The 115,343-nt window shown below is 69.8% G+C and carries 81 protein-coding genes and 1 pseudogene (2 of these 82 cut by a window edge); 44 read left to right on the top strand and 38 right to left on the bottom strand.

Features of this window, described 5'->3' with window-relative positions:
• A protein-coding gene (locus JJ691_RS16400; RefSeq protein ID WP_249227977.1) for a S53 family peptidase crosses the window boundary here: on the top strand, positions 1-74 show its 3' portion. 1,540 nt of this gene lie to the left of the window's left edge; only the last 74 of its 1,614 coding nucleotides appear in the window; its start codon lies off the left edge, out of view; the stop codon is at positions 72-74.
• A gap of 172 nt (positions 75-246) precedes the next feature.
• On the top strand, positions 247-1,521 hold the full coding sequence (locus JJ691_RS16395; protein WP_211769619.1) for a cation:proton antiporter domain-containing protein: 1,275 nt from the start codon (positions 247-249) through the stop codon (positions 1,519-1,521).
• Positions 1,522-1,584: 63 nt separating this feature from the next.
• Here JJ691_RS16395 and JJ691_RS16390 read toward each other — a convergent pair whose 3' ends face one another.
• Positions 1,585-2,286: a S1 family peptidase gene (locus JJ691_RS16390; RefSeq protein ID WP_211769618.1), complete on the bottom strand. Its 702-nt coding sequence runs from the start codon at positions 2,284-2,286 to the stop codon at positions 1,585-1,587.
• A 520-nt stretch (positions 2,287-2,806) separates the two neighbouring features.
• Positions 2,807-3,148 (bottom strand): hypothetical protein, encoded by a 342-nt coding sequence (locus tag JJ691_RS52325; protein WP_249227976.1) that lies wholly within the window; start codon positions 3,146-3,148, stop codon positions 2,807-2,809.
• Between the two features lie 10 nt (positions 3,149-3,158).
• Here JJ691_RS52325 and JJ691_RS52320 point away from each other — a divergent pair, with 10 nt between their 5' ends.
• The gene (locus JJ691_RS52320) at positions 3,159-3,533 is read left to right on the top strand and encodes an RICIN domain-containing protein (RefSeq protein WP_249227975.1); all 375 of its coding nucleotides are present in this window, start codon (positions 3,159-3,161) and stop codon (positions 3,531-3,533) included.
• 15 nt (positions 3,534-3,548) lie between these two features.
• Here JJ691_RS52320 and JJ691_RS16380 read toward each other — a convergent pair whose 3' ends face one another.
• From JJ691_RS16380 to JJ691_RS16315, 14 genes are all read right to left on the bottom strand, one after another.
• Positions 3,549-4,199 carry a response regulator gene (locus JJ691_RS16380; protein WP_211769617.1) on the bottom strand — a complete coding sequence of 217 codons (651 nt, stop codon included), beginning with the start codon at positions 4,197-4,199 and terminating at the stop codon, positions 3,549-3,551.
• Between the two features lie 11 nt (positions 4,200-4,210).
• Entirely contained in the window at positions 4,211-4,846 is a 636-nt protein-coding gene (locus JJ691_RS16375) for a sensor histidine kinase (protein WP_211769616.1), read from the bottom strand.
• Between the two features lie 207 nt (positions 4,847-5,053).
• Complete coding sequence (locus JJ691_RS16370) at positions 5,054-7,495, bottom strand: ATP-binding protein (protein ID WP_211769615.1); 2,442 nt, start codon at positions 7,493-7,495, stop codon at positions 5,054-5,056.
• Between the two features lie 143 nt (positions 7,496-7,638).
• A complete protein-coding gene (locus JJ691_RS16365; protein WP_211769614.1) occupies positions 7,639-8,145 on the bottom strand; it encodes a DUF4334 domain-containing protein in 507 nt (168 codons plus the stop codon).
• Positions 8,146-8,281: 136 nt separating this feature from the next.
• Positions 8,282-9,343, bottom strand: a complete 1,062-nt coding sequence (locus JJ691_RS16360; RefSeq protein WP_211769613.1) for a terpene synthase family protein — start codon at positions 9,341-9,343, stop codon at positions 8,282-8,284.
• 12 nt (positions 9,344-9,355) lie between these two features.
• On the bottom strand, positions 9,356-10,696 hold the full coding sequence (locus JJ691_RS16355; protein ID WP_211769612.1) for a cytochrome P450: 1,341 nt from the start codon (positions 10,694-10,696) through the stop codon (positions 9,356-9,358).
• Positions 10,697-10,710: 14 nt separating this feature from the next.
• Positions 10,711-11,457 (bottom strand): polyprenyl diphosphate synthase, encoded by a 747-nt coding sequence (gene uppS, locus JJ691_RS16350; RefSeq protein WP_211769611.1) that lies wholly within the window; start codon positions 11,455-11,457, stop codon positions 10,711-10,713.
• Positions 11,458-11,488: 31 nt separating this feature from the next.
• On the bottom strand, positions 11,489-12,697 hold the full coding sequence (locus JJ691_RS16345) for a cytochrome P450 (RefSeq protein WP_211769610.1): 1,209 nt from the start codon (positions 12,695-12,697) through the stop codon (positions 11,489-11,491).
• Positions 12,698-12,700: 3 nt separating this feature from the next.
• Complete coding sequence (locus JJ691_RS16340) at positions 12,701-13,942, bottom strand: cytochrome P450 (RefSeq protein WP_211769609.1); 1,242 nt, start codon at positions 13,940-13,942, stop codon at positions 12,701-12,703.
• Positions 13,939-15,183: a cytochrome P450 gene (locus tag JJ691_RS16335; protein WP_211769608.1), complete on the bottom strand. Its 1,245-nt coding sequence runs from the start codon at positions 15,181-15,183 to the stop codon at positions 13,939-13,941. Before JJ691_RS16335 ends, JJ691_RS16340 begins: the two co-directional genes overlap by 4 nt.
• Positions 15,180-16,433, bottom strand: a complete 1,254-nt coding sequence (locus JJ691_RS16330) for a cytochrome P450 (protein WP_211769607.1) — start codon at positions 16,431-16,433, stop codon at positions 15,180-15,182. The genes JJ691_RS16335 and JJ691_RS16330 overlap by 4 nt, the downstream gene beginning before the upstream one ends.
• Before the next feature lie 16 nt (positions 16,434-16,449).
• Positions 16,450-17,679 (bottom strand): cytochrome P450, encoded by a 1,230-nt coding sequence (locus JJ691_RS16325; protein ID WP_211769606.1) that lies wholly within the window; start codon positions 17,677-17,679, stop codon positions 16,450-16,452.
• Between the two features lie 184 nt (positions 17,680-17,863).
• Complete coding sequence (locus tag JJ691_RS16320; RefSeq protein WP_211769605.1) at positions 17,864-20,275, bottom strand: ATP-binding protein; 2,412 nt, start codon at positions 20,273-20,275, stop codon at positions 17,864-17,866.
• 125 nt (positions 20,276-20,400) lie between these two features.
• A complete protein-coding gene (locus tag JJ691_RS16315; protein ID WP_211769604.1) occupies positions 20,401-20,964 on the bottom strand; it encodes a DUF4232 domain-containing protein in 564 nt (187 codons plus the stop codon).
• A 239-nt stretch (positions 20,965-21,203) separates the two neighbouring features.
• On the opposite strand from JJ691_RS16315, the gene JJ691_RS16310 reads away from it, so the two are divergent.
• From JJ691_RS16310 to JJ691_RS16290, 5 genes are read left to right on the top strand one after another with little or no spacing between them, the layout of a single operon-like run.
• Positions 21,204-22,235, top strand: a complete 1,032-nt coding sequence (locus JJ691_RS16310) for a polyprenyl synthetase family protein (RefSeq protein WP_211769603.1) — start codon at positions 21,204-21,206, stop codon at positions 22,233-22,235.
• Between the two features lie 36 nt (positions 22,236-22,271).
• Entirely contained in the window at positions 22,272-23,564 is a 1,293-nt protein-coding gene (ispH, locus tag JJ691_RS16305; protein WP_211769602.1) for a 4-hydroxy-3-methylbut-2-enyl diphosphate reductase, read from the top strand.
• Positions 23,561-25,351, top strand: a complete 1,791-nt coding sequence (locus JJ691_RS16300; protein ID WP_211769601.1) for a 1-deoxy-D-xylulose-5-phosphate synthase — start codon at positions 23,561-23,563, stop codon at positions 25,349-25,351. The genes ispH and JJ691_RS16300 overlap by 4 nt, the downstream gene beginning before the upstream one ends.
• A 27-nt stretch (positions 25,352-25,378) precedes the next feature.
• Positions 25,379-26,482, top strand: a complete 1,104-nt coding sequence (gene ispG, locus JJ691_RS16295; RefSeq protein WP_211769600.1) for a flavodoxin-dependent (E)-4-hydroxy-3-methylbut-2-enyl-diphosphate synthase — start codon at positions 25,379-25,381, stop codon at positions 26,480-26,482.
• Complete coding sequence (locus JJ691_RS16290) at positions 26,479-26,976, top strand: NUDIX hydrolase (RefSeq protein ID WP_211769599.1); 498 nt, start codon at positions 26,479-26,481, stop codon at positions 26,974-26,976. The genes ispG and JJ691_RS16290 overlap by 4 nt, the downstream gene beginning before the upstream one ends.
• Here the strand turns inward: JJ691_RS16290 and JJ691_RS16285 are convergent, their stop codons facing one another.
• Positions 26,977-28,467 carry a prenyltransferase/squalene oxidase repeat-containing protein gene (locus JJ691_RS16285; RefSeq protein WP_211769598.1) on the bottom strand — a complete coding sequence of 497 codons (1,491 nt, stop codon included), beginning with the start codon at positions 28,465-28,467 and terminating at the stop codon, positions 26,977-26,979.
• A 10-nt stretch (positions 28,468-28,477) separates the two neighbouring features.
• Entirely contained in the window at positions 28,478-29,704 is a 1,227-nt protein-coding gene (locus tag JJ691_RS16280) for a cytochrome P450 (RefSeq protein ID WP_211769597.1), read from the bottom strand.
• Positions 29,705-29,823: 119 nt separating this feature from the next.
• Here JJ691_RS16280 and JJ691_RS16275 point away from each other — a divergent pair, with 119 nt between their 5' ends.
• Positions 29,824-31,032 carry a cytochrome P450 gene (locus JJ691_RS16275; RefSeq protein ID WP_211769596.1) on the top strand — a complete coding sequence of 403 codons (1,209 nt, stop codon included), beginning with the start codon at positions 29,824-29,826 and terminating at the stop codon, positions 31,030-31,032.
• A gap of 57 nt (positions 31,033-31,089) precedes the next feature.
• Here JJ691_RS16275 and JJ691_RS16270 read toward each other — a convergent pair whose 3' ends face one another.
• From JJ691_RS16270 to JJ691_RS16255, 4 genes and pseudogenes are all read right to left on the bottom strand, one after another.
• Positions 31,090-32,946: an ABC transporter ATP-binding protein gene (locus tag JJ691_RS16270; RefSeq protein WP_211769595.1), complete on the bottom strand. Its 1,857-nt coding sequence runs from the start codon at positions 32,944-32,946 to the stop codon at positions 31,090-31,092.
• Positions 32,835-33,617: a hypothetical protein gene (locus tag JJ691_RS16265; RefSeq protein WP_211769594.1), complete on the bottom strand. Its 783-nt coding sequence runs from the start codon at positions 33,615-33,617 to the stop codon at positions 32,835-32,837. The genes JJ691_RS16270 and JJ691_RS16265 overlap by 112 nt, the downstream gene beginning before the upstream one ends.
• Positions 33,607-35,220 carry a glycosyltransferase gene (locus JJ691_RS16260; RefSeq protein WP_211769593.1) on the bottom strand — a complete coding sequence of 538 codons (1,614 nt, stop codon included), beginning with the start codon at positions 35,218-35,220 and terminating at the stop codon, positions 33,607-33,609. Before JJ691_RS16260 ends, JJ691_RS16265 begins: the two co-directional genes overlap by 11 nt.
• A gap of 241 nt (positions 35,221-35,461) precedes the next feature.
• Positions 35,462-36,484: pseudogene (locus JJ691_RS16255) on the bottom strand (arabinofuranosidase catalytic domain-containing protein); the annotation flags it as partial.
• A gap of 705 nt (positions 36,485-37,189) precedes the next feature.
• On the opposite strand from JJ691_RS16255, the gene JJ691_RS16250 reads away from it, so the two are divergent.
• Positions 37,190-38,842: a glycoside hydrolase family 27 protein gene (locus JJ691_RS16250; protein WP_249227974.1), complete on the top strand. Its 1,653-nt coding sequence runs from the start codon at positions 37,190-37,192 to the stop codon at positions 38,840-38,842.
• Positions 38,843-38,900: 58 nt separating this feature from the next.
• Positions 38,901-39,914, top strand: coding sequence for a LacI family DNA-binding transcriptional regulator (locus JJ691_RS16245; RefSeq protein WP_211769591.1), 1,014 nt, complete (start codon positions 38,901-38,903; stop codon positions 39,912-39,914).
• Positions 39,915-39,955: 41 nt separating this feature from the next.
• Here the strand turns inward: JJ691_RS16245 and JJ691_RS16240 are convergent, their stop codons facing one another.
• Positions 39,956-40,945 carry a LacI family DNA-binding transcriptional regulator gene (locus JJ691_RS16240; protein WP_211771515.1) on the bottom strand — a complete coding sequence of 330 codons (990 nt, stop codon included), beginning with the start codon at positions 40,943-40,945 and terminating at the stop codon, positions 39,956-39,958.
• Between the two features lie 170 nt (positions 40,946-41,115).
• Between JJ691_RS16240 and JJ691_RS16235 the strand changes: the two genes are divergently transcribed.
• The 5 genes from JJ691_RS16235 to JJ691_RS16215 are packed head-to-tail and all read left to right on the top strand — an operon-like array spanning position 41,116 to position 47,108.
• Entirely contained in the window at positions 41,116-42,045 is a 930-nt protein-coding gene (locus JJ691_RS16235; RefSeq protein WP_211769590.1) for a carbohydrate ABC transporter permease, read from the top strand.
• A 3-nt stretch (positions 42,046-42,048) separates the two neighbouring features.
• Positions 42,049-42,915, top strand: coding sequence for a carbohydrate ABC transporter permease (locus JJ691_RS16230; RefSeq protein WP_211769589.1), 867 nt, complete (start codon positions 42,049-42,051; stop codon positions 42,913-42,915).
• Between the two features lie 34 nt (positions 42,916-42,949).
• Complete coding sequence (locus JJ691_RS16225) at positions 42,950-44,281, top strand: ABC transporter substrate-binding protein (protein ID WP_211769588.1); 1,332 nt, start codon at positions 42,950-42,952, stop codon at positions 44,279-44,281.
• A gap of 36 nt (positions 44,282-44,317) precedes the next feature.
• Positions 44,318-46,078 (top strand): glycoside hydrolase family 35 protein, encoded by a 1,761-nt coding sequence (locus JJ691_RS16220; protein ID WP_211769587.1) that lies wholly within the window; start codon positions 44,318-44,320, stop codon positions 46,076-46,078.
• A 10-nt stretch (positions 46,079-46,088) separates the two neighbouring features.
• The gene (locus JJ691_RS16215) at positions 46,089-47,108 is read left to right on the top strand and encodes a glycoside hydrolase family 5 protein (protein ID WP_211769586.1); all 1,020 of its coding nucleotides are present in this window, start codon (positions 46,089-46,091) and stop codon (positions 47,106-47,108) included.
• 76 nt (positions 47,109-47,184) lie between these two features.
• On the opposite strand, the gene JJ691_RS16210 is transcribed toward JJ691_RS16215, so the two are convergent.
• The gene (locus JJ691_RS16210; RefSeq protein ID WP_249227973.1) at positions 47,185-48,765 is read right to left on the bottom strand and encodes a S53 family peptidase; all 1,581 of its coding nucleotides are present in this window, start codon (positions 48,763-48,765) and stop codon (positions 47,185-47,187) included.
• A gap of 383 nt (positions 48,766-49,148) precedes the next feature.
• Positions 49,149-51,773: a lectin gene (locus tag JJ691_RS16205; RefSeq protein WP_211769585.1), complete on the bottom strand. Its 2,625-nt coding sequence runs from the start codon at positions 51,771-51,773 to the stop codon at positions 49,149-49,151.
• Positions 51,774-52,005: 232 nt separating this feature from the next.
• On the opposite strand from JJ691_RS16205, the gene JJ691_RS16200 reads away from it, so the two are divergent.
• The 17 genes from JJ691_RS16200 (at position 52,006) to JJ691_RS16120 (ending at position 75,243) form a co-directional block, all read left to right on the top strand.
• Entirely contained in the window at positions 52,006-53,241 is a 1,236-nt protein-coding gene (locus tag JJ691_RS16200; RefSeq protein WP_211771513.1) for an FAD-binding protein, read from the top strand.
• 394 nt (positions 53,242-53,635) lie between these two features.
• Positions 53,636-54,682, top strand: a complete 1,047-nt coding sequence (locus JJ691_RS16195; RefSeq protein WP_256449435.1) for a LacI family DNA-binding transcriptional regulator — start codon at positions 53,636-53,638, stop codon at positions 54,680-54,682.
• Between the two features lie 81 nt (positions 54,683-54,763).
• On the top strand, positions 54,764-55,747 hold the full coding sequence (locus tag JJ691_RS16190) for an ABC transporter substrate-binding protein (RefSeq protein WP_211769583.1): 984 nt from the start codon (positions 54,764-54,766) through the stop codon (positions 55,745-55,747).
• 33 nt (positions 55,748-55,780) lie between these two features.
• On the top strand, positions 55,781-57,298 hold the full coding sequence (locus JJ691_RS16185) for a sugar ABC transporter ATP-binding protein (protein WP_249227972.1): 1,518 nt from the start codon (positions 55,781-55,783) through the stop codon (positions 57,296-57,298).
• A complete protein-coding gene (locus JJ691_RS16180) occupies positions 57,295-58,323 on the top strand; it encodes an ABC transporter permease (protein WP_211769582.1) in 1,029 nt (342 codons plus the stop codon). The genes JJ691_RS16185 and JJ691_RS16180 overlap by 4 nt, the downstream gene beginning before the upstream one ends.
• Positions 58,320-59,306 (top strand): galactofuranose ABC transporter, permease protein YjfF, encoded by a 987-nt coding sequence (gene yjfF / locus JJ691_RS16175; RefSeq protein WP_211769581.1) that lies wholly within the window; start codon positions 58,320-58,322, stop codon positions 59,304-59,306. Before JJ691_RS16180 ends, yjfF begins: the two co-directional genes overlap by 4 nt.
• 37 nt (positions 59,307-59,343) lie before the next feature.
• On the top strand, positions 59,344-61,023 hold the full coding sequence (gene araB / locus JJ691_RS16170) for a ribulokinase (protein WP_211771511.1): 1,680 nt from the start codon (positions 59,344-59,346) through the stop codon (positions 61,021-61,023).
• Positions 61,024-61,025: 2 nt separating this feature from the next.
• On the top strand, positions 61,026-61,703 hold the full coding sequence (locus JJ691_RS16165) for an L-ribulose-5-phosphate 4-epimerase (protein WP_211769580.1): 678 nt from the start codon (positions 61,026-61,028) through the stop codon (positions 61,701-61,703).
• 34 nt (positions 61,704-61,737) lie between these two features.
• Entirely contained in the window at positions 61,738-63,252 is a 1,515-nt protein-coding gene (gene araA / locus JJ691_RS16160; RefSeq protein ID WP_211769579.1) for an L-arabinose isomerase, read from the top strand.
• Between the two features lie 27 nt (positions 63,253-63,279).
• A complete protein-coding gene (gene chvE, locus JJ691_RS16155) occupies positions 63,280-64,410 on the top strand; it encodes a multiple monosaccharide ABC transporter substrate-binding protein (RefSeq protein ID WP_211769578.1) in 1,131 nt (376 codons plus the stop codon).
• Positions 64,411-64,428: 18 nt separating this feature from the next.
• Positions 64,429-65,955, top strand: coding sequence for a multiple monosaccharide ABC transporter ATP-binding protein (mmsA, locus tag JJ691_RS16150; protein ID WP_442912776.1), 1,527 nt, complete (start codon positions 64,429-64,431; stop codon positions 65,953-65,955).
• Positions 65,952-67,202, top strand: coding sequence for a multiple monosaccharide ABC transporter permease (gene mmsB, locus JJ691_RS16145; RefSeq protein ID WP_211769576.1), 1,251 nt, complete (start codon positions 65,952-65,954; stop codon positions 67,200-67,202). The genes mmsA and mmsB overlap by 4 nt, the downstream gene beginning before the upstream one ends.
• Before the next feature lie 122 nt (positions 67,203-67,324).
• The gene (locus JJ691_RS16140) at positions 67,325-71,374 is read left to right on the top strand and encodes a beta-galactosidase (RefSeq protein WP_211769575.1); all 4,050 of its coding nucleotides are present in this window, start codon (positions 67,325-67,327) and stop codon (positions 71,372-71,374) included.
• Positions 71,375-71,787: 413 nt separating this feature from the next.
• A complete protein-coding gene (locus JJ691_RS16135; protein ID WP_211769574.1) occupies positions 71,788-72,480 on the top strand; it encodes a hypothetical protein in 693 nt (230 codons plus the stop codon).
• A 223-nt stretch (positions 72,481-72,703) separates the two neighbouring features.
• Positions 72,704-73,828 (top strand): sensor histidine kinase, encoded by a 1,125-nt coding sequence (locus tag JJ691_RS16130; protein ID WP_249227971.1) that lies wholly within the window; start codon positions 72,704-72,706, stop codon positions 73,826-73,828.
• Positions 73,825-74,487, top strand: a complete 663-nt coding sequence (locus JJ691_RS16125; RefSeq protein ID WP_211769572.1) for a response regulator — start codon at positions 73,825-73,827, stop codon at positions 74,485-74,487. Before JJ691_RS16130 ends, JJ691_RS16125 begins: the two co-directional genes overlap by 4 nt.
• 45 nt (positions 74,488-74,532) lie before the next feature.
• On the top strand, positions 74,533-75,243 hold the full coding sequence (locus JJ691_RS16120; RefSeq protein ID WP_249227970.1) for a DUF2306 domain-containing protein: 711 nt from the start codon (positions 74,533-74,535) through the stop codon (positions 75,241-75,243).
• A gap of 2 nt (positions 75,244-75,245) precedes the next feature.
• On the opposite strand, the gene JJ691_RS16115 is transcribed toward JJ691_RS16120, so the two are convergent.
• The 3 genes from JJ691_RS16115 to JJ691_RS16105 all read right to left on the bottom strand — a co-directional run bounded on the left by JJ691_RS16115 (position 75,246) and on the right by JJ691_RS16105 (position 81,229).
• On the bottom strand, positions 75,246-78,404 hold the full coding sequence (locus JJ691_RS16115) for a family 43 glycosylhydrolase (RefSeq protein ID WP_211769571.1): 3,159 nt from the start codon (positions 78,402-78,404) through the stop codon (positions 75,246-75,248).
• A gap of 243 nt (positions 78,405-78,647) precedes the next feature.
• The gene (locus JJ691_RS16110) at positions 78,648-79,889 is read right to left on the bottom strand and encodes a hypothetical protein (protein ID WP_211769570.1); all 1,242 of its coding nucleotides are present in this window, start codon (positions 79,887-79,889) and stop codon (positions 78,648-78,650) included.
• A 212-nt stretch (positions 79,890-80,101) separates the two neighbouring features.
• Entirely contained in the window at positions 80,102-81,229 is a 1,128-nt protein-coding gene (locus tag JJ691_RS16105) for a LacI family DNA-binding transcriptional regulator (RefSeq protein ID WP_211769569.1), read from the bottom strand.
• Positions 81,230-81,384: 155 nt separating this feature from the next.
• Here JJ691_RS16105 and JJ691_RS16100 point away from each other — a divergent pair, with 155 nt between their 5' ends.
• From JJ691_RS16100 to JJ691_RS16060, 9 genes are all read left to right on the top strand, one after another.
• Positions 81,385-82,671, top strand: a complete 1,287-nt coding sequence (locus tag JJ691_RS16100; protein WP_211769568.1) for an ABC transporter substrate-binding protein — start codon at positions 81,385-81,387, stop codon at positions 82,669-82,671.
• 115 nt (positions 82,672-82,786) lie between these two features.
• Positions 82,787-83,596, top strand: coding sequence for a carbohydrate ABC transporter permease (locus JJ691_RS16095; RefSeq protein ID WP_249227969.1), 810 nt, complete (start codon positions 82,787-82,789; stop codon positions 83,594-83,596).
• Between the two features lie 4 nt (positions 83,597-83,600).
• The gene (locus JJ691_RS16090; RefSeq protein WP_211769566.1) at positions 83,601-84,416 is read left to right on the top strand and encodes a carbohydrate ABC transporter permease; all 816 of its coding nucleotides are present in this window, start codon (positions 83,601-83,603) and stop codon (positions 84,414-84,416) included.
• A 19-nt stretch (positions 84,417-84,435) separates the two neighbouring features.
• Positions 84,436-86,325 carry a glycoside hydrolase family 127 protein gene (locus JJ691_RS16085; RefSeq protein ID WP_211769565.1) on the top strand — a complete coding sequence of 630 codons (1,890 nt, stop codon included), beginning with the start codon at positions 84,436-84,438 and terminating at the stop codon, positions 86,323-86,325.
• 32 nt (positions 86,326-86,357) lie between these two features.
• Positions 86,358-88,052 carry a hypothetical protein gene (locus JJ691_RS16080; RefSeq protein ID WP_211769564.1) on the top strand — a complete coding sequence of 565 codons (1,695 nt, stop codon included), beginning with the start codon at positions 86,358-86,360 and terminating at the stop codon, positions 88,050-88,052.
• A gap of 25 nt (positions 88,053-88,077) precedes the next feature.
• Positions 88,078-90,837 carry an RICIN domain-containing protein gene (locus tag JJ691_RS16075; RefSeq protein ID WP_249227968.1) on the top strand — a complete coding sequence of 920 codons (2,760 nt, stop codon included), beginning with the start codon at positions 88,078-88,080 and terminating at the stop codon, positions 90,835-90,837.
• A gap of 56 nt (positions 90,838-90,893) precedes the next feature.
• The gene (locus JJ691_RS16070; protein ID WP_211769563.1) at positions 90,894-93,116 is read left to right on the top strand and encodes a beta-L-arabinofuranosidase domain-containing protein; all 2,223 of its coding nucleotides are present in this window, start codon (positions 90,894-90,896) and stop codon (positions 93,114-93,116) included.
• Positions 93,117-93,118: 2 nt separating this feature from the next.
• A complete protein-coding gene (locus JJ691_RS16065) occupies positions 93,119-93,949 on the top strand; it encodes a hypothetical protein (RefSeq protein WP_211769562.1) in 831 nt (276 codons plus the stop codon).
• A gap of 445 nt (positions 93,950-94,394) precedes the next feature.
• Entirely contained in the window at positions 94,395-95,087 is a 693-nt protein-coding gene (locus JJ691_RS16060) for a glycoside hydrolase family 12 protein (RefSeq protein WP_211769561.1), read from the top strand.
• A gap of 50 nt (positions 95,088-95,137) precedes the next feature.
• Here JJ691_RS16060 and JJ691_RS16055 read toward each other — a convergent pair whose 3' ends face one another.
• The 8 genes from JJ691_RS16055 to JJ691_RS16020 form a co-directional block, all read right to left on the bottom strand.
• Positions 95,138-96,829, bottom strand: coding sequence for a cellulase family glycosylhydrolase (locus JJ691_RS16055; protein WP_211769560.1), 1,692 nt, complete (start codon positions 96,827-96,829; stop codon positions 95,138-95,140).
• Positions 96,830-96,844: 15 nt separating this feature from the next.
• Positions 96,845-98,296, bottom strand: coding sequence for a glycoside hydrolase family 43 protein (locus tag JJ691_RS16050; protein WP_211769559.1), 1,452 nt, complete (start codon positions 98,294-98,296; stop codon positions 96,845-96,847).
• Positions 98,296-100,260 carry a beta-galactosidase gene (locus JJ691_RS16045; RefSeq protein ID WP_211769558.1) on the bottom strand — a complete coding sequence of 655 codons (1,965 nt, stop codon included), beginning with the start codon at positions 100,258-100,260 and terminating at the stop codon, positions 98,296-98,298. The genes JJ691_RS16050 and JJ691_RS16045 overlap by 1 nt, the downstream gene beginning before the upstream one ends.
• Positions 100,257-102,293: a glycoside hydrolase family 31 protein gene (locus JJ691_RS16040; protein ID WP_211769557.1), complete on the bottom strand. Its 2,037-nt coding sequence runs from the start codon at positions 102,291-102,293 to the stop codon at positions 100,257-100,259. Before JJ691_RS16040 ends, JJ691_RS16045 begins: the two co-directional genes overlap by 4 nt.
• Positions 102,294-102,369: 76 nt before the next feature.
• Positions 102,370-103,392: a LacI family DNA-binding transcriptional regulator gene (locus tag JJ691_RS16035; RefSeq protein WP_211769556.1), complete on the bottom strand. Its 1,023-nt coding sequence runs from the start codon at positions 103,390-103,392 to the stop codon at positions 102,370-102,372.
• A 27-nt stretch (positions 103,393-103,419) separates the two neighbouring features.
• Complete coding sequence (locus JJ691_RS16030) at positions 103,420-104,370, bottom strand: carbohydrate ABC transporter permease (RefSeq protein ID WP_249227967.1); 951 nt, start codon at positions 104,368-104,370, stop codon at positions 103,420-103,422.
• A complete protein-coding gene (locus tag JJ691_RS16025; protein ID WP_249227966.1) occupies positions 104,367-105,281 on the bottom strand; it encodes an ABC transporter permease in 915 nt (304 codons plus the stop codon). The genes JJ691_RS16030 and JJ691_RS16025 overlap by 4 nt, the downstream gene beginning before the upstream one ends.
• Positions 105,278-106,945: an ABC transporter substrate-binding protein gene (locus JJ691_RS16020; protein WP_211769555.1), complete on the bottom strand. Its 1,668-nt coding sequence runs from the start codon at positions 106,943-106,945 to the stop codon at positions 105,278-105,280. The genes JJ691_RS16025 and JJ691_RS16020 overlap by 4 nt, the downstream gene beginning before the upstream one ends.
• A 202-nt stretch (positions 106,946-107,147) precedes the next feature.
• On the opposite strand from JJ691_RS16020, the gene JJ691_RS16015 reads away from it, so the two are divergent.
• Positions 107,148-109,946: a glycoside hydrolase family 3 protein gene (locus JJ691_RS16015; RefSeq protein ID WP_211769554.1), complete on the top strand. Its 2,799-nt coding sequence runs from the start codon at positions 107,148-107,150 to the stop codon at positions 109,944-109,946.
• A gap of 354 nt (positions 109,947-110,300) precedes the next feature.
• On the opposite strand, the gene JJ691_RS16010 is transcribed toward JJ691_RS16015, so the two are convergent.
• Positions 110,301-111,635 (bottom strand): glycoside hydrolase family 28 protein, encoded by a 1,335-nt coding sequence (locus tag JJ691_RS16010; RefSeq protein WP_211769553.1) that lies wholly within the window; start codon positions 111,633-111,635, stop codon positions 110,301-110,303.
• Between the two features lie 105 nt (positions 111,636-111,740).
• On the opposite strand from JJ691_RS16010, the gene JJ691_RS16005 reads away from it, so the two are divergent.
• Positions 111,741-113,168: a glycoside hydrolase family 28 protein gene (locus JJ691_RS16005; RefSeq protein ID WP_211769552.1), complete on the top strand. Its 1,428-nt coding sequence runs from the start codon at positions 111,741-111,743 to the stop codon at positions 113,166-113,168.
• A 101-nt stretch (positions 113,169-113,269) separates the two neighbouring features.
• Here the strand turns inward: JJ691_RS16005 and JJ691_RS16000 are convergent, their stop codons facing one another.
• A protein-coding gene (locus tag JJ691_RS16000; protein ID WP_211769551.1) for a GH92 family glycosyl hydrolase crosses the window boundary here: on the bottom strand, positions 113,270-115,343 show its 3' portion. The gene runs 1,199 nt beyond the window's last position; only the last 2,074 of its 3,273 coding nucleotides appear in the window; its start codon lies off the right edge, out of view; the stop codon is at positions 113,270-113,272.

Raw genomic sequence — 115,343 nt, 5'->3', positions numbered from 1 at the left:
GCACCGGCTACGACCAGGTCACCGGTTGGGGCAGCTACAACGCGGCCGGCCTGGCCGCCGCGCTCAAGGGCTGATCCTCGGTCTGGACTGCGTTCTCGGCCGAGAGCGCGGTCCAGACCGGCCGGCACCGATGCCGGCGACGCGGCTCACCTGCTCCGATGTGGACATCGCGCCTGGTCAGCGCGGCTTCGTTTATGATCGCCGCTGATCAGCCACGCCCCGTCCACGAAAACGAGCACCGGTCGAATGAACTCCTTGTTTCTCGCGATCGCCGTCGCCCTCACGGTCCGATCGCTGACAGCGGCACTCTCGGACCGGTGGAACCTCGGCGCCCCCGTGGTCATGGTGCTGGCCGGCGTGGTCGTCGGCCTGATCAACGAGAACTCCATCGCCGCCCTGCTCAACACCGAAGCCGTGCAGCAGGCCGCGGAGATCATCCTCGCCGTGCTGCTGTTCACCGACGCCACCGAGGTCCGCGGCGGGCGACTGTGGGGCGGCTCGCCGGGGCTGGTCGCCCGGGTGCTGCTGCTGGCGCTGCCACTGAGCCTGGCGCTGGCCATGGCGTTCGGCTGGCTGCTCTTCCCCGACCTGCCCTGGCCGGTGCTGCTGCTGATCGCCGGTGTCGTGGTGCCCACCGACTTCGCCCCGGCTGAACGCCTGGTCCGCGACCGTGGGCTACCCACTCACGTGCGCAACGTGCTCAACGTGGAGAGCGGCTACAACGACGGCATCGTCTCCCCGCTCTTCCTCTTCGCGCTGATCCTGGCCGGAGACCACAACCAGGAACGCACGCCGCTGGACGCCCTGGGCACCGCCGTGCCGTTCGCCCTCAAGGCCCTCATCGTCGGCGTGGTGCTCGGAACCGCTCTGGCGCTGCTCATGAACCGCGCACACCTCGCCGGCTGGATGACCGAACAGTCCGGCCGTGTCGCCATTCTGCTGGCCCCGCTGCTGACCTACACCGTGACCGTCGCCATCGACGGCAACGGCTTCGTCGCCTCCTTCGTCTGCGGCACCGCCTTCCGCTACGTCCACCGGCTGGTCAAGGCGCGCCACCTCCGGACCGTGCCGGCCGGCCCCGGGGTGGACCGCACACGGGCCCTGAGCGAGGATTTCCGCCTGCTGGAGGACGCCACCTCGGTGCTGACCATGATCATGTGGTTCATGATGGGCATCGCGGCCGTGCTCACGGTCGCGATCGGCGTCCCGTGGCAGGTGCTGCTGTTCTGCGCGGTGGCGCTCACCGTGGTCCGGCTGGGGCCCGTGCTCCTCGCCCTCCTGGGCTCGCGGTTCTCCACGCGGGAGCGTTTGCTCGTCGGCGCGCTCGGGCCACGGGGAACCACGTCGATCGTGTTCGGGCTGCTGGCGTTCAACCGGCTGGCCGAGGGATCGACCGCCGACACGATCCTGGTCATCACCGTCACCTGCGTACTCGGGAGTGTGCTGGTGCACGGCCTGGGGGCTCGGCCGGTGACGCGGCTCCTGACGAGCGAACGCAAGTCCGCCCCACAACAGCTGTGACGTGACGGAACTCCCGGTGGAACCGCGATCCACCGGGAGTTCCGTCGCACTCAACGGGGAAACTCAGACTCCCGCGGTCTGCTGGATCCAGTCCCGGCTGTTCGCGACGCTGGCGTAGTTCTGGGTGCCGTTGACGTCGGAACCGCTGTTCTCCCCGGTGGAGCAAACGCCGACCTGCACGCCGCCGGCGATCTCCGGGCCGCCGGAGTCCCCGTGCCACGCGGAGCCGTCCACGCCCTTGCTTGCGATCGCCGGGCCGTTGAAGGCGTCCGTCGACGTGCCGGTCACCTGGACGTTGGCCGTCTTGAGCACCGGCGACGGCGGGTTGGAGCCCTGGGTGCGGCCCCAGCCGTAGATCTGGTTGGTGTCACCGACGGCCGGGTCGGCGCTGCCCAGCGTGATGTACGTGGCGTCCACGGCGTTGGCCAGGTGCAGCAGCAGAAGGTCGCCGTTCGGGGCGGTCTCGGTGCGGTCCACGGTGGCCTGCGTACCCTCGCCCAGGTTCAGGCTGCCGACCCGGACGGACATGCCGCCGCTGCTGGCCAGGCAGTGCTGAGCGGTGAGCACCCACTGCGCCGCGATGATCGTGCCCGAGCACTCGAAACCCTGGCTGTCCCAGTAGATCTGCGCCCCCCAGGGCGCGTTCGACGCGGTGCTGCCGCCGATGATGTTCGGGTGGGCGGTGCCCGATGCCTGGGCGGCCGGGGCCGCGATCAGCCCGGCGGCGAGCACCGCGCCGACGAGGACGGTGGCGGACTTGAGCATGGCTTGGATCCTTTCGGGAACGTTGCAGGGTGGTCGTTCCCGCTCCTGGGGAGCAGGTCCGCCGAACCTAACCCGCGCCACGCCGCCTACGACACCGACGAACGTAGGGGTGCGTTTAACCGCTCTTTACGAGTCATCGTCGAGTTCGACGATCCCTCCGGTCGACACCCGCCGATCGGTTGTTGGCCGCCAGCCCGTCGGCCGGGATTCCCGGCCGGTCGACGGATACCCGTGACGTCGTGGCGACGACGCCGACCGGGTGTGGAGCCAACTCACCTCGGCGGACAGTCGCACGGCGGGCCATCGTGGGAATCGCTGTCGAAACTGGCGAACATCCGAAATTCGGTCCCGTTGGCGGGCAGGACGGCCGACTTCTTCTCGCCTGTATGGGTCAGCCGGACTCGCCCGCTCGGCAGATGCGACGACTTGCCTTGCGGTGCAACGTAAAACTCGGTCGAGGCGGTGTCCCCGGGCGAGCATGGGAGGCGTACGCTGCCCGCGCTATGGACCCCTTTGAAGATCACGCGCGGCACAAGACCAGGCAGCGTGTCGACACCTTGGTGATATGGGCCGCGACGGGCGGTGCGCTGGTGTGCTCGGTGCTGGTCTTCTTGGCGACCAACACCTCGCAGCCCAACCCCGTCGCCGAGCCGATGCCGTCCACGCAGTGGCATTTGCTGACTCCGACGTCGCGGGTCGTCGAGGCCAGCACACCGGACACCACGTACGCGGCACTGGCGCCGGTGCCGCCGTCGAGCTCCGCCGCGGACTCGCCGGCACCACCGGCCGCGGTCACGACTACGACAAGACCTCCGCGCCAGGCGCCACCACCGGCGTCGGGGCCCGCCGTCGCGACAGCCACCGGCAGACAGTTGTTCGCGGCAGGCGCCGGCAAATGTCTGGATGTGCCGGCCTCGCCGGACCGGCAACTGCGGATCTACCCGTGCGACGGGCGGGTCACTCAGTCCTGGACCCACACCTCGTCCGGCCAGTTCACGATCAAGCTCGACGGTGTGCCGCTGTGCGTGGACGTCTACGGGCGGGGGACGAGACCCGGGACGAAGGTGGTGGCCTGGCCCTGCAACGGCCAGACCAACCAGCAGTGGATCCGCCACCCCGATGGCACGATCACCGGTGTCGAGTCAGGACTGTGCCTGGACGTGACCGACCGTTCCGTCGCCGACGGCGCTCTCGCCGAGGTGTGGACCTGCAACGGCGGCAGCAATCAGCAGTGGATGCTCAAATGAGCCGGTCCGTGGGCCTCACGCGGCGAGTCGGGCGGTGTGGGCGAGGATGGCGGCCTGCACGCGGTTGGCGCACGACAGCTTGGTCAGCAGCCGGCTGACGTGCGCCTTGATCGCGCCCTCGCTGAGGTAGAGGCGGCGCGCGATCTGCATGTTGCCCAGGCCTTTGGCGACGAGTTCGAGGACTTCCCGCTCTCGGTCGGTGAGGCCGTCCACCAGGGTGCGCGCCCGCTCCAGCGGTTCGAAGTCGACACCGACGACGCGGTCGAGCAGCCGGCGGGTGATGGCCGGGGAGAGCATCGCGTCGCCGGCGGCCGCCGCGTGGACGGCGGCGACGAGTTCGCGTGGATTGCCGGTCTTGAGCAGGATGCCGGCGGTGCCGGCGCGCAGGGCCCGCTGGATGTGGGCGTCGGAGGCCCACGCGGTCAGCAGCACGACGGAGGTGGCGGGCGCGATGTCGGGCACGGCCTCGGCGACGTCGAGACCGTCCATGCCGGGCATCTTGATGTCGGCGAGCAGCACCTGGGGCCGGTGCCGCCGCACCAGCTCGACGGCCCCGGCGCCGTTGCCCGCCTCGGCGACGACCCTGATCTCCGGCGCCTGCTCCAGCACGCCCCGGATGCCGGCCCGCACCAGCGGCTCGTCATCGGCGATTCCAACGGTGATCATCCCCAGGCTCCTCACTGACAACTCCACATCGGCAGTTCCGCGTGCAGCCGGAAACCGCCGTCCGGCCGGGTTTCGCCGGTGACCCATCCGTCCCAGTGGGCCAGCCGCTGCCGCAACCCGCGCAGTCCACGGTGCGAGCCGGCGTGGGCGGTGGCCGGTCGGGCGGCGGGCGGTTCGTTGCCGACGTCGATGACCAGCCGGTCGCCCAGCACTTCGACGGTCACGGCGGTCGGCACGACGCCGGCGTGTTTGTGCACGTTGGTCAGGGCTTCCCGAACTACGGCGCACAGGAGCTCGGCCGCCTCTGACGGCAGCTGGTCGAGACTAGGGCCGGTGCGCAGCTCCACCGACAGGCCGGCGTCGCGGGACTCGCGGACGAGTTCCGCCAGCGTGGCAAGCGGGCCCCGCTCGACCATGCGCTGGGCGGGGACGGAGCCGTCGTCCAGGCCGGCGAGAATCTCCTGCAGGCTCAGGATCGCGGCGTGCCCGGTCTCCCTGATCAATGTGGCCCGCGCCGCCTGCTGACCGCCGGTCAGCTCCAACGCGCTGGCGTGCAACACCATCAGGCTGAGCTTGTGGCCGATGAGGTCGTGGATCTGCGCGCTGAGTCCGGCGTGCTCGGCTGCCAGTGACGACGACTTCGCCATTCCTCGACCTTCCTTCCACGGAGCTGGTGGAGCGGCGGTGGGTCGAGTATGCGAACACGGCATCGACAGCGAGAAGGCTCGCCGTAACGGTTGCACAGCCGCGCGTAACACTTGCACATCCGGCGCGGTCGGAAAACGGTCGAAAGGGTCCGAACGACCTCGGCCGGCCAAGCTGGGAGTTTACTGTGGAGGGCCGCGGCGCGGCAGCTATCGGTCGGCGCCGAGGTTGTCCGCCACCCACGCCGGGATGTCCGCGCGGGACCGCAGACCGACCTTGGTGCGCATCGAGCGGAGCCGGTAGGCGACGGAGCGCACGCTGATGCCGAGCTGCTCGGCGATCTGACGATTGCTCAACCCTTCGGCCGCCAACCGGGCGACCTCCCGCTCGCCGTCGTCGAGCGGGCCGCCCTGGCCCGCCGGCCGATCGGGCCAGGTTCCGTCCAGCGCATAGGCGACGGCCTGGCTCCGGCTGAGTTCGCGGGCCTCGGCCGCGAGCGCGTCCACCCGGTCGCGGCCGAGGCTGTCCCACAGCGCCGCGATGCTCTCCTCGACGTGGCGTCGCCAGACCGGCTCGGCGAACAGCTGATCGCTGCCCCGGATGCTCTTGGCCGCGCTGAACAGCCGGACGGCCCGGTCGGGCCGGCCGCCGCGCTCGGCGACCATCGCCAGGCCCTCCATGGCGTACGGCACCTCGAGCCAGGCGGCCCCGGCCGCGCGCATCGACGCCGCGAAGTCCCGCTCGGCCCGGTCCAGGTCGCCGGCCAGCATCGCGATGGTGCCGGCCGTGTGCCGGATGAGACTGAGCGCGTGCACGGGCGTCGACGCGTCGAACACAGCCATCGCGCGGTCGGACAGGGACTGGGCCTCGGGCACGTCGTCGAGCAGCACCGCGTTGGCGGCCAAGCGGTTCAGCACCATCGCCTCGGCCAGCGGCTCGCCGGTGGCCCGGGCCGCCAGCAGCGCCTCGGTGAGACTGTCCTGTGCCTCGGGAAGCCGCTGCGCCGCCTGCTGGACGCAGCCGCGGGTGTACAGGGCCTCGCAGCGGCGGGCCGGCTCGTCCAGCGCACGGGCGGTGCGGACCGATTCCTCAAGCATGGCAAGGGCTTCCTGCCGATCGCCCTGGATGGTCGCGAGGTAGCCGCCATAGCTCAACACCGTGCAGCGGTAGCCCTCGTGGCAGGTGGCCCGCTCCAGCACGGATCTCAGCAGCTTGCGCGCCTCGGTCAGATAACCGGCGTGCAGCCAGCACCGCACCGTGGCGATGGCGAGCAGGGGATAGCGATCGTCGTCGGTCGACTCGGCCCAGCGCAGCGCCGCCTGGAGGCTGCCCAGCAGCGTCTCCAGGCGGCGCTGGTTGGCCAGCGGAAACCAGATCGGCTGCCGGACCAGCGGCTCGGCCAGCGTGGCCAGCCACGCCACCAGCCGATCGTGCACGGCGTCGGTCTCGCCGGCGCCGTCCAGCCGGGCCCGGCCGTACATGCGGATCGACTCGAGCAGCCGGAACCGGTTGGCGTCCGCGGTGGACACGACCAACGAGCAGGCCTGTAGCCGCGCGAGCAGGCCGAGCACCTGCGCGCTGCCCAGCCGCTCGTCCACGCACACGGTCAGCGCCGTGTCCAGGTCGAACTGCCCGACCAGCACGGATAATCGACGGAACACGGTCCGTTCGTCGTGGTCGAGCAGCTCATAGCTCCAGTCGATGGCCTCGCGCAGGCTGCGCTGCCGCTCCCGGCTGCTCCGGCGACTCGTGGTCAGCAGGTCGAACCGGTTGTGCAGGCGGGCCCGGATGTTGGCGATCGACAGCATCGGCAGCCAGCGGGTGGCCAGCTCGATCGCCAGCGGGCTGGCGTCCAGGTCCGCGCACACCGCCGCCACGTCGGCCGTGTTCTGGTCGGTGAGCTCGAAGTCGTGCACCACCCCGCGGGCCCGCTCGACGAACAGCCGCACCGCGTCGCACCGGAGCAGGTCGGCCGTGCTGGCCGTCGCGGTGTCGGCCGGCAGGGACAGGCCGTTCACCGCGAACACTGTCTCGCCCGGGATGGTCAGCGGCTCGCGGCTGGTGGCCAGCAGGCGCAGCCCGGGGCAGTGCCGCAGCGCCTGCTCGGCGAACTCGGCACAGGACTCCACCAGGTGCTCGCAGTTGTCCAGGACCAGGATGGTGTGCCCGCCCCGGAGCGCGTCGAACACCGTCTCGGTCACGGTGCGGCCCGGCCGGCCGGGCAGGCCCAGCGCGACGGCGACGGCCTGCGGCACCAGGTCGGCGTCCCTGATCGTGTCCAATTCGACCAGGGCGGCCCGATCCGACCACGAGCCGAGCCGCTGCTCGAGCGCCTTGAGCGCCAGCCTGGTCTTGCCGACGCCGGCCGAGCCGACCAGACTGACCAACCGGTGCTGGCGCATCAGCTTCCGCAGCGCGTCCAACTCGCGGCGGCGGCCGACAAAACGGTCGACCTCGGCCGGCAACGCGCCGGGAATGCTCGATTCGAATGGCTGGGCGTCGCCGATCCGGTCGTTTCCGCCGACGGCTTTCCGCATCCGGTACGCCCGCTGGCGGCAGGCGTCGGAACAGTACCGGGACCGGGCCGGTTCGCCGAGCGCGGTGCCGCAGACCACGCAGATCGCCGGCGGGGCGGATTCGCTTCGTCTCATATCGGCACGCCGCGGCGCTCATTCCGGTGATTGATGCACTAGCAACGCCGGACCCGACAGTAGCCGAGGACGGGGTGCGGTGACTGCTCCGGATGAGTGGTTCCGGTCGGTGGCAACGGACATACGGCGCGGAGGCCGTCGAATCACTCGAACTCGGCTGCCATCTTCTCCTCAGTGGCGGGCACGCGGTCGAGCAGGAAGTAGAAGTGGTCGTCGGAGTCCGGCGCGAACTGCTTGCCGTTCATGATGCCGAGCAGCGTGTTGTCGTCGACCCGCTTCAGGTGGTCGAACACGGGCACGCCGTCGTACACCATCGTCGCGGTCACCTCGCCCCGGAACTCGACCATCCACAGGCTGGCCGCGCCGTCGGCGTAGTCGGTGTCCGAGTACAGGTTCCCGTCCGGGTCGTAGCGAACGATCGGGTGCGCGTCCATCCGCGAGTTGAATCGCGTGCCGTACCAACGGATCGCGCGCATGGCCGCGACCGCGCGGTGCCCGGTGTCGAGGGCGACGCCGCGCCATTCGCCGATGATGTCGTCGATGTGGGCGGTCTCCAGGTCGGCCCAGATCGCGTCCAGTTCGCCGGGATCAATGGTGTCGGTCCGACATCTCAGCGCGGCGATCCGGTTCCTCGCCCTTTCGATGCTCATGTTCCGGCCCGGGGCTTTCGGTGGAGACCAGCGCGGCGCACAGTAGGCACGCTATCGGCGGGCGGGCGGCATCGGACAGTGGCGATCGGTTCGTTCTGCGGCGGACGTAGGTGACCTTCGATCATCACGGCCCGGTTCAGCCGGCTTTCCGCGCGCTGACGCCGTACCGGGCCACGGTGAGGAACCACGCGTAGCACGCGTCCACCCAGTCGTGGACCGCGTCGGCCTGCCGGGCCAGCTCGGCCGAGCCCGCGTCGGACCGGATCGCCGCGATCAGGTCGTCCAGCTGCACACGCAGCGCGTTGATCATGCCCAGCACCGACGGCACCGACTGGATCGGCTTGATGCCGTACTCCTCGGCCAGGATCCAACACGCGTTCACCGCGCCGTCGTGCTCGTCCTTGCGGTAGCTGAGCAGGTCGTTCTCCAGCCGCGCGAGCACCGTCACCAGCTGGGCCGCGTGGGTCAGCTCGGTCGGCCACCGGGCGTCTGGCGGGATGAGCCCGGGCACCAGGCGCTGCAACAGCATCCCGGGCAGGATGTGGGAATTGGTCACCGCGTCCCGCAGGTACTGGTCCATGGCCGGCATTCGGTCGTGCTGGCGGTGCTGCCACTCGCGCACGTACGTGTCGATGGCGCCAGCCACGAGGTCGGCGAACGCCGGCAACAGCGCCTCGCCGCCGAGCTCCACGATGCCGGCCCGGACCTCGGCGAAGGCGAGGTGGAACGGATCGGGGTCCACGGGCGGGTTGCCGTGCAGCAGGATGTCCGTGATCGTGTCTCGGTACGGCTGCGGCGAACGGCCGGTCTCCACCACCTGGTCGTCGAACGCGATGATCAGGGTCCAGTACATCGAGGTGAGCCGCACCAGTTCGGCCGGCGCGCCGGGCAGCACCACGCTGGCCAGGATGGTGCACGGCCCCTCGGTCAGCGCCTTGGTCGAGTCCAGCCGGTACAGGCCCAGGCGCACCGCCCACTGGTGGATCTCGGCCTCGATCCGTTGGCAGGCCAGCGGATCGGGCGCCAGCAGCCATTCCCGGACCGGCTGGCCGGCCAGCTCCCAGCGCAGCGGGCGAAGCGCCAGCCGGTCAGCAGGAGACGGGTGCGTCCGAGCCAGTTGGGCCCGCACCCAGGGCGTGATCGTCTCGCCGGTCGCGCCGGGGGCCAGCGGGTCGATGGTCGTCAAGGTGTTCGGCATCGGGCCAACTCCTCACCGTGGACAGATCGTCATGGGCAGCCGCGCCGGATGCAGCGAGCCGGCGCAGACCTCCCGCACCGGGCGGGAATCGGCCGACCGCGGCCGCCAGCGGCGGACCACTGCGGCGGTGATCACCAGCATCTCGGTGCGGGCGAACACATCCCCGATGCACCGCCGCCCGCCCATGCCGAACGGGATGAAGGCGTTGCGCGGCGGTTCGGCCCCTGGCCCCCAGCGCTCGGGATCGAAGCGCATCGGATCCGGGTACACCCGGTGGTCCCGGTGCAGTGCCGTCGGGCTGAACAGGACTTCATCGCCCGGCCTGAGCAGGGCATCGCCCAGGCGGACCGGCTCGGTGACTCGACGCATGAGGAACCAGATGGGCGAGTGCAGCCGCAGCACCTCGTTGACCACCTGCGTGGTGTAGCCGAGCCGGCGGATGCCGTCGAAGCGGATCGGGCCGTCGCCGAACACCTCGTCGACCTCGGCGCGCACCCGTTCGTCGACCTCTGGGTGCCGGTCGAGCTCGTGAAACAGCCAGCACAGCGAGTTGGACGACGTCTCGGTGCCCGCGCCCATCAGCGTGACGACCTCGTCGCGCACCTCGCGGTCGGACAGGCCGCCGCTGTGTTCGTCCTGTGCGGCCAACAACATCGACAGCAGGTCGCCGTGATCGACGCCCTGCTCGCGGTAGGCGGCGATGACCTCGTCGATGACGGTCCACAATCGGTCGACGGCGGCCGCGAACCGGCGGTTGCCCGGTGTCGGCAGCCGGTCCCACCACGGCAGCGGGACCAGGGTGCGCCGGGCGACGCCGGCGCTGATCAGCGGGAACATCTGTTGCGTTTCCTCGATCGCCGACGCGCCGAGGTCCGAGGCGAACAGGGTGGCGGCCACGATGTTCAGCGCCAGCGCGTGCATCTCGTGGTCGAACTGGACGATCTGGCCGGGCCGCCAGGAATCGGCGGCGTGCTCGGCCCGGTCGGCCATGATCTCCACGTACCGGCGGATCCGGTCCTGGTGGAAGGCGGGCTGCACCAGCGGCCGCTGCCGCTTGTGCTCCCGGGTGCCGCAGGTCAGGATCCCGGTCCCCAGCACCGGCCGCATGTTGTCGAAGAACCGCCCCTTGTCGACGCTCTCCGCCTCGGTGATCAGCATGGTGCGCAACAGTTCCGGCGAGTTGACCACGTACGCCGGCTGCCGGCCGAGATGGATCCGCACCAGGTCGCCGTGCTCGCGCAGCGACCGCAGGAATCGCAGCCGTCCGACCGCCAGCCGGCCGGCGTGGCCGACCAGCGGCAGCCGGCCGGGCGCGGCGGGGACGGGGCGCGGTTCGCTCACCACAACAGTCATGATCACCTCGCGGGTCAGATGCCGAACCGGCGGTCGCGGTCGCGATAGGCGGCCAGCGCGAGCTCGAACTCCCGCTCGTCGAACTCCGGCCACAGCTTGTGGGAGAAGTAGAGCTCGGACTCGGCGGTCTGCCAGGTCAGGAAGCCGGACAGCCGGAGCTCGCCGGAGGTCCGGATCACCAGGTCGGGATCGGGCTGGCCGCCGGTCGACAGGTGGTCGCCGATGTGCTCGGTGGTCAGCGCCTGGGCGATCTGCTCGGCGCTGTGGTCCCGCAGGTCGGGGGAGCACAGCAGGGAGCGGACCGCGGTGATGATGTCGTCGCGTCCGGCGTAGCCGACGGCCAGGTTGACGACGGGACCGGCCAGGTCGGCCGTGGCCGCCGTGGCGGCGTCGAGCGCCTTCGCGGTGGCCGTGGGCAACAGGTCCAGCCGCCCGATCAGCCGCAGCCGCCACCGGCGCAGCTCGCTCAGCAGCGCGACGGTGTGCTCGGTCAGCGCGACCATCGGGGTCAGCTCCTCGGCCGACCGCAGCAGGTTGCGGTCGGACATCATCCAGAGCGTGACGTACTCGATTCCCTTGGCGGCGCACAGGTCCAGCACCGGGGGAATGCGTTCGGCCCCGGCGCGGAAGCCGGCCGCGGTCGGCATTCCCCGTTGCCGGGCCCACCTTCGGTTGCCGTCCGGGATGATGCCGATGTGCCGTGGGAAGGCCCGGTCCGGCTCGATGATCAGTCGGGTGGTCAGGGAAGTCTGCTGACGCATGGTGGCCCTCCGGCCTGGTGACAAAACCGTGCTACAGCGCCAGAGCGACCGGCACCGCGGACGGGGCGTGCATGGGCAGGGCGTTGCCCCACACCGGTTCGCCGGCCGGGGCCAGGCCCGGGAACCGGGTGTGCAGGCGGGTCAGTGCGATGCGGATCTCGGCCTGGGCGAGGAAAGCGCCGAGGCAGTGGTGGATGCCGTGGCCGAAGGCCAGCGACCGGCTGGTGTCGCGGGCCGGGTCGAAGGCGTCCGGGTCGGGGAAGACGTCGGGATCACGGTTGGCCGCCGCGAACACCGGCCGCACGTCGCTGCCGGTCGGCAGTTCCACATCGGACAGTCGCACCGGCCGGGTGGCGATCCGGGGCACCGGCGTGAACAGGCCAGGGCCGGTGCGCCGCAACACTTCCTCGGTGAACGCGGCCGGATCCTCGGTCAGCCAGTGGTTGTGCCCGGGATGGTCGAGCATGGTCAGCACACCGTGGTCGATGCCGGCGGCAGTGGTCTCGAAGCCGGCGATCCACAGTGTCAGCAGCATGCTGACGATCTCGTCGTCGGAAAGTCGTTCCGGGGCTTCGGGATCGGTGGTGACCAGCGCGGAGAGCAGGTCAGCGGCGGGGGTACGGCGGCGCTCGTCGATCAGGCCGAGGAAGTAGCCCTCCAGCATCTCGGTGTGCTTGTCGGCGACCAGGAGCAGGTCCTCGGACATGCTGCCCAGCGCCGCCACGAAGTCGGTGACGACGGCCGCCAGCCACGCGCGGTCGGCTGCCGGCACGCCGATCAGCTCGGCGATCACGCCCAGCGTCAACTCCACCGCCAAGCGGGCGTGCAGGTCGACGACTTCGCCCTGGCGCAGCGGTTCCGTGACGTCGTCGATCAGCTCGTCGCACAGGACGCCGATGCGGTCGTTGAGTCCGGCGACGTGCTTGGGGGTGAAGGCCTTGGCCACGAGCCGGCGCAGCCGGGTGTGCTCCGGCGGGTTCTTCAACAGCATGGCGTCGAGCCGGAACGCCATCGACGGGTGGCGCAAGGCGCTCGCGTACTGCTCGACGAGCCGGGCGCGGTCCGGCCCGAGGAACACCTCGCCGGTGCCGCGCTGCACGCACGCCGCGTCGGCATGCCGGCTGACCAGGTAGAAGCCGGCGCTGGTGCGGTGCACCGGCTCGTTCTCCCGCAGCCAGCGCAGAAACGGGTACGGGTCGCGCCGGAAATCGGGCTTCGCGAACTCCGCCAACGCATCCATCGGTCAACCCCTCCGTTGTCCGTCGAGCACGACCGGGAACCGGGTGGCCACGCGCATCGTGAACGACTCGCTCCAGGTCGGCTCGCCGGCCAGACGCAGGTCCGGGTGCCGTTCGTGCAGCAGCCGCAGTGCGGTCGCGATCTCGGCGCGGGTCAGGAACACACCGAGGCAGTGGTGCGCGCCCCGGCCGAACACCAGTGACGCCGAGTTGTCCCGCCAGGGATCGAACCGGTCCGGATCCGCGAACACCTCGGGATCCCGGTTGGCCGCGGCCATCACCGGGCGGAGTTGGCCGCCGGCGGGAATCCGCACCCCGCTCAGCTCGATGTCGCGAGTGGCGATCTGCGACACGCCAAGGAATATCTGCGGGCCGGTGTGCCGCAGCACCTCGTCGGCGAACGCGACCGCCGACCGGTGGTCGCGCAGCCAGTGGCTCTGCTCGGGGTGGTCGACCATGGCGCGGACGCCGTGCTCGATCGCGGCGGCCGTGCCCTCGAAGCCGACGTTCCACAGCACCCACAGCATGGAGATCAGCTCGTCGGGGGACAGTTGGTCCTGGTCGCCGCGGTCGCGGACCAGGGCGGAGAGGAGGTCCCCGCCCGGTTCGCGACGCCGCAGCGCGATGAGGTCCTGGAAGTGGCTCTCCAACTGGGCGGCGTGGTCGTCGGCCCGCGCCAGCAACGACTCGTCACCGCTGCCCAGCGCCGAGGCCAGTTCGGACGCGTTCGGCGCCATGTTGTCGCGTACCTCGGCGGGGACGCCGAGCAGATCGGCGATCACCGCCAGCGCGAACGGCTTCGTCAGCGTCGAGTGCAGATCGACCACATGGCCGGCCCGCAGCCGGTCGGTGACGCCGTCCAGCAGACCCTCGAAGGTCCGCTCGATCCTCTCGTGCAGGTTCGCCACCCGTTTCGGGGTGAAGTCCCTGGCCACCAGCCGGCGGATCCGGGTGTGCGCCGGCGCGTTCAACGCCGGCAGGCTGTTGAGCAGCAACGTGACGGACCGGTGGCCGGCCGCCGCCGGGAACTGTTGGGTCAGCCGGTCCCGGTCCGGGGTGCGGAAGATCCGGTCGGGATCGCGCAGCACCCAGCTGGCGTCGGCGTGCCGGCTGATCAGGTGGAAGCCCTTGCCGGTGCGGTGCACCGGTTCGTGCTCGCGCAGCCACCGCAGGAAGGGATACGGGTCGCGGCGGAACTCCGCCGAGGTGAACCGGGCCATCACGTCGAGTTCTCGCACGGAAGTCATCGCGTCCGCTCCAACGCCACCGGGACCGACCGCGAGGCCGACGCCACGGCGAGGCCGCCCCAGCGCGGATCGGCCAGCCCGACCAGGCCGGGAAAGCGGTTGTGCAGCCGCGAAGTGGCCGTGGCTAGCCCGTTCCTGGCCAGGAACATCCCCAGGCAGTGGTGGATGCCGGCGCTGAAGGTGAGCAGCTGCCGGTTGTCGCGGGACGGGTCGAACCGGTCCGGATCCGGAAACGCCGCCGGGTCCCGGTTGGCCGCGGTGAACACCGGCCTGATGTCCGTGCCGGCGGCATACGTGACGTCGTCGAGCTCGAATTCCCTGGTGGCCAACCGGGGGAGCGGGGAGAACATCACCGGGGCGGTGCGGCGCAGCACTTCGTCCACGAAGGCCACCGAGCGGCCGAAGTAGCCGTGCAGCCACTGGCACTGGTCGGGGAAGGCCAGCAAGCTCCACACGCAGTGGTCCAGGGAGATGGTGTTGGCGTCGGTGCCGGCCAACCACAGCAGCCACACCAGGTTGACCAGCTCGTCGTCGGTGAGCCGATCCTTCTCCTGCCGGACCAGCCCGGAGATCAGGTCGTCGCCGGGGTCGCGTCGCCGGGCCGCCGCCAGCTCACGGAAGTAGTTCTCCATCCGGACGGTCTGCTCGTCGGCCAGCAGCAACGCGGTCGGCGGCCCGACGGTGGAGGCCGCGGTCAGGCCGTCGGCGATGTCGCGAACGGCGGTGATCAGCCATTCGTGGTCGGCGGCCGGCACGCCCAACAGTTCGGCGATCATCAAGCGGGGCAACGGTTCCGACAGTGTCCGGTGCAGATCGACCACTTCGCCGTCGCGCAGCGGCTCCTCGACCGCGTCCAGCAACCGGTCGCAGATCACGCCGATCCGCCCCGCGAACGCGTCGACCGCGCGGGGCGTGAACCGGCTGGCCACCAACTTGCGCAGTCGCGTGTGCTCCGGTGGGTTCTGGGCCATCAGGCAGGTCATCAGAATCGACAGCGCCCGGTGTTCGGTGAGCTGCGGCATCGCAGCGGTCAGCTCGGCGAAACTGGGGCCACGGAACAGATCGCCCACCCCGGCCAGCAGGAAGCTGGCGTCGGCGTGCCGGGTGGCCAGGTAGAAACCCTTGGCAGTGCGGTGAACCGGGTCAACGTCGCGGAGCCGGTGCAGGAACGGGTAGGGGTCGCGCTGGAACTCGGGGGACGCGAACTCGGCCAGCGCGTCCAGCCCGTGGCTGGTCGTCATCGTGCCTCCACCGGCAGGCTGTGCAGGGCGGGATCGCGGACCAGCCCGCCCCAGTGCGGCTCGTTGAGCGCCACCAGGTTCGGGAAGGTGGCGTGCAGTCGGGACACCGCCATGGTCAGCGTGGTGCGGGTGAGGAACGCGCCGAGGCAGTGGTGGATTCCCTTGCTGAAGGTGAGCGTCTGCCGGTTGTCCCGGGACGGGTCGAAGCGGTCCGGATCCGGGAAGACGGCCGGATCCCGGTTGGCGGCGGCGAACAGCGCGCGGAAGTCGCTGCCGGCCGGGTAGGTGATGCCGTTCAACGTGATGTCGCGGGTGGCCAGCCGGGGCGTGACTGTGTACGGCGCGGACGTGGTCCGGCGCAGAACCTCGTCCACGTAAGCAAAAGCGCTGGCGTAGCCGCCCTCCAACCAGTGGCGCTGGTCCGGGAACTCGGTCATCGTCCACACGCAGTGGATCAGCCCTACCGCCGTGCTGTCCGTCCCGGCCAGCCAGAGGAACCACACCAGGTTCACCAACTCGTCCTCGGTCAGCCGCTCCGGCTCCTCCTCGTGCTTGGCGGTCAGCTGCGACAGCAGATCGTCACCGGGGTTCCGCCGGCGTTCCTCGGCCAGCGCCCGGAAGTACTGCTCCAGCCGCAGGGTCTGCTCGTCGGCCAGGGCCAGCATGGACTCGGCGTCGCGGTGGGAGTCCGCGGTCAGGCCGGCGGCGATGTCGATGGTGGCCTTCGTCAGCCAGTCGTGGTCGGCCTCGGGCACGCCGAGCATGTCGGCGATCACCAAGCGCGGCAACGGTTGGCACAGGGTCGGGTAGAGGTCGACCACCTGCCCGTCGTGCAGCGGCCCGGTCAACGGATCGAGCAACCGGTCGCACAGCTCGCCGATGCGCCCGGCCAGGTTCTCCGTGGTCCGCCGGTTGAACACGCGCGCCACCAGCCGGCGCACCCGGGTGTGCTCGGGCGGGTTCATGGACAGGATGCTGCTCAACAGGGTCCGTAGCGACCGGTGCTGGTTGACCGCCGGCATCGACTCGGCGAACGTGGCCGCGTCCGGCGTGCGCAGCAGATCGGTGGTGCCGGACAACAGATGGCACAGGTCGGCGTGCCGGCTGACCAGGTAGAAACCCTTGCTGGTCAGGTGCACGGGATCGTTGACCCGCAACCACTCGACGAACGGGTACGGGTCGCGGAGGAACTCCGGTGAGCCGAACTCGGCCAGGGCGTCGACCGGGTCTCGGGTGCCGGGTAGCGGCATGGGGTTGTCTCCTGGGTCACTGGGACAGCGCGACGGGGAAGGCCCGGGTCATCCGGGTGCTGACGATGTCGTCGACCAGCGCCAGCTCGCCGGCCGCGCCGAGGGTGGGGAAGCGGCGACGCAGCCGAGCCAGGCCGATCGCGAGCTCGGCCCGGGCCAGGAAGGCCCCGACGCAGCGGTGCAGGCCCTGACCGAAGGCGAAGCCGGCGACGGCGTTGCCCCGGGCGGGATCGAAGCGGTCCGGATCGGGGAACATCCGAGGATCCCGGTTGGCCGCCGCGATCATCGGCCGCAGGTCGGCGCCGGCCGGGATGTCGACGCCGCTGAGCACCAGATCCCGGGCCGCGATGCGGGGAATCGGCGTGAACAGCTCGACCACGCTGTGCCGCAGCACTTCGTCGGCGAAGGCCAGCCCCGCCTGGTGGTCGCCGTCGAGCCGGCTCGCCTGGTCCGGGTGGTCGAACAGGGCCAGCGCGCCGTGGTCCATCATGCTGGCCGAGCTCTCGAACCCGGCCAGCCAGAGCAGCCACAGCACGCCGAACAGGTCACCCGGCGCCGGCTCGTCGGGGGTGCCGACCAGCGCCGAGATCAGGTCGTCGGCCGGCTGCCGCCGTTTCCGTGCCGCCAGATCGCGGAAGTACACGTCGAGCAGTTCGGTCTGTTCGTCGGCCAGGACCATGCGCTGTTCGTCCGCGCTGGCAATGCCGTCGGAAATGTGCAGCACCGTGGCGGCCAGCCACCGCCGGTCTGATTCCGGCACGCCCAACAATTCGGACAACACCTGCAATGTGACCGGTTCGGCCCAACAATGATGCAGATCGACGGATTCGCCGTCCAACAGCGGCTCCGCGATCTGCGCCAGGACCTCGTCGGTTATCGCGCCGATCCGGGCGCGGAGGCCGTCGACCCGGTGCGGGGTGAAGGCCCGTCCGATCAGTCGGCGCAGGCGCGTGTGCTCCGGCGGATTGGCCATCACCATGCTGTCCAGCAGCACGCGCATCGACCGGTGCCGCTGGGCCGCCGGGAACTGCTCGGACAGGCGGGCGCGGTCCGGCCGGTGGACCAGGTCGTGGCCCGAGAGCTGGTCGACGTCCGAATAGCGGCTGATCAGATAGAAGCCCTTCCTCGTGCGGTGCACCGGTTGCTCGTCGAGCAGCCAATGCAGAGTCGGCACCGGATCCGCGCGAAATTCGGCCGACGAGAAAACGGTCAGCACATCGGGCTCGGTGGTCACCGGCGGACTCATGCCTAGCTCCATTCGTGAATGGCGAGGTCGGGGCTGGCGATATTCGGAGCCTAGCTCCGTACGGCAGAGGAGCCGGTCCCCGATGGCCGATGAGTCATGCCGGTTCCGCGCCGGGGTGAATCCCTTGGCCAGTACCGGGCGCGCCCCGGTCGACCGCGACGTATGCTCCGCGGCCGCGTGTCGGTCAGGCCGGATGTTCGGCGAGCCAGGAGCGGATCTCCGCCCGTGAGCTCAGCGACAATTTGCCGCGGATCCGCCGGAGCCGGTATCCGACGGTCCGGACGCTGATGCCGAGCTGGTCGGCGATCTGCTCGTTGGTGCGGCCCTCGGCGACCAGCACGGCGACCTGGCGCTCGCCGTCGTCCAGGTCGCGGTCCCGATCGTCGGGCAGTTCCGGCAGGACGTCGTCCAGCGCGTAGGAGATGAGCTGTGGCACGGTCAGATGGCGGGCCTGGTCGGCGATCTGCGCGACCCGCCGGCGGCCGAGTGCCTGCTCGGCCACGGCGAAGGACTCCTTGACCTGGTGGCCCCAGAACGGTTCGACGTGGATCTTGTCGGCGTGCCGGACGGCGTCGGCGGCGCCGAACAACGCGACCGCCCGCGTGAACTGTCCGCCCCGCTGGGCCACCACGGCGATGCCTTCGACGGCGAGGATCTGCCACCAGCTGTCGGGCGCTTGGCGCAGCGCCCCGCGGAAGTAGGTCTCAGCCTGGTCGTTGTCGCCCTGACCGATCGCGACGGCTCCGGCCGTGCAGTAGATCCGGCAGATCGCGTGCACCGCCGGCCGACCCTCGACCGCCGCCACCGCCTCGCCCATCAACGCCGCGGACCGGTCCAGGTCGCCGGCCACCAGGGCGACCCAGGCCAGCCCCTGGCGGGCGACGGCCGCGGCGATCGGTTGGTCCGCCGTCAGCTCCACACACCTGGTCAGATGATCCTCGGCATCCTGGAGTCGCCCGACGGCCGAGAAACAGGTGCCGAGTGAATAGCGGGCACCGGCTTCGGCCAAGGGTGACCCGAGCTGTTCGGACAGGGCCAGCGCCTGCCCGAGCAGCTCGATGCCCTCCTTCGGGTCGCCGTTGAGCGTGGCGAGCGCCCCGGCGTAACGCAGCAGCAGGCAACGGGTCTCGGGGTCGCTGCCGGGCCGGGCGAGCGCGGCGGTCAACAGCTTGCGGCCCTCGGCCAGATGTCCCCGATAGAGCCAGCCCAACGCGGTGGCGATGGACAGCACGGCGTTTCTGGGGTCGTCGGTCGCTGCCGTCCAGCGAACGGCGGCGAGCAGGTTGTCCACCATGGCCCCGACCACGGGCAGCACGTCGTAGTCGAACCACAGCGACTGCCGCGCCAGCGGGGCGGTGAGCTCGGCCAGCCAGGCGACCAGGCGTTCCTTGGTCGCGTCCGTCTCGCCGGAAGCATCCAGGCGCTGCCGGGCGTAGAGCCGGACGGACTCCAGCTGACGGAACTGCCCCGGTTCCGTGCTGGTGAGCAGCGACTTCGTGCGCAACTGGCCCAGCAGCTGGAAAACGTGGTCGGCGTCCAGGTCGGTGTCCGCGCACACCGCGGTCGCCGTGCCCAGGTCGAAGCCGCCGGTCAACACCGACAGCCGCCGGAACACCACCCGCTCCTCGGGGCCGAGCAGCTCGTATCCCCAGTCGATGGCCTCGCGCAGGCTGCGGTGCACCTGCCGGGACTGCGCCGAGCGGCGGTTCGTGGTCAGCAGTTCGAACCGGTGCGACAGGTGCTCCCGGATACTCGGCACGGGCAGCACCGGCACCCACCGCGCCGCGAGTTCGATCGCCAGCGGATTGCCGTCCAGCTCCGCGCAGATGGCCACCACGTCGGCCGCGTTCTCCGGCGTGATGGCGAAATCGTGCACCAGCGCCCGCGCCCGGTCGACGAACAGCCGGGCGGCGTCGACCGACTGGGTGCCGGGTGCGGTCACCGACAGGCCGTCCACCTGGAACACCGCCTCGCCGGGGATGTCCAGGGGCTCTCGGCTGGTGGCGAGCACCCGCAGTTCGCCGCAGCGGCGCAGCGCGGTGGCGACGAAGTCGGCGCACGAGTCGACCAGGTGCTCGCAGTTGTCCAGCAGCAGGGCATGGTGGGATGACCGCAGCGTGGCGAACAGGGTCTCCGCGATCGGCGTGTCCGGCCGCTCCCGCACGCCCACGGCCGTCGCGACGGCCTGGCTCACCAGGTCGCCGTCGTCAACGCCGTCCAACAGCACCAGCGCCACCCCGCGCGACCACGACCCGGGCAGGCGACGGGTGAACTCCATGGCCAGGCGGGACTTTCCGACGCCGGCCGGACCGACCAGGGTCACCAGGCGGTGGTGCCGGAACAGCTGCCGGATCCGCTCGATCTCCGGCCGGCGGCCGACGAAGCTGTCCAGCGGCGCCAGCACCGCCCCCGGCGCGTCCGGGTCGAGCGGCCGGGGCTGCGCCGCGTCGTCGCGGGTCTGACCAGCGGCGATCACCCGCGCCCGATACGCCCGCTGCCGGCAGGCGTTGGAGCAGTAGCGCGATCCGTTCTGCGCCGCGGCAGGCCCGCCGCACACGGCGCAGCGCGCCCGGTCCGTTGAGAGCGGTGCCGCCATGTCCCCGGGCTCCTCTCGGACCTGAGCCGACCGCACAGCGCGGTCACCGCGACACCTGCCTGCGGCCTACAGCCGATATTACGCGCCGTCGCGATGGAGAACAGCCTGTGACCGAGCAGCCGTTGCTACCCGGGCGGCTGGCAGTTGCCCTTGTCCGGGCTGGCAGCCCAGGGGCTGACCCCGACCTTGCCCGTGTTGCCGAGGTCGATCGGGCCGTCGGGCTTGCGGGTCTGCCAGGGCTGGCCGCTCGCCGGCGCGACGTCGAAGTACGTGCCGCTGGTGGCGACGACGGTCGCGTCGGTGACGGTGTTCTTCCACAGCACGGTGGCTTCGGCCTGCTGGCCCGGCGCCAGGGTGACCGTGGTCGGCGGGTGCTCCAGATTCGGCACCAGCGCGACCGCGTCGGCGCCGTCGCGCACGTCGACCTCGATGGGCTTGTGGTCCTCGTCGAGGACCCGCAGCGCCGGGTAGCCGGTCACGGTCAACGGGGCGCTGCCGCAGTTGGCGAGGCGGATTGGAACCGCACGCAGTCCCGATGCCGCGTCGGTCACGCCCAGGGAGATCAGCGGCCCGTGCGGCGGTTCCGGCTTGGTGGTGGTCGTCGTTGTCGGCTCCGGCGGGGGCGTGGGTGCTGAGCAACCCACCAGCAGAACGCCCGTGCCGAGCAGGAAGAGGTGGCGGAGCTTCACCTGATCAACTCTGCCATGCCGGCCGGACCGGCCCGCGCCGAAACGCGTGATTACCCGGAGTGCGGAGGCCGACCCGCCATGTAGCCGATCGTCTACGGACCGGACCGGCCGGCGTGCTCCTCCGGCCAGGTGGTCTGCCGGCCCGCGGATCGGCGTGCCTACCGTGGGTCCACAGTGCATCGCCGGGCGACGACCAGGCGCACATCCAATTGCGCGACCACGTGGAGTGTGAGTTGGGGATGGCCACTGATCTCGGTCTCACCATGACCGACAGCGCGGTGAAGGAACGGCTGGAATCGACGATCGCGGTCGCGGGCCGGTGCGGAGTTCCGTGGCTGGACGCCGGAATGCGGCCGTTGCTGACGCGGCCGGGGAAAAGGCTGCGGCCGGCCCTGGTCTTCGCGGCCGCCGCCTGCGGGCCGGACGTCGACACCGACGCCGCGGTCAACTGCGCCGCGTCCGTAGAGCTGATGCACCTCAGTTCGCTCATCCATGACGACCTGATGGACGAATCGGTGTCGCGCAGCGGCGTGCCCACGTTGCATGTCACCGTTGGGCGGGACGCGGCGATTCTCGGCGGCGACTACCTGCTGGCCGCGGGCGCCCGGCTCGCGGCCGAGGTTTCCGCGGTGGCTGCGCGAGCCTGGAGTGGCGGGTACGAGGATCTGTGCGCCGGTCAGGCCCGTGAAATGGCCAACTGCTACCGGATCGACACCACGCTGGACGAGTATCTGGCTGCCGTGCAAGGAAAGACGGCGGCGCTGACGAGCCTGGCGTGCCGGCTGGGCGGCCTCTGCGGCGGGCTCTCCGAGCCGGAGACCGACGCGCTCGCCGACTTCGGCGACGCGTTCGGCATGGTCTTCCAACTCGTCGACGACCTGATGGATCTGGTGTCCACCGAGCACTTGTGGACCAAGCCGGTCCGCCAGGACATGGTCAACGGGGTCTACACGGCCGGTGTGCTCGCGGCGCTGGCCCGGCCGCAGTCGCCGTTGCGGGATCTGTTGGGCGAGCGGATGACTCCGGAGCAGGTCGACACCGCGCACGAGTACGCGCTCGATATCGGCGCGACGGCCACGCTCGATCTGATCGACGACTACGTCGGCCGGGCCGAGAGCGCGCTGGGTGTCTTGCCGGCGTCCACGGCGCGGGCTCGGTTGTCCGGACTGCCACGCCGTTACGTGCTCGGAGTCGTCGAGTCCAAAGTGGCCCCCGTATACCGGCGGCTGGTCACGCCGTGGACGCCGACCGTGAACTCGCAAGCCGGCTAGGCCGACAGTCCATCATGGACAATGGGAGCGATGTCGATGCGCGAACCGAATGATGTTGCGGCCGATGCGGCCGTGGTCCGTGCCGACGTGGTCGCGGCGGACGGGAAACAGCTCGACGGTGTTTTCGTCGCCACCGAGGCGGCCGGACCGGGGTGGGTGCGGCGATGTCCGACAGCGCCGGTGCTCGCCGGTGAGCTGGCCCGACGGGGACTCGCCGCCCGTCTGGTCCGGCTGCACACCGATCCGGCTGATACCGGTTGGCTGACAACGGATGCCGATTCCGCCGACGCGCTGCGCGCGGCGGTCGACGCCGGGCGTGCGGTCGCGTTTCTGGGTGGTTCCGGCCTTGCGGACTCCGCTGTGGACGCGGCGCTGGACGCATGGCGGGCCGCCGTCGGACCGCGCCAGATCCTGTTGGCCGGCCCGCGATCGTTCTGCGCCGGCGTGGAGCGGGCCGTCGAGATCGTCGAGCGGGTGCTGGCCCGGCACGGCAGTCCGGTCTACGTGCGCAAGCAGATCGTCCACAACGTGCACGTCGTCCGCGATCTCGAACAGCGCGGGGCGATCTTCGTCGACGAACTGGACGAGGTGCCGCCGGGCTCGACGGTCGTCTTCTCGGCGCACGGTGTCGCACCGGCGGTCCGGGAGCAGGCGCGGCAACGGCAGTTGTCGGTTGTCGATGCAACCTGTCCGCTGGTGACCAAGGTGCACAGCGAGGCGAGGCGGTTCGCCGCCCGTGGCGACACGATCGTGCTCGTTGGCCACGCGGGACACGAGGAGAGCGAGGGCACGCTGGGGGAGGCGCCCGACCGCATGGTGCTGGTGGAGAGGGAGGAAGACGTCGAACTGCTGGAGATCGACGGGCCGGTGTCGTACCTGACCCAGACGACGTTGGCGGTGGACGAGGCCGGCCAGGTCGTGGACGCGCTGCGCGCCCGGTTCCCGCAGTTGACCGGGCCGGGCACCGAGGACATCTGTTATGCGACCACGAACCGGCAGGACGCGCTGCGGGCCGTCGTCGTAGACGCCGAACTGGTGCTGGTGATCGGCTCGGCGAACTCGTCCAATTCGCTGCGGCTGGTCGAGCTGGCCCGGCGGCAGGACACCGCGGCCCACCTCATCGACGACGCGGCCGACATCGACCCCGGGTGGCTGGCCGGTGTCCGCACGATCGGCCTGACCGCGGGCGCGTCGGCGCCGCCGCGGGTGGTGGCGGACGTGATCGAGGCGTTGAGCGGCTTCGGCGCGACGACCGTGTCGGAGCGGCGGACCGTGGACGAGACAGTCCACTTCGGACTGCCGAGGGACATGGCCGGAGGCGGGCGATGACGCTGTTGGATTCGGTACGACGCCCCGAGGACCTGCGCCGGTTGGGCCGGGCCGAGTTGGACGGTCTCGCGGCCGAGATCCGGCGGTTCCTGATCGACACGGTTTGCCGCACCGGCGGCCATCTCGGCCCCAATCTCGGCGTGGTCGAGTTGACCATCGCGCTGCACAGGGTCTTCGACTCGCCCGAGGACCCGATCCTGTGGGACACCGGCCACCAGGCGTACGTGCACAAGCTGCTGACCGGTCGGAAGGCCGACTTTGGCACACTGCGGCGGGACGGCGGCCTGTCCGGTTACCCGAGCCCGGCGGAGTCCCCGCACGACTTCATTGAGAACTCTCACGCCTCCACCGCCCTGTCCCATGCCGACGGTCTGTCCCGGGCGTTCGCGCTGACCGGTCAACACGATCGCACGGTGGTCGCGGTCGTCGGCGACGGGGCGATGACCGGAGGCATGTGCTGGGAGGCGCTGAACAACATCGGCGCGGAGCGGCGCCGTCGCCTAGTCATCGTGCTCAACGACAACGGCCGGTCCTACGATCCGACGGGCGGTGGGTTCGGCGCCCACCTCGCCGACCTGCGGGCCGGCGGCGGGCGGGTGCCGGCCCTGTTCTCCCTGCTGGGCCTCGGTTATCTCGGCCCGGTCGACGGACACGACATCGGCGCGGTGGAGGCCGCCTGCCAGCAGGCTCGTGACATGGCGGGGCCGGTCGTTGTGCACTGCTTGACACACAAAGGTTTCGGCTATCCGCCGGCCGAGAACGACCAGGCCGACCGGTTCCACGCCATCGGCGTCGTCGACCCGGCGACCGGGCAACCGACCTCGGCCAAGCCCACCACGTGGACCGACGTGTTCGGCGCGGAGATCACGAAGGCGGCCGCGGGTCGTCCCGACGTGGTGGCGGTCACCGCCGCCATGCGCGGACCGACCGGTCTGGGCGAGTTCGCCCGCCGGTTCCCGGATCGCTTCGTCGATGTCGGCATCGCGGAGCAGCACGCGGTGACCGCGAGCGCGGGGTTGGCGACCGGTGGCGTGCATCCGGTTGTCGCGGTATATGCCACGTTCCTGAACCGGGCGTTCGACCAGGCGCTGATGGACGTGGCGCTGCACCGGAAACCGGTCACCTTCGTGCTGGACCGGGCGGGCGTGACCGGGGAGGACGGGCCGAGCCACCACGGCATGTGGGACCTGTCGGTGTTCCGGCTGCTGCCCGGCATCCGGATCGCCGCGCCCCGGGACGCCCAGACACTGGCCACCGAGCTACGAGAGGCGCTGTCCACAGTGGATGGACCAACGATGTTGCGGTTCCCCAAAGCGGCGGTCGGGGCGGCGATACCGGCGGTGGAGCGGGTGCGTGGCCTGGATGTGCTGCGCGAGGACGCACGGGCCGATGTGCTCGTCGTGTCGGTCGGGGCCATGGCGGCCACCTGTCTGGACCTGGCCGGCATCCTGGCTGAGCACGGCATCGGCGCGACCGTGGTGGATCCACGATGGGTGGTGCCGGTCAATCCGGCACTCGCGGACCTGGCCGCGGCGCACCGCCTGGTGGTCACCGTGGAGGACAACATCCGGGCCGGTGGAGTGGGGTCTGCGGTCTCCGAGTCGCTGGCCGAGCACTGTGTCCGCACACCGGTGCGGGTTTTCGGTCTCGCCCCCGAATTCCTGCGTGCCGGCCGGCGTGATGCCCTGCTGGCTGAACAGGGTCTGACCGCCGGCCGGCTGGCCGAACAGATCCGCTTCGCGTACGCCGGGCTCAGCTCGGCCATGGCCCCGAAGGCGGTGGTCTAGATGCCCGCCGATGGTGTTCTCCTTGGTATGCCTGCGATCCCGCCTCCGGTGCTGAGCGGGCGGCGGCGGACCCGGCAGCTGCACGTCGGCTCGGTCGGCGTCGGCAGTGACTTCCCCGTCTCGGTCCAGTCCATGACCACCACGCTCACCGCCGACGTGAACGCCACCCTGCAGCAGATCGCGGAGCTGACCGCGGCCGGCTGCGACATCGTGCGGGTGGCGTGCCCGTCGCAGGACGACGCCGACGCGCTGCCGGCGATCGCGAAGAAGTCCTCGATCCCGGTCATCGCCGACATCCACTTCCAGCCCAAGTACGTGTTCGCCGCGATCGAGGCCGGCTGCGCCGCGGTCCGGGTGAACCCGGGCAACATCAAGAAGTTCGACGACAAGGTCCGCGAGATCGCGCAGGCGGCCAAGGACCACGGCACGCCGATCCGCATCGGCGTCAACGCCGGTTCGCTGGACCCGCGGCTGCTGCAGAAGCACGGCAAGGCCACCCCGGAGGCGCTGGTCGAGTCGGCGTTGTGGGAGGCGTCGCTGTTCGCCGAGCACGACTTCCACGACATCAAGATCTCGGTCAAGCACAACGACCCGGTGGTCATGGTGCGGGCCTACGAGCTGTTGGCCGAGTCCTGCGACTATCCGCTGCACCTGGGGGTGACCGAGGCCGGCCCGGCGTTCCAGGGCACGATCAAGTCCGCGGTGGCGTTCGGGGCGCTGCTGCGCCAGGGCATCGGCGACACCATCCGCGTGTCGCTGTCGGCGCCGCCGGTGGAGGAGATCAAGGTCGGCACGCAGATCCTGCAGTCGCTCAACCTGCGTCCGCGCAAGCTGGAGATCGTGTCCTGCCCGTCGTGCGGCCGCGCGCAGGTGGACGTCTACAAGCTGGCCGAGGAGGTCACCGCCGGTCTGGAGGGCATGGAGGTGCCGCTGCGGGTCGCGGTGATGGGGTGTGTGGTCAACGGTCCGGGGGAGGCCCGCGAGGCCGACCTGGGTGTGGCCTCGGGCAACGGCAAGGGGCAGATCTTCGTCAAGGGCCAGGTCGTCAAGACGGTGCCGGAGCACCAGATCGTGGAGACCCTGATCGAGGAAGCGATGCGCATCGCCGAGACAGTGGAGGAGTCGCAGTGAGCGCCGAGCCACTGCGCCGCACAGTTCGGTTCAAGAACAGGGAAATGACCCTGACCTGGCTGGACCCGGCGAGACTGCCCGACATCGAACGTATCAGCGCGGCCAGCGTGGTGCCGTTCACCCCGGCCGGCGACATCGTGCTCGCGAAGCTGGCGCGGGGCTTGGAGATTCCCGGCGGCGAGGTGGCCGAGTCCGACCCGGACGTGGAGGCGACGGCCCGTCGCGAGGCCTGGGAGGAAGCCTGCGTCGTTCTCGGCGCACTGGTGCCCGTGCAGCTGATCGAGGTCGACTGCCCGGGAGCGCCGGACCTGCTCCGGCACGTGGTGGTGTACGCGGGGCACGTCATCCGGATGCCGTCGTTCGTGCGGCGGCACGAGTCGTCGGGGCGGGTGGTCGTCAGCCCCGACGAGTACGTCGAGCGGGTGCGGTTCGGCCGTCCCGACGACCGCCGTCTCCTTGTCGCACAGGCGAAGGCGGCCGTCGGGATCGACTGACTACCGGTCCGGGTGGGTTCGCGCGTACCAGAAGCAGACCGCGGCGAGCGTGGCGTCGACGACCCGGTACGGGGTGTAGAGCACCTTGCCGATCCAGAGCTCCGGATGGACGTCGTCCACGCCGCTCCAGTGCTCGTGCACGAACCGCATCCCCCGGTGCAGAGCCGGTTCCACGTGCGGATGCCCGGAAACGACGGCCAGCAGGGCGAGCAGCGCGTATCCGGTCTCCTCAAGGGTGCCGTCGCCCAGCCCCCAGCCGCCGTTGTCGTGCTGGGTGGCCAGGATCCAGTCGACGGCCGCGCCGCACAGCTGCTCGTCGAGGCCGTGCAGCACGGGAACGGCGTGGCCGGTCGGGTACAGCGGCGACAGGTGCCACTTGTCCACCCAGTACGCGTCGGACAACCTGGTCGACCGCAGGAGATCCAGCACGATGTCGATCTGGCGGGCGAGGCCGGTCCGGTCCAGCGCCAGCGCCCCCAGCACGTGCACGTTGGTGCTGACCGAGATACCTCGCTCCAGCTCGAAGGTGGCATAGCCGGACGGGGTCTCGAACGCGCTCAGCACGTCGAGGTCGACCGGATAGCCGCAGTGCGCGAGCACCGGCAACACCACGCCGGTGTCGTCGGCGTCCGGCGGCAGGCCGGCATCCGGGCCGATGCCCCGATCGGTGATCGCCGCCGCCAGCCGCCCGACGTGCGGTCGCAGCTCGTCGACCGGCGCGCCGCACAGCAGGTAGGCGTTGAACGTCCAGGCGTCGTCGAAGGTCCGGTACGGGTACACCGTGGGCATCGCGCCGGTGCCGGTGGCCCGCAGCGCGGTGTCGAAGTAGTCCATGGTGCCCGGCTGGGGCAGCACCCGGTGGGCCGCGGCGGTGGCCGCGGGGGAGAGGCCGAACGAGCCGTCCGGCGCCTGGAGACCGGGCAGGGCGGAGCTCGGCCACCGGTCGCCGAAGGCTTCGAGCGAGTGCAGGAGAGTGGTGATCCGGTTGAACGCCTTGGCCGGCACCTTGGCCATCTTGTTCGCGTGTTCGTCGGCCACCCAGGCGAGCTGGTCAACGGGCGGTCGCAGGCCCAGATCGCCGGCCTGGGACAGCAGTGTGGGCACGATCAGCTCGAAGCCGATGGTCTCGTGCGGGTCGCCCGGCTTCAGCGTAGGGGCCGCCTGCCGGAGGAACCGCATACCCCGCTCGATGGTGCCGGCGACGTCCGGCACGTCGGCGGGATGGTCGCGGGCGAGTTCGGCGAGCGCGACGGCGGCGGCCAGGGTGCACACGAAACGGTCGTAGGGGGCGAATACCGTTGCGCCCCAAGACCCGTCGGGGTGCTGGTTGGCCCGGAGCCAGTCGAGTGTGGACGGCAGCAGCGGTTCGGAGCCGTCGGGCGTGCGCAGTGTCGCCACCATCGCGGTGTCGTAGGCGCTGGGAGAGATCCTGGTGACCTTGGGCTCGGGCAGGTACTGGCGTACGCGTCGCACGGCTTCCGGAAGCCGCATCGGGGCCCTCCTAGGTGATCGACACTGGCAGGTGGTGGTAGCCGCGGATCGCGAGCGTGTCCCGGCGGACGGGCTTGCCCGCCTTCGCCAGCCGGGGGAAGCGCTGGGCGAGCCGGGGGAACACCACCGAGCCCTCCAGCCGCGAGACGGCGGAGCCGATGCAGAAGTGGGGGCCCGCGCCGAAGCCCAGGGTGCGCGGGCGGACGCGGGCGATGTCGAACGTGTCGGCGTCCTCGAACCGGGCGGGATCCCGGTTGGCCGAGCCGAGCACCACGCTGATGGTGGCCCCCTCGGGCAGCGGCACCCCGCCGATCTCGGTGTCGCGCAACACTCTTCGGTGCGCGACCTGGGCCGCGGTGTCCCAGCGGATCACCTCGTCGGTGACCGTGGTGAGATCCGGCTCGGCCCGCAGCACGGCCAGCTGGTCCGGGTGGTCGAGCAGGGCCGCGACGCCGGTGCCGACGGTCAGCGCCGAGGTGTCCAGCCCGGCCAGGAAGAGCAGGGAGAGGGTGGCCTGCATCTCGTCCAGGGTGAGCCGGTCACCGTCCTGGGCGCGGACGGCGATGAGCATCGACGCGATGTCGTCGCGCGGCTGCTCGGTCCGCGCCTTGATCAGGTGGGCGAAGTAGTCCTGGATCTCCACCGTGGCGGTGTCGGCGGCCACGAGATCGGCCGGGGTCATGTCGGGGTCGAGGATGCGGGCGATCCGGCCGGTCCAGTGCCGGAACTTCTCGTGGTCCGCCTCGGCCGCGCCGACCATGTGCCCCATGATGGACACGGTCATCGGATAGGAGACGACCTCCTGGAAGTCGACCGCCGAGCCGTCGCGGCCGGCGTCGGCGAGTCCGGCCAGCACCCGGTCCACAATGGACTCGATGGTCGGCCGCAGCGACGCGACGTGCCGTTCGCTGAACACGTGGTTGACCAGGCCGCGCACCCTGGTGTGGTCGGGGGCGTTGAGCCGCAGCATCGACGCGAACAGGTAGCGCGAGGTCGGCCGGTCCCGCCAGTTGGGTATCGCGGTGTCGGCCCACTTCGCGTCCGCCTTGCCGATGTGCGGGGACACGAGCACGCTCTCGCAGTCGTCGTGCCGGGTCACCAGCCAGTTGCCGAACGCCTCGCTGTAGTAGACCGGCGCGATCTCCCGCAGCCGTGCGTAGTGCGGATAGGGATTCTCCTGCCCCTGTTCGGTCAGCAGTGCGGCGACGACATCCCGTGCGGTGTCAGCAACCGTCATGGGGCGACGCTATCGCCGAAGATGTGGTCCGGGACCGCGCGATTCGCCGCTGTGGCCGAAGGTCTACGTCTCGGCGCGACGGCCGTCCGCTGTGTCAGTCTGGGACGGTGGACACGCGGATGAGTGCCGAGCTGCCCGCGGTGCCGATGCCCCGTCCGTACGGTGCGGCGCCGTCTCCGGAATTCCTTGCCCTGCACGAGCGTCCGGTGGTCCGGGTGCGCAAGCGGTCCGGCCGGCCGATGTGGCTGGTGACCCGGATCGAGGACGCGCGCCGGCTGCTCACCGACCCCTCGGTGGTGGTCGCGCCGCCCGGCGCCGCCGGCCAGTCCCGGTACGGCCTGTCGCCGCTGGTGACCCAGTCGCTGTTCGCGCTGGACGGACCGGAACACGCGAAGCTGCGCCGGCTGGTGACGCCCGCGTTCAGCGCCCGCCGGCTGGCGCGGCTGCGGACCCGGATCGACCGCATGGCGGCCGATCTGGTCGACGAGATGATTGCCGCCGGGCCGCCCGCCGACCTGCGGGCCCACCTCTCCTCCGTGCTGCCGGCGCTGGTCATCTGCGACCTGCTCGGGGTGCCGCGTGACGACGCGTCGCAGCTGTGCAGGTGGACCGACTCGGCGTTGATGTCGTCGGACGAGGGCGACGCCGACCGGGCGTGGCGGGACTGGCATGCGTTGCGGGAGCACCTGGGTTCCTTGCTGGCAGCCAAGAAAGTCGAGCCGGGGGAGGACCTGCTGTCCGATCTCGGCGCGGCGCTCGACGCCGATCCGACCCTGACCGAACAACAGGTGATCGCCTTGGCGGCCACGATGATGGTCGCCGGCCACGAGACCACGGCGGTGGTCATCGAGTACGGCACGGTCGGCCTGCTCACGCATCCCGGCCAGTTCGCCCGGCTGACCGCCGATCCGGCACTGGTGCCGGCGGCCGTCGAGGAGATCCTCCGGCTCTATCCGCCGACCGCCGGCGACGTCGGCACCGTCCGGTTCACCACCGCCGACCTGACCGTGGCCGGGACGGTGATTCCGGCCGGCAGCACACTGATGATCTCCTTCCGCGCGCTGTCGTACACCAATGCCGGCGACGACGATCTCGGCCGGCTGGACATCGACCGGACGGACACGCCGCACCTGATCTTCAGCCACGGCCCGCACCACTGCGTCGGCGCGGCACTGGCCCGACTTGAGCTGACCGCGGTGCTGCGCTGCCTGGCCGACCGGCTGCCCGACCTACGGCTGGCGGTGCCGACGGAACAGCTCACACCGCGGTTGAACGTGGTCAGCGGCGGACTGGTCAGCGTGCCGGTCAGCTGGGGCCCGGTCAGCTGAGGACAGGGTGAATGAGCCGATCCTCCACTGTGGACTGAGATCCGGCTCGGTCAATCGTCAGGCCAGTTGTGCGTCCTGGAGTCGGGTGTACGTGCCGCCGAGGCTCAGCAGGTCGTGGTGGGTGCCGATCTCCTCGATCCGGCCGTCGCACATGACCACGATCCGGTCGGCGTCGCGAACGGTGGACAGCCGATGCGCGACCACGAACGTCGTACGTCCGTGGGCCAGCCGGCCCAGCGCCTCCTGGACAAGCCCCTCGGCCCGGGAGTCCAATGCGGACGTGGCCTCGTCGAGCACCAGGACGCTGGGATCGCGGATCAGGGCCCGGGCGATGGCCAGCCGCTGCTTCTGGCCGCCGGACAGCCGCGTGCCGTGCTCGCCGACGAAGGTGTCGACGCCGTGCGGCAGCCGGTCGACGAACTCCAGCGCGTACGCGTCACGCAGCGCCGCCCGCAGCCGATCGTCGTCGACATTGTCCAGGCCGTAGACCACGTTGTCCCGCACCGAGCCATCGAAGAGCACCGGATCCTGCGGCACGAACGACACGAACCGGCGATAGCTGCGCAGGTCGAGGGTCTCCACATCGACGCCGTCGAGCAGTAGCTGGCCGCCGGTCGGCCGGATCAGCCCGAGCACCAGCTTGAGCAGCGTGGACTTGCCGGCGCCGGACGGGCCGACGATGGCGACCGTCTCCCCGGGCGACACGGCCAGGCTGAAGTCCCGCACCGCGCGCGGCCCGTTGCGGTGGTGGGCGAAGTCGACGCGCCGGAACTCGACGGCCCCCGCCACTGCCCGCACCGGCCGCCGCCCCTCGTTCGGCTCCAGCTCGGTGGCCTGAAGCACCTCGCCGATGGACCGCACCGACTCCAGGCCCCGGCTGATCACCGGCACCAGCGTGAGCAGCCCGGTCATGTTGGCGGTGAGCAGCGTGACGAACGTGCTCAGCAGGACGACGTCGCCGGCCGTGACCGGCAGCAGCCGGTAGTAGGCGACCAGCGCCGCGCCGGCGAGGAACACCACGCCCAGCGTGTTGAGCAGCACCCACGCGAACGCGCCGAAGCGGCCGTTGAGTCGGTCCAGCCGTAGCCCGGCCGACAGCACCCTTTGTAGGACACCGTCCATCCGCCGCAGCGCGGTGCGTTCGAGACCGTGCGCGCGGGTGATCGGCAGCAGGTGGGTCATCTCCGCCACCCGCTCGGACAGGTTCTCCACCTCACGCCGGTACTCCTCGTTGTGCTGACGCATCCTTTCCCGCAGCCGCAACACCAGCAGCCCCGCCAACGGCACGACGACCATGACCACCGGGACGAATTCCGGGCTGCGCAAGCCGATCACGACCAGGCCGCCGACCAGGACTGTGATCGCGCCGAGGCCGTTGTCCGCGGTCTGCTGCACCATCTCCTCGACCGCTTCGACGTCCCGTAGCACTTTCGTCTGCAGCACGCTCGCGCTGGCCTGCGAGTGGTTGACCGAGAGGGTCTGGATCCGTTGGCACAGCGCGGAACGCAGCGCCGTGCTGGCCCGACGTGCGCTGCCGTAGACGCAACGCACGTACAGCAGGTGCACCGGCGGGTTCAGCGCCAGCATCAACGTGACCAGCCCGGCGGCCTGCCACAGGTGTGCGATCGGATCGTGCCGCACGACCGTGTCGACGATCTCGGCGGTGACCAGCGGCAGCAGCCAGTTCGGGGAGTGCTTGACAGCGAACAGGAACACGCCGGCGACCAGCCGGCTGCGGTCCGGCCGGTACAGCCGGGCCAGCATGCGCAGCGGGCCGTCGCCGTGATGCCAGTCGGCCGCGGTCAGCGGATCACGCCCCGATATTCCTTGTCCGCCACGGAGTAGAGCTCCCGGTTGACGGCGAACCGGGTCGGTCCGGCCACCGTCAGCCAGCTGGCGGGAAAGTCGAACCACGTCCGGTCCTCGTAGTCGTCCATGTAGGGGATGCGCGGATTCGACGCCTTGTCGTAGTGCAGGAACAGCAGCTCGCGGCCGGCCGACGTGCCCTCCCGGCCGGTGTGCCAGCACTTGGCGTTGAAGACGTAGAACCGGTTGTCGGCGAACCCGGCGAAGTCGGAGATGGTGTCGCAGCGTGGATCCAGGGACTGCGCCGCGCGCAGCACCGCGTCCGCGTCGGAGTTGTCGGCGATCGCCCACGGCTGCACCGGCAGGCGGTGCGAGCCGGGCACACAGATCGTGGAGTTCTCCGGTCGGCAGCCGCTCAGGCCGACCACGACGGTGACCGTCGGCCACAGCCAGCTCTCGATGTCGGTGTGCCACAGGCTGGCCTCGTTGGGCGTGCCGACCTGGAGGTTCGCGCCCCACATCACCAACTCGTCGGTGCCGAGGACGGACCGCACGGTGGCCAGGATCGCCGGGTCGTGCGCGGCCGTGATGATGGACTGCGTCAGCAGATACGGCACCCGGAACAGTTTCTGCGCCCGCATCCGCGCGATCTCCATGCGGTACAGGGGAATGTCCGCGCGCAGATCGGGCACCACGCTCGGGTCGGCGAGGTCGTAGGCGTCCGGGAGCAGGCCGTCGCGCTCGTACGTCTCGGCCATCGTGGTCGTGTCAGGCAACATCGGTCAACTCCAGTCGCGGGTCGATGGTCGCGTCGCCGGCGTGGTTGTCCTCGGCGCGGGTGGTGCGACCGAGACAGGCCGGCATGAGCAGGATGGCGACGAAGTGCAGCAGCGCGGCCGCGCGCAGGAAAACCACGACCGGGCCGGTCGAGTCGGTGATCAGCAGCACGGCGGCGATCGCGGCGAGCGCCCCCTGGCTCGCGTAGACGGCGCCGTTGCGCCGCAGCGCGTCGGTGAAGCCGAGGCGGCGCTGGGTTCCCTTGTGCGTCAACGTCCACGACGCGCCGGGGGCTCGGCGGCGCAGCCGGTGCCCGATGTACCTGAGCTGGGTGAAGCAGCCGATCATGTTGACGTACAGCTCGGCCATCGCCGCCACCGCGTGCGTCCGCAACGGCGTGCCGCCGCGGGACCGCCGCCCGAACGACGCGTCGACGCGGGCGCCGGCCACCAGCCCGGCCAGCAGCGTGCCGGCGAACAGGAGCAGGTACGGGATCAGCACGGCGCTCGGAAAGAGCGCCGCCGCGACGAAAGCCAGGTATGGCACGACAAAAGTGCCGAACTTGACCCGCCGCAGGATCTCGATCTTGTCAAAGGGGCCGAACTCGGGGGAGCGCAGCAACGCGGACGGGCGCTGTTTGGCCACCGCCTGGATCGTGCCGTAGATCCACCGCTGCCACATCGACGTGAACGCTGCTAGCGAGCTGGGAATCCATTCCCCGGTGGCCAGCCACGAGATCCGCCCGTGGTAGCCGAGTCGGTACGCGTGCAGCGCCTTGACGAAGTCCTCGGCGAGGATTATCCGGCCGTCCAACTGCTCGCGCCAGCTGCCGATCGCGTCCAGCGCCGTCCGCCGCCAGATGGCGTTGTGCCCCTTGAACATCGCGAACCCGCCCTGGCCGGCGACCACCTCGACGGCGTTGTGCAGGTGCAGGTACCGCGCCGTGCCCTCGGTGAGCTGGTTGAAGTGCCCGTTGGTCGGGACCACGTGGAACTGGACGTAGCCGAGGCCGGGCTCGGCAGCGAAGTCGCGCAGCGCGGTGAACAGCCAGCCGGGATCGGCCGGCAGGGTCGAGTCGACGTCCACGAAGACCACGAACTCGCCGGTGGCCCGGCTCAGGGCGAGGTCCAGGTTGCCGGGTTTCGACGCGGCGGGATCCCCGTTGTGCAGGAACACGACGCCCCGCGCGGCCACATGGTCGCGCCAGCGCCGCTGGTCCGCCGTGTCCGGGTCGGGCGAGTTGTCCACCGAGATGATCTCGACCGGTCCCGGGTACCGCACCGCGAGCACGGAGTCGAGCGTCATCGTCTTCACGTCGAACGGTTCCCGGTAGGACGGCAGGACGAAGGTGATCTTCGGCAGCGTCACCGGGGTCGGCGCGCCGGCCGACCGGTCCGCGAGCGGTGCCGTGAGAACCCGCAGGCGGAGGAACAGGAACAGGCTGGTGTCGAAGACCGGCAGCACGAGCACCGCACAGACGACCGCGTCGGCAAGATCACGCACGAGCGACAACTGGATCGCCACCACACCGGCGAACACCGCCAGCGCCAGGAAGAAGCCGGCGGACGGGTAGAACCTGCTCGCGTCGCCCCCAGGTATCGCCATGCCGGCTCCTTCGCGTCGTACGGACCCGAACGCAAAGTAACCGGACCTGCGGCGGCCGACGGCCGTCGACCCGCGAATGCGGCCGATGGTCGGGTGCCGCCGGACCCAGCACTGGCCGGTCGGCCACAGCCGCTCGACACCATCGTGTGTGCTGCGAGCGGGCCCTGCACCAGGAGGCCGCGCTACGCGGCACGGCCACCGTCGGCGGGGAGGACGGCGGCCGTGCCGGGTTCGGTCAGCGGTAGCCGGCGGCAGTGATGTTGGCCTGCACGGCGTTCTCGGTGCTGTCGGACGGATAGCCGGACGTCATCACGCCTTCGTAGAAGGTGCCGGCGGAGCCGTTGCTGTTGTCGCCGCCGATGCCGAGGATGATGGCGCCCTGCTTGCGCATGGGGTTGTAGCCGGAGACGTTGGGGCGCTTGCCGTTGTAGAACGTGGACACGCCGCCGGACTGGGCGTTGGCGCCCCGGATGGCCCACCGGTTCTGGCCGCCCTTGACCATCGCCGTCAGGTAGCGGTAGTTCACGGTGGGGTCGCCCGCGTTGTAGTGCTGGTTCACGCCGGAGAACAGGCCGTTCTCCAGGTCGGCCATCACCCACGGGCCGTTGCCGGCACCGTAGCCCCAGACCTTGATGTTGCCGAAGTAGATGGCCTCCATAGTGCCGTTGCCGTCATCGTGGGAGTCGGTCTCGGCGTTGCCGTAGTCGAAGCAGCAGCCGCCGTTGTAGTGCGTGCCGTCGAAGATCGCGTACATGCCCTCGGACTGGTCGCCGGTCGCGATGCCCGAGGTGTGGTTGTTCCGGTAACCGGTGCCGGCCGCCACGTAGACGCCGTAGGCCTTGTGTCCGCCGACGGTGGTCGGCGCGGCGGTCGCGTTGGCGAGGTTGTCGTAGCCGCCGGCCGCCGGGCCCTGGAAGCCGCCGGGCGGGGCCTGGGTGAGGTTGTTGCCCCGGCCGGACTGGTCGTAGATCACCGTGATCACGCACGATGTGTTGGCGCAGAAGGAATCCTGCGTCGCGGCGTTCGCGTAGCCGCCGGCCGACAGGACGCCGATGTTGGTGGTGTGGCTGTCGGAGCTGCGCCGCACCTGGTACAGCGGGCCGTTGTAGCCGGCGTACAGGGCCCGGGTGGTGCTGTGCGCGGCGACGCAGGGTGTGCCGCCGGCGGCGTAGATGTCGCAGGGGCCGTTGGTAGCCGCGGACGCGGTCTGCGTGCCCACCAGACCGACACCGGTGAGGGCGAGTCCGACGGCCGCGGATATCACGGCCAGCCGGCTCGCGCTTGCTGACTTCCGCACGAATGTGCTCCCTTCCGTACTGCGTTGGTGCCAGCGGCGACGATGCTCGCCTGCTCCGCGTCGAGGGGCGCACGAGAGTGTTAGCGCTAACATTCGACGGCTGCCGGTAGCGGGGAGCGCAGGGGTGTCGCGCTGGCGTCAGGGGGATTTCGCCGCGTTGTCGCCGACCGGTGGCGGACCGGCGCATCCGCTGCCGGGAGCCGGCCGGCGGCGCCGTCCGGCATCCCTGATGGGCCGGTGTCTGGTCACGTTCGCACGTCCTTGGGCGAGTGAGCGGGTTCCTCACGGTCCGCGACCGCTCGGTCGCAACCGCTCCCCGATGCTGGGACCTGGCTGTCGGCGGTGTCAACAGGTTGACCGAATTTCGCTGGAAAGGCCCCGCCGGTCATCGAATTCCGTCGAACGTCCCACGGGTGCGGCGACGGCCGAAGGACGGCTCGGTTCCGCCGGTCGGGGCTCGAGGTGTTGTCGGTTTGCCGGCCGGTGGCGACGTCTGCCGTGCACAGGGGGTTCTTGACAGCGGATCGGACCACCCCTAACTTGGCCGCATTCGGTCTCGCGGTTCAACCCTGCAAACGTCAACTGTGCTCCGCGACCGAAGTGTTAGCGCTAACACCCGAGAGGTGGCCCTGCATGGTGATCAAGCCGCGTCGACGAGGTCGCGGACGGACCGTGGCGATCGCGGTCGTGGCGTTGTCCCTGGCGTTGACCCAGTCCGCGGTGGCGGTGACCGGTCCGCCGGAACAAGGCGGCGCACCGACCACCGCCGGGACGACCGCCGCCGGGACCACGCCGCCCATGGGCTGGGCGTCCTGGAACACCTACGCCGCCGCGATCAACGCCAAGGTGATCAAGACGCAGGTCGACGCGATCGTCGCCAGTGGCCTGAAGTCCGCCGGCTACCAGTACGTCGACATCGACGAGGGCTGGTGGCAGGGCACGCGGGACAGCGCCGGCACCATCACCGTGGACCAGAACGACTGGCCCGGCGGCATGCGGGCGATGGTGGACTACATCCACAGCAAGGGCCTCAAGGCGGGGATCTACACCGACGCCGGGCGTGACGGCTGCGGCTACTACTACCCGACGGGCCGCCCGGCGGCGCCCGGCTCGGGCAGCGAGGGCCACTACGACCAGGACTTCCTGCAGTTCTCCCAGTGGGGATTCGATCTGGTCAAGGTCGACTGGTGCGGTGGCGACCACGAGGGCCTGGACGCGCGAAGCACATACCAGGCGATCAGCGACTCGATCGGCCGCGCCACCGCGAAGACCGGCCGGCCGCTCCTGCTGTCCATCTGCGACTGGGGCCGCCAGGCCCCGTGGAACTGGGCGCCGGGCATGTCCACCATGTGGCGGGACAGCGACGACCTGATCCTGTGGGGCCAGAGCCCGTCCATGGACCACGTGCTGGCCAACTTCGACGCCGCGATGCACCCCGACGCCCAGGGACCGGGCCACTACAACGACCCGGACATGCTCGTCGTCGGCCTGCCGGGCTTCACCGCGGCGCAGAACCGGACCCACATGAGCCTGTGGGCGATCTCCGGGGCTCCGCTGTTGGCCGGCAACAACATCGCCACCATGAGCGCGGACACCAGGGCCGTGCTGACCAACCGGGAAGTCGTCGCCATCGACCAGGATGTCCTCGGCAAGCAGGGGGTGAAGGTCGCCGAGGACCAGGACGGCCGTCAGGTCTACAGCAAGATCCTCGCCGGCGGCGGCCGTCGCGCGGTGGTCGCGCTCAACCGCACCGACACCGCCAGCCCCATCACCGTGCGCTTCGCCGACCTCGGGCTCGCCGACACCGCCGCCGTCCGCGACGTCTGGAGCGCGACCGACCGCGGTTCGATGAACACGAGCTACACCGTCACCGTGCCCGCGCACGAAGCCGTGCTGCTGACCGTCACCGGCGTGGAGAAGCCAGGTGTCGGCACCAGGGTCGCCGCAATCGCCGGCAAGCAGTCCAACCGCTGCCTCGACATCAACAACTACTCGACGGCCAACGGCACGCAGGCGCAGCTGTGGGACTGCAACGGGCAGGACAACCAGCGCTGGACCTACACCGCCGGCAGGCAGCTCACGGTGTACGGGGGCGCCAAGTGCCTGGACGCCATGAACGCCGGCACGGCGCCGGGCACGGCGGTGGTGATCTGGGACTGCAACGGGCAGGACAACCAGCGGTGGAGCGTCGATCCCGACGGCACGATCCGTGGCGTGGCGTCCGGGCTGTGTCTCGACGCCGGTCAGGCCGGCACCGGCAACGGGACGAAGATCATCCTCTGGACCTGCGGGACCGGCGACAACCAGCTCTGGAGCCTGCGCTGACCTCCGGTGGACGTTTTTGTTGGGGTGTCGGCGGATTCGACGGCAAGGGAGCCGGAACGTGGTGACGATCATCGACGTCGCTCGGGCGGCCGGGGTGGCGCCGAGCACGGTGTCCTATGTGCTCAACGGGAAGCGGTCCATTTCCGCCGAAACCCGCAGGCAGGTGGAGCAGTGCATCCGCCAGCTCGGCTACCGCCCGCCCGGTCGGCGGACGGCGGCGCCCCGGCATCGCACCGGCGTGTTGGGCCTGGTGGCCCCACTGTGGGCCGACACCGACCCGTCGGCGCTGACCCGATTCGTGGGCGCGACGATGGTGGCCGCGCGGGCCAGGGATCACGATCTCCTGCTGTTCACCGGCAACGCCGGCGTGGCGGGGCTGCGGCGGGCGACGTCGACGGCGGTCGCCGACGCGTTGATCGTGATGGACGTGCAGGCCTCGGATCCCCGGATCCCGGCGCTGCTCGCGCTGGACCGTCCGGTGGTGTTGGTCGGGGAGCCGGACCGGTCGACGGGCCTGCCCTCGGTCGGCGTCGACTTCGCCGCGTCGGCGGACCGGGCGGCCGGACACCTGGCCAACCTCGGACACAGGTCGGTCGGACTGGTGGGGGCACCGCTGTCGGCCGCCGCACGAGGAACCGGTCTGCCGCGGCGGTTCACCCGCGCCTTCGACGCCTCGGCGGTCAAGCACGGCCTGCGCACCCGGTGGCGTCCCTGCGGCGTCTCGGCCGAGGCGGTCCGCAGCTGCCTGGACGCGTTGCTCGGAGAGGACCCGGGCGCCACCGCGCTGGTGGTGGAGAACGAGATCGTGTTGCCCCTGGTGGTCGAACAGCTGCGACGGCGCGGTCGGCGCGTGCCGGTGGACGTCTCGGTGGTGGCCGTGTGTCACGAGGAAGAGGCGGAGCGGCCACCGGTCCGTTTCACCTCGGTGGCGCTGCCGACCCTCGAACTCGGGCAGTTGGCGGTCAAAGCCGCGTTGCGACAGCTGGACGGGGAGACCGAGCCGGAGACGAGGCTGCTCGCCCCGAGGCTCACCGTCCGCGAGAGCACGGGACCCGGACCGGTGACGTCGTGATGTGACGAGCGCGGCCCCCACCACGCCGGGAATGTCTGCCTTCAGCGGGCGGGCGGGGGCGCGGTGCTGGATCGCACGACCACCTCGGTCGCCACCCGCGTCACGGCGGGCCCACGGTCGTCGCCGGAGATCTCGGCGAGCAGCGCGGCGACCGCGTGCCGGGCGACGTCGCCGAACGACTGGCGCACGGTCGTGAGGGGCGGCCAGAAGCAGGCCGCCTCGTCCATGTCGTCGAAGCCGACCACGCTCACCTCGCCGGGCACGGACCGGCCGGCCTCGTGCAGCGCGCGGAGCAGGCCGAGGGCCATCTGGTCGTTCGCGGCGAAGACGGCCGTGACGGCCGGGTCGGCGGCCAGCCGCTGGCCGAGCTCGTACCCGGATGCCGCCGACCAGTCGCCGACGAGCACGGGCGGCGCGGTCCGTCCGGCTTCCTCCAGGGTGGCCCGCCACGAGTTGAGCCGGCGTTCGGCGGCGTAGGACTGCGGCGGGCCGGCGATGTGCCAGACCGTGTCGTGGCCCAGCGCCAACAGGTGCCGGGTCGCGGCCGCCGCGCCCTCGGACTGGTCGGTGTCGACCACCGGGTAGCGGTAGCGGGCGCTGGAGTCGATCACGACGACGGGCAGCCCGTCGGGCAGCTCGATCTCGCTCTGGTCGAGTTGGTGCCGCTCGATCAGGATGAGCACGCCGTCCACCGCCTGCTCGTTGAGCCGGCTGAACGCGCTGGTGACCTCGCCCTGGGTCGACCTCGGCACCGGCATCAGCACGATGGAGAAGCCCTCGTCGGCGATGGCCGCGGTGATCGCGTCCAGGGTGCGGCTGTTGCCGAAGGTGGCCAGCGTCGAGATGATCACGCCGATGCTGCGGAACCGGCCGTAACGCAGGGCGCGGGCCGCGCTGTTGGGGCGGTATCCGACCCGGCGCATGGCCGCGAGCACCCGTTGCCGGGTGTCGGCGTCGACGTTGGTCCTGCCATTGGCCACCCGGGAGACCGTCTGGCCCGAGACCCCGGCCTCCCGCGCCACGTCGGCCATGGACGGACCGCGCCCGGCGGCGTGACGGTGTGACACCTCGGCATTCTCCCGCACTCGCTGTACCTCCGGCGAATCCTGGACATGTTTACGTCAACAAGCTAGCCTCGCCGCGTCCGTGTTGACGTAAACATCACGTGGTTCCGTCCACTGGTGTCAGAACCGGAGGGACGATGACGTCCACAGCGGGATCACTGCCGCTCACCCGCGCCGGCGGGTCGGCCAGGGCGCGCACCCAGCGCCACCACCGGCGCGGGTGGCTCTTCGTCGCGCCGTTCGCGGTCGTGTTCGCGCTGACCTTCCTCGCCCCGCTCGGCTACGCGTTCGGCCTCAGCCTCTTCCGCGACCAGGCGTTCTTCGGCGGCACGGTGTTCGTCGGCCTCGGCAACTACGGCGAGGCGCTGGCCGACGCCAAGTTCTGGGCGGCGTTCGGCCGGGTGTCGCTGTTCCTGGCCGTGCAGGTGCCGGTGATGCTGCTGCTGGCGCTGGTCGCCGCGTTCGCGATCGACAGCGCCCGGCTGCACGCGGCCGGCTTCTTCCGGATCGTGATCTTCCTGCCGTACGCGGTGCCGGGCGTGGTCGCGGTCCTGATGTGGGGCTTCATCTACGGCGACACCTTCGGGCTGGCCGCCGACCTCAACCACCTGCTCGGCCAGAGTGTGGTGCAGCCGCTGTCCAAGGACTGGATCCTCACGTCGATCGGCAACATCGTCACGTGGGAGTTCGCCGGCTACAACATGCTGATCTTCTACTCGGCGCTGAAGGTGGTGCCGCCCGACCTGATCGAGGCCGCCGCCATCGACGGCGCGGGCCCGTTGCGCACCATCCTGAGCGTCAAGCTGCCGGCGCTGCGCGGCGCCATCGTGATCGCCACCATCTTCTCCGTCATCGGCAGCTTCCAGCTGTTCAACGAGCCCAACATCCTGCGCACGCTGGCCCCCAACGTGATCGGCACCTACTACACGCCGAACATGTACGCCTACAACCTGTCCTTCGCCGGCCAGCAGTACAACTACTCGGCGACGGTGGCCATCGTGATGGGCGTGATCACCGCCGTGATCGCCTACGTCGTGCAGCTGCGCGGCAGCCGAAAGGGGGCGTGAGCGATGGCCGCCTCGATCTCGGTGCTGCGACCCCGGCGCTCCCGCACACTGACCGCGGTGATGGCGCTCTACCTGCTCTACTCGCTGGTTCCGTTGGCGTGGCTGGTGATCAGCGCGACCAAGACGCAGCCCGCGCTGCTGTCCACCCCCGGCCTGGCCCTCGGCGGCCCGTTCGCGCTGTTCGACAACATCGGGCAGACCTTCAGCTATGACAACGGAATCTTCCTGCGCTGGCTCGGCAACACCCTGCTGTACGTGGTGGTGGGGGCCGGCGGGGCGACCGTGCTCGCCACGGCCGCGGGCTATGGCCTGGCCAAGTACCGCTTCCGGGGCCGCCAGGCGGTGTTCGCGGTGGTGCTGGGCGCGGTCGCGGTCCCCGGCACGGCGCTCGCGGTGCCGACCTTCCTGCTGTTCAGCAAGCTCGGCCTGACCAACACGCCGCTCGCCGTGATCATCCCGTCCCTGATCAGCCCGTTCGGGCTGTACCTGATCTGGGTGTACGCGACCGACGCGATCCCGGACGAGATGATGGAGGCGGCCCGCATCGACGGGGCCGGCGAGCTCCGCATCTTCCTGTCCGTGACGCTGCGGCAGCTGGCCCCGGGCATCGTCACCGTCGCGCTGTTCGCGGTGGTGGCCACCTGGAACAACTACTTCCTGCCGCTTATCATGCTCAGCGACCCGACGTGGTACCCGCTCACCGTCGGGCTGAACCAGTGGAGCGCGCAGGCCATCGGGGCCGCCGCGCAGCCCGTCTACCACCTCGTGATCACGGGGTCGCTGCTCACCATCGTCCCCCTCGTCGTCGCTTTCCTGTTCCTGCAGAGGTTCTGGCAGTCCGGTCTGACCGCGGGAAGCGTCAAGCAGTAGTCAAGTCACCGCCGCCTTGAAGGGAAACCCCGCGATGTCACCATTCCGCCGCCACAGAGCAGTCGCCGCGCTGGCACTGGCCGCCGCGCTCGTCGCCGCCTGCGGCTCACCGGGGCAGGGTTCGGGCTCGGCGTCCGGCACCCAGGACTCGGTCGACGCCGCCCTCAAGGCGGGCGGCACGATCACCTACTGGAGCTGGACGCCCTCGGCCAAGGCCCAGGTGGCCGCGTTCGAGAAGGAGTACCCGAACGTCAAGGTCAACCTCGTCAACGCGGGCACCGGCAACGACCAGTACACCAAGCTGCAGAACGCGATCAAGGCCGGCTCCGGCGGTCCCGACGTCGCCCAGATCGAGTACCAGGCGCTGCCGCAGTTCGCGCTGCCCGGCTCGCTGGTCGACCTGAACCAGTACGGCTTCGGCGCGTTCCAGAAGGACTACACCGCCTCCACCTGGACCAGCGTCAGCGTCGGCAGCGGGCTGTTCGGGCTGCCGCAGGACTCCGGTCCGATGGCCCTGTTCTACAACAAGGAGGACTTCGACAAGTACGGCATCGCCGTGCCGAAGACCTGGGACGAGTACCTGGACGCGGCCAAGAAGCTGCACGCCGCCGACCCGACCAAGTTCATCACCTCCGACACCGGCGACCCCGGCTTCACCACCAGCATGATCTGGCAGGCCGGCGGCCACCCGTTCAGCACCGACGGCCGCAACGTGAAGATCAGCCTGGACGACCCGGGCGCACGGAAGTGGACCGCCGTGTGGAACCAGCTGGTGCAGGGCAAGCTGCTGTCCACAGTGAAGGGCTGGAGCGACGACTGGTACCGGGCGCTGGGTGACGGCACGATCGCCACGCTGGTCACCGGGGCCTGGATGCCCGGCGTGTTCAAGGCTTCGGTGGCCGCCGGCAGCGGCAAGTGGGCGGTCGCGCCGATGCCGACCTACGACGGTCAGCCGGCCACCGCGGAGAACGGCGGCAGCACCGAGTCGGTGCTGAAGCAGAGCGCGAACCCGGCGCTGGCCGCCGCCTTCGTCCGCTGGCTCAACCACGGCAACGGCGTCAAGTCGTTCCTGGCCAGCGGCGGTTTCCCGGCCACCACCGCGGACCTGGCCACGCCGTCCTTCGTGGACGCCGCCGACCCGTACTTCGGCGGCCAGCAGGTCAACCAGGTGCTCACCGAGGCGGCCAAGAACGTCGTCAAGGGCTGGAGCTACCTGCCCTACCAGCTGTACGCCAACACCGTCTACACCGACTCCGTCGGCAAGGCCTACCTCAACGGCACCGATCTGGACGCCGGGTTGAAGGCGTGGCAGTCGGCGCTGGTCGACTACGGCAACCAGCAGGGTTTCACCGTCACCGCGGGCTGACCCCGCGACCGCGATCCGGGAGGGCGCGTTCCAGCCATGGGCGAATTCGTGATCGGCGAGTCGGACTTCCTGCTCGACGGCCAACCGTTCCGGATCCTTTCCGGTGCGCTGCACTACTTCCGGGTGCATCCGGAGCAGTGGGCGGACCGGATCGACAAGGCCCGCCGGATGGGTCTCAACACGATCGAGACGTACGTGCCGTGGAACGCCCACGCGCCGGAACGCGGCACGTTCCATCTCGACGGCGGGCTCGACCTGGACCGGTTCCTCGGCCTGATCGCGGACGCCGGCATGTACGCGATCGTCCGCCCCGGCCCGTACATCTGCGCGGAATGGGACAACGGCGGGCTGCCCACGTGGCTGCTGCGTGACCCCGAGGTCGGGGTACGCACGTTCGAACCTCGCTACCTGGAGGCCGTTCGTGAGTACCTCGACCAGGTGTACCGCGTGGTGGTGACGCACCAGGTGGACCGGGGCGGCCCGGTTCTGCTGGTGCAGGTGGAGAACGAGTACGGGGCCTTCGGCAGTGACAAGCGCTACCTGGCCGAGCTGGCCCGGCATACCCGCGCCGCAGGCGTGACGGTGCCACTGACCACAGTGGACCAACCGCTCGGCGACATGCTTTCGGCGGGCGGCCTTGAGGGGCTGCACCGCACCGCGTCGTTCGGGTCGCGCACGGCCGAACGCCTCGCCGCCCTGCGGGTCCACCAACCCACCGGACCGCTGATGTGCAGCGAGTTCTGGTGCGGTTGGTTCGACCACTGGGGCGCACACCACCATGTGACCTCGGCGACGGAATCCGCCGCGGAGCTCGACGCCCTACTGGCCGCCGGCGCGTCCGTCAACATCTACATGTTCCACGGCGGCACCAACTTCGGTCTCACCAACGGCGCCAACGACAAGGGCACCTACCAGCCGCTGGTCACCTCGTACGACTACGACGCGCCACTCGACGAGGCCGGCAACCCGACAGCCAAGTACCACGCGTTCCGCGAGGTCATCGCGCGCTACCACAAGGTTCCCGACAGCGTGCCGCCGCCGGCCCGCCCCGTGCCGGCGCCGACCACGTCGCTGCACGACCCGCAACCGTTGCTGGCCACACCCGAGCGTTGGGGGACCTGGTCGGCGCACCGCCGACTGCCCGCCCTCGACGACCTCTCGCCGGTCCCGCGGCTGGCGCTGGCCCGGACCTCGGTCGCCGGGGAGGGGCCGGGCGTGCTCGTGTTCGGCGAGATCCGCGACCGTGTCACGGTTTTCCTCGACGGTGTGCGGCTGGGCACGCTGCTGCGCGAGCACCACGACAACGCCATCGCGCTGCCGGTGTCCGGCGGCGAGCTGACGTTGTTGGTCGAGGACCTCGGCCGCGTGGACTACGGCCCGCGCATCGGCGAACCCAAGGGGATCGTCGGCGGTGTCCATCTGCACGGCGAGGAGCTGACCGGATGGGAGGTGCTGCCGGTGGACACCACCGCTGTGCCGGACGCCCACACCGGCAGTGCCGACGGCGCGCGGGTGCGGGGACCGCTGGCCGGTCCGGTGGTCACGCGCGGCCGGCTGACCGTCGACGAGTCGACCGACCTGTTCCTCGACACCGCGGGCTGGGGCAAGGGAATGGTCTGGTTCAACGGTTTCCTGCTGGGCTCCTACTGGCGCCGAGGTCCACAGCGGACCCTGTACGTGCCCGCGCCGGTGGTCCGCCCCGGCGCCAACGACGTCGTCGTCCTGGAGCTGGACACGATGTCCGACCCCGTGGTGCGCTGCGCGCCCCACGCCCTGCTCGGCCACACCGAGGAATGAGGAGGCCCCGATGAACGCTTCTCCCGCACGACGGCGTGCGGCAAGGATCCTGGCGACGGCCTGCTGTGTGCTGGGACTGGCGGCGGGCGCCACCGGCACGGCCGGCGCCAAGCCTCTCGACACGAGCGGATTCCGGGGAGTGAACTGGGCCGATCCGCGGGACAACTACGCGTCCGACGAGGTCGTGCCGTCCGGTCTGTCCAAAACGGACAGTTATGCCGCCACCTACGCCAAGGCCAGGTCGGTCATCGGCCAGTTCCGCGCCAAGCTGGGGGCCAACACCGTCCGGCTCCCGGTGAACCCGGCCACCGTCAACGGGACGTTCTGGAACTCCTACACCGGGGCCATCGACGCCGCCACCGCCCAGGGGTTCAAGGTGATCCTGGGGTACTGGGAGTCGCCGACGGCCAAGGACGGCCGGATCGACGACACCGCCGCGTTCACCGCGATGTGGAACCGGATCACCGCCCGGTACGGCCGCGACGACGCCGTGTACTTCGAGCCGATGAACGAGCCGTTCGGCTACACCAGCCAGCAGTGGCGCGACGTGGTGGCGAGCTGGCTGGCCGCCCATCCGCAGGTGCCGCGCGCCCGGGTGTTCGTCGACGGCACCGGCTACGCCGACGACGTCAAGGCGGTCTGCGCCGACAACCGGCTCGGCGGCACGCATCTGGCCCTGCACTTCTACGGGTTCTGGCACTCCGACTGGACGGATCCGGCGAAGTGGCGGGCGGACTTCGACGCCCGCATCGGGAACTGCGCGTCGCGCACGGTGCTCGACGAGTTCGGCGCGAGCATGACCACCGGGCTGAACTACGACGGGCCGGTCAACGGCTCCAACGAGATCGCCTACCTCCAGGTGGTGACCGACCGGCTGCGGGAGCTGCGGATGGGCTCGGTGTACTGGCCCGGACTGCGCACCGGCGACACGTTCTCGCTGACCGCCTTGCAGGGCAACGGCTCCGCCCCGACGCTGCGGGTCACCAACGCGAGTGGCGCACACCGTGTCGCCTGGGGCTGGGGGTCGTGATTCCTGTCGGACAACACGGGTGACCCGAAGGCGGGGGCCGCCGGCCGAACCGACGACCCCCGCTCCTGCGTGGTGCTCAGCCGAGGGCCGAGTACAGGCCGGAGGCGATGGGCGTGCCCCAGCCGGTCACCTTGTCGTAGCCGGTGCCCGCGCTGTAGGAGCCGTTGCTGCCGGACTTGATGTCGTGGAACGCGCTGCTGTAGCTGGAACTCTTGCCGATGCTGCTGAAGGTGGCGTCCAGGTTGCCCTGGTTGCCGCCGAGTTCGTTGTCCAGCAGGGCGGTGATGCCCGACCACACCGGCGCGGCGCAGCTGGTGCCGCCGTACTCGACCCAGCTGCCGGCGGAGTAGATCGCGTAACCGGTGCTGGGGTTGGCGTCGGCGGACACGTCGGGCACGGTCCGGCCGGAGAACGACGTGGACACGCCGCCACCGCCGTCGCTCCACGCGGTCTCCTTGGACCACGCGCCGGCGCTGGTCTCGGTCAGCGTGGTGCCGCCGACACCCGTGACGTCGGGGTCGGACGCCGGGTAGTCCACGGCCGTGGTGCCGTCGCCGCAGTCGTCGGAGCCGCTGTCGCCGGACGCCGCGTAGAAGCTGATGCCCTCGGCGACGCCCTGGGCCAGCGCGTCGTGGGTGCTGCTGATGGTGGCCGAGGAGCTGGCGGTCTCGCACTCGCCCCAGGAGATCGACGTGACGTTGACACTGTCGTCGGCGGCGATCTGGGCGGCCATGTCGATCTGGCCCTGGTCGCTGTTGGGGGCCTCGTACACCGAGGTGCTGGCCGCCGGGGCGACCGCCTGCACGATCTCGATGTCCAGCTCGACCTCGCCCTGGCCGTCACCGGGGCTGGAGTCGTAGTCCGCGCCGTCCACCGAGACGGTGGTCGGGGTGGACGAGCCGAGGCCGTAGGTGCTGTCGTAGGTGGCGATGTTGCTGGCCTGGTAGCCGTCGAACTCCCACAGGGCAACGGATTCGCCGCTGCCGGTGCCCAGTCCGCTCACGGCGTAGCCGCTCTTGATCTTGCTCGGCGTCAGCCCGGACGCCGCCTTCGCCGTCGCCGCCGGCTGCTTGACCGCGTCGGCGTGCAGCACGGCGTGGTTGTCCAGGCCGGTCACCGCGGCCACCGAGCCGGCGATCGAGGCCGGCAGGGTCGGCGCGGTCTCGTTGGCGTAGAACTCGCGGCCGTGCTGCCGGTAGAGCCCCAGCCTGGTGTTGAACACGCGGCCCACCTGATCGGCGGTGCCGGTCGCGTCGATCACCTGGCTGTTCGCCTGGTGCGGCGTCACCGACAATCCGTGCGAGGCCAGGAATGCCGACACGGAGTCGACCTCCTGCCGGCTCGGCCCGAACTTCGCGGTGAACTGCGCGGGGGTGAGGAAGTGCTTGTATTCGGGCGAGTGCGGGTCGCCGACCTCGGACACGAACTTGTCCAGTCCGGCCTGGTCGCGCAGTTTCAGCGAGACGGCCACCGAGACTTTGTCGGTCGCGGGCAGTTCGCCGACGCCGACGCTGGCGGCGATCGCCGGATTGACTGTGTTCGGGACGGCGACCAGCGGCGTCGTGGCCGCTGACGCCGTCGTTGCGGCCAGCATCGCACCGGCGATGACCGGCAGGGGGGCGATGCTCGTCGCGAGTACGCGCAGGGATCTCTTCACGTCACACTCTCTCGTTCAGGGTGCGTTCTGTCGTGTTCGAGGAGATTTTCGGTCGTTCTGGACGGTCGACGGAAATTTATGTCGCGAATTCCGGCGCGGTCAACGGAACGTCCTTGACCCTGTGAGCGGCGTCAATAGTTACTGCTTCACCGGCAGCGGCGGAAAACCTAGCATCCGCGCGCCTTCGGACGCAGTGCCCAAGCATGGCGGTAATTGTCCGATTGGTGTGCTGTGGCCATGGACGGAAATGCCGAACTCCATACGAAGGTAGCTTGTCGCGCGAGCGGAGAGCCGTGGCCCGGGGCGGCGACCGGGTCGGCAATCCGGTGAATCTCCTATGGTGAACCGTGAATGTTCGACAGTTTCAGTGACACACCGACGGCTCAGTGCGGCAGGCCCCACAGCTGTCCGGCGGCCCGCTGGCAGTCGTCGATCTCCAGCCGGGTCTTCGCGGCCGTGCTGCCGCCGGGGACGGTCAGGCAGCGGCCGGACTGGGGATTGGCCAACTGGCCGTCCGATGTGGACTGCCACTGCTGCGACCCGGTGCCGTTGCACACGTAGAGCTGCACGGGGGTGCCGTTGGCGGTGCCGCCCTGTGTGACGTCCAGGCACTTCGTCAGGGCCTGGAGCGTGCCGTCGGGCACCACGGTCCAGCTCTGGGCATTGGTGCCGTTGCACGGATACAGCTGGACTGCGGTGCCGTTGGCGTTGCTGGCGTTCGCGACGTCCACGCAGTTGCCGGCCGGTGTCGACGTGATGGGACCAGTGGGTTCGACCGGCGCGGGTGTGGCCGTGCCGTCGTAGGAGGGCGGCGCCGAGGACGGGGCCGTCGCCCACGAGGTGTTGGCCGCAGTGCCCAGGGTGTAGTCGAGCGTGCCGCCGGCGGTGATCGTGGCCGCCGGCAGGTACGCGTTGGCCCAGCTGGAACCGTTCAACGCCAGCGATTGCACGTACGGGGCGTTGTCGGCGGCCTGCGGCGCGTTGATCCTCAACGTGTGACCGCTGGGCAGGGCGACGGTGGCCGAGGTGAACAGCGGGCTGCCCAGTGCCAGGTCGGCGGTGCCCGGCGTCTCGGGGTACAGGCCCAGCGCCGACCAGACGTACCAGGCGCTCATCGCGCCGAGGTCGTCGTTGCCGGCGAGGCCGCCGGGGGAGTCGGTCCAGAGCTGGTCCTGGATCTGCCGGACGACCTGCTGGGTGCGGTAGGGCCGTCCGATGTAGTCGTACTCCCACGGCAGTTCGAAGCTCGGCTCGTTGCCCATGTTGGACTGGAGGCCGGCCAGGCTGAGCAGGCCGGTGTAGCCGGTGAGCACGCCGTCGAGGTACTTGGCCATCGCGTCGTTGCCGCCCTTGGCCGCCGCCAGACCGGCGAGGTTGAACGGCACCATGCCGGTGTAGATGAGCGAGTCGCCTTCGGCGAAGTCGTTGGTGTTGGTGCCACCGGAGATCGGCGCGGGCAGGAAGCCGGTCATCCAGCGGCCGTTGGAGTGCCTTGGCTGGATGTAGCCGCTGCTCGGGTTGAAGATGTTGCGCCAGTTCTGGGCACGGTCGCGGAACTTGGCGCTGTCGGCGGTGTCGCCGAGCGCGGCGGCGAAGGCCGACAGGGCGAAGTCGGCGGTGTCGTACTCCAGCTGGGTCGAGACGCCGGCGTAGTAGTGGCAGCAGCCGTAGGGGCTGTCGGTGGGCAGGTAGCCGAAGCTGTCCAGGTATCCGCCGCCGGGGCGGGCGTTGTTGGTGGTCGTCGCCTGGTGGACCATGGCGTCCAGCGCGGCCGAGGTGTCGAAGCCGCGGGCCCCGAAGGCGTAGTAGTCGGCGAGGACGGCGTCGGCCGGATCGCCGACCATGATGTAGGTCTCCGCGTTGTTCATGGCCCACTTGGGCAGCGTGCCGCCCTGGCGGTAGTCGTCGACCATGGACTGGGCCATGTCGCTGGCGGCGTCGGGGGCGATCAGCGCCGACAGTTGGGCCTGGGTGCGGTAGATGTCCCAGCCGGAGTAGTTGGCGTAGTGGGCGTGGCCGGCCGGCGCGGTGTGCACGGTGTTGTCGAAGCCGAGGTACTGACCGTTGGCGTCGCTGAACACGTTGGGGTGCAACAGCGAGTGATAGAGCGCGGTGTAGAAGACGTGCTGCTGTTCGGCGGTGCCGCCGGTGATCCCGATCCGGCTCAGCCGGGTGTTCCATGCCTGGTACGCCGATGCTCGCGTGCTGTCGAAGTCCCAGCCCGGTATCTCGGAGTCCACATTGGACTTGGCGTTGGCCGTGGAGACGTAGGAAATGCCGACGCGGGCCTGGACGACCTGGTTGCCGGTGGTGTCGAAGGTGACGTACTCGCCGCCGTTGTAGCTGCCGGTCGCCGTGAACCGATGGTCGAAGGTGGCGCTGAAGTACAGGGTGAACGGATTGCTGGCTTCGCAGAAGCCGACGCTGGTCACCGAGCCGGTGATCGTGTGGTCGTCGACGACGGTGACGCTGCTGGCCGAGACCGGGCTCGGGTTGTCGGCGACCTTGACGATCATGTTCGCGGGGACGCCGGCCGGGTAGGTGAAGCGGCCGATGCCGGACCGGGTGGCGGTGGTCAGCTCGGCCTGGACGCCGGAGCCGAGGCCGACGGAGTAGTAGCCGGGGGCGGAGCTCTCCTTGGCGTGCGTGAAGGACGCGGTGGCCGAGCCGGGGCTGGTGATCGCCCCGGTTGTCGGCAGGAACGGCACGTCGTCGGCGGCGGCGCAGCCGGGACCGGAGACGTGGGTGAGGCTGAAGCCGGTGATGGCCGAGTCGTTGTGCTCGTAGCCGCCGCCCTTGGGCCGGGACGGGGTGTCCGGGCTCCACTGCATCATGCCGAACGGCGTGTCCGCGCCGGGGAAGTCGTGGCCGTCGCCGGTGGTGCCGACGAAGGTGTCGACCAGCGCCGCGGGATCGGCGACCGGCGTGTCCGCCTGGGCCACCGGCACGGCGACCGTGGTGGCGAGCAGCAGTGTCGCGAGCAGGCAGGCCCGGCGGAAGGTGGTCATGTGCGGCAGTCCAGCATCGAACGCCCGTCGATACGACCGGCAAGCAGATGAATTTCTTTCACGTTGCCTGGTTCGGGTCACGATCGTGATCGGACGGGCGCCCGTGTTCGACACATTCGACCGCCCTTGCCGGTGAGCGCCACCACGCTTGTGCGTGATCTCCCGCTGACCTACGTTCGGATTCCGGGGCAGCGCGACAACCGAGGAAGGCGGTGCCAGGTCTGTGACGCCGGTGCCGGAATCGAACTGGGCGGGCAACCACGCCTACGCGGCGGCGCGCATCCTGCGGCCGCGCACCCTCAACGAAGTGCGGGAGATGGTCGCGGCGGCGCCGAGGATCAAGGCATTGGGCACCAGGCACTGCTTCAACGACATCGCCGACTTCGACGGCGGCGTGCAGATCGACATCGCGGAGGTGGCGTCGGCGATCGAGATCGACTCGGCGGCCGCCACCGTGACGACGAGTGGCGCCACGCGCTACGGCGAACTCGCGTCTTTCCTGCACGCCAAGGGGTTTGGGCTGCCAAACCTCGCGTCGCTGCCGCACTGCACGATCGCCGGCAGCGTCGCGACCGGCACCCATGGCTCCGGCCGTCGCAACCAGGGGCTCGCGTCGGCGGTGTCGGCGCTGGACCTCGTCACGGCGGACGGCGAGCTGCGCAGCTTCGCCCGGGGCGACAAGGAGTTCGCCGGTGTGGTGGTGAACGTCGGCGCGCTGGGCGTCGTCACGCGGATGACGCTCGACCTGCTGCCGACCTTCGATGTGCGACAGCACGTCTTCGACGGGCTGTCCTGGGCGGCGCTGTTCGCGCATTTCGACGAGATCCAGGACCGCGCCTACAGCGTCAGCGTGTTCACCAACTGGGCCAACGACAACGTGGACCAGGTGTGGCTGAAGACTGTCGGCGAGCCGCGCACGGAGCTGTTCGACGCGCGGCCGGCCGACGGGCCCCGGCACCCGGTCCACGCGGCGGGTCTCTCCGCGGAGAACTGCACCGAGCAGCTGGGCGTCCCGGGGCCGTGGCACGAGCGGCTGCCGCACTTCCGGCTGGGTTTCACCCCGAGCGCCGGGGACGAGCTCCAGTCGGAGTACTTCGTGCCGTACCGACACGCCACCGCGGCGTTCGAGGCGCTGCGCGGCCTCGGTCATCGCATCGCGCCGCTGGCGCTGTGCTCCGAGATCCGCACGATCGCCGGCGACGACCTGTGGCTGAGCCCGGCTCAAGGCGGCGACCGGGTGGCGCTGCACTTCACCTGGCGGCCGCGCCAGGACGAGGTCGAGGCGCTGCTGCCGGCCATCGAGGAGCGGCTGGCGCCCTTCGACGTGCGGGCGCACTGGGGCAAGCTGTTCCACCGCCGCCCGTCGGACGAAATCTGGCCGATGCTGCCCGACTTCCGGGAGCTGAGGGCCAAGCTCGATCCGCGCGGCGCGTTCCTTGGCCCTTACGTGGCCAGGAACATCGGCTGAGGACTGGATGGGCGCCGGTGGCATGGGGGAGTTCGGCATGCCACCGGCGCCCGGCTCGTGGTGCCGGTCAGCCAACCAAGAGGGTTAGCGCTAACAGTCGAGTGATGAAACGCGGCCTCCGCACGGTCGTCCCCCGTGATGACGTCGATAAAGAAAGATCCACTGTCGCCGCCGTCCGGCTGGCCGGCGTGCAAGCCGGCAAGCGCACGACGGCAACGTAGGCCCAGGTCGGAGCCTCGACAACCGCCGAGAGACCTTTTGTTGCCGACCCGTTACCTCGATGGCGCACGCCATCGAACCGTTACCTTCCGGTCTTGACCGGCTAGCTGTTATCGCTAACACTGTGCACCTCAACGGGCAGTGGTGAACCGTGGATGACAGGGAGCTGACGCTGGTGGCACGGACGTCCCCGACCGACGGCGGTCGCAAGGCCGCGGGCCCGTCGGCCGTCCGGCAGGCGAGTCTGACGGACGTGGCCGAGGTGGCCGGCGTGTCGCACATGACGGTGTCCCGGGTGATCAACGGCACCGGCCCGGTCAAGCCGGAGACCCGGGCGCGGGTGGAGGCGGCCATCCGGGAGTTGGACTACCGGCCCAACTCGGCGGCGCGCACGCTGGCCACCGGCAAGTCCGAGACGCTCGGTGTGATCGCGCTCGACTCCACGCTGTACGGGCCGGCCAGCATGCTATACGGCATCGAGCACGCGGCGCGCGAGGCGGGCTACGCGATCACCATCTCCAGCGTGAGCCGGCCCCAGCGGCAGTCCATCGCGGACGCCGTGGAGAACCTGCGCCGCCAGGCCGTGGAAGGCATCCTGGTGATCGCCCCGCACGTGGCCGCGGGCCGCGCGCTGGAGTTCACGCCGCGCGACGTGCCGCTGGTCGCCGTCGGCGCCTCCGAGTCTGCGCCGGTCCCGGTGGTCACGGTGGACCAGTACGACGGGGCCCGGCGGGCCACCGAGCACCTGCTCGCGTTGGGACACAAGACTGTCTGGCATGTGGCCGGTCCCTCGGACTGGCTGGAGGCGCGGGCCCGGGAACAGGGCTGGCGGGAAACGCTGGAGGCGCACGGCATCGAGGCCCCGCCGATGCTGCGCGGCGACTGGAGTCCGCGCTCGGGCTACGACGCGGGGCGGAAGTTGGTCGCCGAGAGCGGGGTGACCGCGGTGTTCGTCGCCAACGACCAGATGGCGCTGGGCATGCTGCGGGCGTTCGCCGAGGCCGGCATCACGGTGCCGCGCGACGTGCATGTGGTCGGGTTCGACGACGTGCCGGAAGCCGCCTACTTCAGCCCGCCGCTGACCACGGTGCGCCAGGACTTCATCGAGGTCGGCCGGCAGGCCTTCGAGCTGCTGCTGTTGCGTCTGAAGGAAGAGGACGACGGCGGGAGGCACCTGATCACGCCGGAGTTGGTCGTGCGGGAGAGCACCGGCCCCCGATAGCGAACGGGACGGCCCGGCGCACGGGCGTCCGCGACGCCTGACTGTTAGCGCTAACTGGATTTGATCAACGGTGATCGAGGAGTGAACGTGTTGCGTACCAGAGTGGCGTTACTCGTGGCCGGCGCGCTCGGCCTGACCGTGCTGGCCGGGTGCGGCGGCGGCTCGACCGCGGCCGGCGGCGGCAGCGGCGCGATCACGCTGGGCTTCGCCCAGGTCGGCGCGGAGAGCGGCTGGCGGACCGCGAACACCAAGTCCATCCAGGAGTCGGCCAAGGACGCCGGCATCACGCTGAAGTTCTCCGACGCGCAGCAGAAGCAGGCCAACCAGATCCAGGCCATCCGGTCCTACATCCAGCAGCACGTCAGCGTGATCGCCTTCTCGCCGGTGGTGGAGACCGGCTGGGACACCGTGCTGAAGGAGGCCAAGACCGCGAACATCCCGGTGATCCTCACCGACCGCGCGATCGACTCGAAGGACACCACGCTCTACAAGAGCTTCCTCGGCTCCGACTTCGTCAACGAGGGCAAGGAAGCCGGCGACTGGGTGGCCAAGCAGTACGCGTCGGCCACCGGCCCGGTGAACATCGCCGTGCTGGAGGGCACCACCGGCTCGGCGCCGGCCAACGACCGGTCCAAGGGCTTCGACGACGTGATCAAGGCCGACCCGAAGTTCAAGGTCGTGGCCTCGCAGGACGGCGACTTCACCCGCGCCCAGGGCAAGCAGGTGATGGAGTCCTTCCTCAAGTCGCAGAGCAAGATCGACGTGCTGTTCGCGCAGAACGACGACATGGGCCTCGGCGCGCTGGACGCCATCCAGGCCGCCGGCCTCACGCCGGGCAAGGACATCAAGATCGTCACGGTGGACGGCACCCACGACGGCCTCCAGGCGCTGGCCGACGGCAAGTTCAACTACGTCGTCGAGTGCAACCCGCTGCTCGGCCCGCAGCTGATGGACCTGGTCAAGAAGGTCGCCGCCGGGCAGAGCGTGCCGAACCGGATCCTCACCAAGGAGACCGCGTTCGACCAGGCGGCCGCCAAGGCCGCGCTGCCCTCCCGCCAGTACTGACCCGCGTCCGCGTCCCGCGAGAACGGCCACGTGATGGACCAGTCCACAGAGATCCTCCGGATGACCGGCATCCGCAAGCGGTTCCCCGGCGTCACCGCGCTGGACGACGTCGACTTCCGCCTGTTCCCCGGCGAGGTGCACGCCCTGATGGGCGAGAACGGCGCCGGCAAGTCGACCCTGATCAAGGTGCTGACCGGGGTCGAGGGCGTGGACGCGGGCTCGATCGAGCTGGCCGGGTCGCCGGTGTCCTTCGGCGGCCCGGACCAGGCGCAGCAGGCCGGTGTGAGCACGGTCTACCAGGAGGTGAACCTGTGCCCGAACCTGTCGGTCGCGGAGAATGTCTTCATCGGCCGTGAGCCGCGCCGGTTCGGCCGTATCCAGTGGTCGAGGATGCGGACCCGGGCCGAGGAGTTGCTGGCCCGGCTCGACCTGCACATCGACGTGTCGGCCGAGCTGGGCACGCAGTCGATCGCGGTGCAGCAGATGGTCGCGATCGCCCGCGCGCTGGACGTGTCGGCCCGCGTGCTGGTGCTCGACGAGCCGACCTCCAGCCTCGACGCCAGGGAAGTCGAGCAGCTGATGGCGGTGCTGCGGGCTCTGCGCGCGGACGGCATGGCCATCCTGTTCGTGTCCCACTTCATCGACCAGGTCTTCGCCATCGCCGACCGGATGACCGTGCTGCGCAACGGAAAACTCGTCGGCGAGTACGTCACTCCGGAGATCACGCCGGTCGAGCTGGTGACGAGGATGATCGGCAAGGAGCTCGCCGCGCTGGACGAGCTGGAGGTGTCCGAGCGGTCCCGGCCCGCCGAGGACGGGCCGGTGCTGGTCGCCACCGACGGACTGGCCCGCGCCGGCGGCATCGAGCCGTTCTCGATGACCATCCGCCGGGGCGAGGTGGTCGGGCTGGCCGGGCTGCTCGGCTCCGGCCGCACCGAGCTGGCCCGGCTGCTGTTCGGCGCGGACCACGCCGACGCCGGCACGGTCGACATCGACGGGCGGCGGGCGCACCTGCGCACCCCACGCGCGGCGATGGACCACCACATCGGTTTCTGCTCGGAGAACCGCAAGACCGAGGGCCTGATCGCGGAGCTGACCATCCGCGAGAACATCGCGCTGGCGCTGCAGGCCGCGCGCGGGTGGCTGCGGCCGATCCCGCGCCGGCGGCAGCTGGAGCTGGCCACCAAGTACATCGAGACGCTGGACATCCGGCCCGCCGATCCCGAGGCGGTCGTCGGCACGCTGTCCGGCGGCAACCAGCAGAAGGTGCTGCTGGCCCGGTGGCTGGTCACCGAGCCGCGGCTGCTCATCCTGGACGAACCCACCCGAGGCATCGACATCGGGGCCAAGGCGGAGATCCAGAAGCTGGTCGCCACGCTGTCCGACGACGGCATGGCGGTGCTGTTCATCTCCGCCGAGCTGGAGGAGGTGCTGCGGCTGAGCCACCACGTCGCGGTGCTGCGCGACCGGCGGGTCGTCGCCCAGCTGACCAACGACGGGCTCACCCCGGAGGAGATCATGTCGACCATCGCGGACGGTGACGCCTCATGATCACGATGACCAGGCACCGGTTGTTCTGGCCGGCGGCGGCGCTGGTGGCGCTGCTGTTGGGCAACCTTGTCGTGTCGCCGCGGTTCTTCGCCATCGAGATCCGCGACGGCCACCTGTACGGCAACCTCGTCGACATCCTGCGCAACGGCTCGCCGCTGATCCTCATCGCGGTCGGCATGACCCTGGTGATCGCCACCCGGGGCATCGACCTGTCCGTCGGCGCGGTGGTGGCGGTCAGCGGCGCGGTGGCGTGCGTGCAACTGGGCAGCACCAGCATGCTGGTCGCGGTGGCCACGGCGCTCGGACTGTGCCTGGTGTTGGGCGCGTGGAACGGCTGGCTGGTGGCCGGTCTGAAGATTCAGCCCATCGTGGCCACGCTGATCCTCATGGTCGCCGGCCGCGGGCTGGCGCAGCTGATCACCGGCGGCCAGATCGTGACGGTGTCCTCCGGGCCGTTCCTGGCCATCGCCGGCGGCTACCTGCTCACCCTGCCGCTGTCGTTCCTGATCGCGATGGCGGTGTACGCGTTGACCTCGCTGGTGGTCCGGCGCTCCGCGCTCGGGCTGCTGCTGGAGTCGGTCGGCGGCAACCCGGAGGCGAGCCGGCTGTCCGGACTGCGGTCCGGTCGCCTGATCTGGCTCTGCTACGTGTTCAGCGCGCTGTGCGCCGGCGTCGCCGGGCTGATCATCAGCTCCAACGTCACCGGGGCCGACGGCAACAACGCCGGTCTGTGGATCGAGCTGGACGCGATTCTGGCGGTGGTGATCGGCGGCACGCAGCTGACCGGCGGCCGATTCTCCCTGGGCGGCACGGTGATCGGCGCGCTGCTCATCCAGACGCTGACCACCACCGTCTACGCGCTGGGCATTCCGTCCCAGGAAACTCTGCTGTTCAAGGCAGTTGTCGTCACGGTGGTGTGCCTGGTGCAGTCGCCGGCCTTCCGCGCCAAGCTGGTCAAGCGTCGACGACGACCGGAACCGCCTGCGGTGCAAGCGAAGCCGGAGAAGGTGGAGGTGGCTTCGTGACCGCGCTGTCCGTGCGCCTGCGGTCCTACCGGCCGCAGCGGCGCTACCTTCCCGTGCTGGCCGCCCTGGCGCTGCTGGTCGGCGCGTACGGCTTCGGCGCCGTGCGGTACCCGGCCTTCGGCACCGGCCAGGTGGTGCTGGACATCTTCATCGACCACGCGTTCCTGCTGGTGGTCGCGGTCGGGGCGACGTTCGTCATCCTCACCGGCGGCATCGACCTGTCCGTGGGCTCGGTCGCCGCGCTGTCCGCGATGGCGTCGGCCGACCTGCTGGAGCACCGGGGTTGGCCGGCGTTCGCGGTGATCCCGGTGGTGCTGGCGGTCGGCGCGCTGCTCGGCTTCCTGATGGGGCTGGTGATCCACTACTTCGAGATCCAGCCGTTCATCGTGACGCTGGCCGGCATGTTCCTGGCCCGGGGCCTGTGCTACACGATCAGCACCGAGTCCATCGCGATCGACAACGACACGTACACCACGATGGCGCAGACGCCGATTCCGCTCGGCGCGGGTCTACACGTCTCGCCGAGCGTGGTGATCGCGCTGGTCGTCGTGGCGATCGCTTGGTACGTGCTGCACTTCAGCCGGTTCGGCCGGACCGTGTACGCGGTCGGCGGCAGCGAGCGGTCGGCGCTGCTGATGGGTCTGACCGTGGCCCGGACCAAGGTTGCCGTGTACACGATCAGCGGGTTGTGCTCGGCGCTCGGCGGCGTGTTGATGGCGTTCTACACGCTGTCGGCTGATCCGCTGGGCGCGGTGGGCACGGAGTTGGACGCGATCGCGGCCGTGGTCATCGGCGGCACGATCCTCACCGGCGGCTCCGGCTACGTGCTCGGCACCGTGCTCGGCGTGCTGGTGCTCGGCATCATCCAGACCCTGATCACCTTCGACGGAACGCTGAGTTCCTGGTGGACCCGGATCGTGATCGGCGCGCTTCTGTTCGCCTTCATCGCCTTGCAGCGGCTCATCGCGCGCCGCTCTCGTTGACCGCACACCCGAGGAGGAAAACAACGTCGTGGCCAAGATGTTAGCGCTAACCGACCAGCTCGTGGTCGGCGTCGACTTCGGCACGCTGTCCGGCCGGGCCGTGGTCGTGCGCGTGCGCGACGGCGCCGAACTGGGCAGCGCGGTCTTCGAGTACCCGCACGCCGTCGTCGAGCAGACGCTGCCCGCGACCGGCCGGGTCCTGCCGCCGGACTGGGCGCTGCAAGTGCCTTCCGACTACGTCGACGTGCTGCGCAACGCGGTTCCGGCGGCGCTCAAGGCCGCGGGCGCGTCGGCGAAGAACGTGATCGGGATCGGCACCGACTTCACCGCGTGCACGATGGTTCCGGTCACCGAGGACGGCACGCCACTGTGCGAGCTGCCGGAGTTCCGCGCCGAGCCGCACGCCTACGTGAAGCTGTGGAAGCACCACTCGGCACAGGGCCAGGCCGACCGGATCACCGAGCTGGCCCGCAGCCGCGGCGAGAAGTGGCTGCCCCGCTACGGCGGGCTGATCTCCTCGGAGTGGGAGTTCGCCAAGGGGTTGCAGATCCTGGAGGAAGCGCCCGAGGTGTACGCCGCGATGTGGCGGTTCGTCGAGGCGGCGGACTGGATCGTCTGGCAGCTCACCGGAAACTACGTCCGCAACGCCTGCACCGCCGGCTACAAGGGAATCCACCAGGACGGGGCCTACCCGAGCCCGGAATACCTGCGCGAGCTCAACCCCGGGTTCGAGAACTTCGTCGCGGACAAGCTGGCGCATCCGTTGGGGCAGTTGGGCGACGCCGCCGGGCGGCTGAGCGGGCAGGCCGCCGAGTGGACCGGGCTGCCGGCCGGCATCGCGGTGTCGGTGGGCAATGTCGACGCGCACGTGACCGCTCCCGCCGCGCGGGCCGTTGAACCCGGCCAGCTGGTCGCGATCATGGGCACCTCCACCTGTCACGTGATGAACGGCGCCGAACTTCGTGAGGTGCCGGGCATGTGCGGCGTCGTGGAGGGCGGCATCGTGCCCGGCCTCTGGGGCTACGAGGCCGGGCAGAGCGGTGTCGGCGACATCTTCGGCTGGTTCGTGGACCACATGGTCCCGCCCGCGTACCACGAGAAGGCGCGCGAGCAGGGCCTGTCCGTGCACCAGCTGCTCTCGGACCTGGCCGCACAGCAGCAAGTCGGCGAGCACGGGCTGGTCGCGCTCGACTGGCACAGCGGCAACCGCTCGGTGCTGGTCGACCACGAGCTCTCCGGCGTGGTCGTCGGGCAGACGCTGGCCACCCGCGCCGAGGACGTCTACCGCGCGCTGCTGGAGGCGACCGCCTTCGGCACCCGGGTCATCATCGACACCTTCATCGACGCGCAGGTGCCGGTGACCCAGTTCGTGGTGGCCGGCGGGCTGATCCGCAACCCGCTGCTGATGCAGATCTACGCCGACGTGCTCGACATGCCGCTGTCGGTGATCGGGTCCGAGAACGGTCCGGCGCTGGGCTCGGCGATCCACGCCGCGGTCGCCGCCGGGGCGTATCCGGACATCCGTGCGGCGGCCGCCGCCATGGGTTCGGTGGAGCGCGACGTGTACCTGCCGATCCCGACCAACGTGTCGGGCTACGAGGAGCTGTTCACCGAGTACCTGACCCTGCACGACTACTTCGGCCGTGGGGTCAACGAGGTCATGCGCCGACTCCGGGAGCGCAGGCGCAAGGCCCGCGCCCAGAAGGGACAGGACTAGCGATGTCCGTCAGCGCCGAGGTGCGCGAGACCGTCGACCGGCTGCGGAACACGGTCGCCGAGCTGCACACCGAGCTCACCCGCAACGGCCTGGTCATCTGGACCGCCGGCAACGTGTCGGCCCGGGTCCCGGACCGGGACCTGATGGTGATCAAGCCGTCCGGGGTGTCCTACGACGAGCTCAGCGGCCGGAACATGGTCGTCACCGACCTGCACGGGGAGCTGGTCGACGGCGAGCTCGCCCCGTCGTCGGACACCGCCGCGCACGCCTACGTGTACCGGCACATGCCGGAAGTCGGGGGAGTGGTGCACACGCACTCCACCTACGCCACCGCGTGGGCCGCCCGCGGTGAGCCGATTCCCTGTGTGCTCACGATGATCGCCGACGAGTTCGGCGGCGAGATCCCGGTCGGCCCGTTCGCGCTGATCGGCGACGACTCGATCGGCCAGGGCATCGTGGAGACCCTGCGGAGCAGCCGATCGCCGGCGGTGCTGATGCGCAGCCACGGGCCGTTCACCGTCGGCCGGGACGCGCGGGCCGCGGTGAAGGCCGCGGTGATGGTGGAGGACGTGGCCCGCACCGTCCACGTCGCACACCAGCTGGGCGAGCTGCCCTCGCTGCGCCGCGAGGACATCGACCGCCTGCATCACCGCTACCAGAACGTGTACGGCCAGCGCTGACACGACGTCCGTGACATCCCCAGGAGAAGCACCCATGAGCGCCCAGGGCCCGACCAGCAAACCCCAGCTGTGGTTCCTCACCGGCAGCCAGCACCTCTACGGCGAGGAGACGCTGCGCCAGGTCGCCGGCCAGTCCGAGCAGGTGCAGCAGCTGCTCACCGCGTCCGGCCGGATCCCGGCCGAGATCGTCGGCAAGCCGGTGCTCACCGACGCCGCGTCGATCCGGCGGCTGATGCTGGAGGCCAACGGCGACCCGGACTGCGTCGGCGTGATCGCGTGGATGCACACCTTCTCGCCGGCCAAGATGTGGATCACCGGCCTGGACGCGCTGCGCAAACCGCTGCTGCACCTGCACACCCAGCTCAACCTGTCGCTGCCGTGGGCGAGCATCGACATGGACTTCATGAACCTCAACCAGGCCGCGCACGGCGACCGGGAGTTCGGCTTCGTGCAGACCAGGCTCGGCGTCGCGCGCAAGACCGTGGCCGGGCACGCCACCGACGCCCGGCTGCTGGGCCGGATCGAGGACTGGACGCGGGCCGCGATCGGCCTGGCGCACCTGCGAACGCTGCGGCTGGCCCGGTTCGGCGACAACATGCGCGACGTCGCCGTGACCGAGGGCGACAAGGTGGAGGCCGAACTCAGGTTCGGTGTCTCGGTCAACACCTACGGCGTGAACGATCTCGTGTCCTATGTGGACGCCGCGGCCGACGGTGACGTGGACGAGACGGTGGCCGACTACGTCGCCTCCTACACGCTGCGGCCGGAGCTGGCGCCCGGCGGCGACCGGCACGACTCCCTGCGCCACGCCGCCCGGATCGAGGTCGGACTGCGGCGGTTCCTGACCGAGGGCGGCTTCGGCGCGTTCACCACGAACTTCGAGGACCTCGGCGGACTGCGCCAGTTGCCCGGCATCGCGGTGCAGCGGCTGATGGCCGACGGCTACGGCTTCGGCGGCGAGGGCGACTGGAAGACCTCGACGCTGCTGGCCGCGGTCAAGGCGATGGGCCGCGGCACCGGGCTCGGCACGTCGTTCATGGAGGACTACACCTACCACTTCGGGCCGGGGGAGCCGAAGATCCTCGGCGCGCACATGCTGGAGGTCTGCCCCAGCATCGCGGCCGAGCGGCCCTCCTGCGAGGTCCACCCGCTGGGCATCGGCGGCCGCGAGGATCCCGTGCGGCTGGTGTTCGACGCGGCCACCGGGCCGGCCGTGGTGATCGGCCTGGCCGACCTCGGCGACCGCTTCCGCTTCGTGGCCAACGAGATCGAGGTCGTGTCGCCGGACGAGCCGCTGCCGAGGCTGCCGGTGGCCCGCGCGGTGTGGCGGCCGAAGCCGTCGCTCGCCGAGTCCGCCGAGATGTGGCTGACGGCCGGCGGGCCGCACCACACCGTGCTGACCCAGGCCGTCGGCGCGGACACGTTGCGAGACTTCGGCCACATGCTCAACACCGAGCTGCTCGTCGTGGGCAACGGCAGCGATGTCGCCGAGTTCGGCGACCGCATTCGCTGGAACCAGGCCTACTACCGGCTCGCCCAGGGTTTCTGACCGGCCAGCACTATTTCAGGAGCACACATGAGGATATCCCGACTGATCGTGGCCGGCGTCGCCCTGTCACTGGGCGCCACGCTGACCGCGTGCGGCTCGTCCGTCAAGACCGTCGACCAGGCCCCGACGTCCGGATCCAACGCCGGCGCGCTGGTCGGCGTGACCATGCCGACCAAGGCGTCGGAGCGTTGGATCCACGACGGTGACAACATCAAGAGCCAGCTGGAGAAGCTCGGCTACAAGGTCGACCTGCAGTACGCCGAGAACGACATCCCGACCCAGGCCAACCAGATCGAGAACCAGATCACCAAGGGCGCCAAGGCGCTGATCGTCGCCTCCATCGACGGCACGGCGCTGACCACGCAGCTGCAGGACGCCGCCGACCGGCACATCCCGGTGATCTCCTACGACCGGCTGCTGCTCAACACGCCGAACGTGGACTACTACGCCACCTTCGACAACTTCCAGGTCGGCGTGGAGCAGGCCACCTCGCTGTTGACCGGGCTGAAGCTGAAGAAGGCCGACGGCAGCGACGACCCGAGCGTGACGGGGCCGTTCAACATCGAGCTGTTCGCCGGGTCCCCCGACGACAACAACTCCTCGTACTTCTTCAACGGCGCGATGTCCGTGCTCAAGCCGTACCTGGACAAGGGCACGCTGGTGGTCAAGAGCGGCCAGACCGACTTCGGCCCGTGCGCCATCCTGCGCTGGGACCCGGCGACCGCGCAGCGGCGGATGGAGGACCTGCTCACCAAGACCTACAACGCCACCACCAAGGTCGCCGGCGTGCTCTCGCCGTACGACGGGCTGTCCATCGGCATCCTGTCCGCGCTCAAGAGCAACGGCTACGGCACCGCCGGCCAGCCCTACCCGGTGGTCACGGGGCAGGACGCCGAGGTCGCGTCGGTGAAGTCGGTCATCGCGGGCGAGCAGTACTCCACGATCTTCAAGGACACCCGCCAGCTGGCCAAGACCGCGGTCGACATGGCGCAGGCGGTGCTGACCGGCGGCAAGCCGCCGGTGAACAACACCAAGGACTACAACAACCACAAGAAGGTCGTGCCGTCCTACCTGCTTCAGCCGGTGATCGTCACCAAGGACAACTACCAGAAGGCGCTCGTGGACTCCGGCTACTACACCGCCGGCGAGCTGAAGTAGCCGGTCATGGTCGACTCCATCCTGACGATGACCGGTATCGGCAAGTCGTTCCCGGGCGTGCGGGCGCTGGCCGACGTGAGCCTGTCGGTCCGGCGCGGTGAGATCCACGCCATCTGCGGCGAGAACGGCGCCGGCAAGTCCACCCTGATGAAGGTGCTGTCGGGGGTGTACCCGCACGGCTCCTACGACGGCGAGTTCGCCTTCGACGGCGAGGCCTGCGAGTTCGGCGGCATCCGGGACAGCGAGCACCGCGGGATCGTGATCATCCACCAGGAGCTCGCGTTGTGCCCGCAGCTGTCGATCGCCGAGAACATCTTCCTCGGCAACGAGCAGGTCGCCGGCGGGCTGATCGACTGGAACCGGACCAACCACCGGGCGGCCGAGCTGCTGGACCGGGTGGGGCTGCGGGAACCGGCGGTCACCCAGATCAGCGACCTCGGCGTGGGCAAGCAGCAGCTGGTGGAGATCGCCAAGGCACTGTCCAAAAAGGTCAAGCTGTTGATCCTGGACGAGCCGACCGCGGCACTCGGCGCGGACGACTCCGCCCACCTGCTGGATCTGCTGCGGGGCCTGCGCGCGGACGGAGTCACCTCGGTGATCGTCTCGCACAAGCTCAACGAGATCATGGCGATCGCCGACTCGATCACCATCCTGCGCGACGGCCGGACGATCGAGACGCTGGACGTGGCGACCGACAACGTCACGGAGGACCGGATCATCGCCGGGATGGTCGGCCGCGACCTGGAACACCGTTTCCCGCCGCACGAGCCGAAGATCGGCGCCGAGGCGCTGCGCATCGAGAACTGGACGGTGCACAGCCCGACCCGGCCGGAGCACAAGGTGGTCGACGCGGCCGACCTGGTGCTGCGGCGCGGGGAGATCGTCGGCCTGGCCGGCCTGATGGGCGCCGGCCGGACCGAGCTCGCGATGAGCGTGTTCGGCCGGTCCTACGGGCGTGACATCTCCGGCCGGCTGGTCAAGGACGGCCGGGAGATCCAGGCGCGGACGGTGCGGGAGGCGGTCGCCAACGGCATCGCCTACGTCACCGAGGACCGCAAGCGCTACGGCCTCAACCTCATCGAGGACGTCAAGCGCAACATCTCCGCGGCGGGCCTGCGCAAGCTGGCCCGCCGCGGCTGGGTGAACGAGAACGAGGAGCACCGGATCGCCGGGGAGTTCCGGCGCAGCATGAACATCAAGGTGCCCACCGTGAACACCGCGGTGGGCACGCTGTCCGGCGGCAACCAGCAGAAGGTCGTGCTGTCCAAGTGGATCTTCACTGATCCGGACGTGCTGATCCTGGACGAGCCGACCCGCGGCATCGACGTCGGCGCCAAGTACGAGATCTACTCGATCATCAACGGACTGGCCGACGAGGGCAAGGCCGTGCTGGTCATCTCCTCGGAGCTGCCGGAGCTGCTCGGCCTGTGCGACCGGATCTACACGCTGGCCGCCGGCCGGATCACCGGCGAGGTGAGCCGGGAGCAGGCCACCCAGGAGCGCCTCATGCAGCACATGACCAGGAACCAGGAGCACACGCCATGAGCAGCACCGCACCACCGGACACCGAGCAGGTCTCCGGCAGCGTCCAGCGACCGGCCCGCGCGCCGCGCCGGTTGTCCCTCAACGTGCGGCAGAGCGGCATCTACGTGGCGTTCGCGCTGATCGTCGCGCTGTTCACGGTGCTGACCGGCGGCACGATGCTCCAGCCGGAGAACATCTCCAACATCATCGTGCAGAACTCGTACGTGCTGATCCTGGCCATCGGCATGATCCTGATCATCATCGCCGGGCACATCGACCTGTCCGCCGGCTCGGTGGTCGCGGTGACCGGCGCGGTGTCCGCGGTGCTGATGGTCAACCTGAACGTGCCGTGGCTGCTGGCGTTGGTGATCACGCTGGTGGTCGGCGCGCTGATCGGCGCGTGGCAGGGCTACTGGATCGCCTACTTCGGCATTCCGGCGTTCATCGTCACGCTGGCCGGCATGCTGGTGTTCCGCGCGCTCACCCTGACCGTGCTGGGCAACCAGGGCATCGGCCCGTTCCCGGACCCGATCCGCACGCTGTCCAACGGCTTCACCGACGGCTACCTCGGCAACATCGGCCTCGGGCCGCTGGGCGGCGCGGACCTGGTGAGCCTGCTAGTGGGTGTGCTGGTGGTCGCCGGCATCGGGTTCTCGCAGTGGCGGGCCCGCCGGGGCCGGATCACCTACTTGCAGGAAGTCGATCCGCTGCCGGTGTTCCTGCTCAAGACCGGCGGCGCCGGCGTGGTCGTGCTGGCCGTGGTGGTGCAGCTGGCGCGGTTCAAGAACATCCCGTGGGTGCTGGTGCTGCTGGTGGCGCTGGTGCTGTTCTACTCGCTGCTGACCACGCGGGCGGTGTTCGGCCGGCGGATCTACGCCATCGGCGGCAATCTCCAGGCCGCGACGCTGTCCGGCGTCAAGGTCAAGTCGGTGGTGTTCTGGATCTTCGTCAACATGGGCGTGCTGTCCGCGCTGGCCGGGGTGATCTTCGCCGGCCGGCTCAACCAGGCCGGCCCGACCGCGGGCACCTCGTTCGAGCTGGACGCCATCGCGGCCGCGTTCATCGGTGGCGCGGCCGTGCAGGGCGGCGTCGGCAAGGTGGTCGGCGCGATCACCGGCGGCCTGATCATGGCCGTGATCAACAACGGCATGTCGCTGATCGGCGCGCCCAGCGAGCAGGTGATGCTGGTGAAGGGTCTGGTGCTGCTCGCGGCGGTGGCCTACGACATCTGGACCAAGAAGCGGGGCGGGGTGACCGCGACGCGCTGACAAAAACCGACACATTCGACGGTCCCCACCGTGGGCGCGAATGTTGAGTCTTGACCGACTCTGCTGAGTTCCTTAGCTTTCGTGCTGGATTCAGTGCAGAGTGGCACTCCAGGAGGCAAGTCATGCGCTTACCCCGCCGCACCCCGTCCACCTCCTGGAGGAGGGCGTTGCTGGCGTTGCTCAGCTGCGTCACGCTCGCGCTGACCGGAGTCGTGGCCACCACGAGTCCCGTGGTGGCCGCGGCCCCGGCCAGAGCGAGCCACAAGATCACTTATGACGGTTACTCGTTCATGATCGACGGGAACCGGACCTACCTGTGGTCCGGGGAGTTCCACTACTACCGGCTGCCCAGCCCGGACCTGTGGCGGGACATCTTCCAGAAGATGAAGGCGGCCGGCTTCAACGCCACCTCGCTGTACTTCGACTGGGGCTACCAGTCCTCGGCGCAGGGCGTCTACGACTACAGCGGCGTCCGGGACATCGACGAAGTCCTGGACATGGCCCAGCAGGCCGGCCTCTACGTGATCGCCCGCCCCGGCCCGTACATCAACGCCGAGGTGGACGGCGGCGGCTTCCCGACGTGGCTGTCGACCACCCCGGGCCACACCCGGTCGGCCGACCCGACCTACCTGGCCTACTCCGACGAGTGGCAGTCCCAGATCGACGGCATCCTCAAGCGCCACCAGCTCACCGACGGCGGCGGCAGCGTCATCGGCTACCAGGTGGAGAACGAGTACTACAACGGCAGCGACGCCGGCCGCGCGTACATGAAGCACCTGGAGGACAAGGCCCGGGCCGACGGCATCACGGTGCCGCTGACCGGCAACAACAACGGCACGTTCAACTCCGGCGTGGCCGCTCTCGACGTGGACGGCCCCGACTCCTACCCGCAGGGCTTCGACTGCTCGAACCCGACCAAGTGGGCCGGCGTGCCGGACATCAGCTACGACCACCCGGCCGGCAAGCCCTTGTACACCCCGGAGTTCCAGGGCGGCGCGTTCGACCCGTGGGGCGGCCCGGGCTATGCCAAGTGCGGCCAGCTGATCAACGACCAGTTCGCGAACGTGTTCTACAAGCAGAACATCGCCGCCGGCGCGACCGCGCAGAGCTTCTACATGCTCTACGGCGGCACGTCGTGGGGCTGGAGCGCGATCCCGCAGAACTACACCTCCTACGACTACGGCGCGGCCATCACCGAGAGCCGCCAGCTGGACCCGAAGTACTACGAGGACAAGCTGATCGGCGAGTTCACCCAGTCGGTGGCCCCGCTGACCAAGACCGACGGGCTCAGCTCCGCCCCGCTCACCGACGCGGCGCTGACCGACACCGCGCGGATCAACCCGGACACCCGCACGCAGTTCCACACGCTGCGGCACAGCGACTCCACCTCGAACGTCAGCGACACCACGCACATCGCGCTCGACCTCGCCGCGCATTCCGGCTACACGTATGACGATCCGGCCTCGGCGCTGGCGTATTCCGGCGCGTGGAGCCATGTCGGCGCGGAGCAGAACTACACCGGCGGCGACTACCAGCACACCGAGTCGTTCTCCGACACGGCCGGCGACAGCGTGTCGATTCCCTTCACCGGTCCGGGAATCCGCTGGATCACCTCCAAGGACGGCAACCACGGCATCGCCGACGTCTACCTGGACGGCGCCAAGGTGAGCACCGTCGACCTGTACTCCGCGTCCAAGCAGAACCAGCTGACCGGCTACGAGGTCCGCGGGCTGGCCAACGGGCCACACACGCTGAAGATCGTGGTCACCGGCCAGAAGAACCCCTCGGCCTCGGGGACCTTCGTCGTCGTGGACGCCGTGGACCTGCTGTCCGCGTCGACCGCCGACTACTACCCGACGGTGCCGCAGCAGCCCGACACCGGCATCACGCTGAACGGCCGCGAGTCGAAGATCCTCGTCGCCGGCTACGACCTCGGGCAGTCGCACATGCAGTACTCGACCTCCGAGATCATGACCAACGCGACCATCGGCAACCAGGATGTCGCGGTGCTCTACGGCGACGCGGGCCAGCCGGGCGAAACCGTGCTGCGGTACGCCAAGCAGCCGACCGTGACGGTGCTCGGCGGCTCCGCCACCAGCACCTGGGATGCCTCGCGCGGCGACCTCCGGCTCAACTACGTCCACAATGGACTCACGCGGGTGCTGGTGAGCGAGCCGGGTGCCCGGCCGCTGCTGCTCCTGCTCGGGGACAAGGCGACCGCGGAGACGTTCTGGCGTCAGGACACCGCTTCCGGCCCGGTCCTGGTCCGCGGCACGCACCTGCTGCGCACCGCCAACTCCGCCGGTCACACGCTGGCGCTGACCGGCGACACCGACACCGATGGCTCGGTCGAGGTGTTCAGCACCGCCAACACCATCACCTGGAACGGACGCGACGTGCGGTCGCAGGCCACGGCCAGCGGCAGCCGCACCGCCACGCTGCCGACGGCCAAGCCGGTGACGCTGCCGGCGCTGACCGACTGGAAGCACCAGCAGGAGTCTCCGGAAAGCCAGCCCGGCTTCGACGACTCGCGCTGGCCGGTCGCGGACAAGATGACCACCAACAGCAGCACCGTGGCGGGCACGCTGCCGGTGCTGTTCGCCGACGACTACGGCTTCCACACCGGGAACACCTGGTACCGCGGCAAGTTCACCGGTGACGGCACGCAGGCCGGCATCACGCTGTCGTCCCAGAGCGGTGGCAACGCCGGCGCGACCTCGGTGTGGCTGAACGGGACCTTCCTCGGCAGCTCCACCGACACCACACATACCTTCGCCTTCCCGGCCGGCTCCGTCCGCAAGGGCGACAACGAGGTGTCGGTCCTGACCGTCAACATGGGCCATGACGAGGACTACGGGGCGTCCAACGGGAACAAGTCGGCCCGCGGCCTCATCGGGGCCCGCCTCGCCGGCTCGCCGCTGACCTCCATCACCTGGCGGTTGCAGGGCGCGAACGGCCTGGACCAGGTCCGTGGGCCGCTCAACACCGGCGGCCTGTACGGCGAGCGCACCGGCGAGTCCCTGCCGGGCTACCCGGACCAGTCCTGGCCGAAGGTTTCGTTGCCGGCCAAGGACACCACGCCCGGGGTCTCCTGGTACCGCACCAACGTCCGGCTGGACCTGCCGCGGGGTCAGGACACCTCGGTCGGCATCACCGTCAACGACGACCCGTCCCGCCAGTACCGGGCGCTGATCTTCGTCAACGGCTGGCAGATGGGGCAGTACATCAACTACCTCGGGCCGGAGCACAGCTTCCCGATTCCCAACGGCGTGCTCAACCCCAACGGCGACAACACGATCGCCATCGCGGTGTGGAACCTCGACGGCAGCACCGGGGGACTGGGGCAGGTGTCGCTGACCAACTACGGCAGCCACGCCTCGCCGCTCACCGCCCGGCAGAACTACTCCCCGGGCTACGATCCGCGCAAGTACGCGGTGCCGCCGGCTCCTCGCGGCTCGGTGACCCTGCACGCGCCGGACACCGCCGCCAGCGGCCAGCAGTTCACCGCCACCGCGACCGTCCAGGCACCCAGCCGGGACGTGTCGGCGACGTTGTCCGCGCCCACCGGCTGGACCGTCGGCGCTGCCACCCGTAACGGCACCACGTTCTCGTGGCCCGTCACCGCGCCGACCGGGACGTTGCAGCCGGCCGCGTTGAAGGTCACGGCCAAGGCTGGTCGAGACACCTTCACCGACGAGCGGATCGTCGGTGCGGTGCCGGCCGCGCCGCCGAGCGGACAGGTCGCGGTGAGCAGTCTGCCGTTCCTGTCCGCCACCAACGGCTGGGGCCCGGTGGAACGGGACACCAGCAACGGCGAGGCCGCTGCCGGCGACGGCAAGCCGATCACCATCGGGGGCGTTCAGTACGCCAAGGGCCTGGGCACCAACGCCGTCAGCGACGTGCAGGTCTACCTCGCCGGCAAGTGCAGCCGGTTCACCGCTTCGGTCGGCGTGGACGGCGAGGCCGGCGGCTCCGGCACCGTCACGTTCGCGGTGAGCCTCGACGGCAAGGCCCTGGCCAACACACCAGTGCTGAAGGGCAACCAGCCGGCCGCGGCGATCGACGTCCCGGTCACTGGCGGCCAGGTGCTCGACCTGCTGGTCGGTGACGGCGGTGACGGCAACGGCCTCGACCACGCCGACTGGGCGGTGCCGACGCTGACCTGCGCCTGATCCTTTGATCTGACGGGTCTCGGTGCGGGCGCTGCTCGCACCGAGACCTGTTTCAGCTTGTCGAAGACCCGTGGTTCGCGGGGCTGGCCGCTCAAGCGTGCTGATTAGCAGCTACCCGTGCTCATGTCGGGTTCTGACGTACTCCATTGGGATTCACCCGATTGCTTTCCATTCGAATCACTCAGTTGCATTACATGCGGTAGTCGGGTTGGCACTTATAGTGATAACAGTTGAAGGTCGGTGACATAGCGGGGGTCGATGTAAGACCTTCCCTGTTCTGCACCGCGGAACCGGTGCTCATGGGTGGCAAATGTCGAGATAGTGATCGACGTCCGGTTCGATGTGGTCGTAAATCATGAGGAGGAATTGGCGTGCGCCTTAAAAAGGCTGTGCGGTCGTGGAGGTCTGCCATTGTGGCAGTGCTGAGCCTGGCTGTGCTCGGGCTCACGGCAACACCTGCCATGGCAGCGGGGGACCGGTATGTAAATCTGCACCAGTGTGTGTACAGCAACAACAGCTTCCTGTACACCAACGTGCTGTCCAGCACGCCCAACACGGCCTTCAACACCGGGACGAACGTCTCGGACGCGCGCGACGCCGCGGCGCAGTGCGGTTCCGCGGCCGCCGGCTGGGCGCTTAATTCGGCGAACGTGGCCTTGCAATCCCTGGACAGGGTCCGTGGCCGTTATCTGAATCTGCATCAGTGTGTGTACAGCAACAACAAGTTCCTCTACACCAATGTGCTGTCCACTACGCCCAACACGCCCTTCAACACCGGGACGAATATTGCCTACGCGCCTGACTCCGCGGTGAAATGTGGTTCTGCGGCCGCTGGTTGGACGCTTGATTCGGTGAACACGGGCGTGCAGTCTCTGGATCTGGCCGCCGGTCGGTACCTGAATCTGCATCAGTGCGTGTACAGCAACAACAGCTTCCTCTACACCAACGTGCTGTCCAACACGCCCAACACGGCCTTCAACACCGGGACGAACGTCTCGGACACGCGCGACACCGTGGCGCGGTGCGGTCCTGCGGCCGCCGGTTGGAGGCTCGATGCGGTGAACTCGGCCGTGCAGTCTTTGGATCTGACCCCAGGCGCACCCTGACGAAAGAAAGTACCCTCCGAAGGGCTGCCGACGGCGTTTGTCGGCAGCCCTTCGTTGCCGACCCCGCAACTGCACCGAAGCGCCCGAACGGGCCGCGGCCGGCAGGTGCAGCGCACGCACCCTCGGCCGGGTGGTTCGAACTGGCAGGGTTGACGAAGGCATGGGGATTCCCCTCGTGCTTTCGGGCGATACCGGCGGCGTGCCCGGCACCTACGATGATGCGGTGCTGCGCTCCCTGTGGTACGAACCTCGCCCCACGCAACGGCCGCCGCGGACGTGGCGGGACTGGGCGCTGGTCGGCGTGTTCGTCTCGGGTGCCGTGCTGGAGGGAGTGCTGCAGCAGAACCTGGCCTGGCGCCCGGTCGCGGTGACCGTCGCGATCGCGCTGGCCCCACTGCTGTTGTGGCGGCGGAGCCGGCCGCTGCCGGCGATCGCCATCGCGTTCGTCGTCGCCGGCCTGGCCCCGCTGCTCACCCACGGCCAGCCGCCCGACATCTACGCCATGGTCTACATGCTGCTGCTGCCGTATTCGCTGCTGCGCTGGGGATCCGGCCGCGACATGGTGCTCGGCTCGGCGGTGGTGCTCGCGAAGATCGGCTTCTGGCTGCTGGCCGGCTTCGTCGACGCGGGCCAGGCGCTCGGGGAGGGGGCCGTGCTCGTCACGGCCGGCGCGGTCGGCGCGGCGGTGCGCTACCGGGCACGCGCCCGCAGACGCGAGTTGGACCAGGCCAAGCTGCTCGAACGCGAACGTCTGGCGCGCGACCTGCACGACACCGTCGCGCACCACGTGTCGGCGATGGCGATCCGCGCCCAGGCCGGGCTGGCGATCGCCGAGACGCAGCCCGAGGCCGCGTCGGAGGCACTGCGGTTGATCGAGGCGGAGGCGTCGCGCGCCCTCACGGAGATGCGCGCCATGGTCCGAGTGCTGCGGCTCGACGAGCCGGCGGAGCTCGCTCCCAACCCGCGCATCACCGACCTCGAAGGCCTCGCAGGCCGGGAGAGCGCCGGCCCGATGGTGGAGGTCGAGATCCTCGGCGACGTCCAGGGTGTTTCCCCGTCGGTAGGGGCCGCGATCTACCGGCTGGCCCAGGAATCCGTGACCAACGCCCGCCGGCACGCCCGGCACGCGACCCGCATCGATGTCCGTGTCGCCGCGGACGACCGGTCGGTGCGGTTGCAGGTGAGCGACGACGGCGACGGTGGCCGTGCCGCCGGATCGTCGGGATACGGGCTGGCGGGCATGGCCGAACGCGCCGGCCTGCTCGGCGGCACCTGCGCCGCCGGCCCGAATCCTGACCGGGGCTGGACGGTCACCGCCGTGCTGCCGCGCACCGGAACCAGGGCATGACCGTGCGCGTGGTCGTCGCGGACGACCAGGAGATCGTCCGCACCGGGCTGACCATCATCCTCAACGCCCAGCCGGACATCGAGGTGGTCGGCGAGGCCGCCGACGGGGAGCGGGCCGTGGAGCTGGCGCGCCGGCTGCGGCCCGACGTGTGCCTGTTCGACATCCGCATGCCGGTCGTCGACGGCATCGAGGCCACCCGGCGGCTGGCGGGCCAGGACGTCGCCGATCCCCTGGCCGTGGTGGTGATCACCACGTTCGACCTGGACGAGTACGTCTATGCGGCACTGCGCGCGGGCGCCCGGGGTTTCCTGCTCAAGGACGCCGGCCCCGGCATGCTCACCCAGGCCATGCGCGCGGCCGCCACCGGTGAGGCGCTCATCGCGCCCAGCATCACCGCCCGGCTGCTGGGCGTCTTCGCCGACGCGGGGCCCTCGACGCCGGCAGCGCAGCCGGTCGATCCGCTGACCGCACGTGAGGAACAGGTGCTGGCGGCGGTCGCGGCCGGCCGGACGAACACCGAGATCGCCGACGAGCTCTACATCACGCTGAGCACCGTCAAGACCCACATCACCAGCCTGATGGCCAAGCTGCACGCCCGAAACCGCGTGGAGATCGCGATGTGGGCCTACGACACCGGCCGGACCCGCCGAAAGTACTAGGCCGGCGCCCGACCATCGGACGGTCCAACTCCGGCCCGTGCTCCGATGAGCCGCACCCGGTCCGGCCGCGACGATCTGGCCATGACTTCGTCGACCAAGCGGATCTGGCCCCTGCCCACCGGGCTCATCCTGCTCAGCACCATCCCGGTCCTCGCCGGCGGCCTCCGGATCGGCCAGCTCAGCACCGGCGCCCAGATCACCGCGGAGAACGCGAGATTCTTCGCCGATCCGGTGCCCGTCGTGGTGCACGTCATCAGCGTCACGGTCTTCTGCGTGCTCGGCGCTTTCCAGTTCTCCACCGGGTTTCGGGTCCGGTGGCCGCGCTGGCACCGGGTCGCCGGCCGGATCGTGGCGCCGTGCGGCGTCGCGGCGGCGCTGTCCGGACTGTGGATGACCGTGTACTACCCAAGACCGCCCGGCGTCGGTGATCTGCTCACCGGATTCCGGCTGGTGTTCGGCACCGCGATGGCGGTCTCGCTCGTGCTGGGCTTCGCGGCGGTTCTCCGGCGTGACATCGCCAGGCACCGCGCGTGGATGACCCGTGGCTACGCCATCGGCATCGGGGCCGGCACCCAGGCCGTGACCCAGTTGCCGGTGGTCCTGGTGATCGGTCCGCTGAACGAGCTCACCACCGCGCTGATGATGCTCGGCGCCTGGCTGCTCAACCTGGCGATCGCCGAGTGGTTCCTCCGTCGGCGATCGCCAGGTGTGCGGCCGGCACGCCGCGGGAGCACCGCGACGGCTGCTCGAACGTGAGCTCAGAAGTACCGGGTTCGGCCGCAGTGCCCCTGCGGGATCCGCTCCGGTGCCACGCTTTCCAGCGTGGGCTTGACCGGGGCGATGGTCCCGTCGGGGTTGAACGTCATCTTGTCGATGGTGGTCTCACGGTGGGTGCCGTCACCGCCCGGGATGGCGAAGCGGTGGTAGGCGAGGTACCAGTCGTCGGTGCCGGGAACCTGGAGCATCGTGCTGCCGCCGGTGCCCAGGATGCCGAGCTTGGCGTCCTTGCTCAGGATCACGCCGTGGTTGGTGAAGGGGCCGGTCGGGCTGGCCGAGGTGGCGTAGCCGACGCGGTAGTCCGGGCTGCGGGTGTCGTCGATCGACCAGCTCAGGTAGTAGGTGCCCTTGCGCTCCACCATGAACATGCCCTCGCGGAAGTCGTCCAGGCCGGTGATGTGGGTGATCTTGGCCGGGTCGTAGGAGATCATGTCGTCGTTCAGCGGCACGACGTAGGCGTTGCCGTTGCCCCAGTACAGGTACGGCTGTCCACTGTGGTCGATGAACACCGCGGGGTCGATCGCCTGCCCGCCGTCGGGGTTGGCGGCGATGAACGGCTTGCCGGAGTCCGTGAACGGCCCGACCGGCGAGTCGCCGACCGCGACGCCGATCTTGGCGTCGGCGCAGAAGTAGAAGTAGTACTTGCCGTTGTGCTCGGCGACGGTCGGCGCCCACGCGCGCGTGTGGGCCCAGCTCACGTCGGTGCCGAGGTCGAGCACGACGCCTCGGTTCGTCCAGTTGACGAGGTCCTTGGACGACCACGCCGAGAACGTGGTGCCGCTCCAACCGGGAAAGCCGTCCGTGGTCGGGTAGAGGTAGTACGTGTCGCCGAAGGCGACGATGTTCGGGTCCGCGTTGAGCCCCGGCAACACCGGGCTGCGCATCTCGTGCGCCTCGACTGTCCACACGCGACTGCGGCCCTCCGGTCCGGTGACGGTGAACTTCCTGGGCTGGCTCAGATCCACCGGGCGACCGTTGCCCGGCGTGATCCTCGAGCCCGGCGCGAGCCCGAACGTCGGGGCCAGCCGACGCAGGTCGGTGCCCGGCTTGACGGGCAGCACGACGGTGCCCGCGGTGCTGTCGATCACGGCCGGGGCCTTGAGGGAAGCCAGGTCCACGGACCGGATCAGGGTGCTGTTCGAGGGCAGTGCGGCGACTTCGTCCCCGGACAGCGCCCGGTCGTAGAGCCGGACGTCCTTCATCTTGCCGGTGAAGTAGTTGTCCGCCGCGTACACCGAGCGGCCCAGGTAGTTCGCCGCGGTCACGCCGCCGCCGATGTCCGACGGCTTGATCGTGGCGTTGGTGTTGCGGCCCACTTCGACGCCGTCCAGGTACAGCACGGCAACACCGTTGCCGACCGTCAGAGTCACGTTCTTCCAGACGCCGCGCGGTAGTCCGCCGCTGGACGCCGCCTGTTGTTCGGTGGTCCAGTTGCCGGTCGCGATCGCGCCGCGCAGGCCGCTGTCCGCAGTGCCTCCGGTGGCGAACAGGTAGCCGTCGCCGACACCGGACGGCGCTGTGTTGCCGAAGCCGTAAAGGAAGTACGGCGTCTGCTGCTTCGGGTCGACGAGGACGTCGGCGGACACCGTGGCGGCGTTCGCGCCGGTCAACAGGTTGTTCGGCAGCTGGACGTGACCGTTCGCGCCGCCGAAGGAGAGCGCGCCGTCGGACCAGCTCACGTCGCCGGCCAGCGCCCCGTCGTAGCCGTGGCCGGTGGCGTCGGCGGCGACCTGGCCCGACTTCGCGTCGAGCGGCCAGTGCGCGACCAGGCCGTTCCGGTCGGCCTTGACCGGGGCCGGGGGAGCGGTCAGCCGGTTCAGTTCGGCCTGGCTGACCGGGAGGACCGTGCCGTGCCGCGGCGACGCCGGCAGGTGCGCGCCGGTGGACATGGTCCACTTGCCGGAGTCGAGGTCGGTGGTCTCGAACGGCACGTAGCCGCGGCCGCCGTACTCGTCGATGAACAGGTACCACTTGTTCTCGGTGTTGGACTTGAACCCGGTCGGGCCTTCGCCGGCGGACAGGCCGGGGCTGGTCGCGGTGGCCTTGCCGATGCACTCGGCGACGAAGTCGTAGTTCGGGTCGAGCAGATCGGTCGCCTTCTGTTCCAGGATGAACTTGCTGCACGGCGAGGAGGACGTGTTGTTCCGCTCGTCCTTGGTGAACCGGTAGTAGGTGCCGTTGTTCTGGAGGACCGTCGAGTCGATCACCGAGTAGCCCGGGTCGATCCACACCTTCGGCGCGCTGAAGGTGACGAAGTCGCGCGTGGTCGCGTACATCATGCGGTTGTAGCTGTCGCCGGTGTGGCCGGGATCGTTGTCCGCGTACAGCTTGGACGCCCAGAAGACGACGTAGTCGCCGCGCTTGGCGTCCCAGAAGGCTTCCGGGGCCCAGGTGTTGCCGGCGTTCGGCGGGGCCACCTGCGCGCTGCGCTGCCGCGACCAGTGGACCAGGTCGTCGGACTCCCAGATCATGATCGACCGGCTGCCGGTGCGCTGCTCGGCGTCCCAGCCGCGGCCGCCGTAGATCCTCAGGTCGGTGGCGAGCAGGTAGAACTTGTCGCCGTCGGGGGAGCGCATGACGAACGGGTCGCGCACGCCCAGTTCGCCCAGGCTCGACTTGAGGATCGGCTGCCCGTTGTTGAGCTCGGTCCAGTTCAGCGGGTCGTTGCCCTTGCTGGCGGCGGAGTAGACCTGCTCGCCGTTCGACGTGCCCTCGCCGGTGAAGTAGAAGAAACCGTATCCCGTCATCGGTTCTTTCGGCGGGAGCGGCACGACGGTGGCGGTGAACCGCCGCGTGGCGCTGTCCTGTCCGAGGCGCACGGTCGCGGTCAGCACGACCTTGGCCGGCTTGGCGCCCGCGGGCGGACGGGTGACCTCGCCCGTTGGTGTGATCACCTTGCCATCGGACGACGTCCACGTCACCGCCGTGCCGTTCGGGCCGGAGGTGGGCAGCGTCAGATTGCCGCGGACATCGTCGATGTTCGGCACGGACAGCGAGTTCGCCGCGTTCCACACGGGTGCGTGCGCCTCGGTCCGGACCGAGGCCGATGGCGCCGCGGCGGCGCTCACGCCGCCCACCGAGGCGACGGTGGCCATCGCGACCAGCAGGACGCCGAGGCGGCGTAATGAGAACAACTTCATCGTTGTCGACTTCCTTCTCGCCGAACCGACCACCGGGCCGTGGTTGTGTTAGCGCTAACACAACTCCGGGTGCCTTGACATTAAGTTCCTGTGTGGCGGGCGGTCAACACTCGGTTCGGCCGAAGACCTGAGTGTTCGACGAATTCGATGGCCTGGCTGTCCGCGGGCTGGGGCCGTGACGGTCCGGGCGGAACCCGCGGCTGCCCGATGGCTCTCGAGCCTGATCCGCCCGGAACGCCGACATCACGTTCGCGGGTTCAACGTCAACCCGAAGTGGTTGAACACATCCGTGGCCTCCACCCAGAACACGCCCGGTGCGCCGTCACCTGGATCGCCGTCGGACAACACGCCCCGGGCCTGACGCTTGCCGCTGCTCTGCACGGCGAAGATGGTCGCACCGGAGTCGCCGCCGGCCGCGCCCCACGCGCCGTCGCCCCAGACGCCACGCACCCGGTAGCCCAGGCCCGGGCAGCCCTCCGACGGCCCGCACCACTTGTCCTGGTTGGTGACCTTGATTCCGCACGGCGTCGGATGCCCCATGAAGAACGACCGCTGGCCGTCGTGGCAGACGTAGTCCCCGTTGTACGAGTAGGCGTAGCTGGTGAGCGGCAGCCAGCCGGTGGTGTCGCTCTCGTCGGCGTTGTTGTCGGCGCCGTCGATGGTCTCGGAGTCGAACTGCTCGTACCGCGCGGTCACCGTGCCGACGTAGCTGCCCAGCTTGCCGCTGTTGTAGTCGCCGGTGGCGCCACCCCGGGTGTAGACCTTGGCGCCGACGCCGAAGCAGTGCGCGGCGGTGACCATGATCGGGTGGTTGTCGGACTTGCGCACGGCCGGCAGGCCGGCGGTGCAGCCGTGGCCGGAGCCGCTGGCGGTGATGGCGTCGCCGCCGATGAAGGGCGCGTGATCACCCCACTTGACGTCCCGCCACGCCTTCGGCACGAGCACGTGGCCGGGCTGGAAGCTCGCCGGCACCCCGATCGCCGCGGCGGCCGCGAACGGCACCGTACGCGGGTCGTCGACGTTGATCTCCAGCCCCGACGCGTCCGCCGCCGGACCGACCAGATCCACGTGGTACGGCAGGCGATGGGCGTCGGCGAGGTCGAGGACCTGCACCGACGCGTCGTCCAACTGCTGGTGTGTGAAGGCGGCCTTGGCCACCCGGATCAGGCCGGTGTCGATGGACGGGTCAACCCGCTCGGCCGCCTGGACCACGCGATCCAGTTGGCCGGGATCCGTCAGGTACAGGGTGACGACGCCGTGGTTGGCGTCGATGTCCAGGTTGCCGTAAATGTCGGCGGCCGGGCCACGGCCGACCTCGCCCACGGCGTTGGCGACCGCGCGCAGCGGATCGAGGATCCTGGCCTGCTGCAAGGGATCCATCGAGGCCAGCTGTGCGTCGGTGTAAACCGGCGCGGCGGTCGCCGGCGCCGCCAGCGTGCCGGTCAGCGCGAGCGCCGCGACGAGCGCCCGGGTCGTTCTTCTCACGGTTGCTGCTCCCTTCGCTAGGAGGAACCAAGGACTACTCGGATCCGCCGGCCTGGGGCAGCCGGTTTGCAGGATTAGGCACGAGCTGGGCGAAGGAGTCACTCGGCCGATCGGCCGACGAGCAGCTTCGTCGCGTATGCCCTCGCGGAGACGGCGCACTCGTCGGCCGATCGGCACTTGAGCAGGACTGGGCCGCGGTAGCCGGCCATTCGTCAGACGCCGGCGGGACCTTCCAGGTGAAGCCCTCGGCCAGCACCAACATGTCGGTTGCCCTGCGTGGACGTGGTTTTCGGCACGCACGGGGACGGCGGCATCGGCGCGGCCGTGGAGTCGCGGATCACCAGGCGGCACGGGTGGACGTGCCGGCGGGGCGGGGTCTCGCCGTTGATCGCGGCCAGCAGGAGTTCGGCGGCGGTGCGGCCCAGCTGCTCCAGTTCCATGTCCACACTGGTCAGCGGTGGCTGGCAGGCGAGCGTCATGACGTCCCAGTTGTCGAAGCCGACGAGCGCGACGTCGTCGGGCACGCGCCGGCCCGACGCACGGAGCTCGTCGGCGACGCCGCGGGCGATCTGGTCGCTGCCGCAGAAGACAGCGTCGAACTCGGTGCCGTGCAACATCTTCGCCGCGTGCCGGCCCCAGGCCTCGCTCCATTCGCCGAACAGGGGTGGGGCGACGAGGTCGAGCCCGTGCGCGGCGAGGCGCTCGGCGGTCGCGGACGCCCGGACCACCGCCGAGTGGTGGTGCTCGGGCCCGGTGATGTGGGCGATCCGGCGGCGGCCGATGGCCAGCAGGTGCTCGACGGCCTTGTGCGCGCCGCCGGCCTCGTCGGGCACGACCGAGACGTCCTCGGGATCGGTGGAGCTGGTGAACGCGTAGACCACGGGAATCGGCAGGCCGGCGCCGATCGGCGGGCGGGCGAGGCTGCGGCGGCCGGTGACGATGATGCCGTCGACCCTGCGGCTGAGCAGGGTGCGCAGGTAGTACTGCTCCCGGATCCGGTCGTCGCGGGCGTCGCACAGGAACACCGACATCTCGCCGGCGCCGAGCGTGTCCTCGACGCCCATCAGCAGCGGGATGCTGAACCGGCCGATGGTGTCGGTGGTGATCATGCCGACGGTGTAGGTGCGGCCGGAGTTCAGCGTCACGGCCGCGCGGTTCGGGTGGAAACCCAGCTGCTCGGCCGCGGCCAGCACGCGGCTGCGGGTTTCCGCGCGCAGCGTGCCGCGGCCGTTGAGCGCCTTGGACACCGTGCCCGTCGACACGCCGGCGAGCTGGGCGACGTCGGCGATGGTGGTCGGCCGGCCCCGGTCACCGGTTTCCGAAAGTTTCCGCGAGCGCATGGTCTGCACTGTAGCGGGCGGGCGACGATACCGTTGTTACCAGCATGGAACAAGGTCCTTGACGTCACTCGGAGGCGGGTTTAACTTGGCGGCAACCGGTTGCCGGTTTCCTCTCCCGCGTAGCCCACCCGTGAGCGGCCGTTAGGAGAAGCACCATGATCGCGCGTGCCCGTGTGGCGGTCGTCGTGGCCGCAGTGTTAGCGCTAACAGCATGTCAGGGCGGGCCACCCGAAGGCGCCGCCGGCGGCACCGGCTCGGTGGACGACGGCACGACCATCACCATGTGGACGAGGTCGCCGACGGCCACCTTCAGCCAGACGCTGGTCGACGCCTACAACGCGAGCCACAAGAACAAGGTGAAGCTGACGGTCTTCCCGGCCGACTCCTACCAGCAGAAAGTCGGCACCGCCGCCGGCGCCAAGCAGCTGCCGGACCTGCTGGCCTCCGACGTGGTGTACGCGCCCAACTACGCCGCCAACGGCGTGTTCATGGACATCACCCAGCGGGTGAACCAGCTGCCGTTCAAGACATCGCTGGCTCCGGCGCACATGAAGGCGGCCGCCCACGACGGCAAGGACTTCGCCGTCCCGCACGACATCGACCTGTCCGCGATGTTCTACAACAAGACCCTGTTCACCCGCGCCGGCCTCGACCCGGCCAAGCCGCCGACGACTCTCGGCGAGATGGTCGCCGACGCGAAGAAGATCAGCGCCCTCGGCGGCGGCGTCAACGGCTACTTCTTCGGCGGCGCCTGCCCCGGCTGCCAGCTGTTCACCAGCTGGCCGATGATCTGGGCCTCCGGCGGCACCGTGCTCAACGACCAGGGAACCGCCTCCACCATCGACAATCCCACCGCGGCCCAGGTGTACGCGTTGTTGCACCAGTTGTACGCCGACGGTGTGGTGCCGGCCTCGGCCAAGGACGAGTCCGGCCCGACCTGGACGCAGTCGTTCATCGACGGCAAGATCGGCATCCAGCCGATGGGCGCGACCGCGTTGCAGGGCATGAAGGAGGGCCCCGACCTCCAGGTCGGCGTGGCCCCGATTCCCGGCCTGACCGGTGGCAGCTCCTCGTTCGTCGGCGGCGACGTGCTGGGCATCGGCGCCAACAGCCAGCACGCCGCGGCGGCGTGGGACTTCATCTCCTGGACGCTGTCGGAGCAGGCCCAGGTGGACGTGGTGGCGAAGAACAAGAACATCACCGTCCGGTCCGACCTGGCCGACAACACCTACGCCAAGCAGGATCCGCGGCTGGGCGTGTTCAACAAGCTGGCCGGGGAGGGACAGACGCCGATCTCGGTCAACTTCGGCAAGACCTACAACGACGCCAACGGTCCCTGGACCCAGGCCGTGATCGACGCCGTCTTCGGCACGGGTGGTCCGGCCACGGCGCTGCACGACCACAACGCCGCGATCACCGAGTCGCTCGCGAGCGGGAGCTGACATGGTGTCCCTGTCGCCGCCACGTCAGTCGGCGCGCCTGGCCCCACCGCCAGCGCCTCGACGCGACCCGATCAGCCGGCGCCGCAGCCGTCTCGGGATGCTGTACGCGGCGCCGATGGCACTGCTGGTGGGGACGCTGTTCGTGGTCCCGCTCCTGTTGATGGTGTGGATGTCGGTCAACCACTGGCCGTTGTTGGGCGCGTCCGCGCCGAACGGTGTCGCGAACTACCAGGCGCTGTCCGATCCGCTGTTTCTCCGCGCGGTCTGGTTCACGCTGAAGTACACCGCGGTCACCACGGTCGTACTCGGTCTGATCGCGTTCGGCCTCGCCCTGCTGGTGCAACGGAATCGGCGCGGGGTCGGCGCGGTCCGGGCGGTGCTGTTCCTGCCCAGCGCGGTCGGGCTGGCCTCCACCAGCCTGCTGTTCTACGGGCTGTTCAACACGGATTCGTCGCCGCTGAACGAACTCGTGCAACTGGTCGGGCTGGGCCGGGTCGACTGGCTCGGCTCGACCGGCGCCGCGCTCGGCTCGACCGTCGCCATGATCACCTGGCGGTTCGCCGGCTTCTACATGCTGATCCTGATGACCGGGCTGCAGAGCATCGACCCGGTGCTGTACGAGGCGGCCCGGATCGACGGCGCCGGCCGGTGGCAGACCCTGTGGCGGGTCACGCTTCCGTTGCTGCGGCCGACGCTGGCGCTGGCGATGGTGCTGTCGCTGACCGGCTCGCTGCTGGCGTTCGACCAGTTCTTCATCCTCACCGGCGGCCGGCACGACACCGCGACGGTGGTGATCGACATCTACCGGGAGGCCTTCCTGTCGCAGGATCTCGGCCGCGCGGCCGCGGTGTCGGTGGCCACGCTGGCCGTGCTGATCGTGGTGAACGTGGCGCAGATGCGGCTGATCCGCCGCGAGGGGCGGTGAAGTCGTGACGCGGATCCGCAAGGGCGGCTTCTATCTCACCGGCGCGGCGCTGGCGGTGCTGTTCCTGCTGCCGATGCTCTGGACGGTCTTCTCGTCGGTGCACGGCAAGGAGGCCGCGGGCGGCAGCGACGGCTGGGGACTGTCCAACTACCAACGACTTCTCGAGTACGGCACCGGTCTGAGTACGTACCTGACCAACACCGTCGTGGTCGCGGTCGTCGCCGTCAGCGTCACGGTCGTGACGACGACGCTCGGCGGGTACGCCATGGTGCGGCTGCCTTTTCCCGGACGCAACGCGCTGTTCCTGGTCACGCTGGCCGTGCTGATGGTGCCGTACACCACGATCCTGGTGCCGCTGTACATCCTGCTCGGCTGGCTCGGCCTGCAGAACTCGTTGGTGGGACTCGGTCTGGTGTTGGCCGTGTTGCAGCTGCCGTTCGGCCTGTTCATGATGCGCAACTCCTTCGACGCGCTGCCGGCCGAGCTGGAGGAGGCCGCGCTGGTCGACGGGTGCACGATCACCGGCGCGTTGCGCCGGGTGCTGCTGCGCGGCGTGCTGCCCGGCATCGTGACCGTCGCCCTGTTCTCCTTCCTGGCGGCCTGGAACGAGTTCGTCGCGCCGCTGATCTTCCTCACCGACGGCTCGAAGTTCACCCTGCCGGTGGCCCTGTTCAACCTCCAGTCCGGCAGCCTGGGCTCGGTGGACTTCGGCGCGCTGCAGGCCGGCGTGGTCGTCTCCGCCCTGCCGTGCGTCGCCGTGTTCCTCGTGTTGCAGCGCTACTACGTGCGCGGTTTCACCTCTGGCGCCCTCAAGGGCTAGCAGACAGGAGAGGACCTCGATGACCGAGTCCACACCCGGTCCCGTCCACCCCACCGCGGACGCGGTCGCGGCGCTGCGGCCGTTGCCGCTCAGCGCGACCACCGTCGCCGACGACAGCCTGTGGGGGACATGGCTGCGGCGCAACGCCGTTCGCACCCTGCCGCACTGCGTGAGCCAGTTGCACGCCGCGGGCGCGATCGACAACCTGCGCCGCGTCACCGGCGAGGCCGACGGCGATTTTCAGAACATGTGGTTCGCCGACTCCGACGTGCACAAGACGCTGGAGGCGGCCGCCTGGCAGCTGGCCCGGACCCCGGACGACGCCGAGCTGCGGGCGTTTCTGGACACCACCGCGGCACTGTTGGCGAAGGCGCAGGGGGAGGACGGCTACCTCAACTCGTACTACACGGTGGTCAAGCCGGAGCAGCGGTGGCGCGAACTGCACAAGAGCCATGAGCTGTACTGCGCCGGCCATCTCATCCAGGCCGCCGTCGCCGCGTCGCGCGCCGGTGTCGGCGCCGAGATCGTCACGGTCGCCCGCCGGTTCGCGGACCTGATCGTGGACCGGTTCGCCGCCGCGAACGACGTCGACGGGCATCCGGAGATCGAGACCGCCCTGGTGGAGTTGTACCGGGTGACCGGGCACCGGCCGTACCTGGACCTGGCCGCTCGGTTGGTCGACCTGCGCGGGCACGGGCTGCTCAATCCGGAGCACTTCGGCGCTGCCTACTTGCAGGATCACGTCCCGATTCGGGAGGCGGACGCGGTCGCGGGCCACGCCGTGCGGCAGTTGTACCTGCTCGCCGGTGTGGTGGACGTGGCGGTGGAGACGCACGACGGCGAGCTGTTGGCCGCGGCGCAACGCCTGTGGGAGGACGCGTTCGGTTCGAAGACGTACCTCACCGGCGCGCACGGCTCCCGGCACCGCGACGAGGCTTTCGGCGACCCGTACGAGTTGCCTGCCGACCGCGCGTACGCCGAGACCTGCGCGGCGATCGCGAGCTTCCAGTGGAACTGGCGCATGCTGCTGGCGACCGGCGACGTCCGGCACGCCGACGAGATGGAACGCGTGCTGCACAACGCGATCGCCGGCTCGACCGCGCTGGACGGCGAGCACTTCTTCTACTCCAACCCGTTGCACCTGCGGACCGGCCACGACGGCTCGCACGAGGACGCGCCCTCGCAGCGCCTGTCGTGGTACAGCTGCGCCTGCTGCCCGCCCAACCTCGCCCGCCTGATGGCCTCCCTACCCGGCTACGCCATCACCACCGACGACACCGGACTCCAGATCCAGCTCTACACCGCCGGCGAGATCGAGACCACAGTGGACGGATCGCCGGTGCGGATCGCCGTGCGCACCGGGTATCCGTGGGACGGCCGCGTCGAACTGACCGTCACCACGGCCGCACCGATCACCCTGTCCCTGCGGATTCCTGGCTGGTGCCCGACCGAGGACGTGCGCCTGGACGGGAATCCCGTCGAACCGGTCGACGGATACGTGCGGCTGCGGCGCGACTGGACTCGCGACATGACCGTCACGCTCGATCTGCCGATGCATGGCCGCATCGTCCGGCCGCACCCGCGGATCGACGCGGTCCGCGGCTGTGTCGCGCTCGCCCGTGGCCCGCTCGTGTACTGCGTCGAGCAGGCCGACCTGCCCGACGGCGTGACGCTGGAGGACGTGCGGATCGATCCGTCCGTCCCGCCGGTCGCCGGCCGGGCGACCGAGGACGGCCCGGTGACGCTGACCGTGGCCGGCGGCGTGCGCACCGCCGACTCCGCCCTGTACGGATCGGCGATCGAGGATCACACCGACCCGATCACTTTCTCCGCCCTGCCCTATTTCCTGTGGGGAAACCGGAAACCAGGCCCGATGCGGGTGTGGATCCCGGTCGCCGCCACGGAGTGAACCCCTGCCCCCATCCGTGGAGGAACGAACCGATGGCACTACGAGGCCTCGGGATCGCCGGCATCGCCGTCGCGATGACCGCCCTGCTGGCACCACCAACCGCCCAAGCCGCCGGACACACGCTGGCCGTCGATGTCGGTGCGCCGTTCCGGCCGGTCACGCATGTCGCGTCCGGCGGACTGTACGCACTCGCCGAGAACAGCCGACCCGCCGACTCGACATTACTGCCGATCAAGATGAACACCCTCACCCAGCCCCCGCCCGGCGTGGGGCAGAAGCCCAACGGCCAACCGCCGGGCGGCGACGGCCTGCTGGTCGCCCCGCAGGCGGACCGGGTTGGCGCCGGCGAGGTGATCCGCATGCCGGACATCTACCCGGACTTCCCCTACAAGTGGGTCAGCTGGGACGACTGGCTGTCCAAAGTAGACACCATGGTGTCCAAGCGGCTCGCCGCCGGATCGGCGAGCAACGTGGCCGCCTGGGAGATCTGGAACGAGCCGGACGGCACCTGGAACACCGCGGCCGCGGGTGACTTCAACGCGGGCTGGACCCGTACCGTGCAACGGATCCGCACCCAGGACACGGTGACCCCGGTCGCCGGCCCCGGCTACTCGCACTGGGACGCCGACCGCATGCGGGCGTTCCTGGTCAACGCCAAGAACACCGGCACGGTGCCGGACATCGTGGTCTGGCACGAGCTCGACCACAGCAGCGGGTCCGTCGCCGCGGACGTGGCCGCCTACCGCTCGCTGGAGTCGTCGCTGGGCATCAGCCCGCGGCCGATCTTCATCAACGAGTACGCCTGGACCGACGAGGTCGACGTGCCCGGCCGGGTCGCCGACTACATCGCCAAGTTCGAACGCGCCGGCGTGTGGGCGGCCGACCGGGCCTTCTGGTACGAGTACGGCACCGTCAACGGCCTGGTGGTGAACAACAACCAGCCGACCGGCACGTGGTGGCTGTACAAGTGGTACGGCGACATGGCCGGCTCGATGGTGACCACCACGCCGCCGGCGCAGACCGGGCTCGACGGGTTCGCCTCCTACGATGCCACCCGCCGCCGGGCCGATGTCGTGTTCGGCGACGAGTCGGGCACGAACTCCGTGCGGGTCAGCGGCCTGGGGGCGATGGGGAGCACGGTCCGGGTCACCCTGGAGTCCACGCCGGCCTCCGGCCGGTTCACCGCGGTGTCCGCGCCGACGACCGTCTCCGACTCGACCTACACCGTCTCCAATGGACAGATCACCGTGTCAGTGCCGAACATGTCGGCGACCAGCGCCTACCACCTGGTGGTCCAGCCGACCAGCGGTGTTCCGGCGTACCAGCACCGGTACGAGGCCGAGAACGCGTCGGTGTTCCGGACCCAGCGGCTGACCAGCTCCACCGCGTCCAGCGGCGGCTACGTGGGGCGGATCGACAACTCCGGCGACCCACGCAGCGACAGCTACGTCGACTTCGTCGTCACCGTGCCGGACAGCCGTGCCTACAAGATGACCATCGGCTACGCCAACGGCACCGGAGCCGTTGCCACGCAAGGACTTGCCTACAACGGTGGGGCCTGGTCGACGGTGAACTATCCGCCGACCGCCGGCTGGGGCAAGTTCGCCACCACGAGCACCACCGTCACCCTGCACTCCGGCTACAACGTGATCCGGCTGGCCAAGGGCGCGCCCTTCTTCGCCGGCGGCACCGGCTACGCGGAACTGGACTACATCCAACTCGACTGAACAACCGATTCCCTGCGAGGGCCCGATGAAGCGTCCTGTCGTTCCACGACGATCGGTTCTCCTGGCGGTCGTCGCGCTCGCCATGATGGTCCCGGCGACCGCGGCGCACGCCGCCTCCGGTTTCACCAGCACGATGGTCAACCAGGCCAACGGGAACTGCGCCGACGTGCCCAACGGCGCAGGCACCAGCGGTCTGCAGCTCGTCCAGTGGTCCTGCAACTCCGGGACGAACCAGTCCTTCACGTTCACCCCCGTCTCCGGTGACGTGTACACGATCGGCACCGTGACCGCCGGGGACTGCCTCGACATCTCCGGCGCGTCCAGCAGCGACAACGCCGCGGTGATCCAGTACGGCTGTCACTCCGGCACCAACCAGCAGTTCCACCTGACGCCGGTTTCCGGTGCCAGCAACACGTTCACCGTCGTGTCGGTCAGCTCGGGCAAGTGTGTCGCGCCGTCCGGCGACAGCTCGGCGAACAACACCGCCCTGGTCCAGCTGCCGTGCTCCGGCGCGGCCAGCCGAGCCTGGCAGCTCCCGGGCTTCGGCTCGGGCGGCGGCACCACCCCGCCGCCCAGCGGCTACCAGGGCATCCCCAACCTGAACCCGAACGCGTGCCACAACTCCAGCCTGCCCCGGGCGTACGGCACGAACTTCCAGACCCCGAACGACCCGAACGGGCAGGGCTTCCAGAACACCACCGCGCTGGGCTGGGACGGCAACTACTGGCCGGTGTTCACCTACCTGTCCGGCTCGTTCTTCGCCCGCGGCGTGAACACCACGTACAACGGCCTGTGCGGCGGCATGTACTCGTTCAGCGCGTACAACTACGGCGGCGCGCCCGGCCGGCAGAGCGTGCAGTGGGCCGAGGACAACGGCTATCTGCCGGCGATGAAGACCAGCCGCACCTCGGGCAGCGTGGGCATCGCCATCAAGAACTTCGCCGACAAGGAAACCGTCAACGGCAACAGCTTCATGCTGGTCTACACCCGGGTTTCCGTCACCAACAGCGGATCCGCCGCGGTGACCGTTCCGCCCGGCGGCTCGGGGCCGAACCTGGTGCGGCTGACCAGTTCCTCGCTGGACACCGTGCAACCCGGCCAGACCAGCAACCACGACTTCGTGGTGGCGGTGGACAACTTCGGCAACGGAGCCGCGTTGCCCACCGGCTCCGTGCTGTCCGGCGGCGCCCCGAACTACGACACCGCCTACAACCACATGGCGTCGTACTGGAACTCGCGGCTGGCCGAGCTCAACACGTTCAGCCTGCCCAACACGACGCTGCCCAACACCGGCAACCTGGCCAACCCCGGCACCGCGATGACCAACGCGTACAAGGCCGGCACCATCTACAACCTGATGATGCAGATCGGCGAGGCGCAGTTCTCCGCGGCCAACAACTACAACTGGATCCTCAACCACGACGTGCCCGGCGAGCTGACCGCCAAGTTCGAGACCGGTGACTTCCACGACGGCCGCAACCTGCTGCTGACCGCGCGGATCTCCGAGCAGGACAACTGGGACGAGGTCGGGGCCAACTGGTACTGGGACGGCGTGTGGAAGACGATGGGCGCCTGGGCGACCTATCTGGCCAAGACGAACGACACGTCCTTCGTCAGCCAGTTCTTCCATGACGACAGCGGCGGTTCCGGCCAGTGGGGCCCGAGCCTCTACACCATCGCGCGGGTGAAGTACCCGGCGCAGCTGGCCTCCGACGGCACGCTGCAGACCAACTTCGACAACGACTCCACCGGCCGCTGGCTGTTCAGCAACTTCTCCGCGCTGCAGATGCTGGCTTCCTACAAGTACATCGCGACCAAGATCGGTCAGACCTCTGAGGCCCAGTGGGCCGACGGCGCGTACACGAAGCTGCTCAACGCCCTCAACACCGTGGTCGGCCGCAACCAGTCCGCGAACGGCTTCAACTACCTGCCGTGCGAGGTGGACAAGCCCAACAGCGCCAACCGCTGCAACACCACCAACGACGCGAACTGGGCGTCACCGGCCTGGGTCGGGCAGAACCAGTGGTCGACGATGCTGGCCGGCGGCACGCTGAACGGCATCATGGGCGACCCCGGGCAGATCGACCGGATGTACCAGTGGGGCTTCAACCGCCTGTCCGGCGGCGGCTACCCGTATCCGACCTTCGGCGCCTTCAACGGGTATTCGACGGCGTACAACACCTCGTACTCGTCGGACGGCTTGTTCTCCAACAACTACCGTGACCTGCCGATCACCAGCTACGCCTGGCAGATCAAGACCACCACCGGCGGCCCGAACGCGTGGTGGGAGGCCAACGGGGACGGCCCGGACTCGAACAACCCGTGGATCGGCAACCACGCCGGGCCGGAGTTCGGCGCCTGCCCGTACGCCTGGCCGATCGCCGGCCAGCAGCAGGGGCTGCTCGAATCTCTGGTGGCCGAGGGCCTGTCGTCGACCGGCTCCGGGCCGTACACCTACACCCGACCGCTCTACATCGGACGCGGCGTGCCGAGCGCCTGGCTCACCGCCGGGCAGAACCTCTCCGTCGGCAACCTGACCACCAGCTACGACGTCTCCTCGGGCAGTCGCTCGACGTACGGCGTCTCGCTGGCGGTCAGCGGCTCCGGTTCCGGCCGCACCGTCACGGTTTCCCTTTCCGGCACCTTGCCCGGCGGCCCGGTCTACATCCAGCTGCCGGTGTTCCTCAGTGTCGGCGTGACCGCCGTCAGCGGCGGCAGCTACAACGCCGGCACCCACACCGTCACCGCCAGCGCCAACACGGTGACGATCACCCTGGCCAGCTGAGCCACGCAGCGCCGGTGCGCGTGAGCGCACCGGCGCCTCTGGGGAAAGGTCCCACGATGTACTCCTTCGACCGACGCACCATGTTCAAGGCCGTCGGCGCGATCTCCGCCGGCGTCGCACTGGCACCGAATGCCGAGGCAGCTGCCGCCGCACCCACGCCCGTCGGCGTGTCGGCGTATCCGTTCCCGCTGAGCGCGGTGCGGTTACAGGCGAGTCCGTTCCTGGACAACATGAATCGGACGCTGGCCTACTTCCGGTTCGTCGACCCCGACCGGCTGCTGCACATGTTCCGGCTCAACGTCGGGCTGCCGAGCTCGGCCCAGCCCTGCGGCGGCTGGGAGAGTCCGGACACGGAGCTGCGCGGCCACTCCACCGGGCACCTGATGTCCGGCCTGGCGCAGGCGTACGCGAACACCGGCGACACGACCTACAAGACCAAGGGCGACTACCTGGTGAGTTCCCTGGCGGCCTGCCAGAGCGCGTCGCCGAACGCCGGTTTCCACAGCGGCTACCTGTCCGCCTATCCGGAGAACTTCTTCGACCGGCTGGAGAGCGGCCAGCAGGTGTGGGCGCCGTACTACACCCTGCACAAGATCATGGCCGGCCTGCTGGACCAGTACAACCTGGCCGGCAACAGCCAGGCGCTGACCGTGCTGACCAACAAGGCCGCCTGGGTCAAGTGGCGCACCGACCGGCTCAGCCAGTCGCAGATGCAGGCGGCGCTGAACACCGAGTTCGGCGGCATGCCCGAGGTGCTGACCAACCTGTATCTGGTCACCGGCAACCGGGACCACCTGACCACCGCGCAGCGGTTCGACCACGCCCGAATTCTGGACCCGCTGGCGGCCGACCAGGACCAGCTCGCCGGAAACCACGCCAACACGCAGATCCCGAAGATCATCGGGGCGATCCAGGAATACCACGCCAGCGGCACCACCCGGTATCGGGACATCGCGAACAACTTCTGGCGGATCGTCACCGCGCACCACAGCTACGTGATCGGCGGCAACTCCAACGGCGAGTACTTCCAGACCCCGGACGCCATCGCGAGCCAGCTGTCGGACACCACGTGCGAGGTCTGCAACACGTACAACATGCTCAAGCTGACCCGGCAGCTGTTCTTCACCGACCCCACCCGCGCCGAGCTGATGGACTACTACGAGCTGGCGCTGGTCAACCAGATCCTCGGCGAGCAGGACCCTTCCGCCGCGCACGGGTTCGTCACCTACTACACGCCGCTGCGCGCCGGCGGCATCAAGACCTACTCCAACGACTACGACGACTTCACCTGCGACCACGGCACCGGCATGGAGTCGCAGACCAAGTTCGCCGACAGCATCTATTTCTACGCCGGCGAGACGCTGTACGTGAACCTGTTCACCGCCTCCGTGCTGACCTGGCCGGGACGATCCATCACGGTCAGGCAGGACACCACCTTCCCGAGCTCGCCGAGCACCAGGCTGACCATCGGCGGCGCCGGCCACATCGCGCTGAAGATCCGCATTCCGGGCTGGACCTCCGGCGCGACCATCAAGGTCAACGGCGCGATGCAGAACGTCGCCGTCACGCCGGGGACGTACGCGACCATCGACCGCACCTGGGCCAACGGCGACGTCGTCGACGTCTCGCTGCCTATGACGCTGGCCTTCCCACGGGCCAACGACAACTCCGGCGTCGGGGCCGTGAAGTACGGGCCGATCGTGCTGGCCGGTCAGTACGGCACCACCGACCTCGGCGGCGTGCTACCCACGCTCCGTACCGACACGCTGGCGCAGGACTCGGCGAATCCCTTGCACTTCACCGCCACCGCGAGCACCGGATCGGTGTCGCTGCTGCCGTTCCACCAGACCCACCACACCCGGTACACGGTGTACTGGAAGATCGCGGGTGCACCGCCGCAAGGCAACTCGTACGAAGCGGAGGCCAGCGGCAACACCCTCGGCGGCCAGGCCGCTGTGCGTAGCTCTTCCGGCGCCTCCGGCGGTGCGCTGGTTGGCTACGTCGGCAACGGCACCGCGAACTACCTGCGGTTCAACAACGTCACCGGCACCGCTGGCTCGCACAAGATCACCGTCTACTACGCCGCCGGCGAGGACCGGTCACTCGCCATCAGCGCCAACGGCGGCGCGGCGACCACCGTGAGCACGCCCAACACCGGCGGCTGGGACACCGTCGGCTCGGTGGCCGTCACCCTCACTCTGACGTCCGGCGCCAACTCCATCCTGATCACCAACCCGACCGGCTGGGCACCCGACGTCGACCGAATCGTGGTGAGCTGATCATGGTGTTATCGGAGGCAATCGCCGCTGCGGTCTTGGTTGTGTCGACGGCGGCCGGCGCGCCGGCCGGGGGAGTGGTGCCCGGTCTGACCGGCCCCGCCGCGCTGGCCGCCGCGGGTGCGGCGGCCGACCACTTCCGCGCTCTCACCCCGGCCCGGGTCGCCCGTGCGCACGACGAGCTGCACGACGCCTGGGGAATCTTCTTCAACGACAACGCAAGCAGCGGCCTGCGGGCGACGCACACCGTGCTCGACATCACCGCCAGCGGGGGCGACTACGTCTACGCGCCGACCGCCCTGCCGCCCGGCAACGCGTGCATCGAGCTCACCACGGCCTACACGCCGGACGGTCCCAAGCTGTGGGCCTGGGACTGGTGCGGCGGCCGGGACACCATCGGCAAGCTCGTCGACATGGACGCGACCTTCACCGCGACCTACACGACGACCGTCAACGGACACCGCGTCTACAGCATGGACGAGCACCGCACGTCCACCACGGCCAACACCTGGACCGTGTACCTGATGAACTACCGGACGCACGCGTGGGACGTGTTCTACACCAGCAGCGGGAACAAGGACATTCCCGGCTCCAGTTGGGATTTCTTCGAGATCTACACCGCGTCCGGCAGTTACTGCCACGACCTTGGCGGCAAGACGATCGAGGCCTCCGGCGTCAAGGTGTCCCAGAACGGCGCCTGGGTGCCCGCCGCGCCGGGCAACTCCTCCCTCGCCGCCCCGCCGTCCGGTGGCGCGTTCGACTGCCCGTCGATGACGTTCGGTGTCGTGCATCCGAACGACGACTGGACTGCTGTCGACGGTCCCCAGCAGCGGTGAGCACGGCCAGCGGTGCGGAGCCGTCGCTGGTTCGAGCCTGTCAGTCCTGGTAGGCGGCTCCTTGACACAAGAGTGGCGGACGGTCGCCCCGCACCGCTGCTCGTTCTCGGCATCAGCCGGCGTACGTCGTGCTCGGCGGAGTTGCGTTGCCGTGCGGCCGCGAGCGGCGCGTGTCGCACGGGTTCACGCCGCAAATCGCCCGCCCCTCGCGGGCCGGATCCGTCGCGCGACCGGACGTCATCGAATTCCGTCGAAGTCCCAGGTGATGCGGATTCGGGTGGGCTCGGTCCGGTTTGGTCGAAGGAATTCGCGTCTTGACCGTGGCGCAATTGGCCTGCGACAGTGCGATACGTCGACGACAACAGAAAGCCTTGCTGTCGAAGAAATTCGATGACGTCGTCGGTTTACACCGTCTGTGCGACGTTGCCCAGAAGGGAACCCTGCCATGCGAAAAATCCTCCGATTCGCCGTGCCCGCGGTGGCTGCGGCCGTCTCGATCGTCCTGACCGCGACGTCGGCCCAGGCGGCGGTCTGGTCCTCGTCCGACAAGTTCGGGTCCTGGTCCAACGGCGGATACACGCTCAACAACGACGTCTGGGGCGGTGGCGCCGGCCCGCAGACGATCTGGGCGAACTCGTACAGCAACTGGGGCGTGAACTCCAACCAGCCCAACACCGGCGGTGTGAAGTCCTATCCGCACTCGGGGCGGACCGTCGGCCGCAAGCTGAGCAGCCTGGGCAGTGTCACCAGTTCCTTCAACGTCTCGGTGCCCGGCCAGGGCGCCTATGAGACGGCGTACGACATCTGGGCGGACAACAACGCCGACGAGATCATGCTGTGGATGAACAAGACCGGCGCGGTCGGGCCGATCGGCAGCCTCCAGACCACGGTGTCGGTCGGCGGCCACACCTGGGACGTCTACCGCGGCTCCAACGGCTCCAACGCGGTGTTCTCCTTCCTGCGCCACGGCAACACCAACGCCGGGTCGGTGGACATCAAGGCCGTGCTGAATTGGATCAAGTCGAAGGGCTGGTTCGGCGACGTGACGCTCGGCGACGTCCAGTTCGGATTCGAGATCACCTCGACCGGCAGCGCCCTGAACTTCACGTCCAACAGCTTCTCGGTCTCCTCGTCATGAAACGGGTCGGTCCCCGCGTGCACTCGTGCACGCGGGGACCGACCTCGTGTTCAGGAAACGACGCCGACCACCGAGCTGCCGGACTTGGTCACGTGGTAGGTCGCAGTGGCACCGCTCCAGAAGTGGAACGTGAGCGTCACCGGAGCGTTGTCGTTGGTGGCGTTGAAGAAATCGGCCGTGAGAGCGATCGCGCCGGCCGGGTAGCCGGGGGAGAAGGCGGTCGTGAACTGCTGGTAGGAGGTCCAGTTAGCCGGGCCGGCATTGCTGCCGTCGACGTACTTGGCCTCCATGGTCGCCAGCCGGTCGCCACGGAACTGCGTCGGCACGGCGAAGGAACTCGTGGTGCCACTGGCATTCGACAGCACCGGCGGATCATAGGTGCTGATGTCGACGGACCAAGGCGTTCCGTGGGAGAACCGGGCTTGGAGCGTCGCGTCGACTCCGTAGGCACGGTTGCCGACGAGTCGGGTCAGGGCGGCGGCGGTCAGGGTGAGCTGGTTGCCGGCGAGGGTGTAGTCCCGACCGGCGACCAGCGCGGTGTTGCCCTGCCAGAGTCCGGTGAAGGTGGTGCCGTTCGGGCTCAGGGCAAGTGTCTGCGCCGCAATGGGATTCGCCTTCGGCACGTAGATCGTGTCGGCGGCGGCGGTGCCGGAACGGGTGGTCCAGCTGGACCTGATCTCAGCGACCAGACCCGGATCGCGCCATTGGAAGGTGTCGCGGTTCAGGAAGGAACCGGCATCCCAGAGCGCGGCGGTGACCCCGCTGGTCCGCGCCTCGTAGCCGAGTTGCTCGAAGTACTTCACCGCCTCGCCGCGTTCGACCGCGTCGGGGTGGGTGTAGTCGGGGTAGCTGAGCAACCCGTACTCGCCGAGATAGACCGGGATTCCCTTGGACACGAAGGTGTTGCGCATTCGCGTGAAGGCGGCGGCCATGTCCTGCTGGGAGGTGGTCTCGAACCGGGTGTAGCCGGCGATGTTCACGCTGAACGGCCAGTAGCCGTAGTAGTGCACGGTGGCGACGAGGTTGTGGTCGTGCAGCGAGGCCATCTCGGTGGCCAGGTTGTCCATCAGGATCTGGTCCGGCGTGCAGCCCAGCGTCGGCAGCACGAGCAGGCGGGTGGCGTTGCCGCCGCCGCTGCCGCGCACGATGGTGTGGAAGGACGTGTTGAGCTCGTTGAGGAATTGCGTCTTCTGCGCGTCGGTGGCGTTGGTGAACTGCGGCTCGTTGACGCTCTCGAACAGCAGGGACCGCGGCTCGTCCCGGAACGCGGCGGCGATCTGGGTCCAGGTCGCGTTGTAGCGGGCCAGCACGCCGTCATGGTCGGCGGCCATGGTGGCGATCCACTGCCACGAGTCGTGGTGCACGTTGAGCTCGACGTACAGGCCGTCGGACAGCGCCCAGCCGACGACCTGCCGGACCCGGGTGAGGAACTTGGCGTCGATGGCGTACGGGGCGGTGGCGGACTGGTGGCCGCTCCAGGTCACGGGAATCCGGACGCTGTGAAAGCCGTTGGCCCGGACGGTGTCGAACAACTGCTTGGTGACAAGGGGATTGCCCCAGGACGTCTCGTCGGGAATGGCGTCCAGGGTGTTGCCGAGGTTCCAGCTGGGCTGCATCGCGGCCACCGCCGCCATCGGATCGGCGGGCACCGACCTCGTCGCGGCCGCGGCCGGGCCGACGGAGAGGCTGGTCGCGGCGACGAGCGTCAGCAGAACGCTTGCCGGCCACCGTAATCGGCGCATGTCGTGTCCTCTTTCTCAGTGGTGGTAGTCGAACCAGTCGAAGTGGACGGCGCCGGCCGCGGCGTACATGCCGATGACCCGACCGGTGAAGCCGCCGGCCACCTCGGTCGAGAGGTACCGGCCGTCCAACTCGGCCAGCGCCTCGAAGACGCCGTCCGGATGCTCGATGCCCAGGCCGATGGTGTCGGGGCCGGTGCGCGGGTCCTGGACTGCTCGCGGCGCGATGTTCACGCCGAGCACCAGCGGACTCACCGGCACCGTCAGACGCGCGATCACGCTGCGCAGTGGGCCGATGCGGGCGATCACGATGACCTCGCCGGCCGTCGCCTCGATCTCGTAGTGGTGCTGCTCATCCAGTCGGACCGCCAGACCGCCGCGACCGTCCAGGGGATCGACCAGCGTCCGCACCTGACAGGTCAGGTGCTGCTGACGTCGGCCGACGAACGCGACGTCGGCCTCGTCCATCGAGCCGCCGGCCGCGTGCAGGGTCAGCCAGCCGGGGCGTTCGTCGAGGCGGCCGGCGCGGTTGCGTGGCGACACCCAGCATGGTCGCAGGCGGTCCTGGTCGAAGTCGTCGCGGCTAGAGGGTTCCGGCGTCGGCCGCAATGGCCAGGGCGGATCGGACATGGCCGGCAGGAGCTCGCCGACGACCGGCCAGCCGTCCACCCACGACACCGGGGCGAGATACGTCTCCCGCCCGAGCACGTGCCAGCCTGGCGTGCCGCCGCCCGGTCGCACGCCCAGCAGAAGCATCCACCAGGAACCGTCCGGCGCCTGGACAAGGTCGGCGTGCCCGGTGTTCTGGATCGGGCTGTCGGTGCCGCGGTGGCTCAGGATGGGATTGGTCGGGCACGGCTCGAACGGCCCGGTCGGCGCGCTGCCGCGAGCGATGGAGACGGCGTGTCCGCGTTCGGTGCCGCCCTCGGCGATCATCAGGTACCAGTGGTCGCCGATCCGGTACAGGTGCGGTGCTTCCGGCGCCTTCGCCCCGTCGGAGCCGGACCAGATCCGTCGCGCCGCACCGAGGGTTTTTCCGGTGTGCGGGTCGATTTGGACCTGGTGCACGCCGGCGAGCGTGCACCAGCAGTTGCCCTCGTCGTCCCAAGCCAGGTCGGGATCGATGCCGTGGACATCGGGCAGCCAGATCGGATCGGACCACGGCCCGGCCGGGTCGAGCGCGGTCACCAGCAGATTGCCGCCATCGCTGACATTCGTGACGATGAGCCAGAACCGGCCGTCGTGATGGCGCAGGGCGGGGGCGTAGACGCCGCCGGACGACGGCGTGCCGGGCGGCAGCGGCCGGTCGAGGGCGTTGCCGATCTGCCGCCAGTGCACCAGATCCTGGCTGTGGAAGACCGGCACGCCGGGCACGTACTCGAAACTGGAGCAGGCGAGGAAGTAGTCCTCGCCGACCCGGCAGACGCTGGGATCCGGGTGGAAGCCGGGCAGTACGGGATTGACGAACACTATGGGCTCCTGAGCACCGCGCAGCCGCCGGGACGCACCTCGTGGATGGCGCCGGCGGTGAGCAGGTCGTGGGCGGATGCCGGCAGCCGGGCCGGCTCGGCGGTGTGGTTGAGGACGATGTGCCAGCGGCGGCCGTCTTCGGCGTGCCGGGTGACGGCTTCGACGCCGGGCGGCAGGCCCGGCAGGTCCGGTTCGACGGATGCCGCCGCCAGCAGGCGAGCGATCAGGGCGGCGTAGCCCGCGTCGTCGAGACGGGTCGACAGGTACCACCCCCGGCCGTGCCGGGTGAGCGCCGGACTCCCGGCGAGCATGCCGGTGGTGTACGCGGCGACGGCCTCCGCCCCGTGGAGCCGCACGGATTCGCTCCAGCAGTCGCCATGCGTGCCGTCGGACAGGACAAGGCGCTCGTCCCGCGCGAGCGGCCGGTGTTCCTCGACCCGGATGCCCAGCGCCTCGCGCAGCGGTGCGGCCGGATAGCCACCGAGCCGGGCGTGCAGACGGTCGTCGACCACGCCGTTGGCGTACTGGACGAGTAGCGTGCCGCCGCCGGCGACGAAGCGGCGCAGGTTCGCCGCGCCGGCGTCGGAGAGCAGGAACAGGGCCGGCGCCAACACCAGGCGGTAGCGGCTGAGGTCGTGTTCGGGGTGGGCGAAATCCGTTGTGACGCCGGCGTTCCACAGCGCCCGGTGGGCTCGGGCGAGTGCGGAGCGGTAGTCGAGGTCGGCCGAGGGCAGACCGTCGCCGTCCATGGACCACCAGGCATCCGAGTCGTGCAGTACGGCGGCGTGTGCCCGCACGGTGGATCCCGCCAGCTCGCCGAGCCGTCCGAGCGCCGAACCGAGGGCCACCACCTCGCGGTGGATGCGGCTGTCCGGGCCGGCGTGCGGCACCATCGCCGAGTGCCACTGCTCGGCGCCGGCGCGGGACTGCCGCCACTGGAAGAACAGGGTCCCGTCCGCGCCGTGGGCGAGGTGGCCGAGGCTGTGGCGCAGAATCTCCCCGGGCTCCTTGGCCAGGATTCGATCGGCCGTGTACACGGTGTTCGTGCCCTGTTCCATGAGCAGCCACGGCCGGCCGCCGCCGAACGACCGGGCGCGGTCGCCGCCGAAGGCGGTGTCGGCCGCCGCGTCGATGCCGGGCCCGCTCGGATAGTGGTCGATGGCGACGACGTCGACTTCCCGGCCGAAGGCCCACAGGTCCAGGTTCTGGTAGGCCGGAACCATGAGGTTGGTCGTCACCAGGCGGTCGCTGTGCCCGCGGATCGCGTCGCGCTGCTCCCGGTACGCGGCCAACGCCTCGTCGGACCAGAACCGGCGAAAATCCAGTGCCTGCCCCGGATTCTTGTGCCACTGGGTGGCGCGTGGCGGCAGCACCTGGTCCCAGGCCGTGTAGTGCTGGCTCCAGAAGGCCGTTCCCCAGGCCTCGTTCAGCGCGTCGAGCCCGTCGTAGCGCCGACGCAGCCAGTTCCGGAACGCCGCGGCGACCTGGTCGCACCAGCACAGCGTCAGGTACTCGTTGTGCACATGCCACAGCGCCACCGCCGGATGGTTCCCGTAGCGCTCGGCCAGCGCGGTGGCGATGCGGCGGGCGGCGTCGCGGTAGGCCGGGGCCACGAGGCAGTAGGTGTCGCGGCTGCCGTGGACGAGCCTCGTGCCGTCGGCCGTCACCGGCAGCGCGTCCGGGTGGGCGAGGGTAAACCAGGGTGGCGGTGACGCGGTCGGCGTGGCCAGGTCGACGGCGACACCGTTGGCGTGCAGGCGATCCAGCTGGTCGTCGAGCCAGGCGAAGTCGTACTCGCCTTCCGCCGGCTCCAGCAGGGCCCAGGAGAAGACGCCGACCGTCGCCAGGTTGACGCCGGCCCGGCGCATCAGCTCGTCGTCCTCCCGCCACACCGCCTCGTCCCACTGCTCGGGGTTGTAGTCCCCGCCGAAAGCCAGTCCACCGAGCCGATCGGCCAGGGTCATGGCCGCTCCTGGACCGGGAGCTCGGCACCGTCGCGGAGGAAGAGCGGGATGCGGTCGAGCGGCGCGGCCACGGTGACCGCCTGGCCGCCGACGTGCTCCTCGCCCGTCCAGGCATCGGTCCAGTGTGCGCCGGCCGGCAGGTGCACAGTCCGCTCCCGGACGCCGGCCTCCGTGACCGGCGCGACCAGCAGGTCGGGGCCGAACAGGAACGTGTCCTCGACCAGCCAGGACGCCGGGTCGTCGGGGAACTCCAGGAACAGCGGCCGCATCGGCGGCAGGCCGGTCTCGGCGGTGGTCCGCATCTGCGCCAGCACGTACGGGCGCAGCCGCTCGCGCAGGCGCAGGTGGGCGGCGAGGATGTCGTACGCCTCCTCGCCGTAGGACCAGACCTCGTTGGGCCGGCCGGTCATCGCCGGCTCCAGCACCTGCGCCGGCCCGCGGAAGCCGTGCAGGCGGAACAGCGGGCAGAAGGTCCCGTACTGGAACCACCGCACCAGCACCTCACGGTAGGTCGGATCGTCCGGGTCGCCGCCGTGAAAGCCGCCGATGTCCGTGGTCCACCAAGGGATCCCGGACATCATCACGTTCAGGCCGGCCTTGATCTGGATCCGCAGCGAAGCGAAGTCCGTGCCGATGTCGCCGGACCAGAGCGCCGCCCCGTAGCGCTGTGCGCCGGCCCAGGACGACCGGTTGAGCGAGACGATCTCGGTCTCGCCGGCGGCCCGCAGGCCGTCGTGCACTGTCCGCGCGTTCTCGCGGGGGTAGAGGTTGCCGACCTCCAAGCCTGGGCCGGCGTGGTAGCGCAGGCCGTTCTGGTGTCCTGGCTTGAGCTCCGGCTCGGACGCGTCCAGCCAGAAGACCTTGATGCCCAACTCGTGGTAGCCGCGCCGGATCTGCTCCCAGACGTAGTCGCGCGCCTCGGGATTGGTCGAGTCGTAGAAGGCAACCTGCGCGGAGTACGCGCCGAGGCCCTTGTCCGGCCAGTCGGCGTGCGCCACCGGTCCGTACTCGGTCCCGATGAACAGGCCCCGGTCCAGCATCGGATGGAAGTTCTCGCTTCCCGGGCTGACCGACGGCCACACCGAGACCATCAGCTTGACGCCGAGCTCGTCCAGCTCGCGGACCATGGCCGCCGGGTCGGGCCACTCGGCCGGGTCGAAGCGCCACTCGCCGAGATGCGTCCAGTGGAAGAAGTCGCACACGATCACCGACAGCGGCAGCCCGCGCCGCTTGTACTCGCGCGCGACCTCCAGCAGCTCGTGCTGGGTGCGGTAGCGCAGCTTGCACTGCCAGAAACCGGCGGCCCACTCGGGAAGTTCGGGGCTGTGGCCGGTGGCGTCCGCGTAGCGGCGCAACACCTCGGCCGGCTGCCCGGCGGTGATCCAGTAGTCGATCTGCCGGGCGCTGTCGGCCACCCAGCGGGTGCCGGTCTCGGCCAGCTCCACCCGGCCGATGGCGGGGGAGTTCCACAGCAGGCCGTAACCGCGGTCGGACACCAGCAGCGGAATGGTCACTTCTCCGTTGCGCTGCACCAGATCGACGACCGCGCCCTTCTGGTCGAGCAGGCCATGCGTGTGCTGGCCCAGGCCGTAGAGCCGCTCGCCCGGGTAGGCGCGGAACCGCTGTTCGAGCCGGTGGTAGCCGTTGCCGGTGGCGGTGGCCAGCCGCGGCCCGGGCCACCAGAAGTGCGCGGGCTGCTCGGCCAGCAGCTCACTGCCGTCGTCACCGCGCAGGAAGGTCAGCCGGCCGGCCGCCGCGGGGAGATCGGGGGTGAGCCGGCCCTCGGTGCCGGCGTCGATCCGTACGGTCAGAGTCCCGTTCGCGAGGGTCGCGGAGTGCTCGGCGACGGTGATGCGCGCCTTGCCGCCGTCGGGTGGCGTGTCGAGCAGGGCCCCGGGCAGGTCGTCGAGCACCGGCCCGGCGGCGCTGACCCGGACCCGGACGGCGTCCGGGCCCCACGCCTCCACGCGCAGGGTCTCGCCGTGGGCCCGCCATTCGAGGGCGTCGCCGAGGTCGTGGAAATGCGGGGACATGCGGTGCTCCTCTGTCAGGGCGCGCGGATCCGGACCGCGCGGGCTGCGCGGCCTGGCATCGGTTGTGGGGGAGTGGTTAGCGAGGCGCGGGGCCGGTGCTCTCGCGGACGGTCAGGACCGGGGTGAGCAGGACGAGTTCGTCACTGGGCTGGATGCCCTGCCCCGCCGCGGTGATCCGGTTCATGACCTGCTCCACGGCGACACGGCCGAGTTCCTTCGTCGGACCCGTGACGGCGGTCAGCCGCGGCGCGTACTGTTCGGCCAGCTGTTCCGGGCACAGCGCCACCACCGAGGCGTCTTCGGGGACCGTCTTCCCGCTGCCGCGCAGCAGGTTGAGCAGCGGCCCGATCGCGCCCTCGTTCTGCACCACGAATCCGGTCGTGTCCGGCCGGTCGGCCAGGACGCGGGCGAGCGTGCCGGCGGTGCTCTCGAACGTGCCTTCGCAGGGCCGGTGCAGGAACCGCAGTCCGCGTTGTTCTGCGCGATCCCGGAAGCCCCGCAGCGTGCGCTCGGCGTACCCGACATGACGGTGGTAGATGCCGGAGCCGTAGCCGATGAAGGCGATCTCGCGGTGGCCGAGATCGGCGAGGTGGTCGGCGCAGAGCGCGCCGGCGGCGGCGAAGTCGTGGTCCACACAGGACACACCGGTCGTGTCGTCGGGCAGGCCGATGAGCGCGGCCTGCGTGCCCTGTGCGCGCAGCGCCGGGATGCGCTCATCGGCCAATTCGACGTCCATCAGGATCACCCCGTCGGCCAACCCGCTGACCGCCACCCGCCGCACACCCTCCGGCCCCTCGTCGTTGGTGATCAGCAGCACGTCGTAGCCGTGCTGACGGGCCGCCACGGTGACCGAGATGGCGATCTCCATCATGATCGGCACGTAGACGTCGGCGGTCAGCGGCACCACCAGGGCGACGATGTGCGACCGGCGGGCGGCCAGCGCGCGGGCGCCGGCGTTGGGGTGGTAGCCGAGTTCGACCACGGACTGCTCCACGCGGCGCCGGGTCGACGCCGAGATCGAGCGCTTGCCGCTCAGCACGTAGCTGACCGTGCTGGCCGAGACGCCCGCGTGCTTGGCCACATCGGCGAGTGTCACCATCGGTGGTGCTCCTGGTTCCTCGGTCGGTCAGCCCTTGATCGCACCGGTCAGCACACCGGTGCGGAAGTGCTTCTGCATGAACGGGTACACGATCAGCAGCGGCACCAGCGTCAACACCACCACCGCCATCTGCAGCGACAGCGGCGCGGTCTGGGCGTGGGTGCTGCCGAAGCCGGAGTTGACCGAGCCCGGCAGGCCGTTGCCGCGGTTGACGAAGGTCAGCAGGACGTACTGCAGCGGCCACTTCTCGCTGTCGGTCGGCATGTAGAGCATCACGTTGAAGAACGAGTTCCAGTAGCCGACCGCGTAGAACAGCGCGATCACCGCGGTGACGGCGCGCGAGGTGGGCAGCACGATGGACCACAGGATCCGCCAGTCGCCGGCGCCGTCCATCCGGGCCGCGTCGATCAGCTCGGCGGAGGTGCCCGAGTAGAACGACCGCAGCACCAGGATGTTGAACACCGACACGGCGCTGGGCAGGATCAGCGCCCACCACTGGTCGTAGCCGCCGAGGCCGGTGACGACGAGGAAGGTGGGGATCAGGCCGCCGCTGACGAACATGGTGACGACCAGCGTGATCAGGATGACCCGGTGGCCGAGCGAGCGCGGCCGGGACAGGCCGTAGGCGCACAGCACCGACACGGCCATCGACACCGCCGTGCCGATCACGGTGATGCCCAGGCTGACCAGCAGCGACGTGCGTACGGTCGAGTCGCTGAGCATCTCCCGGTACGGCTCGATGGTCAGCCCGTCCGGCCAGATCACCAGGCCACCAGCGCGGTTGATGGCGCCCGGTGTGGACAGGCTGGTGACCACGATGATCCACAGCGGCACGAGGACGACCGCCAGCATTCCGCCGAGGGTCAGGCCCTTCGCGGCCTGGCCGACGGTCGTCGGCGGCTCCTCCCAGGCCGGCCGTCCCGTGCCGGCGCGCGGTGCGGCCGGCGCGGCGGCGGGCCGTTCGATCATGAGTGTCATCGGCGGTACAAGCCGTCCTCCCCGAACGCGTGCGCCAACCGGTTGGCGCCCCAGATGAGCAGCAACGAGATGACGCTCTTGAACAAGCCCGCCGCCGCGCCGTAGCTGTAGTTGCCGGTGGCGATGCCGTAGTAGAAGGAGAACGTGTCCAGCACGTCGGCGGCGTCGTGGCCGACCGCGTCCCGCTGGATCAGGAACTGCTCGAAGCCCACGGTCAGCGCGTTGCCCAGGCGTAGCACCAACATCAGCACGATCACCCCGCGCAGGCCGGGCAGGGTGATGTGCCACATCCGCCGCCACCGGCCGGCGCCGTCCACCGCGGCCGCCTCGTACATGTCGGTGTTGATCGCGGCCAGCGCGGCCAGGAACACGATGATGCTCCAGCCGGCTTCCTTCCACACGGCCTGGGAGGTGACCAGCAGCGCGAAGGTGCCCGGGTTGGTCATCAGGTCCCAGGCGCCGAGGTCGTGCCCGCGCAGGAACTGGTTGAGCACGCCGGCCCCGCCGAGCATCTGCTGGAAGATCGTGATGGCCAGCACCCACGAGAAGAAGTGCGGCAGGTAGACCACGGACTGCACGAAGTTGCGGATCCGCTCGGACAACACGGAGTTGAGCAGCAGCGCCAGCGCGATCGGGACCGGGAAGAACAGCACCAGCTGCACGAAGCTGAGGTAGAGCGTGTTGCGCAGCGCCTCCCAGAACAGCGGGTCGCCGAACAGCTGGCGGAACTGGTCGAACCCGACCCAGTCGCTCTGCCACACGCCGACCAGCGGGTCGTAGTCCTGGAACGCGGTGAGCAGGCCGGACAGCGGCACGTAGTTGAAGACCACCAGCAGCACCACCGCCGGCACGGTCATCAGCAGCAGGCTGCGGTCCCGCCGCAGCCTGGTCCGCCAGGTCTGGCTGCTCACTGGCCGGTGCCGTACTTGTTGAGCACGTTGTCGGTCATCCACTGCTTGAGCCGGTCGCCGCCGTTCGACTTCCAAGTGGCGATCGCGGCCTGCACGTCCGAGACCTTCTTCTTGCCGTGGTAGCAGTCCTTCACGGTGTCCTCGACGGCCTGCGCGGCGTCGGCGGTGGCCAGCGACTGCGGCATGCTGAAGTTCATGCTCCAGAAGACCGGCTTGGTCAGCGCCTTCACGTTGGCGGCCTGCCAGGCCGTGTAGTCCTTGGTGACGATGTCCCCACCCGGGTTGCTGATCACCGACGGCGGGGAGGCCAGGAACGGGTAGGTCTGCGCCTGCACGTCCTTCTTTCCCTCGTCGGTGGCGGTCGGCACGCCGTTCTGCCGGGTGAAGTGCGTGCCCTCGACGCCGAAGTTGACCATCGTGTACTCGGCGGTGCCGTAGGGGGCGGCCAGGTAGTTGGCGACCGCCAGCAGCTCCTCGATCTGGTCGGGCTTCAGGTTCTTGTTCAGGTAGCTGATCATGTTGGTGGCGGGGCCGAGGAAGAAGCGCGGCGTGGACTTCCCGTCGGCGGCCAGGGCGTTGAACGCGCCGCGCCGGTAGCTCGGGGTCGCGGCCGTGCCGGACTGGTAGTCGGCGAGGTTCCACGCGCCGGTGCCACCGCCCTGGATCAGCGTCTTGCCGGCGTAGAACCGAGTGACGGCGTTGACGTTGTCGCCGGCGATCGCGTCCGGGTGCATGTAGCCGGAGGTCGCCAGCCGGTAGTGCCATTCCATCGCGTCCAGGAATGCCGGCAGCTCGTACTTGTGCACCAGCTTGCCGTCCTGGACCGCCCACTTCAGCGGCAGGTTCCAGGACGGGAACAGGTAGGTCCACACGTCGTCGAACGCCCAGACGCCGGCCTTGGCGTCGGTCAGCTCCTTGCCCAGATTCATCAGGTCGTCGGCCGAGCGGACCTGATCGGCGGTGATGCCCTTGGCGTCGAACAGGTCGCGGCGGAAGAAGACCGTGCCGGCGATGGTGAAGCCGCTGGAGAAGGACGGGATGCCGTACAGCTTGTCGCCCCAGGCGCCGGCCCGCCACGCGGCGGTGGGGATGGACGCGAGGTTCGGGTACTTCTTGATGTTGTCGCCGGACAGGTACGGCGTCAGGTCGGCCAGCTGCGTGCCGGCGAGCTCGCCCACGTTGAAGTTGGGGTTCCACCAGCTCGGCAGGTTGACCCAGTCCGGCAGCTGCCGGGCGGCGGTCATCGTCGGGATGATCGTGTTGTAGTTGTTGCCGTCGGCCGGCTTCATCGTCAGGGTGACGCCCAGCGCCATGTTCATGGCCTGGTAGAAGGAGTTGCCGGCCGGCGGCACGGTGCCCCACAGCGGCGTGACGGCGGTGTAGCTGCCGCCCTTGCCCGGCTTGCCGGAGACGGTGGCGACCGGGTTGGCCGGGTAGCTGAGGAAGCCGGGATCGGTCATCACGTCCGGACCGCCCGCCACCGACGGGATGTCCGGCTTGACCGGCGTGCTCGGCACGTACGCCGGCAACGCCGCCTTGAGCCCGGCTTCGCTGTTGACGCCGGCAGTCTGCTGGTTGCCACCGCCGCAGGCCGACAGCAGCGGCGCCACTGCGGTGGCCCCGGCGATCGACGCGGCGGTGCCGAGGAAGCGTCTGCGATTCAACTCGTTGACCATGCTGCGGCGGCCCTTCTCCGTTGAAGTGTCGAAGCGCTTGAATCGACGGCGACCGTAGCGGGCCGTTTTCCTCTTCGACAAGCCTTTCGACAAGTCCGGAAAACGCACTGACCTGCCTCGTTGACAGCCCTGTCGGCGCGTGCCACCGTCGAAACGCTCCAACTTCTCTGCTCCCCGAGGGGTATCCCACGTGAGTTCGCTGCCCGCTGCCGCCGTCGAGCGGCTGCCTTTCCGCGACCCGACACTGGATCTGGACAAGCGCATCGACGACCTGCTCCGCCGGCTCGCGTTCGATGAGCGGCTGGCGATGCTGCACCAGTACGCGCCGGCGATTCCACGGCTCGGTGTCGCCGCGTTTCGCACCGGATCCGAGGCGCTGCACGGTGTTGCCTGGCTCGGCGTGGCGACCGTCTTCCCGCAAGCGGTCGGGCTGGGCGCGACCTGGGACGAGGATCTGGTGCGTCGCGTCGCCGAAGCCGTGTCGACCGAACTGCGGGCCTTCCACTACCACCGGCCGCCCACGGTCGGCACCGGGGCCAACAGCCTGCAGGCCTGGGCGCCCGTGGTGAACCTGCTGCGGGACCCGCGTTGGGGACGCAACGAGGAGGGCTACTCCGAGGACCCGGTGCACACTTCGCGGCTGGCCGTCGCCTACTGCCGGGGCCTGGCCGGGGACCACCCGACGTTCCTGCGCACGGCCCCGGTGGTGAAGCATTTCCTGGCGTACAACAACGAGGACGACCGCTGCGTCACCTCCTCGGCCGTCCGGGCCCGGGTGCTCCAGGAGTACGACCTGGCCGCCTTCCGCCCGGTTGTCGAATCCGGCGCGGTCACCGGCGCGATGGCGGCCTACAACCTCGTCAACGGACGGCCCTGCCACGTCAGCCCGCTCATCGAGACCGAACTGCGCTACTGGGCTGACCACGAGTTGTTCGTGGTCAGCGATGCCGAAGCGCCGTCCAATCTCGTCGACGTCGAGCACTACTTCGACGACCACGCACAGGCCCACGCGGCCGCGCTCCGCGCCGGTATCGACAGTTTCACCGACCACGGCGAGGACAGCGACGTGTCGATCGGCCGGCTGCGCGAGGCGCTGCGACGCGGTCTGATCGGCATGTCCGATGTGGACCGTGCGGTGCGCCGGCAGCTGCTGGTCCGCTTCCGGCTCGGCGAATTCGACCCAAGCGTCGACCCGTACGCGTCGATCGGCCCCGACGTGATCGACTGCGCCGAGCACCGCGAGCTGGCGCTGCGGTCCGCGACCGAATCCGTTGTGCTGCTGCGCAACGAGGGCTTGCTGCCGCTGGACGCCGCCCGCGCGCCGAGGATCGCGGTCATCGGTCCGTTGGCGGACACGCTGTGCGAGGACTGGTACAGCGGCACGATGCCGTACCGGATCACTGTGGCGGCTGGTCTCGCCGAACGACTCGGCAAAGTGTCCTGTGTGGACGGATCGGACCGTGTCGCGCTGCGTTCGCGGGCCACCGGCGAACTGCTCGGCGGGATGGCCTTCGACGTAGTCGACTGGGGCGGCGGCGCGGTGACCCTGCGCTCCGCCGACACCGGCCGCTACCTCAGCCTCCAGGGCGACAACACGCTCGTCGCCGACAAGGAGGTGCTCAAGAGCTGGGAGGTGCGGGAGACCTTCCGCCTGGAAGCCGACGGCGACCTGGTGCTGCTGCGCAGTGTGCTGACCGGACGCTACGCCGCCGCTGACGGGACCGTCACCGCCGAGACGCCCGAGGACGCCGAGCGCTGGCACCGCGAGGTGCTGCGGGACGGCGTCGCGGCGGCCCGCGCCGCGGCCGAAGCGGCCGATGTCGCGGTGGTCGTGCTGGGCAATCACCCGATGATCAACGGCCGCGAGACCGAGGACCGGGCGGACATCGCGCTGCCGGCGGGGCAGGAAGCGTTGCTGCGCAACGTCGCCGAAGTCCGTCCGGCGACGTCGCTGGTCGTGATGAGCAGTTATCCCTATGCCCTCGACTGGGCCGAGGAGCACCTGCCCGCCGTGGTGTGGATGTCCCACGGCGGGCAGGAATCCGGCCGCGCGCTGGCCGCCGTCCTGCTGGGCGAGGCCGACCCGGCCGGCCGGCTGCCGCAGACCTGGTACCGGGGCACCGACATCCTGCCGGATCCGCTCGACTACGACGTCATCAAGGCCGGTTGGACCTACCAGTACCACTGGCCGGCGCCGTTGTACCCGTTCGGCCACGGCCTGTCCTACACCGAGTTCGAGTACCGCGACGTGCGGCTGTCCACCGGCGCGATCGGGCAGCACGGCTCGGTCGAGGTTTCGCTGACCGTGGCCAACACCGGCGCCCGGGCCGGGACCGACGTCGTGCAGCTCTACGTCCGGGCGCGGGACGCCCGTTACGAGGCGCCACGGCTGCGGCTGGCCGACTTCGCCAAGATCCGGCTGGGCGCGGGCGAGAGCCAGGACGTCGCGTTCCGCCTGCCGGCCGAACGACTGGCCCACTGGGATGTCGCGATCGGCGACTTCACCGTCGATCCCGGCTCCTACGAAGTGCTCGTCGCCCGCTCGGCCGAGGACGTCGTGCTTTCCGCGCCGCTGACGGTCGCCGGGCCGGCCCCGGAGCCCCGTGCGGTGGTCGACCGCCGCACGGCTGCCGCCGATTTCGACGACTACGCCGGCATCGACCTCGTCGACGAGAGCCCGACCGCCGGCGACGCCGTCGCTGCCGTGTCGCCGAACGTGCCCGCACAGCTGTGGTTCCGTTCGGTCGACCTGACCGGCTCGGTGCGGGTCGAGGCCGAGGTGGCCCGGGCGGGCGACGAGGGGCCGTGCCGGCTGGAGTTTCGGGCCGGTGGTCGGCTGCTGGCGGCTGTCCCGGTGCCCGTCACCGGCCACCGCCATGCCTGGACGACCGTCACCGCCGAGCTACCGGCGCGGCTGACCGGTGTGCACGACCTGACGCTGTCCCTGCGCGGGCCCTTCCGGCTCGCCGCCTTCCGGTTCCGATCGTGACGGCGGGGGAGTTCCTTACCACCAGGCGGCATGGGCGGACGTGCCGGCAAGGTCGTGTTTCACCAACCGGCGGTCTGGCGCTCCCCTTTTCTTGTCATGAAGGGCCCCTTCCTCACGTTGAAGTTCGTGAAGGGGTCCTTCATGACGTTGAACGTCAAGGAAGGTCCCTTGATCTTGGGCGGGGGCTGACGCACGGGTGAAACGCGAGCTGGGCGCGGCCAGCAGGAGTTTGCTCGCATCGCATCGCGGCCCGGATCCGGCCGGGACCGGACGGTTCCGGAGTGCGAGCAAAGCTCCATACATCTCATTGCTGCAGCTTCTCGAAGAAGAACTCGTGCTTGAGGAACGAGGCGTTCAACAAGGCCGGCCGCCGATGGTCACGTTGTCGAGCCGCAGGTCCCGAACGTTGGTGGCCACGTTGGCGCCGGACATGGCGGCGATCGCCACGTTGGTCAGGCGCACCGTGCCGATCGGATCCCGTTGGTAGCCGGCCATCTGCCAGCCCTGCCCGCATGACTGGACGGTCCAGTCGACGAGGTCGATGTCGGTCACCGTCGGCAGGTGTTGGCCGGTGTCGCCCTCGCCGTAGTCGAAGTCGACGAGCAGCATCGGGCCGGCGACGGCGCCGACGGCGACCCGCTCCAGCAGGACCGCCTCGACGAACCCGCCGCGCACCGAGTTCGTCTTGATCCGGTGGCAGCTGGCCAGTCCGGCGCTGTTCATCGTCAGGTCGTGGCCGTGCACGTTGCGCACGCCGCCGGTCATCTCGCTGCCGATGGTCACGCCGCCGTGCCCGTTGGCGAAGGTGCTGTGCGCGATCACGATGTTCTGGCAGGGCACGTTCAGCCGACGGCCGTCGGCGTTCCGCCCGGACTTGATGGCGACGCAGTCGTCGCCGGTGTTGAACGAGCAGCCGGTGATGAGCACACCGTCGCAGGACTCCGGGTCGCAGCCGTCGGTGTTGGGGCCGCTGGAGTCCACGGTCACACCGTCGACGGTGACGTTGGTGCACAGCACCGGATTGAGGTGCCAGAACGGACTGTTCGTGAAGGTCACGCCCTGGATCAGCACCCGGTCGCAGCGATAGGGCTGCGCGAACGGCGGCCGGAAGTGGAAGCCCTGGCCGAACACCCGGCCGGCGACCGGCACACCGGCGTCGGCCTGGGCCTCCAACTGCGGGAACTCCTTGTCCCCCAGCGACTTCCAGTCCCACCAGTGGGTCGGGCCGGCCTGGCCGTCCAGCACCCCGGAACCGGTGATGGCGATGTTGGTCTGGCCATGGGCGTAGACGAGAGGGGAGTAGTTCATGAACTCGATGCCCTGCCAGCGGCTGAGGACTGTCGGCAGGTAGTCGCGGGGGTTGGTGCTGAACCTGATCGCACTGCCCGCGGCGAGATGCAGGTCCACATTGCTGAGCAGGTGGATCGGGCCGGTGGCGTGGGCGTCGGTCACCAGCACGTGGCCCCCGCCGGCGCGGTGGCACGCCTCGATGGCACGGCGCAAGGCCGCGGTGTCGTCGGTCTGTCCGTCACCGACGGCGCCGAATCTCGTGACCGGGAACCACTTGTCGGGGAAGCGTGGCCGGCTCGTTGTCGCCGCTGAGGAGGTCGTGGCCGTGGCCAGGCCGATCAGCGGCACGGCCGCGCTCGCGGTGACACCGAGCCGCAACAGGGTTCGCCGGTCGAACATCACGCCTCCGTGATCGATGCGGGCAACGGTCGATCTCGCGGGGTTGACGGAAAGGCGGTGGTACGTGGGAATGGTATATCAGGTCTCGTGTTTCGAGGAGCTGCTATGCGAATCCTGACCTTCGTCGGTGCCGGCGCGCTTGCCGGTCTGCTGATTTTCTCCATGTCAGCGGCCGTTCCGGCGGCGGTTCCGACGGCGACCGGCGATAGTCGCACCGTCCGTGAGCCGACCGTGCCGACGGCGTGCGCCACGATTGGTTCGACACTTTCGAGTCCGGGCAATCGAATGTTCGCTAACAGTCAAGAAAGCGACCCGCCGGACACTGCGCGAATCCAGGCCGCGTTAACGAAGTGCGCCGGAACCGGCAAAGCGGTCGAACTCGAGGCCGGTGGTTCGGCCACGGCCTTCCTGTCCGGGCCGCTCACCGTCGGCGCGGGCGAGACCCTGCTCGTCGACGCCGGGGTGACCTTGTTCGCCGCGCTCAACCCGGCCCGCTACCAGGTTTCCGGCAAACCCACCTGTGGCACCGTGGCCAGCAGCGGGGGTGGGTGCGTGCCGTTCCTGACGGTCAGCGGCGCGAACGCGGCCGTGATGGGCATGCGGAGTGGCTCGGGCAGCCAGGGGCGGATCGACGGCCGCGGCGACCTGAAGCTGTACGGCGGCTCGGAGACCTGGTGGCAGTTGGCCACCGACGCCAAGAACAACGGCGGCACGCAGAACAACCCCCGGCTGCTGGTGGCGTCGGGCAACAACTTCGTGCTCTACGACGTCGATCTGCTCAACTCGCCCAACTTCCACGTCGTGTTCCAGAACGCCGTCGGCTTCACCGCGTGGGGCGTGCGGATCAAGACCCCGGCCAACGCCCGCAACACCGATGGCATCGACCCCGCCGGCGCCACCGACGTCACCATCACCCACTCCTACATCCAGGACGGCGACGACGGCATCGCCATCAAGGCCGGCGGCAACGCGTCGAGGAACATCACGATCTCCGACAACCACTTCTACGGCACCCATGGCATTTCGATCGGCAGCGAGACCAACTCCGGCGTGACCAACGTGCTGGTGCAGGGCAACACCGTGCAGGGAACCGACAGCGCCGGCGTCACCAGTTCGTCCGACAACGGGCTGCGGATCAAGAGCGACGCCAGCCGTGGCGGCAAGGTCTCGCGGGTGACCTACACCGACACCTGCCTGTCCGGCGTGCAGTACCTGCTCGACTTCGACACCAATTACTCGTCCAGCTCCGGGTCGCAGATCCCGTACTTCACCGACATCGTGGTCAACGGAGCCAAGGCGGTCAGTTCCGCACCCGGGGCGCGATCCGTCCTGGACGGCCACGACTCGTCCCACCCACTGGGGCTCACGCTGGAGAACATCTCCCTCGACACCACCAAGACCACAGCACAGTACGCGAACATCGGGGTGTACAAGGCAAACATCACCGCGTCCGGCACGGGCGTGACGGTCAGCGGCGTCTCCGGCAGCGGCAGCGTGCCCAGCTGTGCTTTCCCAACCTACCCGGGGCTGTGACCCTGAGCGCGATGTGGCCCATGGGCAACGGCGTCCGGGCCGCTGCGTGGCCGGCGTCGACAACCCGCCGGCCACGCAGCGATCTCCCGTGGACTAGCCGATCACCCGAAGGCGAGCGAGAACACGTGGAACTGCCCCTGATCGACGTCGGAGGGCAGCGTGACGCTGCTGACCGTCTTGCCGGACTGCAGCGCCGAATCGGCCGCGTAGAGGTAGGTCTTGACGTTCTCCGTCTTGCCGCTGCCGACGATGTCGCGATACGGCGTGGTCACCGCGATGGTGTTGCCGAACGCCACCTTCCCCGCGCCGCCGCCCAACGTCCAGTCGCTGAGCCCGAACGTGATCTTCTGCGAGCTGCCGTCGGTGTAGTTCACCGTCAGCGTGCCCTTGGACCCGGGGTCGGCGTTGGTGGCGCTGCCGAGCAGGCCGATCTTGGCCGCACCGGCGGGCGCGGTCAGCGGAATGGTCTGGCCGCCGGCCTCGATGTTGTCCGGCTGGTCGGCTTCGGCCGTGGGCCACAGGTAGTTCAGGCCGTCCGCGGTGATGGTCGCGCCGGAGGTCACGCCGGCGGCGGCGAGCGCCTTCGCGGAGTACCCGTAGCCGTCGCCGTCGTAGTCACCGGGGCTCGACTTGCCGTCGGTGGCCACACCGGAGTTGTTGTAGTACGGCCACAGCGAACCCGGCTTGGCGACGTCGACCTCGAGCAGCACCTTGGGCAGCGTGGCACCGGTTGACGAGGTCATGGTGACGGTCAGCAGATACCGGCCCTCGGTGTTCGGGGCGGTGATGGAGACCTCCTGCTTGCCGTCGCCACCGGCCGGCACCGACATGGTGCCGTTGGTCGGGCCGACCGCCAGACCGCTCTGCGCGGTCGCCGTCCAGCTCACGGTCTGGGCCGAGGCGGACATGCTGTGCGCGCCGACCGGAACCGTGGTGGTGCTGCCCGTGTTCATGATCAGCTGCGCGCTGGGGTTGGTGTATCCCAGTGCTGGCAACAGGTTGGTGGTGTCCGACGGCGGGGCGTCGGCCGGCTTGCTGCCCCAGTCGGTGTTCGGCGTGGTGCCGAGCTGGTAGGCCAGCTGCCCGCCCCGGGTGAGCTCACCCGCAGGTAGGAAGGTGTGCGTGTAGTTCTTGCCGTCGACCGACAGGCTCTGCACGTAGGGAGCGTCCGCGGCCGCCTGCGGCGCGGTGATCGTCAGGCTCTTGCCGCTGGCCAGGTGCACGGCCGCCTTGGGGAACAGCGGGCTGCCCAGCACCATGGTGTCGCTGCCCGGGGTCTCCGGGTACATGCCCAGCGCCGAGAACACGTACCAGGCGCTCATCGTGCCGAGGTCGTCGTTGCCGACACCGGCGGGCTTGTCCTGCCACAGCTCGTTCTGTGCCTTGCGCACCGCCGCCTGCGCCTTGTACGGGGCGCCGACATAGTCGTATTCCCAAGGGATTTCGATGCTCGGCTCGTTGGACAGGTCGGCGTTCTGCGGGCCGCCGTCCGGACCGATGCTGGCCATCAGGCCGTCGAGCCGCTTGACCCACGCCTCGTTGCCGCCGGAGGCCTGCACGAGTCCCTTGATGTCGAAGGGAACCATCGGCGTGTACTGGTAGGCGTCGGCCTCGACGAAGCCGTTGCCGCTGGCGGGGGTGAAGCCGGTCTGGAACTGGCCGTTGTTGTACTTGGGCTGGAAGAAGCCGGTGCCCGGGTTGAACACGTTCTGCCAGTTCTGGGCGCGTGCGGCCAGCGCCGCCGCGTCGGTGGTGTCACCCAGCGCGGCGGCGTAGGTCGACAGCGCGTGGTCGGCGGTGTTGTACTCCAGCTGCGTGGACACCGGGCCGTAGAAGTTGCAGCAGCCGTAGGTGCCGTCCATCGGCAGGTAGCCCTGCGTGTCGTAGTAGTTCGCGCCGGGCCGGATGTTGCTGGTCTTGTCGGCCTCGGCGAGCATCGCCTCCAGCGCGTGCTTGGTGTCGAAGTCCCGGGCGCCGAACGCGTAGGCGTCGGCGATGATCGGGTCGGCCGGGTCGCCGACCATCACGTAGCTCTCACCGCTGTTCAGCGACCACTTCGGCAGCTGCCCGGTCTGGTCGTAGTCGTTGAGCATCGACCGGATCGAGTCGCTGGTCTGCTGGGGCGCCACGATCGAGGCCAGCTGCACCTGCGAGCGGTAGATGTCCCAACCCGAG

It is taken from the genome of Kutzneria sp. CA-103260, from assembly GCF_018263855.1.
Lineage (GTDB): Bacteria > Actinomycetota > Actinomycetes > Mycobacteriales > Pseudonocardiaceae > Kutzneria.
Note: the sequence above shows the minus strand (reverse complement) of the source record. Positions and strands in the feature narration are given on the sequence as shown.

Excerpts from the sequence above, each read along its gene's own strand:
- JJ691_RS16105 (WP_211769569.1), bottom strand. The coding sequence starts at position 81,229 with ATGCGCTCGCGGAAACTTTCGGAAACCGGTGACCGGGGCCGGCCGACC.
- ispH (WP_211769602.1), top strand. The coding sequence starts at position 22,272 with ATGCGCGAACCGAATGATGTTGCGGCCGATGCGGCCGTGGTCCGTGCC.
- JJ691_RS16375 (WP_211769616.1), bottom strand. The coding sequence starts at position 4,846 with ATGGCGAAGTCGTCGTCACTGGCAGCCGAGCACGCCGGACTCAGCGCG.
- uppS (WP_211769611.1), bottom strand. The coding sequence starts at position 11,457 with ATGCGTCAGCAGACTTCCCTGACCACCCGACTGATCATCGAGCCGGAC.
- JJ691_RS16005 (WP_211769552.1), top strand. The coding sequence starts at position 111,741 with ATGCGAATCCTGACCTTCGTCGGTGCCGGCGCGCTTGCCGGTCTGCTG.
- JJ691_RS16395 (WP_211769619.1), top strand. The coding sequence starts at position 247 with ATGAACTCCTTGTTTCTCGCGATCGCCGTCGCCCTCACGGTCCGATCG.
- JJ691_RS16220 (WP_211769587.1), top strand. The coding sequence starts at position 44,318 with ATGGGCGAATTCGTGATCGGCGAGTCGGACTTCCTGCTCGACGGCCAA.
- JJ691_RS16325 (WP_211769606.1), bottom strand. The coding sequence starts at position 17,679 with ATGAGTCCGCCGGTGACCACCGAGCCCGATGTGCTGACCGTTTTCTCG.
- JJ691_RS16360 (WP_211769613.1), bottom strand. The coding sequence starts at position 9,343 with ATGCCGAACACCTTGACGACCATCGACCCGCTGGCCCCCGGCGCGACC.
- JJ691_RS16035 (WP_211769556.1), bottom strand. The coding sequence starts at position 103,392 with ATGGTGACACTCGCCGATGTGGCCAAGCACGCGGGCGTCTCGGCCAGC.
- araB (WP_211771511.1), top strand. The coding sequence starts at position 59,344 with ATGTTAGCGCTAACCGACCAGCTCGTGGTCGGCGTCGACTTCGGCACG.
- JJ691_RS16240 (WP_211771515.1), bottom strand. The coding sequence starts at position 40,945 with ATGGCCGACGTGGCGCGGGAGGCCGGGGTCTCGGGCCAGACGGTCTCC.
- JJ691_RS16390 (WP_211769618.1), bottom strand. The coding sequence starts at position 2,286 with ATGCTCAAGTCCGCCACCGTCCTCGTCGGCGCGGTGCTCGCCGCCGGG.
- JJ691_RS16010 (WP_211769553.1), bottom strand. The coding sequence starts at position 111,635 with ATGTTCGACCGGCGAACCCTGTTGCGGCTCGGTGTCACCGCGAGCGCG.
- JJ691_RS16370 (WP_211769615.1), bottom strand. The coding sequence starts at position 7,495 with ATGAGACGAAGCGAATCCGCCCCGCCGGCGATCTGCGTGGTCTGCGGC.
- JJ691_RS16120 (WP_249227970.1), top strand. The coding sequence starts at position 74,533 with ATGAGCCGCACCCGGTCCGGCCGCGACGATCTGGCCATGACTTCGTCG.
- mmsB (WP_211769576.1), top strand. The coding sequence starts at position 65,952 with ATGAGCAGCACCGCACCACCGGACACCGAGCAGGTCTCCGGCAGCGTC.
- JJ691_RS16230 (WP_211769589.1), top strand. The coding sequence starts at position 42,049 with ATGGCCGCCTCGATCTCGGTGCTGCGACCCCGGCGCTCCCGCACACTG.
- JJ691_RS16260 (WP_211769593.1), bottom strand. The coding sequence starts at position 35,220 with ATGGCGATACCTGGGGGCGACGCGAGCAGGTTCTACCCGTCCGCCGGC.
- JJ691_RS16185 (WP_249227972.1), top strand. The coding sequence starts at position 55,781 with ATGGACCAGTCCACAGAGATCCTCCGGATGACCGGCATCCGCAAGCGG.
- JJ691_RS16380 (WP_211769617.1), bottom strand. The coding sequence starts at position 4,199 with ATGATCACCGTTGGAATCGCCGATGACGAGCCGCTGGTGCGGGCCGGC.
- JJ691_RS16365 (WP_211769614.1), bottom strand. The coding sequence starts at position 8,145 with ATGAGCATCGAAAGGGCGAGGAACCGGATCGCCGCGCTGAGATGTCGG.
- JJ691_RS16265 (WP_211769594.1), bottom strand. The coding sequence starts at position 33,617 with ATGTTGCCTGACACGACCACGATGGCCGAGACGTACGAGCGCGACGGC.
- JJ691_RS16355 (WP_211769612.1), bottom strand. The coding sequence starts at position 10,696 with ATGACTGTTGTGGTGAGCGAACCGCGCCCCGTCCCCGCCGCGCCCGGC.
- JJ691_RS16285 (WP_211769598.1), bottom strand. The coding sequence starts at position 28,467 with ATGCGGCTTCCGGAAGCCGTGCGACGCGTACGCCAGTACCTGCCCGAG.
- JJ691_RS16335 (WP_211769608.1), bottom strand. The coding sequence starts at position 15,183 with ATGACGACCAGCCACGGGCTGGACGCGCTGGCCGAGTTCGCGTCCCCC.
- JJ691_RS16345 (WP_211769610.1), bottom strand. The coding sequence starts at position 12,697 with ATGGATGCGTTGGCGGAGTTCGCGAAGCCCGATTTCCGGCGCGACCCG.
- JJ691_RS16100 (WP_211769568.1), top strand. The coding sequence starts at position 81,385 with ATGATCGCGCGTGCCCGTGTGGCGGTCGTCGTGGCCGCAGTGTTAGCG.
- JJ691_RS16330 (WP_211769607.1), bottom strand. The coding sequence starts at position 16,433 with ATGCCGCTACCCGGCACCCGAGACCCGGTCGACGCCCTGGCCGAGTTC.
- JJ691_RS16205 (WP_211769585.1), bottom strand. The coding sequence starts at position 51,773 with ATGACCACCTTCCGCCGGGCCTGCCTGCTCGCGACACTGCTGCTCGCC.
- JJ691_RS16225 (WP_211769588.1), top strand. The coding sequence starts at position 42,950 with ATGTCACCATTCCGCCGCCACAGAGCAGTCGCCGCGCTGGCACTGGCC.
- JJ691_RS16320 (WP_211769605.1), bottom strand. The coding sequence starts at position 20,275 with ATGGCGGCACCGCTCTCAACGGACCGGGCGCGCTGCGCCGTGTGCGGC.
- JJ691_RS16115 (WP_211769571.1), bottom strand. The coding sequence starts at position 78,404 with ATGAAGTTGTTCTCATTACGCCGCCTCGGCGTCCTGCTGGTCGCGATG.
- JJ691_RS16125 (WP_211769572.1), top strand. The coding sequence starts at position 73,825 with ATGACCGTGCGCGTGGTCGTCGCGGACGACCAGGAGATCGTCCGCACC.
- chvE (WP_211769578.1), top strand. The coding sequence starts at position 63,280 with ATGAGGATATCCCGACTGATCGTGGCCGGCGTCGCCCTGTCACTGGGC.
- JJ691_RS16080 (WP_211769564.1), top strand. The coding sequence starts at position 86,358 with ATGGCACTACGAGGCCTCGGGATCGCCGGCATCGCCGTCGCGATGACC.
- JJ691_RS16180 (WP_211769582.1), top strand. The coding sequence starts at position 57,295 with ATGATCACGATGACCAGGCACCGGTTGTTCTGGCCGGCGGCGGCGCTG.
- JJ691_RS16165 (WP_211769580.1), top strand. The coding sequence starts at position 61,026 with ATGTCCGTCAGCGCCGAGGTGCGCGAGACCGTCGACCGGCTGCGGAAC.
- JJ691_RS16030 (WP_249227967.1), bottom strand. The coding sequence starts at position 104,370 with ATGACACTCATGATCGAACGGCCCGCCGCCGCGCCGGCCGCACCGCGC.
- JJ691_RS16045 (WP_211769558.1), bottom strand. The coding sequence starts at position 100,260 with ATGACCCTGGCCGATCGGCTCGGTGGACTGGCTTTCGGCGGGGACTAC.
- JJ691_RS16280 (WP_211769597.1), bottom strand. The coding sequence starts at position 29,704 with ATGACGGTTGCTGACACCGCACGGGATGTCGTCGCCGCACTGCTGACC.
- JJ691_RS16140 (WP_211769575.1), top strand. The coding sequence starts at position 67,325 with ATGCGCTTACCCCGCCGCACCCCGTCCACCTCCTGGAGGAGGGCGTTG.
- JJ691_RS16040 (WP_211769557.1), bottom strand. The coding sequence starts at position 102,293 with ATGTCCCCGCATTTCCACGACCTCGGCGACGCCCTCGAATGGCGGGCC.
- JJ691_RS16085 (WP_211769565.1), top strand. The coding sequence starts at position 84,436 with ATGACCGAGTCCACACCCGGTCCCGTCCACCCCACCGCGGACGCGGTC.
- JJ691_RS16060 (WP_211769561.1), top strand. The coding sequence starts at position 94,395 with ATGCGAAAAATCCTCCGATTCGCCGTGCCCGCGGTGGCTGCGGCCGTC.
- JJ691_RS16275 (WP_211769596.1), top strand. The coding sequence starts at position 29,824 with ATGAGTGCCGAGCTGCCCGCGGTGCCGATGCCCCGTCCGTACGGTGCG.
- JJ691_RS16310 (WP_211769603.1), top strand. The coding sequence starts at position 21,204 with ATGGCCACTGATCTCGGTCTCACCATGACCGACAGCGCGGTGAAGGAA.
- JJ691_RS16340 (WP_211769609.1), bottom strand. The coding sequence starts at position 13,942 with ATGACTTCCGTGCGAGAACTCGACGTGATGGCCCGGTTCACCTCGGCG.
- JJ691_RS16095 (WP_249227969.1), top strand. The coding sequence starts at position 82,787 with ATGGCACTGCTGGTGGGGACGCTGTTCGTGGTCCCGCTCCTGTTGATG.
- ispG (WP_211769600.1), top strand. The coding sequence starts at position 25,379 with ATGCCTGCGATCCCGCCTCCGGTGCTGAGCGGGCGGCGGCGGACCCGG.
- JJ691_RS16065 (WP_211769562.1), top strand. The coding sequence starts at position 93,119 with ATGGTGTTATCGGAGGCAATCGCCGCTGCGGTCTTGGTTGTGTCGACG.
- JJ691_RS16055 (WP_211769560.1), bottom strand. The coding sequence starts at position 96,829 with ATGCGCCGATTACGGTGGCCGGCAAGCGTTCTGCTGACGCTCGTCGCC.
- JJ691_RS16075 (WP_249227968.1), top strand. The coding sequence starts at position 88,078 with ATGAAGCGTCCTGTCGTTCCACGACGATCGGTTCTCCTGGCGGTCGTC.
- JJ691_RS16300 (WP_211769601.1), top strand. The coding sequence starts at position 23,561 with ATGACGCTGTTGGATTCGGTACGACGCCCCGAGGACCTGCGCCGGTTG.
- araA (WP_211769579.1), top strand. The coding sequence starts at position 61,738 with ATGAGCGCCCAGGGCCCGACCAGCAAACCCCAGCTGTGGTTCCTCACC.
- JJ691_RS16070 (WP_211769563.1), top strand. The coding sequence starts at position 90,894 with ATGTACTCCTTCGACCGACGCACCATGTTCAAGGCCGTCGGCGCGATC.
- JJ691_RS16215 (WP_211769586.1), top strand. The coding sequence starts at position 46,089 with ATGAACGCTTCTCCCGCACGACGGCGTGCGGCAAGGATCCTGGCGACG.
- JJ691_RS16235 (WP_211769590.1), top strand. The coding sequence starts at position 41,116 with ATGACGTCCACAGCGGGATCACTGCCGCTCACCCGCGCCGGCGGGTCG.